Source organism: Acinetobacter sp. SwsAc6 (assembly GCF_013391565.1).
GTDB lineage: Bacteria > Pseudomonadota > Gammaproteobacteria > Pseudomonadales > Moraxellaceae > Acinetobacter > Acinetobacter cumulans.
This window is the reverse complement of sequence record NZ_JACAXE010000007.1, coordinates 1-115,343: the sequence shown is the minus strand read 5'-3', so window position 1 is coordinate 115,343 and position 115,343 is coordinate 1. Positions and strand designations below refer to the sequence as shown.

Here is a 115,343-nt window from a genome sequence, read left to right as displayed (position 1 = left end):
GGAACTTTTGTTGGAGCTTTGTTCACAGCTTGCATCGCTGCTGCCCGAACTGCATCAGTATTCTGTTGCTGTTGTGCAGCTTGAGTTGATTGTGTTCCAGACTTATACAATCCTAAGAGTTCAACAACTTGTGATGCCGAACCTTTATCTAAGACTGTTTTGTACGCATCCTTGGTAATGTTTGGCTGATTATCAAGCCAGTCACTAAATTCCTTGGATTCCACGATGGATTCAGCATCAGGATGCGCAGTAAAGATTGTATTAAAATGTGCATGTTCAGCACTCACCTGCTGTTGTTGCTGCATTGGTGCTAAAGCAGAATCTAACTTCTGTTGCACCATTGCTGATACACGCATATCAACAAGTTTTTGAATACCATCGGCTAAACCTTTCTCGTCAAAGTCACCAAAAATTGCAGGGTCTACACCCTGATCAATCGCCTGTTGAGCGATATCAGCTTGGTTATCCTGTACGGTTGGGGCTACACCATTATCCTTGCGTTCCTGTGCATTAGCCTGAAGCTCTGCAAGCTGTTGCTGTGAAGCATCAAACTTTTGCTTCCATTCCTTCTCACCGTTACGTGCTTCCACTAACTTTTCGTAGGGAATGGTATGCTTACCATCTTTTGCAACGATTACAGCATTTTCAGCATTCATCTGGCTTTCATCTGCCTGTGTTTGCTGCTGTTGTTGCTCTTGAGTCTGTTGCGTATTGTCTGCTGTTACTTCAGGTTTGTTTTTACCATCTTGAGTAGTGTCTGGCTCACTACCAGTTTCCGCAGCATTTGAAGCTGTGGTATCGCCATTCATCTCCTGAATTAACAGTTGAGATGCAAGTTCTGGTGTTATTTCACCTGATTCAATCAACTCTTGTTGTTGCTCTGTAATATCCATGTCTTTCCTATCACTTATCGCTGTGACCGCTAAGGCGAATGGCTAGAGTTACTAGCGTTTAGCTGCTGATTGCTCAACATGAGGAAAGTTTCAGGGATTTGGATATAATGGCGTTAGCCTTACAGGGGGTAGGATTAATGGCAGAATATTGTGCTCAATGCGCCAAGCAATATGGAATGAGTAATGGGTTTATCAATGAATGTAAGCCGAACTATCTAGCAAATGTTATTTGTGAAGGTTGTGGTGTAATTCAGGTGAATCACAAAGGTGAATGTGTGAGCCATGATTGCGACAATGGAAATCATGCCGTTGAATGGAAAATCAAGAAATAAAAAACCAGCATATTGATGCTGGTTGAAAGGTCTCGAATTCGATAGGGTTAAATGTTTTGCTGATATAATTTTTCTTTCAGTAAATAGCCTTCGAGCATCCAAATTTTGTTGCGTGCATCTTCGCGCGCAACTTTTTTACCTATTTCGGCATCAAAGTTTTCAGGGCTTGCACAATCTGATTGGCCAACGACTTTGAAGCCATTTTTTAGAATCAATACACAGAACGTTAGGGTCTTCAATGACTCATGAAATCCCATGGCGTTATAAGCATCCATCCCGCCAACTACACCATCTTTTGCCGTGAAGTAATATTCATCTGCAATAACCGAATTAATATCCGTAGGCGTTAAACGTGGCGCATTTAAGTTTTTAGATTGAATTTCTTGCTCAATTTTCTGTTCAGTATTTGACATGAACATAATCCTCAATAAAAAGACAGCCGATTTGACTGCCTTAGTATCTGTGAACAATGAAAATTACTCTTGCCTTACAGGGGGCATATTATCACTGATTCGTTGAGTCTCAATCCCCTGCATTCCTGTTGAACCTTGCTGTGGTACTGGTGGGTTCATTGGACTTGTATTCTGCTGTACTGGTAATTGCTCAGACCCAACCTGAGCACCTTGCCCTTGAATATATGGGCTGCGAATATTACTCGCTGCTGTCTGATCAGCTATCGGGAAATTTGGATCATCACCTAAAGGATTAGGACGCTGATACCCAGCACCCTGCATAATGTGGTCTGCAATCGGCGCAATCTGTGGCATTTGAGCAACTTGAACCGCGGCCTGCATTGCAGAATATGAAGACTGCACACCAGTCTGGACAGCTTTTGCTTCATTGTAGTTAATTTCACCCACTGCTTTACGCTCTTTAAGTTCAAGCTCACGCAACTTGATTTCATTACCTGCATCTGTCAGTGCTTGTTTAACAGCATCTTGAATCTGTTGCTGAATTTGCTCTGGTGTCGCAGCTTGAGAAGCATCCTTGATTGCTTGAATAACGTCTTTCTTGAACGGTGTATCAGTAAGAGCAATGATGTAAGGCAATATCGCTACCTGAATATTGGCTGGTAGAGACTTGGTAATTTCTGACAATGCATTCATTTGCTGTTCCATGAAGCTCTTAGAGCTTGGCACATCAGACAATGCAACCATAAGTCTTGTACGTTGAACATCATTAGAAAGATATGAATAACCTAGCGTATCAACTTCTGGCTTATTGATATGAACCCGACGTTCTTCAGTGACTGCATCACCTTCAATAATCACGACTTCTTCTTTTTGCCCAAGGTCTTCAATAATCAAAGCAATAAGTTGCTCACCAACCAAAGTCCGTGATGATCTGAAATTATCCATTACTTTCTGCATAGATCGATCAGATTGTTCAACCTGAATGGCTTCTTGCTTGCCTGAAGTTGCAGTACCTTGTTTGCCTTGGAATCCAGAAGTAATGCTACTGGTACGCTCAATTGCCAATCTACCATCATTCAGCATTTGAAATTGGTGCTGATTCAATTCAAAATCTCGATCCACCTCAAAGCGTGAACCTGGTTTCGCCATGTGTTGTTGGTTTAGTTCAATGTAGCTATCTGGTCGTGCAATCTGTTGACGTACTTGCATTGGTGTTAATGGTGTGGCTCCCTTGGTTGCTGTTACTCGAACACTACTCATACCCCAACGCAATTTTGCTTGTGTACTATTCACTAAATCCTGTGGATACTTCATGTCACGAATAAATCCAAAAGGTACACCAGTATTGTCCTCACGAAATGCAAAGAATGGCACGTATGGGAAATGCTTATGAGGATATGGAGAAGGAGAATCATGTAATTGATGTGGGCCTATCCAATATGCTCGTCTAACTCGTGCAACTGTGGCGCGCTCTGGTACCGCATGGCCATTTGCAGCAGCATACAAGTGTGATGGGTTGTTTTCATCAAATTCAACAATACGACCATCATTGAAACGCAACATAATCACCTCAACCCAACGTCTATACCAGTATTCACACACAAGAATTTCTTTAGATGATGGGTTATACCAATACTGTTCTTCTTGTGTCCATGCACGTTGATTGGCCCACGCATTACTTAAATTGGTACCATGCCCACCATCGAGTACATCGTCATGCTCCCACCATGAGGAACCATGCTGTGCGATACGCTCAATCAGCTCTTTATGTTGAGAAAAAGCCACTTTTAAGCGTTGAGGATGTACCCAACGCTTACGTCTAAGCCAACGAGCATCAGATAAATCATCTTCTTGCGCCTTCATATCCCAATGAATTTCATTACGATGAACAGATACACACCGATATGGATAATCCAATGGATTTGATTCTCGCTTTACTTCAACCCAACCAAGGCCACAACAAATTTGAGGGCGGAATGCAGCACTACATGCTTTATCTGCTTTTGACTGTCGTTCTGCCTGATTTAATTTATAGTTGAGCGCATCGGCAACATCTTGCCCACCCGGTTCGCCATTTGCAGTAACGCGCCAATCTGTACGCGTACTTGTTTCAAACCCTTCAATTGCTCGTATTGCTGGTCCAATTAAGTTCTCCACCGCAGGCGGTATGCCAATCTCTTGCATACGTTTAAGCAAATCACTATCTAGTTGATTGCCGTCGGCATAGTCCATTTCTTTATCTGCGGTGCTGCGCCACAATGGTTGATGTTCTATTTCATAATGAATTTCTTGGATTTCCTTTAGGTTTAGCTCAAGCTCATCATTTGCCGGCGTATTGTCTATCATGTTCATAGCTCCGTATTTTTAAACTAAACGCCAGTCTGTCGGCTCATCTTGATATGTTTCTCTGTACATATCATCATGTGAATTATCTGAATCACCAAAACCTACAGCTTTACTTTGGGTATAGATATAATCACCAAGCAACCCTGCATCTTTAGCCTGTGCCCACTGTCTAAGTGCATCTGCACCTTCTGAGCAACCATTGGATTTATCAGGCTGATCAATAAACATATTGGCTTGTTGGTTAAACTTTTTCTTATAGCCTTCAATACGTTCGATACCCAATTTGCATCGTTCTTCATCAAACCAAGCATTCTTTAAATGTCTACGAGTCTGTTGAATACCAGTTGTGAGTAACGTAATACGTGGAATGACCACAAAATTATGACCAGGTAATAATTCTTCCAGCATTTCTAAGACTGATTTGTTGTAATCGCCAAGCCTTTGATGTGCAGCATCGTGCGGTAAATAATGAGTATGATAGATATAAGGTTTATCTTTAATCAGTTTCACGTAATGACGTAAATCTTGAAAATGATCTTCTTCATAATCAATAAAGCGATCTTGCTGATTCATCATTTGATGGAACCAAATTGCACAACCATCATGGTTGCCAATATCCCAAAACGTACACGTCGGTACATCTAAAACTTCAATTTGAGCAATACCACTACGTTTACGCAATTCAAGCATATCTTTTGCGTAGTAGTTCCCTTCTGTACTGACCTGAAAGGCTTCATCGGGAAATGAGGGATACTCTTGCCACATCAAAGCTTGATCACCAGATAAATCGTTATCACGTGTCGATACATACCAAGCACGTTGATCAGGATCAATCTTGATCTTCTTGCCTAAGTTTCTGGATACAACAATTTCAATGTGATCAAAAATATTGTGGTCTTTCTTAGTAATAATGACTTCTGATGAATCAATACGGTACTTAGGTTCTTCCCACCAACCATAAAAATGTAGTCTGAAATCTTTAGGTGTGAGCTTTTTACGTGACGCAAAGTTCTTCTGTGCGATCTGAACCTTATCAAAGAAGTCACCACCACGACCTTCAGCAGTAGATTCAATGACACAGATCCCTGTTGTTGGAACTGCTGGTAATGAACCTGTACGAACCTCTTTCGCTTTACCGGGTGATTGAGCGCAAATTTTACCGTATTCAGAAATAAGCAAGCGGTGCATGGTACCGCCACGGAATGATGTGGCCACTGAAATTTTAGAACCATTATGGGCGAACTCCATCTCAGTTCCATTATTCGTTTTGAGTGGGAAACGTTCTAATATTTCAGGTGGTAAGTTATCGTACGCAAATTTAATCTTGTCACTAAAAATATCACCGACAGTTTCTAAGTTCTGTGCAATAACACCACAATGTTGATTGGCATTAAACAAGGCATGATCAAGCCATAAAATACAAATCAATGTGGTGAAACCTAACTGACGTGCTTTTAAAATAATATTGCGGTACCACAACCGATTTAAGAATTTCTTCTGTGCGTCATTAGGCTGGAACGGTAATTCAAATGTTGGAGCTTCTTCTACTTGCCCTAACTCATTTACAAAGTCATCACCTTTAATTTTGATCTTATATAAACAGCCACTAAAAATACGCCAAACAGGGTCTGCCAAGCAGCGTTCAAGCTCCTCGGCATTTGTCGGTAGTAGCTGTAAGTTAGTGTTATAAATCAATTTTTACCCCATTTTGCACAACATTGGTGCATTTTTGAAGCGTGTACGTGAATGAAATTGTTTTGGTGTGGGTGATTAGTCGTTCCATTCACGTACATGCACTAATATTCAGGATCATCGGCAATTGGTTTAAATGCAGAACTATTTCCAGTGCTCATTCGTTCAAGTAATGCAGTCAGTGCATCGACAGGTTTATTGTTCTCATCATCAAGTCCAAACGCTTGACGTTCTAAAGCAATCAATGTTTTGAGTGTGTCGCTTAAATCTTTCATAGACTTCACACGACTAGGCATTGAGATGATCTTCATGTAAAGGTCATTTACTTTGTCATTGCCTTTATCATCAGGTGACCACATGAGCTCACCCAACATTTCCAGCAATTTGACATTCTCTTGACCGACCATCATTTCGAGCTCATCAAAAAGACTCATAGCAATCTTGCGTGAACGTTGAATATCCTTACGATGTGCTAATCGGACTGACGCTACTTCATTGGCACTCGCATCAATTTTGTCTTTTTCTGAAATGGTCGTTTTCGTGCGCACACTGTTGCGCACACTCTCCTTGCGCACAATGTCATCTGCTTTAGCTTTAATTTTTTCAGATAGATCACGAACCCATTCGTATTGCTTTGCTCTACGTCTAATGCCTGATTCTGCAATATCATGCTCACCTGCAATTTGACGTAGAGACTTAATACCTGCTCGATAATCGAGTTCGATCTTTTCCCAATCAATTACTTTTTTTTCAGCCATGTGAGGAATATATTCCGCAAGAAACCTCTCTTGGCTTAATGATCAGGTATATGGGTGGGGGAGGTCTAACCTTAGAGGGGGTGTAGCAGGCTGTTATAAAGTTCGGCTATGCGGAATAAGTGGTGGAAATCAAGATTTTGATTAAGCCGAGAATAAATTAAATTTGGTGGAATGATAATTAAGAAAGCCCTTAAATAAGGGCGTTCATTTAATCCATGTTTGAATCCATTTCATAACAACCTTTCAGCCACTTCCAAATACCCCAATTTTCAGGGATTTTTTCCCCATCATCTAGCTTTGTAATTTTTCCAAGTAAGATTAATTGACTAATGACACTCTGATAAATACGCCAATATGCTTTATTTGGGTTTTCAGTCGCCATTTGAAATGACTCAAATGTTCTGTAAAAAGGTAAGACAGGCTTAATCTTAGATGGTTTAGTTTTATCATCTTCATTGGTGATGGTAGCTTTAACAACATCATTAATCATTTTTTCCAAGATCAATGCGTAGTGTGATGACATATTAAAAAACAATAAATCTATATCATCAGGAATAGAACGCTCACCTTGTTCCCAATAATTAAAAGAACGCTTTTGCACACAACACAATTCTGCTGCTTCTGAGACCTCCAAACCAAGCCCTTGACGAATCGCCTTTAATTGTAAGTTGTTCATATTTTCTCCCTTGAAAGCTAATTGCAAAAAAGTAGGCGCATTTCTGCGCCTTTAATTACTCGCAGTCTGATTCACTACGGGAATCCACTTCATTAATTGCATCAATTACATTTTGTCGAGTTGGGTTTTTTACATAAACAGCAGCCCAAGTTTCCAAGCCATCTTCATGTTTGCAAGCCCATTGAGACCAAGAAGAAGTAACTTGTTTGCAGTAATAATTTTTTCCATTTTTAGCGAATGATTTAATCATTTTATTTCTCCAATCGCTCAATAGCGATTTAAGTTAATTTTCAAGAGAGCCATCTCGTCTTGATATAGCTATTATGTTCCCATCTGGGAACAAAAACAAGTATCAGATTAAATTATTTTATAACTGCAGACAAACGGTAAATTACACATGATATTCCGAAGAGGGGGAATTATAATTTGGGTAATTGATTTTCTTTTTGTGCTTCATGCCAAATTGCAAACCAAGTGTCTAGCTCTGAAAAATAACGCCCTAATTTTTTTCTTTTATATATGTCAAGTTCATCTATTTTTCGATTAAAGCGTTTCAACATAAAACTTTCAAAGGCATCATAAGCATCTTGTATATCATCAAACATTTAATTCACCTTGCTTACCTACATCCAGTAAATCACTAACTTGTCTATTAAGCTTCCGAACCTGACTCGTTACTTCACTCTGAAGTATTGCCATGTGATGGCCCATTTCAATATTTGCATATTGCATTGCTTCAGCAACCATAAGATTGCCAAGGTTACGTGCTTCACGTGGCGTTAATGTCAAAATCTGGTCATCACCAATTTCAATTTTAACGGTACCATCAGGTAAAACCATCTTGGACATAATACGAGATGGACGATGTTTAGGAGCTGGAATGAACACTCCACGCTGAACACGGATAATCTGACCGCTATCGACAAGGCACCTTAAACGATCGTCAACAATTGATAGTTTTAAACCTGTCAATTGTGACAAAGTTTCTCTGGTAACAATCTGCTCTTGATTATGTAAATCCTCAATGGCTTCAAGGATTGTTTCAGCGTTAGACTTCATTGTCATACTCCCCTAAATCGCTCTTAAACTTCAACTACGTCGATATTGTGAATTAATTTCATCAATTTACGTTTGATGATGTAATCCGCGGTTTTATGACCTTTGGCATCTTCACAGATGAACTGATCATCTTTGGTCCAATAAACAAAGTCTGCTATGTAATCTGTGCCACGCACTTTCACACCACAAATTTTCTGTGCCGGTATCAGGTTGTATCGAACCTGGGTCTGTAAATCCTTGATCTCACCTGCACGCTGTAAAACCTTTAAATCATTTAAACGACGATATTCATGCTGTGAATCAGCAACTTTTTCACCATCAACAACAACTTTGTGATTCCCGTACTTTGGCTGTTTAGGCTTATTGTCACGTTGATGAACAAGTCTTTTAATTTGAGATTGTGATAAATAATTTGTCATGCTCTACCTGCATTAGAATTCTTATTGACACCTTTCAACTGAGCCATCAATTCAGGTGGACAAGTGGTGATTCTTCTCTCATCTTGCTTAGGTGCTTTTAATGCTCCAACTGGATCAGTGAATGCTTGAACATCTCCCATCAATTTCGCATTTGAAACGATACGAACGTACATATCCTTGAATGCTTTTGACTGTGATTCAGCACGTGGATTTAATTCATCAAAGCCTTTCTTAAATTCTTTAAGGGTTTTGAGCACATGCACACTGATTGAGATCGTCTGATTCGATTTCTCGTATGCTAATGCTTGTTGCCATGCTTCATTTTCAGTGAGCCAATGTGAACCTTGTAAACACCAAATCTTAAAATCTTGAATACATGGTGGCCATGGTTCATGGAGCATACGGTTATACCCATTTTCCAACTGCTGAACTGTCAATCCTGAAAAGTCCTCAATCATTGCCTGCTCAAGATCAGCTTCATCAACTGCTGCCCAAAAATCTGTAAATTTCTTACCGTAACGAATACGCATTTTGTCAATTAAACGACGTGCTTCAGTAATGGTGAACTCACGCATGACCCACCTCCTCAATCAGAAAGCTCTTTGGGGGTTCAGGTACCACATCAATAATTGATGATTCCTGATGTTGTTCTTCACGCACTTTTTGACCATAACGCAACCAACGATTTACATTTTCCTGTTTAGCTTGGTATGCAGATAGTGTTTGGATAGGTTTATTTCGTCCTGATTGCTCAGTGACGCTATTTTTCGCCTTTCGGTTGATAAGTTTATGCTTGTTGTTGTTTACCCATGTCAGAAACGCTACAGCCCACTTCTGTGCTGTCTTGAAAGATTGCTTACCGTAATCATTCGGTGATGCAAACCAATCTCCAAATTCATCAAACAAGTTTTCAAGATCGTGTTGATCAAGATCAGGGTGTCTAGGTTTAGACAATTCGATGAAATCAGATTTCAATGTTGAATATTTCTGACCAAGCTCGATCACTGAGATTTTTGCAAGATCAAAATTGTGGTACTGCACAAACTGAGCTGGCGGTAGTGCAATTTTTCCCTCGTGCGTATTACTACTACTTAATTGGTGGTTATTAGTGGTTATATGGTGGTTAGTGTGCACCTCCTGCACTGGTTCAGGTGCACCTCCTGCACTGGTCACATGCATCTCCTGCACTGGTGCATCTCCTGCACTGGTGAATGTATTGCACTGGTTTATGCTTTTCTCTCCACTCGATTTAGACTGTTTTTTAGTCTTTGGAGTGAAACTTTCAGGCGTAATTTTGTAGCGATTATGGCGACCATTTGAGCGATCAACCTGAATAATTTTTACTTCTTCAAGTAAATCTATAGCCGTTTTAATCGCACGTACTGAGAATTCAGTTTCATCAGAAAGTAATGAAATTGATGGAAAACACTCACCATAGTCATTGGCATAATCAGCAAGGCGAAGAAGTACCGCCTTTGCTGTAGGATTACCCACTTTTAATTTGCGAATCTGGTCAGTTATTGCGTAGCTCATACCACCTCACCACAAATCTTCACTACATAACCCCATACGTGAAAATTTCTTTTCACCCAAGGCTATTAGCTCTAAGTCATTTTCTGTCCATTCTTGTTGGCCACATTCGATAGCGTGTAAAGCTGCTTGTGGGCGTGTATAGAACTTTCCTTGCTCACAATAAAAACCTTGGTGTAATGATTTACCCCATTGGTTTTGAATATCTGGTACCAAACCAAGTGACAAAATAATATTGATACAATCTGCATGGCGATTAGGTTTCGGTAGAGCGACCATAAGATCACCTGCTTTTACAGCAACTCCGATAATCATGCTGCCCCCTCATATCCAATGGTTTTACCGCTACCATCTAATACCTGGTCAGCAATCCATAATTTACGTAAACGATCTTCAGCTAACTCATGTCCAGCATTTACCCACTCAGCAACTGCTAAAAATTCCTGATAGCACTTGGTATTGATAAATTTAATATCAGCTTCGATAAGGACCTGAATTTGTTCAATGCCAAAATCATCAGGAATATTTTTCTGAGATTCGATTTCTTTAATGATTTCCTGATCCAAACCAAGCCAACCAACCTTTTTCAATCCGTGGCCAAGATCAATTTTGCAATCTTTCTTGCCACGTAATAATTCGATATGGCTCATGCTTGGCAAATCACGACGAAATTCAACTGTGACCATTGGTTTGCTTAAATCATCAAGATTCATCATGTGAATATCAGCAGATAATTTCCATGCTTCTGGTTGTTCAACATGACCAAGAATTAAAGCAATAGATAAATCCTGATAGTGGTATGCACCAATAGTGAAGTGATAAGGCAGTGTTTCGGCATGAGGGAACTTATCTAATAAAGACTTTTCCCCGATTTTTTTGTCTTCAATGAAGTCACGTACATGAGATGAAATAAATTCCATACTCATTTCATAAGTTTCAGAAATATCTTTTTTGTACTGTGCTTCCTGTTGAAGCTGTTTTACCTGTGAAGGCAATAATTTGTTTGGATTAAACTTTTTGGTGCGCTTCTTTTTCATGCTGCCACCTTCTTTTCATGACTTGAACGAACCTTGTTCACACCTTTTACATGATGTGGTCTATAAACACGGTCGTAGCAGCCTTTACATGCTGATTCTGGTCGAAATGTAATGGTTCCATCCTTTAACTTTGATTTAATCATGAACCAAAACTCTGAATCTGTAGGCCAGTATTCATCACAGTGCTTACAAAGTTTTTCTTTACCTAGTTCAGTAAAGATATACATAGGTTTTTTAGCTTCATTTGATTTCACGCTGCTACTCCCTTATGTTTCTTCACATGCTGTGCCCAGCCTTTGCATGGTTTCATGCGCTTACGATCTGTAGCAGACGGACTATGCAAATTTTCAATATCTTTATGGCAATAAAAAACTGCATCCGACTCCAAGGCATGAGCCAAGTCAGATTGAGTAGAAAGACAATGATTTGCTAAAGTTCCACATCTATAAGCACATGATTCACATAGAACATCTTGATTAGGAGCCTTTTGCGCCAAGATCAGCCCATTCAAAGCACCATGAAAACTAGGTGAAATAAGCTTATCTATTGCGTATGGGTGCATATCGCCAGTGGTGACGAGATGTAAATACAATGTTTCATCACACGATTGGGCATAATTCACAGCAACATTTAAAACATTGCCAAGTAAATTAAGTAATTCATCATGTGATTTTGCTGAAAACTTATCCTTAATTGCCTGTAAGCGTTCAGCTTCAGGCAATTGGATAATGTCAGTTATTGCGAGAATTGAGGTGTTATCAATCATGATAATTCCCCAAAAGCTTCATCAAAAGTGGTGATGTGACGCTTCTTGTTGCTTAACTCGTGGGTATTTGCATGACGCAATAAATGTGCAAGTGCAAATTTGCGATTATCATCGAGCAAGATCCCATCACCCTGCACTTTATGGACTGTCATCAGGTGGTCAGGCATAAATGCATCAACAAATACAACCGTGTCGCCTTTCACAAAATTCGAGCATGTTGTTGCTTCCACCGATATGGTTTTCACATACGCATCATCAGGCGCAACACCCAATTCAAACTCACGTTTTTCCACTTGAGCAATCAAACAGTGATTACACTGTTCCCCATCAAATTCTGGACATTTGCCAGCGCACTTATGTTCTGTTAAATTACTCATGTTCATTTTCCTGAATGATTATGAATTGTTGTACTAGAAGCTCGACCTGCAATGTCGGGCTTTTTTAATGCCTGCCAAAAACTTTTCAGGTTTCTGCATACATTCATAAATACACTCGTAGACGTTGTATTCTTTGATTTTTCTATGTGCTCAGATGATGATTGACCTGTCTCCAGTTCGATCTTTTTATCTATGGCATCTCTTAACCATTTCGCACGATCACTACCTTGGCTTTCAGCCAAAGTATCAATGATCTCTTGGACTTCCAGCGGTACACGTGTTGACATGGGTGCCAACAGTTTTTTGCTGAATACAAACATTATTTTTGTTTCCATAAGATTTCCTTTTAACTCGCAGATTGTGCGGTTAAGTCTGCTGACTGGTGTTTTTCCCAAAGAGCTTCTAATTTTTTTCCAAGCTCATAAGACAAGCGTTTACCGCAAACGCCACGTTCTAAATCACTTACATAATTTTGAGAACATTCAATTTCCGCAGCGATTTGAGTTTGTGTTAAGCCTTTTTCTCTTAAATCAGAGATCATTGTTTGCCACTGATTCATAAGAACCTCCGATATTTTTAATAAATATATAGGTTTTCCGATATTAAGACAATAGCCAAACCGATTGCATTTTGTATCAGAATTCCGATAGTAGTATTTAGGATTTTTTTATGGCGACTTTAGGTGAAAATTTAAAAAAGATTCGGAAAGCCAAAAAAATGACTCAAAAGGAATTGGCTCAAAAATCAGGCGTGAAGCAATCTGTTATTTCCGATCTTGAAACAGGCAATGCTAAATCAACAGGTTCAATTCTTGAACTAGCAAATGCTCTTGGTGTGACAGCTGAGGAATTAAAAAAAGGTATTGCTCCTGATTTTGATAACAATGTTGTCACTATCACATCAAATAAACTCATCCCTGTTTTATCTTGGGTGCAAGCAGGAATAATGACATCTGTAGAAGCATTAAATCCATCTGAAATTACAGAATGGCTTCCTCCATTAAGTTCTGATGATCCTGACGGCTGTTTTTACTTAAAAGTAGTGGGTATCAGTAATTTTCCAACGTACCAAGATGGTGATTACATACTTGTAAATCCATCATTCCAAGTTTGTGATCTTCTATCTGAAGACCTCATTGTTGTTAGAAACAGTACAGATGCAACATTCAAAAAATTGATTATTGAAAGTGATGAACGTAAATATTTACAAGCACTTAACCCAAACTTTCAACCCAATATCATTGAATTTGAAGAAGGTATGGAATTGGTCGGCTTGGTGATCGATGCTTTTAGACCACTTGGTGGTTCTCGTCCCAAAAGAGTTAGAAAATCTTAAAAAATACGAGTTTATATAAATGATACATAAAAAAAATATACTTTATTTATTGCTTCTTCCTTCTACTTGCTTATTTGCGGACAGGTATATTGAGGATGAAATTGGAGGTGGTGGTTCTGATAATATTTTAATTTACTTGATTTTTTTTGTTGTTGGGTGGTTAGCTATTTCAACTATAATAAATATTGTAAAGGACGCTATTAGACAAACTAAAGAAGAAATAGATACAGGTCGTTTACCAATCAAAGCAGAAATAAGAAAACAAATTAAAATATTAATTAAGCAAGAAATTCAATCATTTCCTCTGACGTTTGGAGATTATTTACTTAATTTTTATGTATATGGATTAGGATTTGTTTTAGGAGGTCTTTTTGGGGCTATAAGCAGTGCAAATAATGTATCAATTGTAAATATACTTTGGGGGGCGTCATTTATTGGAATTCCTTGGTGTTTTGTCTTTTATCTCATGTTAGGGCGTGGGGTGAGTGAAGCTAATAAGCAAAAGATTAGGGCTAAGTACTCACAATACCAAAACCTGCCAGATGATATTGAGAAACTTCGTAAAATTAGAGATCATTTAATAAATAAAAAAATTTAAACTTGCTATTAAAAGTTTGATATTTAACCTGCCCTGAGCAGGTTTTTTTAGCATTATAAAAATAAAAATCGGAATTTCTATAAGAAATATCGGTTTTCCTATTGACTAACAATATCGGTAATGCGATATTTATCTCACACACTAACCCAATGTGAGGTAAAAATGTCTACCAAACCAACCAACGCACAGCAATTTGTTGCTGACTTAGGTGCAGGAACCTTTGCTAACCAACTCGGTGCAGCTATCAGCATGGTTTCTCAAGGTGCTGTTCAGCACAACAAAAAAGGGCAAATCAAAATCACACTTGATATTGCTCGTATCGGTGATTCAAGCCAGGTCGAAATTGCACACACACTCGCTTTTGTTGAACCAACAGCAAAAGGTAAACGTGCAGAGGACACTACCTCAAAAACTCCAATGCATTTGAATGCTGGTGGTGATGTCACTTTGTTTGCTAACCATACAAGTCAATTATTCACTGAAGACGCTTAAACAGCCCCTTCTCATTACAACAATTTTACCAACCATCCATAAGGTACTGAAAATGGAAAACTCTGCTAAAGAAATCGTTGAACTTGCGTTACCTGTAAATGATTTATCTCGTGGTCAACTTGTTGCCATTCACGAAAATTTCAAAGTTCATGATTTAGAACAATTTCAAGCTGGTCGTAACCGTGCACGTGGTGTTTTAAAAACCCCATCTTTTGAAGATTTCAAAAGTTATGTTTTAGGTAATACGCAGTCTGAAAATTCTGTTCCTGAAGTAAAAGTTTATGCCCCTGTATTTGTTGACCACAAAAATGTATCAGCAACGGCAATTTTAAACTTCAAAGTTGTTGGATTGGCTCAAGGTCATTGTGACCATAAAGCAGTATTACAGCTTGAACCAACTGTAGTTTGGGAAAAGCTCAATCAGCTTAAAGATAACAAACTTAATCAAAAGCGTTTTGCAACATTACTTGAAGATTGGGCAAGTGTATTTGCTGCAACAAGTGAAACTGGTGAAACGATCCATATTGCGGAAGCAATTAATGCAGTTCGCAACATGAAAGTTGGCGCATCTTCAACTACTGACTCGTCAGTATCAAACATGCAAGAAACTCGCTCGGTCTTTGACAAAGTTGAAGCTTCAAGCACAGCAGGGAAATTACCAAGTTATTTTGAAATCATTGATCCAGCTTATGTCGGTCTTGATAACAAAACTATTCGCTTGCGTCTTGTAGTAAATAGCTCAGATGGTGAGCCATCGTTTGCATTGCAAATCGTTAAAGAAGAACTCTTGCGTAATGAAATTATTCAAGAATTCAAAGAAAAAGTGATTGCCTTGCTCCCAGAAAACCCTGTCCGTATTGGTACCTTTTCCGCTTAAAACTAAAAATTAAGCAATAAAAAGCCCCGAAATTTTGATCGAGGACGGGGCTTCTTTAGGGGGTATAGCAATCGCTATAAGGAGATTATGAACATGGTTTCATTAAATTTCAAATCAATTTTGTTGGGTTTAGGTGGTGCAGTAGCAATGACAGCAGTTTTTGCGTCTGTGCAAATGTATCAACCAGCCAAGCTACCTGTTGAAGAACAGCAGCAGATCACGGTGGCATCAGACACCTACAAGGTAGATGAGCTTGATTTAGGCCCACACAACGACTGTCAACATGACTGTCATGCAACCTTATTAACAGCAAATAACCAGTATTACATCGAAGTGAATTTTGACTATTCAGGTTTCGATGATGGTAACGGCTTTAATCGTGCTGTAAGCATTCAGATTGATCGATTAGAACCTGAATTGGTCGGTGATGAAGATGGCGAAATCAATGCATATCTTGATCGTTATGAAATCGACAAGATCAATGATGCCCTTGAAGACTCTATCGCTGTGAAATTACAGAAGTTAGGGGTTTGAGCTATGAAAATCAAAAAGATTACTTCTCAAATCCGTTGTGATTTCACTGCAATTTATGAATGTGAGCACTGCGGAAATATCGAAACACGTGAGGGCTACGATGATGAATATTTCCATCGTAACGTCATACCAGCAATGGTTTGTGTGAAATGTCAGCGTACTGCTGATGATAGCTACCGCCCTTTGGCTCCTAAATATTCTGAAAATCAGGTGGTGTGATATGAATACACAAGTTAATCGTGACCAATTTCTTGCAGGTCGTAAAAAAGGTATCGGTGGTTCAGACGTCGCTGCAATCCTTGGTTTTAGTCCGTACAAATCACCATACCAATTGTGGTTAGACAAAACTGGTCGTAGTGAACGCTCAGAGTCTCAAAGTGAATCAGCACACTTTGGTCATCTCCTTGAAGATGTTGTTGCAAAGGAATATTCACGTCGTGCTGGTGTAAAGGTTCAGCGTGTAACTCAACAATTAAGTTTGCCTGACCATCCTTGGGCGATTGGCAACATTGACCGTGCAATTATCAATCCTGAAATTTCAGGCAACGTGCGATTCAAAGACGGCAAGCTGACTACAGATCAACTTCTCGAATGTAAAACGGCTTCTGAATACCTTGCAAAACTGTTTGGTGAAGAAGGTTCAGACCAAGTTCCAGACTACTACCTAACGCAATGCCTTTGGTACCTCCTACTTTCAGGTTGCCAATTCATTGACCTTGCGGTGCTGATCGGTGGCAACAAATTTCGTATGTATCGCATTGAACGTGATGACGATTTAATTGAATCAATCTTTAAACAGGTTAAAGCATTTTGGTTCAACCATGTCATTGCTGATGTTCCACCAGATCCTACTTGTTTTGATGATGTTTTACATCGCTGGTCAAATCATGTTGTGGGTAAACAAGTCGAAGCTGATTTTGAACATATCAAGCTTGCTGAAGAACTTATCACTGTTCAAGGTCGCCAAAAAGCGGACAAGGCTCGTGAAGATGAAATCAAATTAAAGATTGTCTCAACGATGCAGGATGCGGAAATGATGATTAGCCAAGGCAAGTCTATCTGCACCTACAAAGAACAATCCTCTACTCGTATCGACAGTACGCTGTTGAAAAAAGAAGAACCTGATTTATTTGCGAAATATAGCAAAACCTCCAGCACCCGAGTTTTCCGTATTTCAAACAAGTTTAAAGAAACAATTTAAGGAATATTTATCATGAATGCATTAGTTCAAAACACTGGCTTTTTAACTCCTACTAACCTTCAAGAAGCAATGCAAATTGCTGATTTATTGGCGAACTCTGAAATTGTCCCAAAGGACTATCAGAAAAAGCCTGGCAACATTTTGGTTGCTATGCAATGGGGTGCTGAAATTGGCTTGCAACCACTTCAGGCCATGCAAAACATTGCAGTAATTAATGGTCGTCCTTCGCTTTGGGGTGATGCTGTTCTTGCCTTGGTTCGTAGTTCAGGATTGCTTGAGCAGTTTGAAGAGACTCAAACCGACGATGTGGCAACTTGTATCGTTAAACGTAAAGGCCAAAAATCAGTTACCAAAACATTCAGCAAAGAAGATGCAAAACGTGCAGGTTTACTTTCTAAAGCTGGTCCTTGGTCTCAATATCCACGACGTATGATGCAAATGCGTGCACGTAGCTATGCATTACGCGATGAGTTCACGGATATTCTTAAAGGTTTTGGGGTTGCTGAAGAAGAGCGCGACAAAGAAATTGATGTGACTCCTGAGCCATCAAATATCAAGAAGCATCAAGGTGCATCTGGTCTAAAAGCACAGTTAGAACATCGTGAACAACAGGACAAAGTTGTTGATATGGCACCCGAGTTCGATACAGCAGCATTAATTGCACAAATTTATGCGACTGAAACACTGGAACAGCTAAAAGAAGTCAGCAACACAGTACCTACTAACTTAGGTGAACCAGCTCAAACTGATATTAAAAATGCTCATGGCTGGCAGAAATTTTATCTTCAATTAATTGTTGATCTGGAAGATGCAGCAGAAGTTGAAACCATCAATAAAATTATGGGTGAGCGTTTTGAACCCCACACTTCTGGCTTATCTGATGTTCAAATCGACAACATCAATTCAATTTACGAACGTAAAGCAGCTGAACTGACTGCATAACTTTGGCATCTGGTGCCCTCACACATGAGGGTACCAATAGTGAGATAGAAAGATGAATCCAACTATTGAACAACAACATGCCATTGATATGGCATTACATGGTCAGTCATGTAAAGTGACCGCATACGCCGGTGCTGGTAAGACTTCTACCCTTAAACTGATTGGTAATGCAAAGCATCATCAACATGGCATGTACTTGGCATTTAACAAGGCTATTGCAACAGAAGCACAGTCTAAATTTAACCATAATGTTAAGTGCAAAACATTTCACAGCCTAGCTTATAACTCAGTTCCACGCTGGCTGACCAATAAATTAAAAAATCGTCGCTTGATGTCAAACCAATTGGCATCTCGCCATGATCTTGAGAATTATCAAGTACCAGTGGCATTGGTTAAACAACGTGGTGAGGATGACCAGAAGCGTTTATTTAATTCAAAACGTATGGCCACATCTATGATGAATGCCGTCGGTTATTTCTGCCGTTCTAATTACAGCGAAATTCAACTATCACAAGTTTACGCTGCTTTACCTGATTGGATGGATGATACATATCGTGCTGAATTGGCAAATATCCTTTTACCTAAGGCACATGATTACTGGAATGATATTTTAAATCCTGCTGGTATTAACCGTCTCGAACATGACCATTACCTAAAATATTGGGCATTGAGCAATCCAGTGATTAATGCTGACTTTATTTTATTTGATGAAGCACAAGATGCTGATCCAATCATGTTAAATGTATTGAGTAAGCAACGTGCTCAGGTCATTTATGTGGGTGATCGTCACCAGCAAATCTATGCGTTTCGTGGTGCTGTCAATGCGATGCAATCATTAGATATTGCTGAAACACGTTTGAGTCAATCATTCCGTTTTGGTGAAAACATTGCTGATCTTGCGAATAAAATTTTGTTCAATGTTTTGGATGAAGAAATTCCATTACGTGGTTTTGAACAAATTGACTCCAATGTTGGTGAAGTCACCGATATGGTTGCCGATGCATTTATTTATCGCACCAATGCTGCAGCCCTTTCCAACATGGTTGAGCTGGTAAAAATTGGACGTGAACCACGTTTGGAAGTTGATACAGGTTCTTTATTAAAAAACATTGAAGATGCCAAAAAAGTTAAATCTGGAATAAAAGTCCACGATGGAAGTGTATTTGAAGGCTTTAGCAATTGGGAAGAAGTCATTGAATACACAAATGAAGTCTCTGGAAATGACTTAAAAGCACTTGTTAGCCTAATCAATAAAGTGGGTGAAGAAGCTCTAATCAGCTCATTACTAAAAAGTAATTCTAGTGATTATGACTGCATTGTGACCACAGCTCATAAGTCTAAAGGCTTGGAGTTTAACAAGGTCAAACTTGGTGGTGATTTCTTTTATAAAGAAGCTGCTGCACCTGGTGAAAAAATCCTAACCGAAGATGAAGCTCGACTTTTATATGTTGCTGCTACTCGAGCTAAAAAGCAGTTAGATATTTCTGCATTGAACCCACTGTTTAAAGCTATCGGATATAACACCCAAGCTGAGGTAGCAACATGATCACTCGCCTACCTTGCCGATTTACAAACTTATTCACTTACTGGTTGTACTGTGATGGATACAGGCCACAAGTGAAAAAAGATGCTGTGGTTATGCGTCGTGGCGATAGTGTTCTCAAAATATTCTGCCACAAAGGCCGAATGCAGCAAGATTATTTGATGAATGAAGCATGTCAGCGAAAATTCAAGCAATTTTGTGGATGCTACTTAAACGGATATCGAGAGTTTTTAGTCGGCTTAGAGCGCGAAGCAAGAGTTGAAGTAGCTCGTAGTAAAAATTTTAACTATTTAATGGTGGCCTAATGAAATTCAAATTTATAGATTTGTTTGCAGGTGTTGGTGGTTTTCGTATGGCTTTACAAAATCTTGATGGCCACTGTGTTTTTTCAAGTGAGTGGAACCAACATGCAAAAGAAACATATTTTCAAAACTATGGCGAATATCCTGAAGGCGATATCACATTAAATGAAACCAAAGCTAAAATTCCTGAAAGCTTTGACATTTTATGTGGTGGATTCCCCTGCCAAGCATTTTCTATTGCGGGTAATCAAAAAGGGTTTAATGAAACTCGTGGCACATTATTTTTTGATATTGTCGATATTGCAAAGAAACATCAGCCCCGTGTAATTTTTTTAGAGAATGTTAAAAATTTAGTTTCTCACGATAAAGGAAACACTTTTGAAGTGATTAAAAACACTTTAAAGGAACTAGGTTATGCCGTTTATTTTCAAATTCTGAATAGTATGACACATGCCAATGTGCCTCAAAATCGTGAACGTATTTTTATTGTGGCATTTCATGAAACTCAAGTTCCCAATCATGCCGAGTTTCAGTTTCCTGAAGCAATTCCACTAACAAAAACTATTCATGATTTTTTAGAAACTAAAAAAGTTGATCAAAAATATTATTACAAACCTGATCACATGTATTACCCGACATTGAAGGAAAGCATGACGTCTCGTGACACTTTATATCAGTGGCGTCGTGTATATGTACGTGAAAATAAAAGTAATGTTTGTCCAACCTTAACAGCAAATATGGGGGCAGGTGGTCATAATGTTCCGTTATTGGTCGATGATTTTGGTATACGCAAACTGACCCCAAAAGAGTGTTTTGCTTTTCAGGGTTACCCTGTAGATAAAATGGTTTTCCCTGAAAAAATGGCAAATAGTGCTTTATATATGCAAGCTGGCAACTCAGTCACGATGCCATTGATTCAGCGGATCGGTGAGCAGATTTTAGAAGTGATTATTAAAAATACAGGATTGTGGCGTGATGGATATTCAAGAAAAGCAAGCTAAATGGAAGCGAGAGCGTCCACTATTTGAAGCAGCATTTATTCACTCTCACCTTCTACCGTTTTTCAACTTCAATGAAAACACTGGTGATTATGAAATTAAAAGCGAATATGAAAATGATGAAGATCGTGCATTGTCGTTTAATGTGCTGAATACAGGTTGGGCTATGTGGTTACGTGCGAAGCGTGATGCCAAAGCCCAAGCGGTGCCGGAAGGGTTTGTTTTGGTCAAGAAAGTTCACCCCGATGCCATAGTGCACAACCAAGGACTCGGTCTTTTTAAGGAGTGCCAAGTTATTTATGGCTGGGATGGCAAGTCCAAAGATTTTAAAGATGCTTTGAATAAGGGGTTTTATCACGGGGTTAAGTTGGGCGCTAAAGCCGTATTGGAAACTACCATGATCGAAGCACAGGAGCAAGGTAATGACTAATTTAATCAGTGGTAAAGAAGCATTAATTGCTTTAGCGAATGGTGAAGAAGTTGAGCTTCAAGTAGTCGGAGATATGAATTGGCATGATTCAACTCAATGGACTGTTGGTGAATTGCTTTGCTTTACGGGTAAATTCCGCCTAAAACCTCGCACCATCACAATAAATGGAATTGAAGTGCCTGCGCCTTTTGAGCCGAAAGATGGTGATAAATTCTTTTATCTCAATGATGGAGAAGAAGTGGGATACATAGTTTGCACTCATGACTGGGGGTTTGATCCTAGTGAGCTTAATTTCGGAGCATGGCGCAGCGAAGATGAAATCAAACAAGTAGTCGCAGCTTTGCGTCAAGTATTTGGTCTGTCTGATGATGCTGTGAATGCAGTAAGGGGTGGGAAATGAAAACATTTCAAATCACAATTGAGGCAGACAAGCCGCCACAGGTTTTGGTCGGTGAAAATGTCTTTGGTGGCGTTGTCAAAGAAATGAAGTTGCTTGACACGGTGCTACTGAGTTCTGAACAACTTGCAGCTAAATACAACATCAGCGCACAGACTGTTAGACGTAAACTGGCAGGATACAATCAAGGATTTAGCACAAAATGCTTATACAATGCAGCGATTGCAGACAAAATCCTAAATCCTAAAGCTAAAAAATCCACTGGTGGAGCTAGGCGTAAAAATTAACGCCTAGCTATCTAGCATTTTCAATATATCCTTGACGTCGGGATTATAGTAAGTGTTCACCAAAACTTTAATTGTTTTATGGCCAGTAACTTTGGCTAAAACCTCAACTGGCAATTTCTGGTCATTCACAAAGCGAGTAATCGCTTCATGGCGTGTGTCGTGAAATCTGACTTCTTCAACACCTGCCCTCGCCTTTGCACGCTCAAATTGCAATCTAAATGCATTCTCAGTAAGCGGAATTAATCGGTCATCATTATGCTGAATCAGCGCCATTAACTCTCTAGCTTTCTTAGTAAGTGGCACATCCCTTTCTTCACCGTTTTTCGTATCAGCCAAGTGAATATGGTCTTTAAATATATTTGCCCTGCGAATTGACAATATTTCGCCACGACGCATAGCTGTTTCAATTGCAAATAGAAATGCCCATGCAACGTATTGGCTACTGGTGCGCGGAACATTACCAACTTCATATTTTAATTCAGCAAGAATTTTATCTATTTCAGACTGCAAAATACGCCTGTTTCTAGGTTTTGGCTTACGTGGTTTTTTAAGACTGAAAAATGGATTACTGTCTAAAATAAACAATTCCTTTTGTGCGAAAGTAAACACGGAACTATAGAGAGATATTTCTTTTAATACTGTGCCGTCCGACACTTCGGATTGTCTTTTGTTGCGCCAGTGCGTTAAGTCCTGCGGCGTGATCTGCGTAATGTCTTTGCGACCAAGTAAGCCAAATCGCTTCTCAAATGAATCTAGCTGCTCACGAATATATTTTTTAGATTTAGAGTCTTTGCCGTGTGCTTTGTAGTAAAGATTGAATAGATCGTGAAACGTAGTCACAGTTTTACGCTGCGCTTCAATTTCTTCTTTTGGCGTGGAGTTGGCTTCAATCAATCTCGCCATTGCCCAATGCAAGCACTCCTGCTCGGTGTCACGTGTGCAATATTCACGCTTGCCATTCAGCATGATTGAGATTGACCAACTGCTGCCACGCTGTCTAGGTTTTGGTAATTTCATTGCTGCTCACCATTTATGTAAAGTTATGTAAGAAATGAGCGCCACGTTTTTTCAAACAGGGTTAGGCACGCTTCTTGACACAAATCCTGACACAATGATGACACAAATTGAGTTTTAGTTGTTGTCTATTTCGCAACAATGGCAACAATGGCAACAAGCAAAAGGCAATAAAAAAGGCTTGCAAGTACATGAAATTCCTTGCAAACCTTTGATATATATATGGTAGGTATATCCAGACTCGAACTGGAGACCTCTACGATGTCAACGTAGCGCTCTAACCAACTGAGCTATACACCTGAAGTCCAAGCATCATATTCATTTTTATTTGGCTAGACAAGTTTTTTCATAACTTTTTAAGCATGCTTGCACATCTTTTAAGCAAGCATTTAAACTGTTCGAGCGCATCTTGTTTCTCTAAATCATTGGGTGCATACATCTGCTGAATATATAAGTCAGCCAATGCCTTAAAGTCTTCTTGCTTGGCTGGATCTACATGATTTTGTAACCGTAACATCCACGCACTAAAGGTTTCTGTAGGAAGCCTCTTAAAACGCGGTGCAACATCCGCATCAAACTTCATAATCGCACGTTGCCAAGCATTCACTTGTTGACGTGCTCGCCAATAAATCCATATAAAATACACGCCAGCTATTACGAGTAGTCCAATAATGAGTGCAATAGCGCCTGCATAACTTGAACTTAAACCAATACGACCAAACCAGTTTTTTTGGGTTTCAGCATTATAACCAACGACCTTACTTTGCCATTGGTAACTTGCATAATCACTCCAAATCCGTAATTGCGTCAGCATAGCGAAACTTCGTTGACTTAAAACAGAACTAGAATCTCCCAATACACGCGTATCGGAACCCATATAATTTTGCATTCCATTGTCTATTCGCTGTGGTGCAATCATTGCGGTTGGGTCATACCGATGCCATTTTCCATTTAACCAAACTTCGGTCCATGCATGTGCGTCGAGTTGGCGTACTTCCCAGCTTTTGCCATCTGGTGCAGCCTGCCCACCCTGATACCCGACAACTACGCGTGCAGGAATACCTACATAACGCATGAGCATCACAAAGCTCGAAGCATAATGCTCACAAAAGCCTTGTTTGCTCTTGAATAAAAAGTCATCTACACGATCTTGTCCTAGCACACCAGGTGATAGTGTGTAAGCAAAGCCTTGTTGTTTATACCATTGCAATACATGTTGAATATACACAGCAGGCTGTTGATGACTCTGACTATAAATTTTCTGTGCCAATTGCTGTGCTTGAGGGTCTTTTGATTTTTGTGTTGCGGTAAAATGCTGGTACAAAGTAAATGCTTCATCTTGTCTAATTGGCATTAACTCTTGGGTCTGAATTAAACTCAGCGATATAGGCTCAGGCTTTAACAGCATACGGCGTGGCGTAATCCGTCCATCAATGGCCAATGCATAGGATGGCGTATTGGGGATCGACTGCTCTAAGCCCGTAATCCACTGCACCCTAGGATCTGCCACTAAATATTGATATTGCCAGCGCACATCTGCGCTCAGTTCCTGCAAACGGCTAGGTACAACTTCACGTTGGTTAAAATGACTACTGGTCCATCGCTGTCCATCATAGAGATCCAGCACCATTGCCCGCCAATATAATTCATGACGTTCGGGTAGTTGACTCATATCGCCAATAACCCGAAAGGCCAACTCACTAGACTGCGATAGTTTGGCAATATCTCCCGGCGACATGCTATCGCTAATACCTGTCACGCTTGAATCATCGGGAATGGGTATATGCCACAGGGGTGGCAAGCGTGGGAAAAACAAAAAGAGCAACACAAAAAATGGCACCGCATACAATAAAAACTTAGCCACATGCGCCAAGTCTTGTTTTAAAGCTATAGTTTTTTGATGCTCGAACTCGCTGGTTTGTATACGGTACAAGCCCGTAAAACAGCTCAGCAAACTTAAAATGACGATCACAGCCATCGCAAAGGATTGACTGAACAGAAATGAACTTGCAGATACAAATAATGCAAAATTAAATAAAATGATCAGATCGCGCTTATTTTTACTTTCCAAAGCTTTGGCAAATAAAAATGTACTCAGCACTGCAACGCCTGCTTCTACCCCAATAAAGCTTCGATAACTAAAATAGATACTCAATAAAGCAATAAAAGTGAGTAAAAAAGTCCAATGCCTTTTTAAATAACCATCAACATGATGGCGTCGTAAAAATAAGCATATCCACATCACAGAAAAGCTAATACTCAATGCAACAGGTAAAAACATGGCCTGAGCAATAAGTAGCAGAGCCAAACTTAAGAGCATTGAAACGCGAACAGAATACGCAACCATAATTTAAGCCTGCGCCAATAAAAGTTGAGCTTGGTACAACTGCGCATCCCCCAAACCGCTGCTTAATTCAGCATGGGGCAAATACATAGCATAATTCAGTTGCTGTTGCTCACACTGTTCCACCAACCCCATCATCATACTCAGCTTCTCTTCATGTGAGGCACTTGGCATGTGATTGTAGTCAATATCAATACGATGCTGATCCGAATACTGCTCAAACACTTTGATATATAGCCCCTGCCCACGTGCAACTTGCTTCCACGATACGGCCTGTAAGGAATCTCCTTCCCGAAATGTCCGTAGTTCACGAAACTCATCCATTTCTTTATCAAACTGCTGTGGATGATGTTTATTTTCCAACTCAGGAGACAGCGCCTGTGGTGCAATCCAGCTGGATTTATTTAAATATAAATAGGTCCATGCACGCACTAAACCGAAGGGATAAATCGAATAAATCTGTATATTCGGATAATGAAATTGTCCTCTTTGCGGTGCATGCAATGGTATGCGTAACTGTTGCTTCTGCTCCGTTACACACAGTTTATACAGTTGATCTTCGCAACGAATCCACAGATAGCGCGTGAGTACTTGGTTTTGGCGTATGTATACATCTAAATGAAGCACTTGCCCAACTTGGCCCAATTCCGAGACATTGATTTCCAAACGCATGCCATGTAATTGCTTAAACGTGAGATAAAAACTCATGCACAGTACAGCACTAATTAAAAAGCAAAAGCCTAAAATTAGATTGTTGGCATAGTTCACCCCTGCCACAAAAGTAATCAAAATGAGGACTAAAAATAAATAACCCTGCTGATACATAAACACCAAGACATCTTTTTGGGTCAGGGTTTTCTCACCTGTATATGCAAAGCGTTTCGTCAGCCACTTCTGCCATAAGGACGCCAAAATATTGCCTCCTTAGATTAACTTCACACGTTGCAACAGCAGTTCCGCCTCATGCTGATTTAGCCCGATACGGTGCGATGCAACCGCAGTAAAAACTGCCTGCACATCATCTGGAATCACAAAAGATCGTTTTTCAATGAGCGCATACGATTGAGCTGCACGTTTTAAGGCCAATACCCCTCGAGTTGATAATCCATGTCGGCCTTTACGGCTTTCTTCCGCCAAGTCCAAAATATAATCCAAAACTTGATCGCCCACATAAATCTGATGGACTAAGGACTGAAGCATTAAGATGTCCTGTTCTTCAAAGACATGAGCCAAAGTTGCAATCAATTGTTGGCGCGTATTTTGTTGTAAGAGTAGTTTTTCGGCATGGCGCGATGGATAACCTAAAGATAAGCGCATGAGAAAACGGTCTAATTGTGATTCTGGCAATGCATAAGTACCACTTTGAAAGAGCGGGTTTTGTGTTGCAATGACCCAAAATGGCTTAGGCAAAGCATAACGTGCACCATCGACTGTCACGAATCCTTCTTCCATCGCTTCAAGAAGTGCACTTTGTGTTTTTGGACTACAACGGTTAATTTCATCCGCCAATAGTATTTGGGTAAAAACTGGCCCTTGTTTAAACTCAAACTGGTGTTCTTTTTGGTTAAACATATTCACGCCAATCACATCACTCGCGAGCATGTCATTGGTAAATTGAATGCGCTGAAATTGTAAGCCAGCCAAATGCGCCAAACTGCTTGATAGTGTGGTTTTCCCCAAACCTGGTAAGTCTTCAAATAAGACATGACCACCTGCAAGTAAGCTACACAATGCCAATTTAGTTTGTTGGTTTTTATCTAAAATAATTTGATTAATTTGGGTTAGAAATTCTTCAATTTTCGGGTAATACAGCGCAAGTTGCTGTTCATCCAGCATTTCATTTGGCACTGTAATAGTCTTTTCTTTTCCCCAAAACACGCTTCATTCCCCAATAAAAAACGGTATGGCTTTAACATACCGTGTTTTCATCAATATGCAAAACTTATAACTCAATGATTTTTCTAATATCTAATGACATCAATAGCTATCTGTCTAATGCCAAATATATAAAAAATACCCATCAATAACGTGCGCCAATACAGCCTCTGTGTTTTTCCTATTCATATAACAGTATTTTAGCAGAACAAAAAAAAGCGCCTCGAAAGGCGCTTTTTTATCATTTAACGTGGTCTTAACAAGGACACTTCTTCATATTGCCGCCTGCTGTCGGATAGCGAGCATCCACACAGTAGCGATAAAAGGTTTTGGCATCCATGGCTTCCAAATCAGGATGGTGCTTCTTCATGTGTTCCAAATAATTTTGATAATCTGGCACACCTACCATCAAGCGAAAACTCTGCTGCAAGCGTTGCCACAAAGTCGCAATTCTTGACCAGTTTTTTGGATTCAGAATCAAATCCTTTTGCGACATGATGGTCATTTTAATGATTTTATAAATCACTGTTTTGCCACTTTTTGCAAATTTCAGATTCATCTCTGTCTCCTTATTAATGGTGATTAGATGCCACAATGTCTTTAGGATCACGGTACACAGCTTCACCCTCAACCACAGATGGTTGTGGATTTGCGAGTGCACGACGTACCACACCAATGGCTGCAAATAACATCACGAACGCCACAATCATAAAGAATGCGCACAATGCAGCATTAATTTGATTTGATAAAGCCACGGTATGCATTTCAGCCATAGTTTTTGCTGGCGCCAACAATTCATTTTTTGCTATTGCCGCATTAAAACGATCTGCCTGCGCCAAGAAACCAATTTTCGGGTTTTCGTGGAAGATTTTTTGCCAGCCAGCGGTCATTGATGTAACGAATAAGAATACTGTTGGAATGATTGTCACCCAAACATATTTTTCTTTTTTCATTTTGAACAGAATAACCGTACCCAAAATAAGCGCCATGGCTGCCAAAATTTGGTTACCAATACCAAACAGTGGCCATAAGCTATTAATGCCCCCGAGCGGATCGACCACACCTTGATAAACAAAGAAGCCCCAGCCTGCAACTGCGACAGCTGTGCCTAATAAGTTACCAAAGAAATTGTGCGAGTTTTTCACTGCAGGAATTACAATACCAACTGTGTCTTGCACCATAAAACGACATGCACGCGTACCTGCATCCACGGCCGTTAAAATAAATAATGCTTCAAACAGAATTGCAAAGTGATACCAGAATGCCATCATTGAACGGTTATTAAAAATTTCCGTAATAATGTGTGCCATACCAATCGCAAAGGTTGGTGCACCACCTGTACGTGACAGAATTGAGTTTTCACCCACTTCTTGTGCAAGTAGCGTCAATGCTTCAGGCGTTACCACAAAACCAAGTGTACGTACTGCTTCAGCCGCGCTTTCAACAGTTGTTCCAAGTACAGCAGCTGGTGAGTTAATGGCAAAATACACGCCAGGTTCAAGAATCGTTGCACAGACCATAGCCATAATCGCAACAAAAGACTCCATCAGCATGCCGCCATAGCCGATCACACGAATATCTTTTTCATTATTAACCAATTTTGGTGTGGTGCCCGAAGAAACTAAAGCATGGAAACCAGAAATTGCACCGCAAGCAATGGTAATAAATAAGAATGGGAACATCGAGCCTGCGAATACTGGCCCTGTACCATCGACAAAATGCGTCACAGAAGGCATTTTCAGCATTGGCATTGCCACCATAATACCCACGGCCAAACCAGCAATGACGCCAATTTTTAAGAACGTAGATAAATAGTCACGTGGTGCCAATAACAACCATACAGGCAATACAGAAGCCACAAAACCATAGCCAATCAGCCACCAAGTCAACTCAGTACCTGTTAGTGTAAAGAATGGCCCCCAATACGGATGCTGTGCAACATCACCACCATAGATAATGCCTGCCATCATCAGTACAAAACCAATAATCGACACTTCTGCAATTTTCCCTGGGCGGATATAGCGCATATAAATGCCCATAAAAATTGCAATTGGAATAGTGGCTGCAATACTAAACACACCCCACGGGCTATTCGTAAGGGCTTTGACAACGACCAATGCCAAGACGGCAAGAATGATGATCATCACACCCAAAGCGCCCAACATCACAATGATGCCGGCAAATGAACCCAGCTCTTGCTTGGCCATTTCACCTAGTGAGCGACCATCGCGGCGTGTAGATATAAACAAGACTAAAAAGTCTTGAACTGCACCCGCCAAGACCACACCAACCAAAAGCCAAATTGTGCCGGGTAAATAACCCATTTGTGCTGCTAAGATCGGACCGACTAAAGGACCTGCACCGGCAATGGCTGCAAAATGATGCCCAAACAATACGCCTTTGTTAGTTGGCACGTAGTCCAAACCATCATTTAAGCGATGTGCAGGTGTTAAACGGCGCTCATTGAGTTCAAATACTTTGTTGGCAATAAATAAACTATAAAAACGGTATGCAATACTATAAACACAGATTGCTGCTAAAATTAGCCAGACGGCATTTACATGCTCTCCACGGCTAACGGCCAGTATCCCAAAAGATACTGCACCTACAATGGCCACTAAGAGCCATACAATTTTCGAAACCAAGCCTGGCTTCGATTGTATATTTTCCATGTCAATCCCTCATTTCTGTTGAAATAAATCAGCTTATTTTTTCTAGTTCGAGGTACTGCTGTTTCATCCTGTGAAACTGTACTCCTGTGACTGTTGATTTCCTCTACGACTTTGGCATAAACGCCCATAAAAAAGGGATGATTTTTCATCATCCCTTCTGATAATAGTCTAAAAATTAGCTATTATGCACGTTCTAAATAGTCACCAGTACGAGTGTCTACACGAACTTTATCTTCTTGTTGTACAAACAATGGAACACGTACTACTGCACCTGTTTCAAGTTTTGCAGGCTTACCGCCACCGCCAGAAGTATCACCACGTACACCTGGATCAGTCTCAACGATTTGAAGTACAACGAAGTTAGGTGCAGTTACGTTCAATGGCACGCCGTTGAATAACATAATTGTACATTTTTCGTTAGAATCGTCTTTTAACCATTTAGCAGCATCGCTCATTGCTGTTTTGTCAGCTGCGATTTGCTCAAATGATACTGGATCCATGAAGTTCCACATTTCGCCATCGTTGTACAAGTATTCCATTTCTACTTCTACAATGTCAGCTGCTTCTAAACTTTCACCAGATTTAAATGTTTTTTCTAAAACTTTACCAGTTTTAAGGTTACGTAATTTTACGCGGTTGAAGGCTTGGCCCTTACCTGGTTTAACGTATTCGTTTTCCATGATTGAACATGGGTTACCATCAAGCATGACCTTAAGGCCTGACTTGAAATCATTCGTAGAAAAATAGGCCATGACTGGCGCACTCCAAACTTACTAACTTTAATCTATTAACGTACAAGAACGACAATGCAAACCATTTAAAATGTTGTTATTGTGACCTATACAAAAGACACGTATCTATTATTTTACCATTCTATGCCCGCAAAACGAATAAAATCAGCATAAAAAATCCGTAACTATTCGTTTGCTGCTTAGCGCATACTCGAAAAAACCCGAAAAGCTTCCCCTACATGAGGCTTCGCATTAGAATTGTGCCATACTTCGGACGAGAACCTAACAGCTTCTAATCCGAACAATTCTTAATCTAGATTTATCTTCTATACCCTCAAAGATCTTCTTTTGAAGCCCTATATAAGCAGAATCAGATCATTCATCTAGCACAATTTCAAGCACGTGGCATGATAAACTATTTATACCAAGAGCAAAACTGGCAAACCCAACTGAGCAATTTAGTGACTGATCCAGCAGAACTGCTTGAGCTATTACAACTTTCTCCAGAGCAACTCTTGTCTGGCGCTCTATTGGCCAGTAAACAGTTCAAACTGCGCGTACCTCGTGCATTCGTCGGAAAAATGCAATTGGGTAATGCATTCGACCCCCTCCTTTTACAAGTTCTCCCGCATCATTTAGAGCTTGAAGAACACGAAGGATTTGTCACTGATCCACTGGGTGAAGAGCAAGCCAATCAACAGCCAGGCGTATTACACAAATATAAGTCACGCTTTCTTTTAACGCTCACAGGCGCATGTGCCGTTCACTGTCGTTATTGCTTCCGTAGGCATTTCCCCTATCAAGAAAACCTACCTAAACAAGATGATTGGCCAAATATTCGTGACTATTTAGTAAGTCAGCCTGATATTAATGAAGTGATTTTAAGTGGTGGCGATCCATTAACTTTATCTGATCGCAAACTTCAGCTTTGGATTGAACGCTTAGAATCACTTCCACAAATTAAATTTTTGAGAATTCATTCACGCGTTCCTATTGTTATCCCCAATCGGATCAATGATGCGTTTATTTCTATTTTAAAAAACAGTAGGCTGCGGATTATTCTAGTGGTACACTCAAACCACGCATCAGAATTAGATGATTTCACTTGTAGCCAACTTTCTAAGCTGGTCAAGGAACAAATTACAGTCCTCAATCAGGCTGTTTTACTCAAAGGGGTCAATGATTCTGCCGACGTTTTAGTCGATTTAAGCTATCGCTTATTTGATGCAGGAGTTATGCCATACTATTTACATGTCCTAGACAAAGTTAAAGGTGCTCATCATTTTGATCGATCACCGCAGGACATAGATGAAATTTATAAAGCGGTTTTAGCGAACCTACCGGGGTATTTGGTTCCTAAACTAGTTCGGGAAATTGCGGGCGAGAAAAATAAAACACCGCTTTTTGGGGTTTCAACTTTTTGAGTTAAATAATAAAGATGACTAAGCGTACTTCAGACATATTTCAGAAATCGACTGAACTTAAGCTGGACCAACTCAGTTTTTGTCCTACCACTGCCAAAGGATTGCAGGAATGGCTTAATAGCGTCTCCATTTTACAATTGGGGACTTCATCTAAATCGTTATTTAATGCTTTACTTGAAATTTCTGAATTGAAATGCCAAGAAATGTTGCGATTTGACTTGGTGCAAATCCTACATCCAACCTTAGAAAATGTACTCACTAGCTTAGAAAAGCATTTTGCCAATCACAGTTTAATTACCACTGATCGGAATGACCAGATTATTGAATTGGCGATGTTGTTGCGTAGCCATTTTGCCAAAATCTATATTGATATCGCGATGCGTTGCAATACGCAGCTCAATCAACAAAAATTTTCTATTTTTTCGTTTGGTCATAAAAAGAGTCTGCAAACAGCACGTACAGCATCTATTTTTTATGCTTTGCAACAATTGGCGATGTTGTTATATCAACAACAAATGCTTTATACCACACCTATTCCTGGTCAATGGCATGCAACACATCAATTGGTTGAATATGCGATTCAAAACAATTTTGATCAAACCAATATTAATCAGCTTCTAGGTACGCAACACGACATCACCACCATTGCGCAAGTGTACTCACAGCTGATTTTATTGGATATATTTAATACCAACCAAATACGACCAGCAGAAATTCAGGGGCTATATTTATGTAGTTATGATTGGGCTAAACTCATTCAGATTCTACCGAAAGAAACCACTTTATCGCGTTATGTTGTGGACTCTAATAAAGACCATCCACCTGTATTTAATTCACATCAGGCATCACATTACACACCTGACATTTTTATTTCGACACAAAACTTACTCGACCATCTCACAGAAACACAAACTAAAAGTGGTCAGTATTTATCAAAAAATGAAAAGCTATTCCTCACGCCTGCCTTACATTTCCACATTCACAATCTATTAATGAATAATGTGGAACGTAAACATGAGCGTTATGATTACTCTGCAAAAATCAACATTTGCTTTGGCTTATCGGTTGCTCATTTTTACCTTTCTAAAGGCAAAACATTGCAAGAAACCCTTGAGCTTGAGTCAAACTATAACCTGCAAAATGAATCAAGTTTTATCAATTCAATGGATACCAACATTCAAACTTCAGTTTCGAATGCCAAAGCCCTTGATCGTGAAGCTAAACAAATTCACTCTGCTGAAGTACTCGACATTAGTGTGAACGGTTACCGTATTAAGTGGACGGGTGCGACACCAGCCAACTTAAAAACGGGTGAATTTATCTTGGTTCAAGAAAATGCACAAAGCCAATGGCGTGGTGGCGTTATCCGCTGGATTAAGCAATCAGCAGAAAAGAGCCTCGAACTGGGTTTAGAAATTTTAACGCAAGATATGTATCCATGCTCTGGTCATATCCGCACAGATCGAAATACTCATAATTATCAGCCTGCACTTTTGGTTCAAACTGCACAACTCGACCAAACCAGTACAACACTCATTTTACCTGGTTCGAATCTATTCCGCGAAAAACAAACGATTCATTTACGTTTAGGTAAAGAGGAACTTAAAGTTTATCTCACCAAGGCTCAATTGATCACACAAAGTTTCATTCGCTTTGAATACGAATTACTGAATGATCAGCAAGAGAATCTAGTGACCGAATTTATTAATAAACAAGTGAATGACACGAAAAATCACGATTTATGGGAAGCGTTGAAGTGAGAAATCCATTATTGTCTAAAAAATTAAAGCGTACAGAAACACGTCTGCTCATCATTGATGACAACCAAATACGTTTTAACCAAATACGTGATCTTCTAACTCAAAGCGAACATCAAGTTGAAGCCGTGCTACTCGATGACTTACAAGGTTTCGAAAAACAGCTCAACCTCAATTGGGATTTGATTATTTTTGGTCGTGCTTATGACTTAAAATATGAACAAGCTTTAAGCTTAATTCGACTGTCAAAGCAACCTAATCTACCGATTTTATTGTTAAAGCCGGATGACTACCAAGCAGACCAATACCCTGTTTATGTGCATAAAGGCATTTATGACATCTTAAATCTAGACTACCCAGATCGTTTTTATTTAGGTTTAATTCGCGCCCTTTCGTTCAGTCGTTTAATGCAAACACAGCAACAACTGTTAAATGAACTAGAAACAGCACAAAGCCAAGCACAATCGCTGGTTGTAGATAGCCATAAAGCATTAGCTTTAATTCAAGAAGGCATTCATATTCAAGCGAATGCAGAGTATTTATCACTGTTTGGTTTAAAGTCTGAAGATGAAATCATCGGCTTACCTTTACTCGATGTCTTACAACCTAAAGATTTACCTGATTTCAAAACACGCTTCAAAAAAATCAGCCAAGGTCAGTTTGACTTTGGTCGTTTTGAGCTTGACTCGCAAAACAGCAAACTCAGCACCAAGAATCCTTTAAAAATAGAATTCATTCCTGCTGCTGAAGATGATGCACTACAAATTGCAATTGATATCGAAAGTACAAGTGGTACAAAAACTTCGAATGATGGTTCGCAAAGTAAGCCAAATACCTATCAGCAAATAAAGCGTGCTATTACACAACAGCCATCAAATATTAATGCGTTGGTTTTATTTGCTTTGGCCTCTGCACCAGAACAAATTTTCCAGTCTGACTGGAACACGCTAAAAAGTTATTTTGAACAAGTTAAAAATTTCTTAAAAGAACAAACCAATGCACCATTGTTTAAAATTGATGGTGGTGTTTATGTTGGTTTATTCCAAGCAGAATCTCAAGCGATACTTGAATCTAAACTCATTGGTTTAAATGCACTTCGTAAACCGCAGTTATTAACCGTGAATAACAATAGCTACCCACTCAATTTACGTTTAGGTTATAGCGTTTTAGAGCAAGAGTTACGAGATGAAACTGTCTTGGAACAATGTGTTGAAAAAGCATTCTTGACTGAGTTACCTCAAAATCAACCTGCACCAGAACTGGAACTTTCAATTCCAAGTCTAGAGTTTGCACCACAATCTCCAGCGGTAACTCTCGAAGCTCAAGCAACAGAAACACAAATACCAAGCGTACAATTCAACACAAGTATTGAAGAACTTGCGCCAATTTCAGCATTGAATGAGTCGCCTATCATTAAGGCACTTCGCACTTGTTTAGAACGTGGTGAAATTCATCTTAAATATCAGCAGCTATACGATAAAGATGACCAGAACATGTACACCTATGAGGTGACCAGTGGTTTTATCTACGACAATAAATGGCGCGATATTTCACAACTCAAAGAACTGGCTGAAGACTCAGAATTATCCATTAAGCTCGATCGTTGGATTATGGTGGAATCATGCAAGCAATTACATAATTTCATCACCCAATATCCTGAAGCAAAATTAATTATTAACTTGAATAAAGAAATCTTACTCAAAGACCGTAGCTTCCCTGAGTTTGTTGCCAAACTGTTGACGATTATTCGTAGTAAGCAACAACATCCTCTGATTTTACAGTTTTCAGAAGATGATATTTATCAATCTCTTGCAGATGCTCAAAAAGCAATTATTGAACTTCGTCGTCATGGCGCTGAAATCGCCATTCGTGATTTTGGTCAATCAATGTTTAGTGAAAGCCTATTAACTCAAGTTGAAGCGAATTGCTTAACATTGCACCCTGAATTAACGCACATGTTAAATTCAGATAAATTATGCGAAGAACTCCAACTCAAAATTGTTGCCTTCAGAGATATTAAGCCCGTACAAATTATGTTACGTGGTCTTAATGACATGACACTGTTTGCCAATGCTTGGAATGTGGATGCACGCTTTATTCAAGGTGATTACTTCCAGAAAAAATTGGATCACTTGATTGATGTACAAGATCAATAATCATCCTCTACATTTAAGTTAAAACCAAAAAAGCCACATTCAATTGAATGTGGCTTTTTTATATAAAGCACCATACGTCAAATGCAAAATACTGGACATAAAAAAAGCAGGCAAAATGCCTGCTTTTTTTTGGTTTTGGGTATTAACGTTTGATAGAACGTGACATACCAGCAAAACGTTGCTTGAACTTGTCGATACGACCGCCAGTGTCAACGTTCTTTTGCTTACCAGTGTAGAAAGGGTGGCAAGCTGAACATACGTCTAGGTAGATAGATTCTTTACCTAAAGCTGAACGAGTTTCGATTACGTTACCGCAAGAGCAAGTAGCAACTAATTTTTCGTATTTTGGGTGAATATCGGCGCGCATCGTCGATTACTCCATAAAGTTTAAGAAGGTTTTGCTGTCATCGCAATTGACCACTCTCCTACAAGGAGGAGGAAGTGCCTAAAAGGCAGATCAACACCATAACAGACCATTCTTTTGGCCCACCGAGACGGATACCGTCAGAGCTAAGCACAACAAGTTGGGACAAATTATAGCTGATTTTTTACTGTTAATAAATAGCTCATTCTGACTGAATGACTTTCTTCTGTGCTTTTGCTTGCTCTGAAATTTGTTTAAATTTCATCTCTACACTTTGCTGAAAAGTGTGCTGGTCAAAATGATTCAAGCGCTGAATTAATACAGGACAATAAGTCGCTGAATCCACTTGCTGTAGAGATCTGCTCATCATTTCCAGTGCTTCTTGAAACTGCTGCTTAACGTCTGCATCTACAGGTGAATTAAGTTCCTCTTCTTTAAATAATTCTTCATCATGATTCAAATTAAGCACAGAGATTGCACCCTCTTTGGCGGCCTTGAGCACTTTTACTTTAGCGCCCGTATAGGCTTGTTCAAGTTCAGAATTGAGCTGTGGCTGTTGATCACGGCAAAAGTCCAGCATCGGCTGCAGCGTCAACAAAGGCATCTTTACGATAAGATCTCGATTCACTCTTAGTGTTAAATCATCAGCTATACACACTGTACTGTAGCTGAGAATTAAAAACAGTCCAGCTATTCTTGTTTTCATTTTATCCATTCTGTTCTTAAATTTTAGTCATAGACAACACACTCAGTTTACATGATCCATTAAAAGACTCGATACCTTCCGAGTCTTTTAATCACTTAAACTATTAGATTCAATGCAATTTATTCAACACCACGACTCTGCTTTGACCATAAATTGGCAATTACACCGCAGACCATTAGCTGGATTTGATGGAATATCATAATTGGCAATACGATCATTCCTAATGGCTGACCAATAAATAAAATCTGCGCCATTGGCACACCACTGGCCAAGGTTTTTTTAGAACCGCAAAAGAAAATAGTTTTTTGATCTGCACGATTAAAGCCCATCCAGCGTGGTACATACAGTGCCAATAGCATAATGAGCGTGAGTAGCACAGAACAGGCCAGAATCAGTAGGATTAAGGTCTGAGCACTCACCTGTTGCCACAAGCCTGCTACAACAGCACTACTAAATGCACCATAAACCACCATTAAAATTGAGCCTTGATCAAACACTTTTACAATCTTCGGCATTTTTTTCATATAAGGGAATACATAAGGTCTTAGTAATTGCCCCAATACAAATGGAACCAAAAGCAATAAGGTAATTTGCACTATAGATGCAGTCGGATCAAAATTATGTGTGGTTTCACCTAAAATAAAAAAACTTACTAATAGCGGGGTAATAAACATCCCTACAATATTGGAAAATGAAGCACTACATACGGCACCTGCGACATTACCCTGTGCTACAGATGTAAATGCAATCGAAGATTGCACTGTAGAAGGTAAAAAGCACATAAATAAGAAGCCCCAATACAGCTCCTGCCCTAACATTGGTACCAATAACGGTTTACACAGCAAACCAATGATTGGAAACAACGCAAAAGTAAATGCAAAAACAACACCATGCAACTTCCAATGCATTAATCCTTCTACCACAGCTTCACGCGATAGTTTGGCGCCATGTAAGAAAAATAAAACCGCAATTGCAACTGTCGTGATCGTGCCAAAAATTTCAGCAGCTTGTCCTGAAACGGGCAAAAAAGTGGCCAAAACCACCATGATAAATAACAGTACTGTAAATCGGTCCAACGCCAGCATCTTCAGCATGTCCGCATCCTTTCAATGATTTATCTATTTTATTTAGCTGAGATCAGCTGTTAAAAAGCCCAGTAAGCCTAGAATTTACCTCTGGGTAAAAACCATCTTACTGGGCTTTTCTATTGAAACTGCATTTTCATGCGTGATGTTCAATATTTTGACTGTATTTCAAGCATCTTTCTGATTAGTTATTACGCGCATTGTTGTCTTGCTGAATCAGTTCAATTTTGTAACCATCTGGGTCTTCTACAAATGCAATGACTGTCACGCCACCTTTCATTGGACCCGCTTCACGAACGACATTACCACCACGCGCTTTAATTTCTTCACAGGCTTTATACGCATCATCTACTGCAATTGCAATATGACCATAGGCATTGCCCAATTCATAGCTCGCTGTATCCCAATTATGCGTTAACTCAAGTACTGTATGGTTTTCTTCACCACCATAGCCTACAAATGCCAAGGTAAAACGCCCTTCTTCATAGTCACGTTTACGAAGTAAAGTCATACCCAGCACTTCAGTATAGAACGCTAACGAACGTTCTAAATTGCCTACTCGCAACATGGTATGCAACATACGCATCATCATTTTCCTAAATCTTAAATTATTGTTGAATACTATAGGGATTTAATCCCCAAAGTTCAATTTTAGTCGCAAAGCTTATACAGTTCATTAACTCACTCAATATGCTATTTTTTTGTAAAAAATCATGCTCATTCAATCTTAAAAAACCCGCGAAATTATCGCGGTTTTTTTTAATCAAACTATACTCAAAGTCTATTGCGTGGTTTTTTGTTCATGTTCTTTGAGCAATTTTGCAACCCAAACCACTAAAAACAAAATTGGAATACCAATTAATGCAGTCATTAAGAAAAATTTTGGATAGCCAATATTGGTCACGATCGTACCCGAATAACCGCCTAAAATTTTAGGTGTTAAGGTCATTAAAGAACTGAAAATTGCATACTGCACTGCCGTAAACGATACACTGGTTAAGCTGGATAAAAATGCAATAAATGCTGCCCCAGCCAAGCCAGAGGCTAAATTATCCACAATGATCGCAAAGTATAGCCACATTGAACTATATGACTTAATCACTTTACCTTTCAGCTCAACCCAGCCATTTTCTGCTTGCGCCAGCTGTATTGGTTGTACATCTACACTAAGCACCCCTGCCATATTGGCAACAGTATTAACTTCATAAGCATGTGTTTGTGTAGCAATAATACGCTCAGCATCCAACAGCTGTACTTCAACTTTGTGGCTAGCCGATTCAGCCAAGGCTTTTCCTGGAATCGTCGCGGTAAAAATACCTGCTTTGTCTAATTTAGCTTCAAAGGTTTGGCCATCGAGTTGCACCTGCAGTTTTTGTTGCTCATTTAGAGCATGCGCTGTTTGACCACGCACCACAATGCTATTTTGGCTTTCTTGCGCATTAACCACATTGTCTGCCGTAATCGGAAATACGAGTAATGCCTTGTTTGCTTGATCATTAAGATATGGCATCTCTACTGTTACAGCGCCACTTTTATCTTGTACATAAGTTGCACTCACGTGTATCGCCTCACCAGAGCGCAAATCAGCAACAGGAACTTTTTGCGTCCATGCACCCGTTTCATCTGCCTGCACTTGATAGCTTTTACCACCAGCCTGTACAGTAACTTCACCGAGTGGCTGACCTGATTTTACCAAACCAATAAAAATTAAATTGGTCGAACTGGCTAAAATCGCCCCTACAAACATTAATTTCATAATGTTCATACGCTGTGCCAGTAAGCCTCCTAAAAAGCCACCGACCAAGCTAAAAATAACACCATAGACTTTTACCGCTTCAGCAATTTGCTCTTTACTGAAATTTAAGTCTTGGTAAAAGACATTGGAAATAACACCGGCAATAATGTCTGAAATACGGTAGAAACCAATCAAAAGTAATAATACCAAAGCCAGTTTCACACCATAGCGTTTAAAAAAGTCCGCAACAGGATTGACCCAAGTTTCATAAGCCATTTGCTTGTTTACTGCACCAGCTTTGACTAAACCTCCACCCACCAATAAAGCCATTGCCCCAGAACCAATAAAACGTATAGATTCCAAGCCAAAGAGTAACAATGAATCCTGTATCTCAAACTGTGTTTTCAGTGCTTCAACTGCATTCCCTGAAAAAATATAGCTAAGTACAAAACTGACCACAGCCACAAAAAATACAGCAACCAAACGGTAGTAATCAAAGCGCTGATAATTTTTATGGATACGTTCTACTTGTGGCTCACGAATCACTAAGGTCGTAATAATCCCCACAAGCATGACAGCGGCCATAGCAAAATAGGTCGTGCGCCAAGCCTCATATATATAATTACCTTTAGCCGTGCCCAAATAAGCTGCTAAAAATAACGCACCAGCACCAGCAACAATCATACCAATGCGATAACCCGCATTATAGGTAGAAGCTAATACGGTCTGCATTTCAGTTTCTGCCAATTCAATACGGTACGCATCAATCACAATGTCTTGTGTGGCTGCCGAAAAGCCCAAAAGTACTGCGCCTGCTGCCATTTGGTAAATATAACTCTGTCCAAGTGCAGGATCCGACAACGCCATAATGGCAATAGCACAGATAATCAGACACTGAGCAATCAGCAACCAAGCACGGCGACGCCCCATTAATTTGGTCAATACAGGCACTGGGAGCTCATCAATTAAAGGTGCCCAGACAAATTTAAAGGAATAACCTAAAGCGGCCCAACTAAAAAATGTTACGGCGCTCTTATCAATGCCCGCCTCACCTAACCACAGTGACAAGCTAGAAAATATCAGCAGAATTGGAATACCTGCCGAAAAGCCTAAAAACAGCATGATCAGCGCACGTTTATCTAGAAATGCGGTAAATGCCGCTTTCCATCCTGAAGCTTGTGTTGTCATTACATTATTTTTGTCTGAAAATGAATGATGCTATTCAAGCGCTTAATCCGCTTGGTTTCAACCAAATTTATAAAATCTGTACGTAATTTTGTCGAGAAAATCAGCCATGTTGCTTGATCTTTTCAGGCATTTCTGTATACCTTTAAATTCTGCCGTTATTAATATGTTTTGGATTCAACAGTGACCAAAAAACTCGAAACTCTTCAATCTTCTCTTTCCACACCCACTGCTAACCAAAACGAAGTGCCAGAAGCTAAAAAAATAATCAGTGTTTTTGATCAACCAGAGATTCAAACTACCTTGAGCAAAACTCAGCTTCAATTTGAACAACTGACTTATTTAACTGACCTGAAAAAAATTCCAACATCGACCAAACGCTTAAAACCCTTAAATAATTTTTTAGGTCAAGATCGTGCCCGTGCTTCAGTAGAAGCAGGAATTGCATTGCCTTATTCTGGCTATAATATTTTTGCTGTAGGTACGGCTGGTCTAGGCAAACGCACCATGATTAAGCGTTTGCTCCAACAGCACGCTAAAACGATGCCTACGCCAAATGACTGGGTCTATGTCAATAACTTTCAGGTACAACGCCAACCTTTGGCATTAAAACTACCTGCAGGTCAAGCACCTAAGTTTCAAACACAATTACATCAAACGTGGCAGACCATTTTAAAGCAACTTGAACGTCGCTTTACCGCTGAAACTTATCACAACAATATCGAACTGATTCGTCAACGGACAGGTGATGAACAGAATTTAGCCTTATTTGAGCTAACCAAAGAAGGTGAAGATCTCGACCTTAAACTCATCACTCAAAATGATGAACATCACTTTGTCCCAATGCATTTTAAAGACAATAAAATGCAAGAAATGTCTAAAGAAGAGATTCATGCACTCAGTAGCCAACAACGTGCGGAAATCTCTGCCAATATTCGCTACATGGACAAAAAGCTGGATCGCCTTGGCCTACATTTAGGCGATCTAGAAGATGATGCTCGCGATAAAGTTCAGCATTTAAATCGTGATATTGCCAAGCAAGTGGTCATGCCTCGTATTGAATCAATGCTCAATAAATTTAAAGAAGTTGAAGGCCTTGCCCAATATCTAAAACTGTATGCAGAAGACATTATCGAAAATGTAGAAATCGTTTTAGAACAAGAAGAAGACGATTTCCGACCAGGAATTTTTAACCGTGTGCCAGCGCGCTACCAAGCCAATATTGTGGTAACTCACAAAGCGAATGCAGGTGCTCCTGTCATTTTTGAAGACTTCCCAACCCATTACAATTTATTGGGTCATGTCGAGCAACTGACTCAAAATGGCACCATCACAACAGACTTTACCTTAATTCGACCAGGTGCTTTACATAAAGCCAATGGTGGTTTTTTAATGCTTGAAGCTGAGCAATTACTTGAACAGCCTTATGCATGGCAAGGATTAAAACGCGCACTGAAATCAGGTCAACTCAAGCTGTCTTCTCTGGAGCACATGCTCACACTTACAGGTAGCATTTCGATTGAGCCTGCTGCCATTCCGCTCAACATTAAAGTTATTTTACTGGCTGAGCCTGAAATTTATTATGAAATTTTAGAACTTGAACCAGAGCTTGGTAGCGTATTTAAAATTCGTGCGGACTTTACCGACACGCTACAGCGTAATGATGACAATGAACATGCTTATATGCAGTTAATTGCAGACTATGTACAGTCGGACAAATTACTTCCATTTGATCGTTCCGCATTATCTGCACTCTTAACAGATTCAAGTCGCCAAGCCGAAGACCAAAGTTCACTGTCTTTACATGCACTGACTTTGGGTGACTTAATTCGCGAAGCACACCACCATGCAGTACAAGCCAATGACAGCATGGTCACAGAACAGCACATCAATACGGCGCTCGACCATCGTAAATATCGACTTGGCTATTTACGCGAGTTGTATTGGCAAGACTTAACCCGTGGTACGCAATTGATTGAAACGCGTGGCCACCGTTTAGGACAAATTAATGCTCTTTCGGTCATTCAATATGCTGATGTCGAATTTGGTCTACCCTCACGCTTAACCGCTTCAGTTTATCAAGGCGGTGGCGATATCCTAGATATTGAACGCAGTGTTGAACTGGGTGGCTCATTGCATGCCAAAGGTGTTTTGCTCATGTCGAGCTTCCTCAAAGCTCACTTTGGTCGCGAACAAACACTCCACTTCTCAGCTGCCTTAGCTTTTGAGCAAAGCTATGGTCAAGTTGATGGAGACAGCGCTACCGTAGCGGAACTCTCTGCCTTAATTTCTGCGATTAGCCAGCTCCCAATTGATCAATCTTGGGCAATTACAGGCTCTATGAACCAATTGGGTCAAGTACAACCCATTGGTGGTGTAAATGCAAAAATTGAAGGTTTCTATGATGCATGTAAATTACAAGGTTTAACAGGACAGCAAGGCGTCATTATTCCACGTCAAAATATGCAACACTTAATGCTCCGTAAAGATGTGATCGAAGCTGTACAACAAGGTCAATTCCATATTCATGCCATCGACAATATTGCACAAGCCTTAGAAATCCTCATGGCGCGTCCTGTCGGTACGCTCGATAAAAAAGGCCGTTATAGCAAAAATTCGATTTTTGCTGCTGTTATGGAACAACTTGAATACTGGCAAGCAATAGAAGATGGCGCAGCTTTTGAGGAAGAAGAAGACAGCAAAAAAAAGAAAAAAAAGAAGAAAGACAAAAAAAAGAAAAAGGCTGAACTCAAAGCGCAACAACAAGCAGATGCTGAAGTGACTTCTTCGACGGATGCAAATGCATCTACTGAAGAAAAATAATCATCTAGCAGACACAAAAAAAGCGCCGTTTATCGGCGCTTTTTTACTTACTCTGAATTAAGCTTCAGGAGCTGGGCTGAATTCTTCAACTAAAGTTTTTAATTCGCCTTTTTGGAACATGTCCAACATAATGTCGCTACCACCGATCAACTCACCGTTGATCCATAATTGCGGGAAAGTTGGCCAGTTTGCAATGATTGGCAAAGTTGCACGAATATCTGGGTTTTCCAAGATATTTACATAAGCAAATGGACGGCCAATTTGACTGAGCGCTTCAACAGCACGTGCAGAAAAACCACACTGTGGGAATTGTGGTGTGCCTTTCATGTAAAGTAAAACAGCATGTTTAGCAATTTGGTCGCGAATTAACGCTTCTGTATCACGAGCTTGTTCAGTCATTGATATATCCTCAATAAATCTGCATCGCATTATACCCAAAACTCAACAAAACAGTATGACTAAAGCAATATTTCCAATTTTATTTACAATCGGGCTTTAAATCATGGGTATATTTTGCTTATATAGAACACCTTGATACTTTCATTTATAAAGTAGCAAAAGTAAATTTTCAATCCTCCGAACAGATAAGAGTTAGTCATGAACAACATTACCCTTGCGCCTGTGCAAACTGATCAACCCTCTCACTTGATGCCAGTATTTGGCCGTCAAAAGATCAGCTTTGTCCGAGGCCGAGGTTCTTATCTTTATACTGAAGATGGTACAGAATACTTCGACGCACTCACAGGTATTGCTGTGTGTGGTTTAGGTCATTCACACCCAGCAGTAACAGAAGCTATTGCAGAGCAAGCTGCAACGTTAATTCATACCAGCAATATTTTTGAAGTGCCTTGGCAAACGGCAGCAGCGCAAAAGCTTGCTGAAGTTGCAGGCATGGAAGAAGTTTTCTTCTCAAATAGTGGTGCAGAATCAAACGAAGGCGCAATTAAAATTGCACGTAAATTTGCACACTTACAAGGGATTAGCACACCAAAAATTATTGTTGCAGATCATTCTTTCCATGGTCGTACACTTGCAACACTGTCTGCAACAGGCAACAAAAAAGTACAAGATGGTTTTGCACCATTGGTAGAAGGCTTTATTCGTGTGCCTTTTGGTGATATTGAAGCGATTGAAGAAGCAGCCATTAATCACCCAGATATCGTGGCAATTTTAGTTGAACCAATTCAAGGTGAAGGTGGTGTAAATACTGCACCTCAAGGTTTTAGCTATTTAGAAGACATCCGTCGCATTTGTAACCAACACAACTGGTTGATGATGTTAGACGAAGTACAAACTGGTAATGGCCGTACAGGCAAATACTTTGCTTACCAACACACCAATATTGTGCCTGACGTATTGACCACTGCCAAAGGTTTAGGCAATGGCTTCCCTATTGGTGCAGTAATGACTCAAGGTCGTGGTGTAGGCGTATTAACTGCAGGTAACCACGGTTCAACTTACAGTGGTACACTTTTGGGCTCACGTGTGGTTTACACTGTTATTGAAACCATTCAAAAAGAAAACTTGGTTGCTAATGCTGCTGAAAAAGGTGCTTACATCGTTCAACAATTGACTGAAAAGCTTCAAGATCAGCAAGTCACAGTACGTGGCTTTGGCTTAATGATTGGTATTGAATTACCTAAAGCTTGCGCTGATTTAGTGGATATCGCCCGTGATGAATACCATTTGATTTTAAATGTCACTGCAGGCTCTGTAATTCGTTTGCTCCCTGCATTAAACATCACACAAGAACAAGCTGATCTTTTAGTTGATCGTATTGTTCGTATGGTAAAAGCATATTTAGCTTAAACTTAATGCCATATAAAAAAGCCGCTTATTGTGGCTTTTTTTATACTTAAAAAGTCTAAGATAATAGTTTAAAAGTCTCATGAAACTTCTTTATAGACTCGACCACCTGAAAGTAGAGAGAAATATTGCTTCAAAATTTCAAGGCTTCGTTGCACTTTAGTGGATTGTTGTTCAGATTTTGGCATGACCGCATATAGAGTGAATGTTGGTAATTTCCACTCTGGTAAAACTTCAACTAAATTGCCATTCATTAAATCTTTTTGCACATCTAAATACAACATACGTGCTATTCCATGGCCCTGCATGCACATATTTTTTGCAATAAGCGTGTTATTGGTTGAATAACGCGATGCAATATCTAATACGATAGTTTCGGCACTCACTGCATGCTGAAATGCAAAACTATGATTGTGTTTTGCCAGATTCGTCATAATCACATCATGTCGAGTTAAATCTTCAGGGCGTGAAATAAATGAATGCTGATGAATATAACTTGGTGAGGCCACCAAAATTTGATCTACACGCGCAAGCGCTACAGATTGTACATTTGGATCTTCTATTCTATGGCCTATTCGTAGCGCAATATCAATGCGACTTTCTTTTAGATCGGCAAATTGATAATCGGCATCAATATGAATATTTAAACCATTATGCGTAGACATCCATTGTGACAATGCTGGAATAATATGATTGGCACACATTTCAGGTGTCGAAACAATGCGTAAATCACCAACCAAATCATCGCGTAATTCATTAATTCTAATTTTGCCACGCTCAGCTGCCGACAACATGTCTTGGCAACTATGAAAAAAAGCCTGTCCAGCTTCTGTCAGGCTTAATTTTCGTGTAGAACGATGCAACAATACAACTTCCATATCCTGTTCTAAAGAACGGATTTGTTGACTGACAGCACTGGTGGTAATACCCAGCTCTCGTGCCGCGCCGCTAAATGAGTTTTTTTCTACTACACAAGCAAAAACACCCATACCCCGAAGTTGATCTAACATGAAGTTCCCTCATAAAACTTTGAGCTGTTTTTGTAATATTAAAAACAACTCATTGTATTATACGAAGAAATTTATGATTTGCATTATCTATTTAATTATTTGGTAAAATTGAAATTGGATTGATAGGTTTCCCGTCTAAACGAACCTGAAACTCCAACATTGTTCGAGATGTACCAGAAGAACCCATCTCCGCAATTTTTTGACCAGTTGTTACATTTTGTCCACTTTTCACTAAAATTTTACTGTTGTGGGCGTATGCAGTGATATAACCACTTACATGCTTGATCAAGACCAAATTACCGTATTCTTTTAAACCATCAGCAGCATAAACCACTTGGCCATCAGCAGCAGCCACAATTGGATCACCAACATTCCCTGAATAACGTGTGCCTTTGACATTATTGGCTAAATTAAAGCTTTCAAGTACAGGGCCTGTTGCAGGACGTACCCAACGCAATGAACTTGACGTGACTGGTGTGCTTGGAGCAGTCACGGGTGCTACAGGTGTACGCACAGTCTGTGATGGTGTCGTTGGTGTATTTTGTGGCAATGCAATCGATTGACGCTGAATTGGTGCAGCCTGCGTTACTGCTTGCGTAGAAGCCGCACGACGAGATGACGAATTTTTTAGGCGTAGTGATTGGCCCACATAAATACGATACGGCGCTGCAATATCATTCATCTCTGCAACACTGATATAACTCAAACCATAACGGGCAGCAATTCCACTTAAAGTGTCACCTGAACGCACTGTATAAAAATCTGGAGCAGCAACATAACGAGCTGAATTATTCACCTGAGGTTTTGACGCACAACCACTCAATACCAAGGCAGAAGCAGTGGCCGCAGCAAGTACAAAAGTTTTGAATATAGTAGCTGGGGCTGTAGAGGCAACTTTTGAAAACACCAGGGACATTATTTTCCTCTCTAACAAAAATGAAGCGAATGGTGTGAATGCGCTAAGATTAGCAAAAAACAACTGCAAATAAGCTTCACAGTTGTGTTTTTCACAAAGTTATAACACTTGTTACTGTTTTTGGCTAAATTGTGTGTGTAAGTCCATCAAAATATCGTAATTTGTCGCATCCATTTGAATTGGCGTAATACTGACAAAGCCATTGGCAACGGCAAAGAAGTCCGATTCAATACCAAATACCCCTTTTTTAGGCTCTGCAACAGCTTCGCCTGATAAACCGATCCAAAATACTTGACGGCCACGTGGGTCGACTTGTGTGGTAATTGGCTTAGATTGGCGACGACGACCTTGATAAGTGACTTGTGCACCTTTTAATTCAGCCACATCTGGAATATTAATATTAAAGATGTGTCGTGATGGCAATGCTGGTAAACCGCCTGCAATAAAGTCATGTACCCACTGCGCTGCTTGTGCGAAATCTTGTGGGTCGTTATAACCGCGTACATTTGGCCCTGCCAATGACACGGCAATTGCAGGTTGTGCCATTAAGCGTCCTTCAAATGCCGCCCCTACTGTACCTGAATACAGCACATCGTCCCCTAAATTTGCCCCGCAGTTAATACCACTGACCACCAAGTCAAATTCAAAATCGAATAGTCCATTCATAGACAAATACACACAATCTGCAGGTGTACCATTTACAGCCCACATATCTGGTGCAATTTGAATGGGACGTAATGGGCGATCTAAAGTTAAGGCACTAGAAAAACCACTACGTTCTGCTTCGGGAGCAACAATCACCACACGACCTAAAGGTCTTAAGGCATGAGCTAAAGCTTGGATCCCTGGTGCAAATACACCATCATCATTGGCGATTAAAATATTCACTGAAAAAACCTGTTACTGTTTAAAAATGACCGTTCAGAACATTTGATTGATATATATAGAGAATTATATATATTAAAATTCCGACATCCATCAAAAATGTGTGAATTAAAAAATGATTACAACTTTATCATTTCGTCGCTTACTGGGGTTAAGCTTGGCTGCTGTATTGTCTCAAGCAGTTATTGCTGATGAAGGACTAACGCCTGCTGAAGCCAACACAATTATTAAGGAAGATATCGCATCAACTCAAGTAATGGCGGAAGTTTGCCCTGCAATTATTGGTAAAAATGCCAAATTTGACAGCAACATTCAAAGCTTAATCAAAAGCTATTTAGCAGACTACTCAGAAAAGTCGATGACTTATGAAAAGCTACAAGCAGATGCTGAATATAAATCTTTCTTAGCAGAGTCTCGTACTGCAGCGAAAGAATCTTCTAAAGAAGAGCAAAAATCTGTATGTGATGACGTTTTAAATTACGAAGAAGAATAATGCGTTAAATATTCTCATTCCAATCACCTCATCAGATCAGTAGGTTTGAAGATATAAACCGCCTAAAACTTAGGCGGTTTATATTATACAGTCATTCATTATTCCTTCATGGTTTCAACACCTTCAATACAAAAGCTAGCTGATATTTACCTAAATTCGTTTTAAGCTACAATTCATTCTAGTTATACAACTTTTAAAATTAGGTTTTTTAAATGAAATATCCTCTGCTAAAAACTTTGACTGCTCTTACACTCTCTGCATTTACTCTTCATGTTTATGCTGAAAATGTCGATGTCACACCAAGCGACACTCAAGTAACTCAGCAAGAATTAGCAGCAATGTATGTCCTATCTGATATTTGCCCTTCACTGATTGAAGCAAAAGCACAAGGCAAATTTGAACAAGGTTATGCCAAACTTTTAAAAGAGAATATGCCACAGGTCAAAAATCCAGTTCAAAGCTTAAAAGCCCTATCACAAGAGCCAAAATTTGCACCAATTTTGCAAGAAGCCCAAGCAGATGCAAAAAAAGCAGGTGATGCGAAAAACTTAGAAATTTGCCAAGAATTGACGACATACGCAAATTAAGCTCACTTCGTTACAATACTTTTAAAATAAGCCTTTCTCACCCGTAGAAGTCAGCCTAGCTTTGTCCTAAAATGCTAGGCTCTTGCGCTTATAACAAGTTATTGGAACCACTTAGAATGACCCGAAAAACCGCCCTTGCCGCATTAGTTCTTGCACCTTCTTTTTCATTTGCGGCAACAGTCCTATCTGCACCCCCAGAATTGAATAATAAATCTTATGTGCTGATGGACTATGAGACTGGGCAAATCCTTGCTGCAAAAAATGAAAACGAAAAATTAGCACCTGCTTCAATGACAAAAATGATGACCAGTTACATCATTGAACAAAAGTTATTGAGTGGCGAGCTAACTGAAAATGAAAAAGTGCGCATGAATGAATCTGCATGGTGCCGTGGTACTAGCGCAGAATCTTGTATGTATGTGCCATTAAATGGAACAGCAACAGCACTTGAAATGCTTCGCGGTATTATTATCCAATCGGGTAATGATGCATCTAAAGCAATGGCTGAACACATTGCAGGCAATGAAGGCACTTTCGTTCACATGATGAACCAAGAGTCTAAACGTATTGGCATGAGCAATACGCACTTCATCAATGCCACAGGTATGCCAGCAGAAGGTCACTATTCAACTGCAAAAGACATGGCAACGCTTGCACAGCACATTATTCATGACAGCTCTAAGTACTATCCGATCTATTCTGAAAAAGAATTTACTTTCAACGGTATTAAGCAAGGTAACCGTAATGCCTTACTTTATACTGACCCAAGTGTGGATGGTTTAAAAACAGGCCATACAGATGAAGCAGGTTACTGCCTAACAACGTCTGCAAAACGTGGTCCTTTACGTTTAATTTCAGTGATTTTTGGTGCACCAAGCATGAACGAACGTGCGTCACAAACACGTGAAATTTTAGCTTGGGGTTATGCAAATTTTGAAACGGTTAAAGTTCAGCCTGCAAAACAAGTCTTAGCAAAAGCGAAGGTTTGGTATGGTAAAGACAGCGAAGTACAAATTGGCTTACCAGAAAACTTTAATGTAACGATGCCTAAAGGCGAAGCAAACGCGATCAAAACGCAATTGGTGGTACAACCAAAATTGACTGCGCCTTTAAAACAAGGTCAAGTTGTAGGTAAATACGTTGCAACTTTAAATGGTAAAGTAATTGCTGAAAAACCATTGGTGGCATTAAATGCCGTTGAAGAAGCTGGCTTCTTTGCAAAAATGATTGATCACATCAAACAATTCTTTGCTAACTTATTCTAAAATTTTCGAAAGCTGATTTTTTCAGCTTAGACCAAAGCATCCATACCTCGGTTTGGGTGCTTTTTTATTTTATACTCTAAGGAATATTTATTATTTGCGACGGACCGTTATGAACAAAAATATCCGCCCCTATTTACACCATAATCCCAAAATTGAAGCCACTTGCTATATTGATGAAATGTCAGTGGTGATTGGTGAAGTTCAACTGGCGGAAAATGTCTCAGTTTGGCCTTTTGCCGTGATCCGTGGCGATGTCAATCACATTCATATTGGTAAAAATTCCAATGTGCAAGATCATGCCATGCTCCATGTCAGCCATAAAAAAGCCGATAAGCCTGAAGGCTCTCCACTTATTATCGGTGAAGATGTCACGATTGGTCATCATGTTAAATTACATGGTTGTACCATTGGTAACCGTGTATTGGTTGGCATCAGTAGCATTATTTTAGATGATGCCATTATTGAAGATGATGTGATGATTGGTGCAGGCTCGCTAGTTCCACCGCGTAAACGCTTAGAAAGTGGCTATTTATATGTAGGAAGTCCTGTACAAAAAGTCCGTCCACTCACGGATAAAGAAAAAGAGTTTTTACCCTATTCAGCACGGCATTATGTAAAGGTTGCGAATAATTATCTAGAGCAAAGTTAAGCTAAAAATATAAAAAGCGCGGCATAACGCGCTTTTTATTATCATCAATAATTAATCAATTCATCCTTATGCGAACGCTTCAAACCTTATAAGCAAAGGCTAGTTGCCTTCTTGTAACTTCGCGCTTTTTTGAATTTTTATAGAAGCCATACTATGTACCACCATACCTAAGCCAATTAAAAATACGCCGAATAGTGCAAGCTTCGATGGTAAACCCATATTTAAAAAAACCATTTCGCCCAATAAAGTAAATAGCAACTCACCAGCTTGAGTGGCTTCAACCATCGCCAATTGATTTGGCTGGGTATGCACCAAATTGGTTGCTGAGAAAAACAATAAAGTCGCAATCACCCCAGAAAATAAAGCCACTAAAAATGCGTATGAAACCTGACTACTTGAAGGCAATCCATGATCGAGCAAGCCAAACACGGCAATCACCGCCCAAAACGGTAAACTTGCCAACGTCATATTGAGTACCCGCTCAGGTGTTTCTACTTTGCCTTGACACACTTGCATCATTTTTCGATTGCCTAATGGGTACATAAAGGCTGCAAATACCACTGGAATAAAGCCTGCTAAAGCCAATGTCCAACTGATACTGCTCATTTGATCCCACAAAATCAGAATCACCCCTAAAATAATCACACTCGACCACTTTAGCTCTTTCCAAGGCAGTTTCGGCCATACACTACCCTGAGCCTGAGATGCACCTGCGCCCAAAAACGGCACCAATAAAGATCCCGCAATAATGGTCGTTTGCCAACTTCCAGCAATCAGCCAACCTGGAGAATAAATACTTGCAAAGGTTAATGGCGCGTAAAACAGTCCAAAGCCAACCGTGCTCCAGAGTAAATATTGTTTAAAATTCTCTTTTAAATGTTGCAAGCTGGACGCTAACTTGCCACGAACAGCAACAATCAAAAGTAGCATTGGCACCATCCAAAAGAAGCGCAACGAAGAGCTCCACATCCAGCTTCCGCCCTCTATTTCCATCGCCCGATTAAAAATAAAGGCCGTAGAAAAAAAACAGGATGCTAATAATCCATAAATAATCGCGCGCACATTACCACCTGCTATTTAAAATTTTTAAATCAATCTTCAGCAATAAAAAGCTTGTGCGTTATAATGCACAAGAATTTCATTGTACGTTATAACGCACAATATAAATAGGTGATGAAATGTCCATATTGCTAAAGCATATTGCTAGTCAACTCAAAAAACTTCGTACAGAAAAAGGTTGGAGTTTGGATCAAACCGCAAAAGAGACGGGTATTAGTAAGGCTATGCTGGGTCAAATTGAGCGTGAAGAATCTAATCCGACTGTGCAAACGCTTTGGAAGATTGCCCTAGGGTTTCACAGCTCTTTAAGTGCCTTCTTACCTGCAGAACAGCAAAATCCAGCCGTGCTTAAGCATCAAGACGAAGCGCTCTCTGTTAAAGTCTTACAAGCATTTGATGCCACACTTGGATATGAAATTTTACACATTACTTTAAAAGCTAACTCATCGCATGATTCATCTATCCATGAAAAAGGTGTGATTGAAGATATTTTGCCTTTGAATGGCAGTATCACTATTCAGACTGAAGATCAGCACTATGTGGCCAATACTGGAGAAAGTATTCGTTTTCATGCAGATCAGGTACATCGCTACCTTAATCACAGTAATCACGACGTAATTTTTTATAATATTATTCATTATGCAAAATAAATGTGAGTGTTTGATCAGTCTGTTAAAATGCTGATCGGTTCAGGCAAAATTTCCAGTGAAACTCGGCATCTTTATCACCCTGTAAGCTTTAATGTTCAGTTCGACATAGCCACACACCCCAAAATTTTATACAATAGCGCATCCCTTACCATGGTGCTGTTATATGACCGCTTGGACTGCGCACGTTACCGTTGCAACTGTTGTTGAAAAAGACGGAAAATTCCTGTTTGTTGAAGAACATACCCAAGGCGTAACGCATACTGTGTTTAATCAGCCTGCAGGTCATGTCGAATGCGGTGAAACCATCATTCAAGCAGCCATACGCGAAACCATGGAAGAAACTGGCCATGCGGTAGACGTAGATGCGCTTTTAGGCATTTATACTTATACGCCTCCAATGTATCCAGACCGTACCTATTTCCGTTTCTGCTTTTTAGCGCATGTGCTGGAATATTTTCCAGAAGCAGAATTGGACACAGGCATTGTTGGTCCAAAATGGATGACATTAGAAGAACTGCTAGAAACAGCTCGTGCGCGTAGCCCGCTAGTTATTAAAGCAGTTCAAGATGCTTTGTCTGGTCAAAAATATCCTTTATCGCTCGTTTATGAGCACCAAAATTCTCCCCTCATTTCAAATTTGGATGCCTAATCCTATGCAACAACGTGTCATCGTCGGTATGTCTGGTGGTGTAGACTCATCTGTGTCTGCAGCGCTTCTTCTTCAGCAAGGCTATCAAGTTGAAGGCCTATTCATGAAAAACTGGGAAGAAGATGACGGCACGGAATACTGCACAGCAATGGACGACCTTGCTGATGCACAGGCTGTTTGCGATAAAATTGGTATTAAATTACACACAGCAAACTTTGCAATGGAATATTGGGACCGCGTGTTCGAACATTTCCTTGCAGAATATGCCGCTGGCCGTACCCCTAACCCAGATATTCTGTGCAACAAAGAAATTAAATTCCGTGCGTTTTTAGACCATGCTGTGAACCTTGGTGCAGACTTTATTGCCACTGGCCATTACTGCCGTAGAGGGGAAACACTTAAAAACTCACGTGGTGAAGAATATGCATCTTTACTTCGCGGTGTAGACAACAACAAAGACCAAACTTACTTTTTACATGCCGTTCATGGCCGTGAAATTAATAAAACTTTGTTCCCTGTCGGCGAGATTGAAAAACCGCAAGTTCGTAAAATTGCGGAAGAATTAGGCCTAGCCACTGCGAAGAAAAAAGACTCAACCGGCATCTGCTTTATTGGCGAACGACGTTTTAATGACTTCTTAAAACAATATTTACCAGCGCAGCCTGGAAAAATTGTGCTTGAAGATGGCAAAGAGGTTGGTGATCATCACGGCTTAATGTACTATACGCTCGGCCAGCGCGGTGGCATTGGTATTGGTGGTATGAAAGGCGTTGCAGAAGGCGCTTGGTTTGTACTGCATAAAGATATCGAAGGTAACCGTTTAGTGGTCGGCCAAGGCCATGAACACCCACTCATGCAAAGCACCATCTTATGGTCTGAAGCCATTGATTGGGTTGCAGGTGAGCAAGAGATTCCTGAAACAGGTTTCCGCTGTACTGCAAAAACACGCTACCGCCAAGGTGATCAGGTATGTACCTTGTACAAAGACCCAGACGCACCAAATGGCGTACGTGTAGAATTTGATGAAGCACAGCGCGCCGTGACGCCAGGTCAAAGCGTTGTATTCTATGCAGGTGAAGTTTGTTTAGGCGGTGGTGTGATTCATCATACCAATGCACCTAAACCGGATTTTATTCAATAAGGATTGTCTCGGCATGACAGAGTTACCGTTTCAACAGCCCCAGACTCTGAACACCCGTCAAAATCGCGCATTAGCGTTGGCAGGTGTTTTTCAAGCCACCCAGTTAACGCACATGACTGCGCTAACGGGTCGCCAGAGTATTGGTGAAAGCGGTAACTTCTATTTTGAACAATTGATTAAAGCCAGCTTAAATATTCGACCAAGTGGCCCATGCCAGTGTCAAACGTTAGCTTTCTTTAATCAATTGGCCGACATCTCCCTCGGTTTAAAAACCTTAGAAAACAGCATTAACCACCCATTTAATACGTCACCTAAATCCAGATTGCCAAAACTTGCCAATACTAAACTGCCAATGAACTACGCAATGGCACTGTTACAACTAGAAAAGAAAGTTTATAGCAATCCCAAATTTGTCGAAATTATTGAACAGTCCCAACAAAAAATATTAAAGCAACTTTCATTTTTTGATAATAACTATTTACACCCCAGCATCATTGCCAACCTCGCACAAACCTATGTCGAAACCGCTGGATCAATTAATCCACGCATTATGGTTCGTGGCAATGCTGAAGCCTTTAAAGACTCAAACCACACCAATCGCATTCGTGCCTCGTTATTTACAGGCCTGCAAATGGCGCATTTATGGCGCCAACTGGGTGGTAGCTCTTGGGGCATGATTTTTAGTAAGCGCAAGCTACTGCAGGATATTCAGGATCTTGCCCGTTTACAGTATCAGACTGTTTGAATGATGCTGTACTCGGGCTTTTTTGTTTTACGTTTAATTCCAAAGTTTAAGGAATCGCTATGAACGCTTTAACCGCACTTTCTCCATTAGATGGACGCTACGCAAGCAAATGTGATGCACTCCGTCCCTTCCTCTCTGAGTTTGGTTTAATCCACGCTCGTGTGACTGTTGAAGTGCGTTGGTTACAAGCGCTTGCAAACCGTCCTGAAATCACAGAAGTGCCAGCTTTCTCAGCTGAAACAAATGCAGCGCTTGACGCAATTGTTGCAAACTTCTCTGAAGACAATGCAAACCGCATTAAAGAAATCGAACGTACAACCAACCACGACGTTAAAGCCGTTGAGTACTTCCTAAAAGAACAAATTGCTGACATCGCAGAACTTAAAAATGCGGGTGAATTCATTCACTTTGCATGTACTTCTGAAGACATCAACAACTTGTCTCATGCTTTAATGCTGAAAAACGGTCGTGCAGTACTGGTTGAATCTATGCAACAAATCGTAGATGCGATTGCTGCTTTGGCTGAAACTCACGCTGAACAACCAATGTTGTCTCGTACACACGGTCAAACTGCAAGCCCGACAACTTTGGGTAAAGAAATGGCAAACGTGGCTTACCGCCTTGCTCGCCAAATCAAACAATTCAACAATGTTGAACTTCTAGGTAAAATTAACGGTGCTGTAGGTAACTACAATGCGCACTACTCTGCTTACCCAGAAATTAACTGGCCTGCTCACTCGCAAGCATTTGTTGAATCACTAGGTTTAACATTCAACCCGTACACAACTCAAATTGAACCACACGACTACATCGCAGAAATGTTTGATGCACTTCGTCGTTTCAACACTGTGTTAATTGACTTTAACCGTGACGTTTGGGGCTACATCTCACTTGGTTTCTTCAAACAACGTTTGAAAGAAGGTGAAGTGGGTTCTTCAACTATGCCGCATAAAGTTAACCCAATTGACTTCGAAAACTCTGAAGGTAACTTGGGTATTGCAAATGCAGTATTGGCCCACCTTGGCGAAAAACTTCCTATTTCTCGCTGGCAACGTGACTTAACTGACTCTACAGTTCTTCGTAACATGGGTGTTGGTTTAGCGCAAAGCTTAATCGCTTTTGAAGCTTGCTTAAAAGGTATTGGTAAACTTGAATTGAATGCTGCGCGTATTCTTGAAGATCTTGACCACGCTCAGGAAGTTCTTGCTGAACCAATTCAAACTGTTATGCGCCGTTACAACGTTGAAAAACCATACGAAAAACTAAAAGCTCTTACTCGCGGTCAAGCAATGACACGTGACATGATGGTTGATTTCGTCAACGGTAACGAACTTTCTGCAGTTCCTGCTGAAGATCGTGCGCGCCTTGCAGAAATGACTCCTGCAACTTACACAGGTAATGCAGCAGAACAAGCAAAACAAATCAAAGACTTGATTGCTAAAATCTAATTTAGCTTAAAGTAAAAAAAGCGAAGCTCAGGCTTCGCTTTTTTTATTCAACATAGGCTTGTCGAAATCACCACTAAAAGCTTCTTCTGCCCTTAGAATGAAGAGTATTGCGCTGCAGGTGGATGAGGACTTTAACCGCTCCCTTGCGAAACAGTGTTTCTCATCTCCTACAAGGAGAGAGAATTTTTATTCCACAGGACAATACTTCGCCCAATCATCCTTCATACATTGTAATTCACAGCCAGTAAGTAAGTCGCTAAAGTAAATATAATACGTTGCATTTGGATACTGAATTTCATGGCGATACAACATACCACGCAAAGAGACAGACAACTCTTCTGGGAAATCACCATTTAACTGGTTTAGTTCTTCAAATTCATAGTTAAAATAGCAATTTTGTTGTGCAACAAATGCTTCTACAACCGCCATGCGCTGTCTCGAATCAATTTAAAATACAGTCGCTAAGTGTAACGGATTCAAGCGCTAAATTGCCAATTCGACATACTCACTCAGGATGTCATCATCGCAGTTTCTTCTCATAAGCATAAAGTACGTCGCCCCTTTCACAAGAGAAAAGACTAAAACCTGTTTAACAAAATTCAATGCTAAAAACTCAGTTTCACATTAAACTCAAACCGTAAAATTTAGCTTCTCTTTTAACTTTTCACGAATAACAAAAATGATTGAAACAAAACTACAGCTTAAACATTGGATCATGCTGAGCATTTTGCTGATCGCTATCGTGTTGGCGAGCATTGATCCCTTAGAGTTTGCACCTTACTTACTGCATCAGGTCGGCACAGTACTCATGCTTGGCCTACTGTTTTTATGCTTCTACAAAGTTGGCCTAAGCTTTTATAGCTTCGCACTCTACATCGGCTTTTTGCTCATTCACATTCTTGGCGCACTTTATCTGTATTCTTATGTACCTTATAGTGATTGGACGCAAACACTCTTTGGCTTCAAGCTCGATCAAACTATGGGTTGGTCACGTAATATGTATGATCGCTTGGTGCATTTGGCTTACGGCTTATTGCTCTATCCGCTGTTTCTTCGCTTATTTCAGGTTTGGTTGCCTTCACTCAAACCATTTACGCTGTATGTATTGGTCATTCAATTTGTAATGGCTACCAGCCTGTTTTATGAATGGATTGAGTGGCTGATTGCAATCGGACTCTCTCCTGAAGAAGCAGAAAACTATAACGGCCAACAAGGCGACATGTGGGATGCGCATAAAGATATGCTGCTGGCAACACTGGGAGCAATGATCACTGGCGCTATGTGTTTAATCAAATCAAAATCTATTGAAGAAAGTTAAACAGATGTCCTCAGGCATTTAAGCTAAACATTTATGTAGTCCAATCAATTAAAATTGAATCTGACATGTGCGGATTCAATTTTCGGTCATAATATTTAAAGCAAACTTTTGCGCCCACTGGCTTTTTTTGCAGCTCATCATCTATGCGTAAATGCCGTGTAAATTTTGCATGATTCACTAAAATTTCAACCCGCTCAAAAGGCTGTCTTTTGTTTTTATTGCCACTGCTCATATAACGCTGATAAGCCACAACTGTGCCACAAGCTTCAGAGCGAATATCGGTCTGCTGTGATGAATAATAAATATAGCCTGCCAGCAACGCCACTGCTGGGCCAAACAACAACACATACTGTTTTAAGGTCTGAGTTTCCACGCTACGAAAATGTAGCAGATACAGCCAAGGCCAAACTATGAAGCAAATGACGCCAGTTAAAATAAACAGCAGTGTCATCATGTGTGCAATTTCCTCAACCCGCAATAATAGAGCAAATTAGCGATCAACCCATTTTAAAATTTTAGATTCAGCCAAATCTGGGTATGCAAATTTATCCAAATATTCAAAACAGACATAAACACCTTTATCTTTACGACTCATATTGTCATCAAAGCGTAAATGTCGATTATATTTTCGGCCATCAAATAGAATCGTAATTCGCTCAAAATGATCATTCTTAGTTGAATAGGTCTTATAAAACTGCACAACACCACATGCCTGTGACGGTAAAATTACTTTTTCTTCTTTTAAATACGCAGCTAAAGCTAAAATTAAACAACCCGGCAACACAGCATAATATGGATAAGTATCTCGATGATTTTTATCCTTTAATTTGGGCACAATAAAAATAACCGTCATAAATGGGACGATCACCAAAGTCAGCAAACCAATAAAAACCATCATGCCAAACATGATTCCCCTCTAAATGAGCTGCTAAGGCGCGAGCCACTCAACAATGTTTGAACTTTTTAAATGTGAATATTTAAAGCGGTCATAAAAGCGGAAACATACTCTTTCATTCACTTGCTTACGCGCCAAACCCACATCAAAGCGCATATCGCGGGTATAGGCTGAACCTTCAAATTTTAATAAAATTTTTTCATAGGGATTGCAACGCGTCTGAGCTCTACCACGACAGTTCTCATAATGCTTATAGCCCACCACGACAGCACATGCTTTTGAAAGTACCATGGGCTTTTCTTTTTTCATCGACATGCCAACATGATAAGACACTCCCCCAAACATCAACATTAAGCCCATCACCACAAATGGAAAGACAGCCCATTTTTCCCCTTCTTTTTCGGCTTTTGGCAAATACACCACTAAGCTTGCAATAAACCCAAAGAAACAAAAGAAAAATAAGATTAACCCTAAAATAATCAAAAAATTAGACATGATTCCAGTCGATATTTCGCTTAAAGAGCAATCTACCACATTCGTTTATTTTTCCATAAAAAAAGCCCACCAAAGTGAGCTTTAAATACATCATAATCAATACAATTTTAGAGTTTTGGATCACGCAACTGCACGAGACTCGAATTGGCTTTACTCAGTGACTCCATCACTTTAGACATTAGCACAGGGACTAAGCCATCAGCCATTTGCGCTGCCTGCAAGCCTAGTTTTTCACCCAAAGTTGGTTTTTTACGCGTCTGGATCAGGTACACGTCATGCTGTGGTAATAAGCCTAATAAGTATTCATCTGATGTTTTAAGTTGATCCACCAAATTCAGATCAATTGCATCTTGGCCATACCAATGCTCGCCAGTTGCCACTTTTTCTACATTCAATTGCGGACGGTATTTTTCCACAAAGTGTTTGAATAAGTTATGCGTTTGTTGTAATTCTTCTTCAAACTTGGCTTTGCCTTCAGCGGTATTTTCACCAAACATGGTGACAGTACGTTTGAATTGGCCAGCTGTATATAACTCAAAGTCGATATGCTTTTCTTTTAGCAAGCGGTTGAAGTTCGGCACTTGTGCAACCACACCAATTGAACCGACAACTGCAAACGGCGCAGATACAATTTCAGATGCAATACATGCCATCATATAGCCACCGCTGGCAGCCACTTTATCTACACAAATAGTTAAATGGAAACCTGCGTCACGTAGGCGAACAAGTTGCGCAGCAGCCAGACCATAGCCATGAACCATGCCTCCAGGGCTTTCTAAACGAAGCACGACACGGTCACGCCCTGCTTTTGCTGTGGCTAAAATTAAAGTAATTTCTTCACGTAAACTCGCAACAGCAGATGCAGCTGTATCGCCATTAAAATCTAAGACATAAATTTTTTCATTGGTCTTTTTACGTGCACGTGCTTCTTTTGACAGTTGCTGTGTCAATTGCAAGAGCTCAAATTTTGAAGCAGTAGTTTGCGCAATTTTTTTTCTTTGTTCATTAATACGCGCATTCAAATGACTGATGCGGATTTCTGCAGGCAGTTTAGATGTATGAAATAACATAATATTTTCTTTTCTCAAATCGGCACGAGGCTTATATTTTTAGATTAGGCCAATTGTATGTTTTTTCAATAGCATTTTTGCGAATTACACCTTTTTCTCGACACTTGCTATTTTAAAGCACACTTGCTGGCTCAAACTTAGACATCTTCCGCAACTTGTTGTTCATCTTTTTCGAGTGCTTTACGTAATGCTCGCTCTGCCTGAACATGCAACAACATATCTTGACGGTCAACCTCTGTCACAGCAAATAACCGAACATATAAGCAAAAGATCATATAGTAAAATACCCCAATGAGTGCGGCATTGATCGGCCACCATGTTTGAATCCAAAAATAACCGCGATGACTCGACTCGTTCGGGGTCAAAACTGAATACATCAGGATTAAAACTACAATAATCATCATGCAAACCAGTCCTTCCGAAAGCCAACTGTCTAGCAATGCCTTTTTACCCTGCGCTTCTGCTTTTAGAAATCTGTTCATTTTAAACTGCGCATGTGCCCGCGTATATTCACGCCATGCTTGTCGCCCTTCGCCTTGCTCGAACTGACGATGAATTAAAATATAAAGTACGGGCCACATAATAATAATGGCGATCACAAATGCATCGTACAACCAGCGGTGATAATTACTCATACCAGCACTGGATGCCGTTGCAAATAATCCATCATGAGGCACAAAAACAGCTAAAATCAGGCTGGCTGCAACCATAAATATCGCAACAGCATGTGCAATATAAGCTGTACCAAAAACAGCTCTGAAATATTTCTTTATGCGTCTGTTTTAATAATTCAGCTTGCTGTTTATCTGGAGTCATACGCTTCTTATGCCATGTTTAAAAACATCATAATACAACAAATGGTATAAATAAATATTTGTATATCATAATTTTATTAAATAAAAATTCAAATTTTTTCAAATATTAAATTATTCCAATCACAACATAAGCCTAAATCATCGTGTTCAAAATGTTCCACTGCATTATTTAGCCCCAACCGACCCAATTAAAAATATCTTTTAGATATATTGAACTTACACAGTCAGTACTAGACCAGTTCTTGGGAGCTATCCTTTTGGAGCATGCTTTTCTTGGCCTGTCTTTGTGCTTCGCGTTTTAATTTTAGAAAATGCTTATGCATATCTTCCGTAGAAAAAAGCCTTAAGAAAAGATAACTTTGACAACAATATAATGCCCATATAATTAGAGCGTTAATAGGCCACCATGCCAAAATCCAAAATGATGATTTGTAGGTTCCTGCAAATGGTGTCATCCATACATACATTGCAATCACGCCAACCGTAAACCCTAATAACACTGCGTAAAATAAAATTTTACTTGAATATAGGATCGTCACTTTCGACTGCGATTGTGCATATTGATATTCTCTAAACCGCTCTTCTGCACTGATTTTAGTGGCGCAGTGCCATAGACGACGAAATTTCACATCATGCTTTTTGTGCTGTAAACGCAAAAAAATAACCACGCCTGTAATACATGAGCTAATCACATAAACATCATATAACCAGCGGTGATAATTGGTCATACCCGTACTTTGGGATGTGGCAAAAAAACCTTCATGCGGTATAAACATCGCTGCGATCAGGCTCATCATGACCACCAGGGAAGCATAGAGTTTGCCAAAATGCACTGTACCAAATAAAGCTTTATTCACTGAAGCTTGAATCTCTTCAGCCAATGCTTGTTGGTTGGAATATTTCATATTGCTTTATATTCATGTTCATATCTTAAATATTAAGCAATCAGCATAACAAAAAAAACAGAGCCCTAAGACTCTGTTTTTAAAAATTTTAAAATAATCCAACTCAACCGAAACGGCCAGTAATATAAGCTTCAGTTAACTGATGGTCGGGTTGTGTAAATACTTTTTCGGTTGAGTTCACTTCAATCAAGTCACCCAAATGGAAGTATGCAGTACGGTCTGATACGCGTGCTGCCTGTTGCATTGAGTGTGTCACAATCGCAATGGTGTATTGTGTAGAAAGCTCTGAAATTAACTCTTCGACTTTTGCAGTTGCAATCGGGTCAAGTGCAGAACATGGCTCATCCATTAAAATCACTTCAGGTGAAACCGCAATCGTACGCGCAATACATAAACGTTGTTGCTGACCGCCAGATAAGCCTGTACCAGGCTGGCTAAGACGATCTTTTACTTCGTCCCATAAGCCAGCTTTACGTAAACTATTTTCTACAATTTCTTCCATGTCGTATTTATCACGTGCTAGGCCATGTAATTTTGGACCGTATGCCACGTTATCAAAAATTGACTTTGGAAATGGATTTGGCTTTTGGAAAACCATACCGACTTGAGCACGTAGTAATACCACGTCCAAATTCGGATCATAAATGTCTTGGTTGTCCAGCATCACCTTACCCGTTACACGACAGCTATCAATCGTGTCATTCATACGGTTTAAGGTACGTAAAAATGTAGACTTACCACAGCCTGATGGACCAATAAAAGCAATCACTTCATTTTCATAAATATTGAGATCAATGCCTTTAATTGCTTCAGCTTCATCATAATAAACATGCACATCTGTTGTGCTCAATTTTACATTTGCACTCTTTGCATCTTTTTTTGCAGAAGCTTGCGTATCAAATTGAGAGACAAAAGACGTTGCAGGAGCTTGAGCGACTGCGTCATCAGACGTAAATTGCGTTTCGTTTTGATTCACTGACTTATCCTGATTTGAGGAATTCGTTGTAGATGTTGCCGTTGCTGTATTCATGTTTTAATCCTATTACCAACGAACTTCAAATTTCTTTCGTAACCAAATAGCCAAGCTATTTAAGCCAATCATGAGTGCCAACAGTACAATAATGGCTGCTGCTGTTCTGCCCTCAAAGAAGTTACGCATTTCATTACCCTGCCATAAAAATATTTGCACAGGTAATGCTGAAGATTGATCCAATGGTGTTGCAGGTACACTGGCAACAAATGCACTCATACCAATTAATAGAAGCGGTGCGGTCTCACCCAGTGCTTGCGCCACACCAATAATTGCACCTGTTAAAATCCCGGGTAAGGCCAAAGGCAATACATGGTGAAATACGGTTTGTAAGCGTGATGCACCCAAGCCTAAAGCAGCTTGACGAATTGAAGGTGGCACAGCTTTAAGTGATGCACGTGTGGTAATAATGACTGTTGGAAGTGTCATTAAGCTTAAAACCAAACCACCTACCAACGGTGCAGATAGAGGTAAATGTAACCAACCGATAAAAATTGAAGCGCCCAGCAAACCAAATACAATCGATGGAACTGCAGCCAAGTTATTAATATTCACTTCAATCACGTCTGTGATCCAGTTTTTAGGTGCAAATTCTTCGAGGTAAATTGCCGAAGCAACACCAATTGGAATTGAGATCACAATCACAATGAGCATCATGAATAACGAGCCCATAAATGCACCTGCTAAGCCTGAAGTTGCAGGTGAACTACGTGAGTCTGGGCTGGTGAAAATATTGGTGTTAAAAGTATTGCTAATAATGCCTTGCGCTTTTAACTGGTCTGCCAATTGACGTACTTCTGGGCTCAACTGTTGTTGATCATCTGGCAATGAGCGATTGATATTCCCCGCCAACCATACATCCACATTCGCATCAGCTAAAATTTTCAGGTCTTCTTTTTTACCCACCAAAGATGGATCCGCAAAGACCATATCGCGTAAACGATAAGCTTCTGAACTGGTATATAAACTCGTTAAATCGTCACGTTTTGCTTCAAGCGCTTTGTCTTTTGAAATAAGGCCGTTAACGATCAGCGCATCCCAATCTACCATGCCCATTTCAGTTTGCCATGCAATATAGCGTTCTTGATAATGTGCTGGCGCTTCACCCGTTTTTTGAACTGGCTTAGGTCCTGCTGTAATAATCGTTGGATCAAAATAGACAGGCACATTCATCGAGCTTTGCCAAAATGCTGGAAGACCTTTAATTAAGATACTTCCAAATAACAAGACAACAAAGCACAAGCCCGTAATAACCGCTGAAAAGCCAAAGATACGAAATGCTTTTTCTTTGCGATGACGCTTTGACAAAGAACTTTCGATAATTTTTTTACGCTTTTCTCGTTGCTCTGCTGCAACACGTGGATCCAACGCCTGATCCATAGAAGATGTATTTGAAGTACTCATTATTCGTATTGCTCACGGTATTTGCGCACGATATACAGTGCAACAATGTTGAGACCCAAGGTAATCACAAATAAGGTTAAACCTAATGCGAATGCCACCAACGCCTGCGGACTAGCAAAATCTGTATCGCCCGTTAACTGATTCACAATGGTAATCGTCACTGTTGATACTGCTTCTAAAGGGTTCACATGGAGAAGTGGGCTATTACCTGCAGCCAGTACCACAATCATGGTTTCGCCAATCGCACGGGAAGCGGCCAATAAGAATGCCCCAATGATGCCCGGCAATGCTGCTGGAAGTACCACTTGGCGGATCGTTTCGGATTTGGTTGCACCTAAACCCAATGAACCATCACGTAGTGCACGAGGCACTTGGGTAATAATGTCGTCTGACAGTGAAGAGACAAAAGGAATAATCATGATACCCATGACAAAACCTGCAGTTAAAGCACTGGTCGCATTAATGTCTAAGCCGATATAAGCCCCCATTTGTTTAATAAATGGTCCAATAATCATCAGCGCAAACACACCATAAACGATGGTTGGAATACCTGCTAATACTTCAATTGCTGGTTTTGCCCAAGCTCGAAAACTTGGTTTAGCATATTCGGCTAAGTAAATAGCAATCATCAAACCAACAGGTACTGCAACAAGTAATGCAATACCACTGACCATCAACGTACCCCACAGCAATGGCAATAAACCATAACTGCCTTCGGCATTACCCGAGGTACTAAAGCCTGGATTCCATACCGTACCAAAGAAGAAATCCATTGGGCTCACAAAACTAAAAAAGCGCATTGCTTCGCTAAACATCGACATTACAATGCCGACCGTTGTTAAAATTGCCACGCCCGAACATAGTGCTAAGCCAATATTCAGTACTTTTTCGACTTGGTTACGTGCACGAAATTGCGATGCAACACGACGCTTCGCCCAGACCAATCCTAATAGCGCACTACACAGGACCACGGCCAATTTTGCAAAAGAGCCGATCGACTCCACGTGTTTTAAATGTTCTGCAGCTGCTATTTCATATTGAGCAGGCGTATCACTCACACCAAAGCCCGAAGCAATCGCTTGTACACGATCAATCAGCACACTAATACTTGCTGGATCCATAGTGGCTTTAATTTGCTCAGGCACATTGCTTAGCACTACATGCTTAAAAATGCTAGGTTCAACAATATTCCAAACAATCAAAATTAAAAAAGCTGGGATACCACACCAAAGTGCAACCAACGCGCCATAATAGCCTGGACGCGAATGCAGCATTGCCGAATTATTTCCCTTGCCAGCCAAGTTACGGCTTTTGGTTAAACCAACCTGATAGGCTATTGCTACAATTGCCAGTAGCACCCCTATAAGCAGTAGATTCATGTACTCTCCACCATTTTTTCAATTTTCATTATTTGAAAAAAATGTATTTGCAAAAAGCCAATGACAGGTTTCCCTGCCATCAGCCAATGGTCTTTCTATTACTTAACCGCTTTACCTGCTTTAAAGTCAGCAAGTACTTTTGCACGTTCTTTGTCAGACATAGAAATTAAGCCAGCTTTTTCTAACTTAGAGCCTTTGCCTGTCACTTTTTTGCTAATAAAGAATTCTGTGTATTCTTTTAAGCCTTTAATTGCTTTTAAGTGCTCGCCTTTCACGTAGAAGAACAATGGACGAGATACTGGGTAAGAACCGTTTAGAATCGTTTTCTCAGAAGGTACAACATTGTTTACTGTCGCAACACGTAGCTTGTCACGGTTTTGGTCATAGAAACCTAAACCAAATACACCCACTGCACTTGGAGAGGTTTTCAAACGTGCTAATGTTTCTGTGTAATCGCCAGCAATTTCAATGACCTTGCCGTCTTTACGGAAGTTAGAACATGCTTTTTTCTGCGCGTCTTTGTCTAATTTTGCGAAAGCTTCATAAGTTTCACAGCCAGCATCAACCATTTTCTCTTGGAAAACTTCACGTGTACCGTGGTTAGATGCAGGAATTACTAAAGTGATCGGTTCATTTGGTAAAGATTTATCAATTTGATTCCAACGTGTGTACGGGTTAGGAATCATTTTGCCATTAGCAGGAAGCTCTGCGGCTAAAGCTGCAAATACATGCTGTGGACGTAATTTATAGGCAGCTTTATGTGAGTTAGATGCGAATACAATGCCGTCATAACCAATTTTGATTTCTAATACTTGATTCACACCGGCTTTTTTACAAGCAGCTAATTCAGTATCTTTAATTTTGCGTGATGCGTTTGCGATATCAATTGTATTATCACCCACACCATTACAGAATTGTTTCAAACCACCTGAAGTACCACCAGAACCAACAACTGGGGTTTTAAATTGTGGGAATGTGTTGCCAAATTCTTCCGCTGCAATACTTGCATACGGTAAAACTGTAGAAGAACCAGCGATTTGAATCGTGTCACGCGCAGCGTTTGCAGTTGTTGCTACAGCCGCGCCAGTTAGTGCCAATGCAAGTGCGATATTATTGAAGCGCATTCTCATCTCTCTCAGTTGATGCATTTTTGGAGTACGCCACTTTGTTATTAAGTTTTGTACTTATTTGGATAACTGCATTTTGATTTTAGAATATGACAACTAAGTTACAACTTTATGACGCTTTGATGATAATTGACCACTAGGCTTTGATTTAAATAATTTTCTTTAAAATTCAATATGTAAGTTAATTTTACCAAATATATTCTTAGCACAGTTTTTTATATATTTTGGTAACACTTCAGCAGGATGTCATCTTTTAATGACACAGCAAGCTACTTTGCCTCCCTAAATCTCAACGCTACATCAGTCACTATACTCATCGTCAAAGTGCAGTGTTCTGATTTACCACATACTTCATTCCAATAATTGAAATTTATCTAAACACAAGCTTGACCTATATTCTAAAAAAGCCAGCTTGATGACAGAAAAATGAACAGCAAAACCATTGCGACCTTTAATCCTGATTTGCCAGTACACATGACATTTGAAGAACATGACTGGCATTTACTCGCTGAATATTGGTATCCAATCGCACTTGCGCGAGACATTACAGAGCAACCTTATGGCACGATGCTATTGGACATGCCTTTGGTGATTTATAAAATGAACGATCAGCTCATTGTCGCTAAAGATGCTTGCCCGCACCGCGGTGTTCCGCTCAGCTTAGGTAAAAATGATGGGCAAGGTGTGGTTTGTCGCTATCATGGTTTACGTTTTGGTGAACATGGCCATTGTAATCGCATTCCAGCCCATCCTGATCATAAAATTTCTCCGCGCTTTAACTTACGGACTTATGCCGCAGTCGAACGCTATGGTTTGGTCTGGTGTAATTTAACGGCCAATCCTGAAGCTGAGCCAAACATTCCAGTCATGCCTCATTGGGAGGATGCAGACTTTCAACAACTGGTGTGCCCAGCTGTAGATTTTCAGTGTTTTGCAGGCCGACAGCTCGAAGGCTTCATTGATGTTGCGCATTTTGCATGGGTGCATCCCGATACGTTTGGCGACCCTGAAAATGTAGAAGTACCTGACTATAAAACTATTGAGACAGAAACAGGATTTAATGCAGATTACTGGAGCAGTGTTGGACGCTATCCAATTGGTTTAGAACAGCGTGGCAAAGATGGCTTTCAATGGTTGCGTCATTTTGAAATTCATCTGCCGTTTACTGCAACCTTAACGATTCATTTTCCAAACGACAGTAAGCAAGTGATTATGAATGCAGCATCGCCGATGACTGCCCGCTCTACACGCTTATTTGCGCCTATTTGCCGTAATTATGACAAGGACTTGCCTGTGGAAGATGCTTATGACTTTAACCTAAAAATATTTGAGGAAGACCGATTAGTCTCGGAATCACAAAAGCCGGAATATTTGCCTTTGGATTTAAGCATTGAAGCGCATTTCCCAGCAGACCGCAGTTCCAGCATGTACCGCAAACTACTGCGTAAGAAAGGTTTTAGTCCATTGTTTGCGGCATAAATACATTAAAATAAAATTTATTTTTCAATTTTGAGTAACTGACTAAGTCAAAACTTTCTTATTAATATAGTATTACACCACCCAATACCACTTACTAAAATTTTTTTGTCTGTTTATACAAAGCTAATTCCACACTTAATGTTATTAATTTATCAATAATGTCTTCAAAATCTTTAAGATTTTTTACCTCTGTTTGAAACGATATCAAAAACATCGGAAGCCCACCATGATTGGTACTTTTAATATTGAGGTTTTTCCAAATCTTATCTCTATAATCAATATATTTTAAAATTATTGAATTGTTATCACAAATTAACTGCATATCCAAAAGTTTAATTTTTTCATCAACATTTTTTGTTAGATATCCAAACACCTTAACCTGGTTTTGAAACTCCTCTTCTGAAACTAAATCATTTTTAGTTATAAAAATATTGATTACATTCTTTAATAAATTCAAATCAACAAAGAATAATTTCGCTTCATACGCAATTACCTCACTCTGCTTTTGATCTTTCCAGATATTAACAGTATAGAGTAGTGCAATTGTCGCAAACATTGTTGCTGACCAACCTAAAAGACTTGATGCTGTAGCCGTGTCTTTCTTAAAGAATATTTGAATAAGCGCATATAAAGCGATTGATACAGCTAACAATACAAAATAAATAATAATTAATGTGGTTATTGGCTCAAATGGCTTATTTAGTTTTTGCATAAATTTAGTGATATTCATTTCAATATAAGTTTTAGAAAAAATGCTATTTTTTAATATTTTACATTAATAAATAATTGTATCAGCAATATTTTCTTTAGGGTATCAAATCACATGACAAGCGGCATGGAGGCCGCTAGGCAGCACTGAGGGATAGGACATCCCTTCAGTGCTGCAAAGGATTTTTGTTACTTTTCATCCCTGAAAAGTAAGTCCCCACTACACATTACAAAGAAATATTTATCCCAAAAATTCGATTAGAAGGCAATAAAAAAGGAGCTCAAATGAGCTCCTTCTTCTACAACTACAAAATGATGATTAGTCAATTGCAGGTGTATATGTACCATCAGCGATTGGGCCTTTGATACGATCCGCTTCTGCAAGCACAAGAGCAAGCAAATTCTTCACGTTGTCTAACGTCGCTACTGGGCTTAAAGTCGTCATTTTCAAAGATTGAACCTGACCTACTTTAGTTACACCAATATTCGCTTCACCACGCGCAAACAATTCGTCTGCTACGTTTTGGTTCAATGTATCTAACAATTCAGCTGGGTAGCCTGCTGGCACTACACGGAACAATACCGATGCAAATTGAGGATCAACCAGCATTTCTAGACCGTCAGTTGCAGTAATATAATCTGCAACATCACGTGTAAGCCCTACACCGTGATCGATCATCGAACCATAAAGCTCTTCACCTAGCGCTTCAACTGTCATCCACAACTTCAACGCATCGAAACGGCGAGTTGTTTGAAGTGACTTAGATACTAAGTTCGGAACGCCATGCTCTTCATCATAAGCAGAGTTTAAGTACTCAGCTTCATAATGCATGAAACGATAGTTCGCTTCATCTTTAAGCAAGAATGCGCCACATGAAATCGTTTGGAAGTAATGCTTATGGAAATCAAGCGTTACCGAGTCAGACAGTTCAATACCGTCTAACATTGAACGATAGTCATTTGAAAGAATCAGTGCACCGCCCCATGCTGCGTCGATATGCATCCACGCGCCATATTTGCTGGTGATCGCACGCACTTCTTTCAATGGGTCAATTGCGCCTGCATCGGTTGTACCCGCAGTTGCAACTACACATGCTACGATTTTGCCCGTCGCGCGAAGGTGCGCCATGGTTTTCTCAAGCGCGTCCATGTCCATGCGTGCATTTGCATCTACAGGAACAGTGACAACAGATTGGAAACCCATACCCATCATGGCCATGTTCTTTTGCACAGAGAAATGTGCATTTTCAGAACAGATCACTTTTACGTTACGCATTGCTTCCGCAGGTACGCCATCACGCTGAACAGACCACGGGTTACCGTTTTCGTCTTTCCAGTTTTTAGCAATACATGCATCACGTGCAAGCAAAACGCCCATCAAGTTAGACTGCGTACCGCCAGAGGTGAATACACCTGCTTGACCTGCACCATAGCCAACTTTTTGGCGAAGCCAGTCAATTAACTGAACTTCCATCAATGAACCAGCAGGGCTTTGATCCCAAGAGTCCATAGATTGGTTAGTCGCGTTAATTAACACTTCAGCGATTTGGCTTGTTACCATTGTTGGGCAATGCAAATGCGCTAAAGAATGCGGGTGATGTACTTTTAAGCTTTTATTTAAGAAAAGCTCAACCATACGGTCTAGTGATTTTTGAACGCCCATACCTTCTTTTGAAGGGTTGAACGCAATTGCACTACGAAGCTCTTTAATGCTACCGCCGGTGTACATTTTGTCATTTTGCAACCATGCAGAAACGGCTTTAACCGCTTCGCCCATTGCTGACTGATAGTCAGCAATGGATTGTGCATCATTGCAGAATAACGCTTTACGATGTTCTGCAAAATCTACCATGACTTATGCGCCTCGAGTTGCAACTAGTGCTTCAGCAAGTGCTTTCTTGAAGCGAACGATCACTTCTTCACATTCAGCTTGGTTAATGATCAATGGGCAAAGTAAACGAATTACAGTACCGTTACGACCACCTTTTTCTAACAACAATTTGTTGTTGAAACATGCTGCTTGAATTGCTGCTGCCAATTGAGAATCACCTGGTAAAGAACCCATGTGATCTGCTTTTTGACGTTCATCAACAATTTCAACACCAATCATCAAACCACGGCCACGTACGTTACCGATACATGGGAATTCTACCGCTAATTTTTTAATTTCAGCTTGTAAGAAGTCGCCACGCTCTTGCGCGTTTTGAGCCAAGTTTTGTTCTTTGATGGTTTTGATTGTTGCAAGACCAGTACCCATAGCAAGTTGGTTACCACGGAATGTGCCCGTATGACCCGCTGGTTGCCATGCGTCAAACTTACGTTTAATACCTAATACTGCAAGTGGTAAGCTACCACCTACTGCTTTAGACATTACAACGACGTCTGGCTCAATACCTGCATGTTCAAAGGCAAACATTTTACCTGAACGTGCAAAGCCTGCTTGTACTTCATCAAGAATTAACACGATGTTGTGCTTTTCAGTCACTTCGCGGATTTTCTTTAACCATTTTACAGGTGCAGTCACTACACCGCCTTCACCTTGGATTGCTTCCAAGATTACAGCTGCTGGCTTAGTTACACCACTTTCTACGTCTTCAATGAAGTTTTCGAAATAATACGTTAATGCGTCTACACCCGCTTCACCACCAATGCCTAATGGGCAACGGTATTCATGCGGATACGGCATAAATTGAACACCTGGCATTAAGCCATTCACAGCATTCTTCGCAGACAAGTTACCTGTCATTGCTAAAGAACCGTGAGTCATACCATGGTAACCACCTGAGAAGCTAATTACTGAACTACGACCAGTGTAAGTTTTTGCTAATTTAATTGCTGCTTCTGTACCATCTGCACCAGATGGGCCACAGAACTGTAAGCAGTACTCTTCTTTACCACCAGGTAATTGCTCAAGTAATGCTTCAGTAAATGCATCTTTTAAAGGCGTTGTTAAATCCAAAGTATGCAATGGGAGACCACTTGCAAGTGTATCGTGGATACTTTGAATTACCGCAGGATGGTTATGGCCTAGTGCCAATGTTCCTGCCCCAGCTAAACAATCGAGGTACTCTGTACCTTCAACATCAGTAACCCAACAGCCTAAAGCTTTTGCTATCGCAAGTGGAAGTTTACGCGGATAGCTACGAACATTGGATTCCATCTGGCTTTGGCGAGTCAAATAGTATTCGTTAGTAGAATTAGCGGCAGGGTTTACAGAAGAAACGCTCATATCGAATTACCATCTCTGATATGGGTTGAAAGAAATAAGTCGGGTGACTTGCGGTCCTTTGACTCGGTGCTTTATGAGTTTCTAGTTAGCTTAAAAAAACTCTTTGAGTATGGGCTAACTAGGAGGCGGATGATACAGACTTTTTCAAGAAAATAAATAACTTTTCGAACCAAATATCTAGTTTCCTAATTGAAAAAAGGGATCAATCCGACCGTTAGAATGAATTATCATCTTACATTGTGACAGACGAAAGAAAATAGTATGTTTTCGTTGTTTTTTAAAGCCACCATCAACAAGAGCAAGCTTTGCCATTTCAATCCAAACAACACTTTGTTTTCAATATATTTTTTAAATATCAAACCATTTAAAATAGATATATATTTTTACAAAGTCATCACAATATTTTCTAAAATAAACCATGATTCGGGCTTATTATCTGAAATAACTCTTAAAGATTGAATTTTATACAAAAGGTTAAATTATGCGTACCTTTTCTTATAGCGCCCTTCTACTGGGTTTAGCATTAAGCACTACAGCCTTTGCTCAAACCAGCGAAAGCATGAATTACAATGTGATTAATATTCAGGCCGAAGCGACGCGTCAAGTCACAAATGATGAAATGAATGCTGTGTTGTATATTGAAAAATCCAACAAACAACCGACTGAATTGGCCAATCAAATTAACCAACTTATGTCCCAAGCAGTACAAACTGCTAAAAAATATCCAAGTGTCAAAATTGAAACAGGCTCACAAAGCACATACCCAATTTATGACAATGACAATCAGAAATTAAAAGAATGGCGTGGCCGTGCCGAAATCCGTATTGAAAGTACAGACTTCAAAAGTGCAAGTCAGTTAATTAGTGAGTTACAACAAAACTTCCAAACCCAATCCATCAACTTTACAGTCTCCGATGCACAGCGTAAAAAAGTTGAAAATGAACTGGTGGTAGAAGCCTCTAAAAACTTTCAGCAACGTGCTCAAACTTTAGCTCAGGCTTGGAATAAAGGTGGCTACAACCTAGTTAACCTTAACTTAAATACCAGCAATTACTCGAATCAACCTGTACCACGTATGGCCATGATGAAAGCCGCGTCTGCCCCGCTCGAAATTGCAGATCAGCAAATGGCTGGAGGCGAATTTAAAATTAGCGTGAATGCATCAGGTAGCATTCAATTGAAATAGCCTCGTCATTTATATACATCTCCTGCATTCAAAAACTTGAATATGAGATAAATTTTTTAGCCCGTAGCTTCAAACTGCGGGCTAAATTTCATTTGAAATAGTCTCTTCATTTTTTGCATTTTTATTACATAGTTTTTGCATAAATTTGCTAAATTTTGTCGCATATTTTTTCTTTATTTTTTTAATATGCCAATTTCAATCGAACACTTAAATTTATGGCTGTATCAGATACTTAATGTGCCTGATCAAGCCTCTAATGGCATGATGAACTATGCTATTTTTGTTGCACATGATCTTATTTACCTCATGCTTTTCATTTTTATTTTTTGTTGGTTACGCGGTAGCTTCGAAACTAAAAAATCTATTTTAAAAGCATTTATTTTTACCGCAATTACCCTAGCACTAGGTGAAACGCTCTCCTTAGTTTTCAATACTCCTCGTCCCTTTGTCATGGACGTTGGCCAAACTCTAATTGAACACTCACCTACGGGCTCTTTCCCAAGCAATCACATGAGTATTTTTAGTGCCATTGCCTTTTCTTATTACTTCTCTGAGCGTCGAGACATTGGGCGTTTTTTAATTGCTGTGGCATGGCTCGTGGCTTGGTCACGGGTTTATGTAGGCGTACATTTCCCAATTGATATGTTAGGCGGTTTCTTTATTGCTTGGCTGGTGAACTATTCTGGCCTAAAAGTATGGAATAAATATAAAGATCAAATCATGATGTGGGTGATGAATATCTATCAAAAATTATTTCGCCCTTTGATTGAAAAAGGCCTTATTAAATAAATCTTTTTTAAAATCGTGCTAAATATATTTAATATTACTGCCGTAAATCATGATTTTGAATGCAAAAAAAACAGCTCCTAAGAGCTGTTTTTTTATGCCAATTAGTAAATTGCCATATGATTGCGATGAATCATTTCCAGTGAGCGTGCTTCGCCAAGGACTTGATGCACTTTATCGGAAGCTAAGCCCTTTACGATTTCTGCAGAACGCGAACTAAAATTCACACGCCCTACTGCAATACGATGGCCATGTGTATCCACACATTCCACCACATCACCGCGCTCAAAATGCCCCTCAACGGCTTTTACCCCGACTGGCAATAAACTACGGTGATTATCACGAATAGCTTTTACAGCACCATCGTCAATCACCAAACGGCCTGCAGTTTGCAAATGTGCTGCCAACCATTGCTGGTGTGCTGTGACACGGTCATTATCGGTAATAAATAACGTGCCCAATAACTCACCCGACATTACGCGTGAAAGTACATGATCGCTATCGCCACTTGCAATAACAGTCGGACAACCTGATTTAGCAGCCAAACGCGCAGCACGAACTTTGGTTAGCATACCGCCACGACCAAACTTACCACCGCCACCAGCCATATCAAACAGGGTCTCATCCATAGCACGTACAGTATGGAACAGTTTTGCATGAGGATTTGAACGTGGGTCTGAATCAAACATGCCTTCTTGGTCCGTTAGGATCACCAAAAGGTCTGCATGAACCTGACCCGCAACCATAGCTGCCAAGGTATCGTTATCACCAAAACGGATTTCGTCTGTAGATACTGTGTCATTTTCATTGATCACTGGAATCACACGCCAGTCGATCAAGTTTTGCAAAGCATCACAAGAGTTTAAATAACGACGACGATCTGCAAGGTCATCATGGGTTAAAAGCACTTGCGCAGTTCGAATAAAACGTTGTTCTAATACACTAGACCACGTATGAATTAAACCCATTTGACCAATGGCTGCACACGCCTGAAGACTGGGTAGATCTGTGGGTCGGCTGTCTAGATTCATTCGAACCATGCCTTCAGCCACAGCACCAGAAGACACCAGAATAATCTCGTGCCCTGCATTGTGTAGATCTGCAATTTGCCCCGCCCAATGCGAGATTGCCTCTAGATCTAAACCTTTTCCGTTTGCTGTGAGTAAAGAAGATCCGATTTTAACAACGATTCTTTTGCAATCCTTAAGCTGACGCTGTCCATCTACCACTTCTATCATCTTGTCCTCAGTTACTCTTAATTATAGAGCTTAACGTACGTAATACGACTCTGCTTGATCTTCGCCATCATCTTCTTCGTCATCGTCTTCACCCAAAATACCGGCAAGACGTTGCTGACGACGCATCTCACGATACGCTTCTTTGGCAGCGATGGTTTGTTCACGTGTTTCAGCTTCAAGCTGATCACGGAATGCTTTCATTTCTGCTGCATATTCAGGGTCTTCAAGCTCGCGTTCTTGTTGCTGCTCGATTTGATCCATTAAGTAATACACAACATCTTTTGTCCCTTCACGGGTCAAACCTGAAGTTTTAAATACTGGGCCTGTCCATTGCAATTCTTCAAGAATGTGGTTACACCACTCTTCACGGCTTTCTTCTGGAAGTTGGTCTAATTTATTGAGCACCAATACCACTGGAAGTTTTGACAGTGTTGGAGAGAACTTTAATAGTTCACCCAAAATTGCTTTTGCATTATGTACAGGATCAGAACCATCAATAGGCTGAACATCGACAATGTGCAATAAAATACGTGTACGAGCCAAATGCTTCAAGAAGCGAATACCTAAGCCTGCACCTTCTGCTGCACCTTCAATCAGACCTGGAATATCGGCCATTACAAATGAACGGTGGCTATCTGCATCGACCACACCTAGGTTTGGAATCATTGTTGTAAACGGATAGTCTGCAACTTTTGGCTTCGCCGCTGATACTGCACGAATAAATGTAGATTTACCTGCATTCGGCATACCCAACAAACCAACGTCTGCCAACACTTTTAACTCAAGACGAACTTCACGGAATTCGCCTTTATTACCATGTGTGCATTGACGTGGTGTACGGTTAGTTGATGATTTGAAGTGTGTATTACCTAAACCACCATCACCACCGCGAGCAACAATCACTTTTTGGCCGTCTTCAACTAAGTCAGCAATGATGTCACCAGAATCTGTATCTACAATTGTTGTTCCTACTGGAACTGTTAGTACGACGGATTCACCGCCGCGGCCAGCACAGTTTGCGCCTGAACCATTTTTACCACGCTCAGCTTGGTATTTACGGGTATAACGATAATCTACGAGTGTGCTTGTGTCGTCGTCAGCTTGAATATAAATGCTACCGCCTCGACCACCATCACCACCATCTGGACCACCAAATGGTACGAATTTTTCACGGCGAAAACTGGCTACGCCATTGCCACCGTCGCCAGCCTCTACGGTAATGACTGCTTCATCAACAAAGCGCATCTTGCCAATCCTCTAAAAACTTTAAAACCGCCTATTCTGCCATATTTTAATGAATTTCTCGAATAGTATTATTCAGCATTCGCTGAGTATTTTTAATGAAGCACTCAATTTGACCCCAAAATCGCTGGTTGTTTTGCCATTATGAATGTCTATTTTGCTTATATTTTCGGATTTATTCATTTTACAAATCATGCTATAGCTTTTACTTATTTGTGTTCAAAGATTGCGCCCGATATAGTGCCGTGATGCTGTCATAGGGATGAGTGATGCATCATCAATCAAACAATTTTGCTCAAACTGAGCTGTCTTCTCAATTTGTACTACTCATGGCTTTAGCCTGTGGTCTTTGTGCGGGATCAGCTTATTTTAATCAGCCTCTTATTTATTCTATTCAGTACACCCTCAAAATCAGTACGGACCAAGCGGGCTTGTCTGTGGTACTGGCTCAAGTTGGCTATGGCTTAGGACTGATGCTCCTTGTACCTTTGGGTGATTTGCTCAACAAAAGAAAACTCATTGTTTGCCTAATGGTGTTTGCGGGCCTTTCACAAATACTTTTATCGTTGAGTACAACGCTGATTTGGCTGTATAGCTTTACCCTTTGCGCTACTTTTGGCGCAATCTCAGCACAAATTTTAATTCCTTTTGCATCGAGTATTAGCTCACCCGCTCAAAGTGCTGCTACAGTCGGCAAACTCATGAGTGGCTTGGTCATGGGAATTATTTTATCGCGCACATTTGCAGGTTTTGTTTCGACCTTTTGGTCATGGAATATGGTGTATTTAAGTAGTGGTATCGTCACGCTTTTATTTGCCATGCTCATGTGGCATAAGTTGCCTAACACCCAAGCCAACACGCAATTAAACATTGCAAAAATTTATCAATCCTTATTTGAGCTTGCGAAGTCGGAACCGCATTTAATTCGACGTGCCTGTGCGGGAGCTTTAGGTTTTGCCATTTTATCCATGGTTTTTACATCAATGACCTTTGTACTAGCCAACCCGCCTTATGAATTTTCAGATTTTCAAATTGGTTTGTTTGGCTTACTAGGCATCATCGGTATTTATTCATCCAGCTGGTCTGGGCGTACGGTTGGCTTAGGTAAAGAAAATAAAGTCGCACTGATCTGCATCAGTCTCATGCTACTGTCTTGCCTACCATTGGCCTTTGCCCAATTGAATATTGTGGCATACGCCTTGGGCGTACTGATGAGCTACTTTGGTCTAACCGCATTTCATGTCCTGAACCAAAATTTAGTCTATCGTATTAATCCAACTGCACGTTCACGTATTAATGCTGTGTATATGACCATTTACTTTTCGGGTGCTACCTTAGGTTCTCTAACTGCCGTATATGCATGGCAACATTGGGGCTGGTTCGGCTGTGTAAGCTGCGCATTCCTCTTTGCTCTTGGGATTTTAATCATCGATCGCCTTGATTTTAAAACGATGCAACGCACCTCAACCACGGATACCGAGTAAAGCGGATACATGTAAACACAGCGGTATTAAATTAGCGTCGTATACTCAAAACACATATTCTATGGTTGCTCAATCGCAACCATGACTACATGCCTCTAAGTTCTCGAAGCCCTGAATTTATTCGCTATTTTAATTTCAAATTGGATGTTTTTACCCAGTACGTATCGTTGCCATACAGACTAAGATACTTTAGAAACAGTTGCTTTATTCTCCAAAATATCCGGTAATTTTGTTTCAATCCAACCAATCAAATACAGTAATTTTTCAGCTGCTTGTGAACCTGTAATAGTCAGTTGGTATTCGACCTTCGGTGGCACAACTGGATAAACAGTCCGTAGAATAAAGCCATCGTTTTCGAGCATTTTCAGCGTCTGTGCCAGCATCTTTTCGCTAATGCCTTCTATCCGTTGTTTAAGTTCACTAAAGCGATGCACGCCATCATTTAAACAACGCAAGACTAACACCGACCATTTATTGGTTAAGTGCTCCAAAATGTCACGTGATGGACAATCTGTGGATAAAACTTGACCTAATAATTTACTTGAAGCGTAGTTAGCCATCAAATCTCTCCTGCTGGTAATAAACTTACTTTTTGGTACGTACTTACATTTAGTAAGTTAACAGATTACTATTTATGCATCAAGTTTATTTTTCATACAAAAACATGAGGGTTTATAGATGAAAATTGCAATCACAGGTGCAACAGGTCAACTCGGTCAATTGGTTATTCAAGCTTTATTAAAACGCGTCAGCGCGAATCAAATTGTGGCTTTAGTACGTGACCAAAAAAAAGCAACTGCTTTAGCTGAGCAAGGTGTTGAACTACGTCATTTTGATTATGATGTCCCTGAAAGCTTAGCTCCAGCGCTACAAGGGATCGACAAATTATTACTCATTTCTGCCAATGAAGTTGGCCGTCGCACACCACAGCATAAAGCAGTGATTGAAGCAGCTCAATTGGCACAGGTTCCTTATATTGCTTATACCAGTCTATTACGTGCTGACATCTCACCTTTGGGCTTAGCACAAGAACACCGTGAGACTGAAGCACTGATTCAAGCCAGTGGTCTGCGCTATACCTTGTTACGCAATAATTGGTATAACGAAAACTATCTTGCTGGCGTTGAGCACAATGTAGCATCTGGCAAACTCTTTAGCGCCACAAAAAATGGTCCGATTAGCTCAGCATCACGTGCAGATTATGCCGAAGCTGCAGCCGAAGTTTTAACAACTCAAGGGCATGAGCAAAAAACCTATGAATTAGCTGGCTCACAAAGCTTCACTAAAACTGACTTAGCAACTTATATTGCACATGCCGCATCTAAACCTGTGCAATATTTAGAAATTGATGCAGAAAGCTTTGCACAAGGCCTTACACAAGCTGGCTTGCCAGAGCCTGTGGTCAATTTAATTACTGAAGCTGATGTTGAAACTGCACATGGTGCAATGTTTAGTGACCGTACTGATTTGGAACAATTGATTGGTCGCAAAACCACAACCATACAATCCCAAGTAGAGGCCTTATTTAAATAAAATAAATGACTTGAAGCATAACTACACTGTGTAAATCACACATAGCCTACCCCATTGAGCAATCAATGAGGTTAGGCTTTTTATTTTATTATGGGTGAATATTTTTCAATGCTAAGTTCATTTGCATATCTAAATTAGCCTGAGTATCGCGTTCAGTGTTGTACATCGTCGCACGAAAGGCCGCAATATTTTGTAGTGTAATTGGATCATTTAATTGTAGCTTTGGTTTAAATTGATGATCTACATTCAAACGAACAGACTCATTAAAATCAAAATACACAGGACCATTAAACATAATTTTAACGGGAATCTGATACTGACGTTGCAAATGAAATGGCACATCTAAATGAATAGGAATGTCTAGTTTTAAAGGAAATTTCGGCAACAATCTATTTTGATAAATTAAGTCTGTTGTGGTTTCCAAAGGCATATTTTGCCGAATTTTCAATTGTGTTTGATAGTCCAAATCAACTTGAATTGGCACTTCTACTGTAAATTGTAAGTCTGCTAAATATTTGCCTTTCAATGGCAAATCCATTTGTCGCTTTAAATCTATTTGAGTATCTAAAGTGCCACGCGCATGCGCCTGTAAATAATTACCCACATGAATAATTGTAGGCAATGAATGTGATAATTGAATATTCGCTTGCTTTGCTTTTACCTGTAAAGATGCCTGTACATTTAAATAAATCCAAAACAGCAGTGCCACCAAACTGGTAATCGCAATAAAACCATATAGCCAATACTTCACGGAATAGCGTCGATCCATGCACTATTCTCCTGTTGACTGAGGAGCTTGGCGTGCCAATTTCATATCTTTGAGCGGAATAACCAGTTCACCCTGCTTAATTTTGACAGGTAAAGTATTTTGCACATCGACCGTGGCTTTAAGTGCCGTTGAAATGGGTACATTCAAATGGCCATCAATGGGGATATTGGCTTGTATTTTCGTATTTAAAGGAATATTTAAATTTTCTTTCAGCTGTGTTTTGACTGGAGCATCAAATTTTAAATGAACTTTTTGCGCCAAAGGAACGTCCATATTAATAGGTACATCGAGTTGAATCGGAATATTTCCCTTTAAAGGTAAAGTGATATCCTTTCCTAAAACCCGAACTTGAACTTTGGTATTGATGGGCATGTTTTGATTAATTTTGAGTACTTCACGAACAGGAATCGTCGTTTGAATAGGCACCTGATTATCAAAATACACTCGCGGTGTAAGTGTTTGCGTGAGTGGAATTTGCAACTGTTCTTGCATCGGAATAGATGCATTCACTCGTCCAGAAACATCGACATTGAGTGCATCGTGTATTTTCACTTCTGCTTGTAAAGGTTCTTGTAAATCAATACTAACGCTTTGATTTTCGAGTGGAATATAGATATTAAAGTGTTTAAACACCCAAATCGCGATGAGCACACCGCAAATGGAAGCCAACACAATCAATGCTAATCCACTTAGCACGTGTTTTGCCTGCAAAACCAATCCTTGTATTTTTATTTTTCAATCTTTGAGTGTGCTAAATAAATACCGCAAGGTGTGCAATTTTTTGTATGTTAATTTGCAAAATCAGTAACCGTTTGACTCTAAAAAACTCAATACTAGTTCATAAAAAGCTTCATTAGTCGTTCATCAATATATTCATCATTGTCTTGTCTTTTAAAGCTTTTTGTTCAATGCCATAGGTTTGAAAACCACATTTTTCATAAAGCTGAATGGCGGGTTTGTTGTCATCTGCAACAGTGAGTAGAATTTGTTCTACATTATTTTTGCTATATTTTATAATTGTATTGAGTAGCATCGTTGCAATGCCTTTTTGTTGAAATTCAGGCTCAATAAAAACACTCGATAAATGTGCTTTATGAGCAAATTTTGCTCCAACTTCTTGTGTTAATGTGGCTAAGCCTATGATTTTATTATTTTGATATACACCAAATACTGTCGAATTTGATAAGCAGGCTTCAAAAAATATTAATGATTTATCTAGCTCAGCCAAATACGTAGATCCAAACATTTTTGGCGATTTTTCTAAAGCTGAAAGTCTGATTGTTCTAAAATCTTGAACATCATTCATCTCTAAAGTTTTAATCTCAATGTTTAGCATATTCTTCTATTCAAAATAGTTTAACCGCGTTTAACTTAGCATAGATTAGTTGTTCAAATTCTAAAAAGCCTATACTTCAGTACTGTAAGTAAAATACGTGCACAATACGCATAAACACCCACAAGAAGCGAAAAGTTGATCCTATCAATTGTTCTTTATTTAGACTTTATGTGCATCAATCCATTCAAAAACAATCACCAAGCCATGCTTAAAGCTAAATTATCTGCAATAAAAAAGAGCCTCATAAGAGGCTCTTTTTGTACCGCACTGAACTAATTATGCATTAGTTTCAGCAGGAACTTTTGGATAGCTTACGCCGCCCATTTGTTCTGCAATACGAAGTACTTGGCAGCTATAACCAACTTCGTTGTCATACCATACGTATGCAGTTAAGCGGTTACCAGCAGTAATTGTTGCTTGCGCATCAAATACACCTGCAGTACGTGAACCAATAAAGTCAGAAGATACAACTTCAGTAGAGTTTGTATAACCGATTTGACCTTGAAGGTTAGAGTTGATTGAAACTTGGCGAAGGTATTCATTTACTTCGTCACGTTCAACTTCTTTATCCAAAGTTAAGTTCAAGATTGCAAGAGAAACGTTTGGTGTAGGTACACGTACAGAGTTACCAGTCAATTTGCCTTTAAGTGCAGGAAGCGCTTTAGCAACTGCTTTCGCAGCACCAGTTTCAGTGATTACCATGTTCAATGTTGCAGCACGGCCACGACGGTCAGCTTTATGGTAGTTGTCGATTAAGTTCTGGTCGTTAGTGAACGAGTGAACTGTTTCAACGTGACCGCCAAGAACTGTATATTTGTCATGTAACACTTTAAGTGTTGGTGTGATTGCGTTTGTTGTGCAACTTGCAGCAGAGATGATTGTATCTTCATCAAGGATGTCTGCTTGGTTCACACCAAATACAACGTTCTTCATGTCACCTTTACCAGGTGCAGTTAGAATTACGCGCGCAGCGCCTGGGCATTGAAGGTGTTGTGCAAGACCTTCAGCATCACGCCATTTACCTGTGTTATCAATCACAAGTGCATTGTTAATGCCGTATGCAGTGTAATCAACTTCAGTTGGATTAGATGCATAGATCACTTTAATGAATTGACCATTTGCAATGATTGCTTCGTTTTCTTCATCTACAGAAATTGTGCCTGCAAATGGACCGTGAATAGAGTCACGACGAAGTAAAGAAGCACGTTTTTCTAGGTCACCGTCAGATGATTTACGAACAACGATTGCTTTTAGGTTAAGACCACGGCCTAAACCAGATTGACCAATCATTAAACGTGCAAGAATACGACCGATACGACCGAAACCGTAAAGAACTACATCTTTGTTTTCTACAGATGCAGCATTACCTTGTAATGATTTAACAGCATCAGCAACAAATGCGTCGATGTCGCCGCCTTTTTCTTTAAATTCAACAGCAAGTTTGCCCAAGTCGATTTCAGCAGTACCGATATTTTCAACTTTCGCCAAAGCTTCAAGAATTGGGAATGTGTTTACTACTGAAAGTTCAACGTCTAATACGCGAGTACGACGGTGAGCTTTAAGAATTTGAATCACTGAACGGTTAATTAAAGAACGACCGTATACTGTAGCTACGATGTTTTTTTCACGGTATAACTGACCCACTAGGGCAATCATACGTTCCGCAAGTTCTTCACGGTTTTTCCAGCGACCTTGGTGCTCTGCATGTAGGGCAACGATAGTGTCTTTGCTCACAGATACGTCCTCTAATTAATTGTAAATCGAAGCTTAAATTTCAAAACCCGACAATTGTAATGGAATTATCTAAAAGATAGAATCCAAAAGCTGATATTGGAGGCTTATTTTCTTATATATTCACTATAAATTATAAAAATAGTTGTAATTATTTTTATGATTTTGTTTTAAAAGATTTTTAAAATGCATTTTAGCGCCCCTAAAATACATTTTTATTTAATCGTTTCTTTATCAATCAGTGAATTAAGCTGTTTACAATTAAAGTCCTTATCAATGTGAGTAATTTAACTCATAACTGGTTTTTTCAGCTTTTGACGCCACAGAAAAGTTAAGGTCAAAATTAATAGAGGCATTAAAGTCTTCTACATCAAAATCTGAATAGGTTTCGGGTAAGCGAAGCAAAATTGGTAAGCGTGTAATGCCATTGTCACCACAAGGAAATGCATAGTGGCGCTCATGTTCACTGAAATTATGTAAATTCTCAAACTCTAAAAAGACTGAACATTTCGGATTCTGGCGTGGTGCTTGCAAAACACTCATAAACATTTTGTGCTTCATTTGTTGCCCGAGCTTATATGCTTCAGCCAAATCACGCTCTGCTTGATTACTCTTGGTCATGCGCTTAAAGAATGAGCCTTTCTCAGCACTTTGGCGTTTCAATTTATTGATATAGATTGTCAGTTCACGGTAATCCAGCAAATGCTCTGTCATTGCAAAACGAATATCTTGCAATGGTTTCAGTGAGCGTTGATGCATGACTTCCCACTCATGTTGATTCAGAGGCACAAAAGTATCTTGTCGACGTTTTTCTAATAATTTCAAATAGCCGACCATTTTATATTCAAACAACTGCACATGCTGATTAAATACCAATGCAGGTTGTTGTTTAAACTCACGATAATACGCGAGTAATTCTGAATATAGTCGATGTACGCTTAAATATAAATAATCGAATTCTTCAATATGTGACAAATGCGATTTAATCGCTTCATAGACAGGCTTAAAAAAATCAGTGGTTAATATATTTTCAAATTTTTTCAAATGCATTTGTGCCACAACATCTGCATTTTTAGCTACAAATTGAATCGGTTCAATGAGTAATGGAATTAAAGATTTTTCGCAAACCTCTTCCAATTGCAACACGATATCCATCACATCAACATGAATTTGGCTTTGTACAGTCACCATGCATTCAATTAAAGATTTAAAGTGATCAATATATTCATTTTCTTCAGTGGCCTGCATATCCAACACGATCACATTTAAAAATGTTTGCGCTTCGATTGCCCCTTTCTCTTCGGTTAAAAAGCGTCGAATTGAATAGGGATTTTGCTCTACCTGCATTACAGGCGCGGTCACAAAAATATATTGTGAGGTTTTTACCAATTCAAAATGACGGATTTTTTGTTGCTTGCTCAAATAATATCGGAAAATCGGATGCTTCATAATGTCCGAATGGCGTTTCAACAAAGGTTTAAACCAATAACCTAATAATTGTTGCTTAATAAATACTTCAATAATAAAGCATTTAATCTGCGACTCTGTGAGCTTACGGATCCCTTCTGGTGGTGTAATCACCATACGACGAATGACTTTGGCTGCATTGAGTAAAAAAGTACGGCGAATCATTAATTTTTCGCGTTGCAACATAAAGTTTTCATCTACAGAAATCTGGTCAATTTGCTCTATCGCATTTTCCAAATAATCCGCAATTTGTGTGCTGTCTTGAATAGATTTAAGGTCTTCTAAAGATTCGCTCAGCGTTTTGGCAATATGTTGCATGCGATCATTACTAAGGCTGTGTTTTAAAATAGCCAAACTGGATGATGCTTTGTACTCAAAACCACCTGTCATGCGGTTCCAATAGATTTCTTTGCTTTTTAAAATTTGATGATCAATCTCTTCGCGCAAAGCCATGTCAGATTCTTCAAGAATCTTAGTTAAGCGCACTTCCCAATCCACATCAAGGCTAGGTTCTAGCTGCAATAATGCGGCGCGTATTTGATATGGAATACTGCTATTTTGCATGTCCTAGCCCTCAAGTTTTGTGAAATTTATTTAAGTTTAAAGCATTCGTCTTTTTATAAGCATAAATGTTAAACAGTTATCATTTTTTAATCAATAGCGTGATTCTGTCTTTGAGCGAAAAGATAAACGGTTTATCTGATTTTTAAAAAATTGCTATATTTTCGAAGACGTATCGGCTCTAAGTTTTTTTTATTTTTTTAATTGAACATTATTTCTTATCGCGATATCAATCAAAATGATATATTAATCCGTCTTGATCATTTTTGATCAATATCGCTAGATCGCTAGCTTTGAATCAGGATTGATATTTATGGATCTAAACGCTTTTGCAAAGCAGCGACATTTTTTTGCAACATTTTTTCTTTTTGCTTTTGCTTAAATACATGCACTGTACCTTCCACCATTAATAATAATACCGCGCACCAAATTGGAATATAAGTGAGCCATTCGTTGGCTTCAATACGCTCGCCCAAAACTAAAGAGGCAAAAGCCAATAAAATTGGCTCTAAATAACTAAGTAAACCAAAGATGACAAATGGCAACATGCGACTGGCTAAAATATAACTCCCTAAACCAAAAGCACTTAATATACCCAAACCAATGACTGCAAAAATTAAATGTGGAAATTGTGCAATTAAAGGAACACTATCACTATAGAAAAAGCCTAGATAAATGGCCACAGGAATAATCAGCAGTAAGTCCCACCAAAAACCACCTAAGTGATCTGTTTTATAAACACGGCGCAAAAAGAAATATAAAGGATAAGCCAAAGCAACATAAATGGTTTCCCAAGCAATACTGCCAATTCGCCATATTTCGTGCCCTACACCTAATACAGCTAAAAGCACTGCGGCCCACTGCCAATTTGTCAGCTTTTCTTTATATAAAATACAACCTACTAGCACCATAACCAAAGGCAATAAAAAATAGCCCAAGGAGACTTGCAGGCCTCGCCCATTAATAGGACCCCACAAAAACAACCACAATTGAGTGGTACACAATAAAGAGCTCACAATGAGCCAAATCAACAGTGCAGGCTGTTGCACGATTCGTTTAAAGATTGCTGTAACGTGTTTTAAATCACCTGAATACCACATAAACAGCGTTAAAAATGGCAATGTGGCCAACATGCGCCAAGCAAAAGTTTGCTCACTATCCAAGGGCTGTAAAAACTGAGTATAGAAATACAACACACCAAAAGTGACAGATGCCAAAACAGACAATGCAACGCCTTTATACATCATTCACCTCAAACAACCTCTGGATTATGCATATTCAAATGAACAGCAGACAGTATCTATATAGTGGATGATTCTAGCAAATAAAAAAACCATGCTTAAGCATGGTTTTTTTATCATTTGTTCTATAAGTTAAAATTAGTGCGGTGCTTTTTTACTTTGTTTGGTATGAATAACATCACTTAAGTCATAGCCAAGACCTTTGGCATAGTCTAAATATTCATTAATCACGTGTTGATCAGGATGTGGCACACGTGATAACACCCATAAATACTTACGGCGTGGCTCGCCCACTAAAACGGTCTGATAATCTTCGTCAATCTTTAATACCCAATAATCGCCACGACCTACAGGTAACCAACGAACGGCATCAGGCAAGAAGCTTACTTTTAATTTACTGTTAAACGGTGCGTTTTGTACAAATGCCTCACCAAGCGATGAGGTCACTTTGCCATCTTTCATCACACAGCGATTATCTACTTTGATATTGCCATTTACATTTAAAGTATATACCGCAGTCACATCACGATCGCACTTATTTTGAAAGACCAGTGGTTTACGGGCCACTTCATACCAAGTGCCCAAATAACGATCAAGCTCAACACGCTCCACCACAGCCAAAGGTTTGGTTTGAGCATAAGCCATAGTGGCAGCCCCTAAGCCCACCACTACCGCACCACCTACAACAATTTTTGCCAATCTAAAGCCAGCTTTTGGGAGATGATTTATCATAAATAAAGTCCTACGTTTTTATATAAATAGATTAAGTTTGATTCAAAAAACATATTTAAGCTCAAATTTTCCTACTTACAATAACGCGTGAAAATCGACCATGTGTCTAAATTATGTAATGATCTACATCTCCCTAAGAACTAAAAATCATTGTAACAACTGTGATTTTAGGCGCAAAATCTCGTCTCTAAGTCGTGCGGCTTGCTCAAACTGAAGCTCTTTCGAGGCTTTCAGCATTTCCTTTTCCAACTTAGCCATGTGTTTAGCCAAGAGCTTTGGATCTGACAGCAAATGTTGTTCATCTGCACTTAAAGCTTTCGCTTGCTCATCAATTTTCGCATCGACTTGATCATCTGTAAGCACTTCACCTGTATCAATTTCTTGCGTCACTTTACGTACTGCACTACGTGGCACAATGCCATGAATTTGGTTAAATTCGATTTGCTTAGCACGACGTCGGTCTGTTTCGTCTATTGCTTTTTGCATTGAATCCGTGATTCGGTCTGCATATAAAATTGCTTTACCATTTAAATTACGTGCTGCACGGCCAATGGTTTGAATCAGTGATCGCTCTGAACGCAAGAAGCCTTCTTTATCGGCATCTAAAATGGCCACCAGCGAGACTTCTGGCATGTCCAAACCTTCACGCAGTAAGTTAATCCCTACAATGGCATCGTAGATGCCAGAACGTAGTTCATGAATAATTTTTGTCCGTTCAACGGTATCGATATCTGAATGTAAATAGGCAACTTTCACGCCATATTCTTTTAAATAGGACGTTAAGTCTTCTGCCATGCGTTTGGTCAGTGTAGTCACTAACACGCGTTCATTTAATTCTCGACGATTGTTAATTTCAGATAACACATCATCTACCTGTGTCAGCACAGGTCGGATTTCAATGGTTGGATCGACTAAGCCTGTTGGTCGTACCACTTGCTCGACAATTTGTTCAGATTTTTCTAATTCATAGCGTGCAGGTGTGGCACTCACATAGATCGTTGCAGGTACTATTCGTTCCCATTCTTCAAATTTCATTGGACGATTGTCCAAAGCACTCGGTAAACGGAAACCATAGTTCACTAGGTTTTCTTTACGTGAGCGGTCCCCTTTATACATTGCACCAATCTGTGGCACCGTCACATGCGATTCATCAATGATTAATAAAGCATCCTCTGGAATATAATCAAACAAGGTCGGTGGAGCTTCTCCGGCAGGACGGCCTGATAAATGACGTGAATAGTTTTCAATGCCATTGGTATAACCCAATTGTTGCATCATTTCTAAATCATAACGGGTGCGTTGTTCAATCCGCTGGGCCTCGAGCAATTTATCGTTGGCTCTAAAAAAGCCCAAACGTTCGGTGAGTTCTTCGCGAATAGTATCTATGGCACGGCGTAAATTATCTTTTGGCGTCACATAATGGCTTTTTGGATAAATTGTGATGCGTGGAACTTTGCGTACCATTTTGCCTGTGATCGGGTCGAACCAACGGATCGAATCGACTTCATCATCAAACAACTCAACCCGAATTGCATACTGATCCGATTCTGCAGGGAAAATATCTAAAATTTCACCGCGGATACGATAAGTACCACGTAAAAACTCTAGCTCATTGCGGGTATATTGCATTTCAACTAAACGACGAATGAGATCATCTCGATTCAATCGATCGCCCTGCACAATATGCAATAACATGCTCATATAAGCATTTGGGTCACCCAAACCATAAATTGCCGATACTGATGCAACAATAATCGCATCTTTACGCTCTAAGAGCGCTCGCGTTGCCGATAAACGCATTTGATCAATATGATCATTAATTGAAGAATCTTTTTCGATAAATGTGTCCGATGAAGGCACATAAGCTTCTGGCTGATAGTAGTCATAATAACTGACAAAATATTCCACGGCATTATGCGGAAAGAACGACTTGAACTCACCATATAACTGCGCAGCCAACGTTTTATTATGCGCCATAATAATGGTTGGTCGCTGTGTGCGTGCAATCACATTGGCCATGGTATAGGTCTTACCTGAGCCTGTTACCCCCAATAGCAACTGATCATGCATACCTTGCTCCACCCCTTGCACCAATTTTTCAATGGCTTGTGGCTGGTCACCGGCAGGTTCAAAATTTGTGACTAATTCAAATGGCTGGGGATCACTCATAGGATTCGGCTTATTCTCGGACTAAACATCAATATCAATTATGAGGGCTAGTTTAAGCGATACAACGTTGCCTTGTAACATTCATGTGTAAAAAGTTCAGCCTTGTATTGAACCATCACAGCAGTCCATTCAATATCACAACGCTTTGATATGTGGCGCATGCATGCCTATTTTATTTAGCGGATCAAATGACACCCCATTTTCAGCAAATTTATAGACCTAAATGCCTATAAATCAGAAAAATAATCTGTTCATGACTTGACCAAGTCATCAAGCAATTGCACCATGAGATGAAACCACAGCATAAGTGAATACGAATGACTTACCATTACCATGACGAAAGTATTGTGAAATCTTTACCAGAAGATACCATCTTCGTATTCGGCAGCAATTTAGCAGGTCAACATGCTGGTGGTGCTGCACGAACAGCTCAACAGCATTTTGGCGCACTGAAGGGCGTGGGCCGTGGTTGGTCAGGACAAAGCTTTGCTATTCCAACCATGAATGAACATCTACAACAAATGCCACTCTCACAAATTCAGCACTATGTTGATGACTTTAAGATTTACACTAAAAATCACCCAAAACAAAAATACTTTTTAACCTCTATCGGCTGCGGTGTTGCGGGTTATACGGTTGAAGAAATCGCACCGATGTTTAAAGGTATTTCACATAATGTGATTTTCCCTGCGTCTTTTCGTGCTTTTGTTGAGCGCCCACTCCCTAAACTTAGCAAAAAACTCCTGCATACAATCTTCCGTGATTCCGTGATTTTCGCTCCTGTAAGTGACGAACTAATTGATGTCTTAGCGCTGACAGACAATGAAAAAAGCTTGGCCAGAATTTTGCTCAATACGCAAATGTATCCTACTGACAGTAATGGTCGTGATCGTGTATTTGAAATCGCAGATATTTTGCATAACTTAAACGGCAAAATTTTCGAATTTCAAAGTAATTCCGAAGGCCCAATGATTTTTGGTGGCGTCATTTTGTCGTTATTGGAGCTGTACAATATTAACGAAAAAGATTTTGCCGATATTTGGTTAGGAGAGCGTGAAATCATGCCGCCAAAGCCCGCCCATAAAGCAAAAAAATAGATCAAAAAAAGCCAATCTCACCGATTGGCTTTTTCGTAATTTTCAGTTATTTTTGTGACTTGAAGCACACTTTAAAATAATACATTTCAAGCCAAAGCCTGAAGTCCATCTGCTCTCGAGTTCATCATGATTCATCAAGACAATGCTATTTTTAATATGTCACCCATTCCACTTTGGTTGGAAGACTTTAGCGCAGTCAAAAAACAGCTACAGCAGTGGCGTGAAGATGGTATTGAAAACTTGGCCGAACATTTGTCACAAAACTTAGATTTAGTTCGAGAAAGTGTTAAAAAAATTAAAATATTACACGTCAATTCACAAACATTAGCCCTTTACGAAGCTACTGATTTTGGTCATTTATGTGCGCATTTGGATCAGATTTTTCAACAAGAAATGTTACACACACATATTGATGAACTGGTACAACTGTGGGAAGGCAAAACGCACTATATCAATACCGCAGTCAATTACACGATTCATGGCACACGTTTAGATATTCAACTCCGTTGTACAATCCTGCCCGATTATGCAGATGATTGGTCACAAGTATTAATTAGCACAGAAAATATTACGCCTTACCAAAATGCACGTCGCTTAGAAGAAAAAAACCGCCAATTGGCAGAAGCTCGCTTTATTTACTCCCCAACCTCACTTTGGGTTGAAGACTTTAGCCAAATCAAAAAACGCTTAGACCAATTACGTCATATTGGTATCGAAGACTTCACCACATTTTTAGATGTACACCCTGATTTTATTCAGCAATGCATCAAAGACATTATCATTTTGGATGTGAATCAGGCGACGCTCGATTTGTTTGGTGCACCTGACAAATCCAGTATTTTACAAAATACTCATAAAATTTTTGCCAAAGAAATGACTCAAACATTTCGTGCCCAGCTGTTAGATTTATGGGCAGGTAAAATTCACCATCAACATGAAGCCATCAACTATGCCCTAGATGGAAGCATTCGGCATGTGCTCTTACAATTTACCGTTTTTCCGGGCTTTGAAGATTGCTGGAGTACCGTGCAAGTCGCTTTGGTTGATATTACCGCGCGTAAAAAAGCCGAAAATTATTTAGAATATCTGGGCAAACATGATGCCCTAACCAAGCTCTATAACCGCAGTTTTTATATTGATGAGATCAACCGCTTAGAGCGCAGCCAGCAACGGCCTGTCTCATGTATTTTTATCGACTTAAATGGTTTAAAAAATATCAATGATCAATTTGGGCATGATGCAGGTGATGAACAACTACGCCGTATGGGGCATGTATTAAATCAATTAATACTCAATACCCAATATAGTGCTTCAAGAATTGGAGGAGATGAGTTTGTATTGCTACTGCCAAATGCAGATGAAACTTCGTTGCACAGTTGCCTCAACAGCTTGCAAGAACTGATGCATGTCGACAATCAATTCCACTCGAGCCATCCTATCAGTCTTTCGATTGGGCATGCATGCTCACTAAAAGATGAACGTGTTGAAGACACAATGAAACGAGCAGATGCAGTGATGTATCAGAAAAAGAACGCCTACTATGCAATGCTAAATGCTAAATGCTAAATGCTAAAAAAATTAAACGCTATGAAATGATCAATGTAAAAAAACCTGCATAAATGCAGGTTTTTTATTAACGCTTGCCCATTGAACGACGCGTACCACGAGGAGGCATCCAAGTACGGTCGGCATAGTTTTCTGGCTTTGGACGGACTTGATTATGCGCTGAATCTTGTTGTACTTGGTCATCAACAACCATAGGAAACGGAAGTTTCGCTATAGCTTTTTTCTTGGGAGGATTTTGGGTGCTCATGTGATTTACTCAATCAATACTGCACATATTGTACAAAAAAAATAGCTTTCATGCGCTATCCTTTGCACTTGAAACTCAAAAAAGAAAATCAACCTATCTGAGTTGTTGCGCTTTTCGAGTCCTCAAACGAGGATTATAATGACGCATATTAAGCGTCAGTACATTATAAAATTAAAATGATGCTATTTTTACATTTACATAACTAAACATATAAACCGCAAAAAATACCACATAAATGCGTTGTTTTAACAGGAGAACTACTTAATCATTCGCTTTAAGAAACAATAAATTAATCACGTTATTTGCATAATGCAAACTTAGAAAAATTATTAGCAATATACGGACACGGAGTCCTGACAATGAATAAAACATTATTATGTATCGCCACATCTTGCATGACTTTGCCTATGCTTGCACATGCAGAATCCCCTTACTTTAGCTTCAAAGATGGCAATGGATTTAAGCGTTTTTCTGTTTCAGTCGGCGCATTGCATGTGATGCCACAAGGTAAAGCACAGCCATTTCAGGTCAATACCATTGTTGATGAAGGTACAAAGGCGAAAGTTGGCGACGTATTGGGTAGTTCCGTGGTTGATGCCATTGATACATCGGTCAGTGGCGCCTCAACCAAAAAAACTTTGCTTTCTACACTGCTCAAAAGTGAAGAAGCCATTCTAAACACAGGAATTACTCAACAAGGTTTAGTGTCATTTAAAGGCACTGATGGCAAACAGTACCTCAAAGGTAGCGTAGCAGGCGAAGCTGAAATTGATGGCTTATCTGCTTGGAGTAACCCTGGGACAGGTTTAGAAGCCGATAGCGTAACTACACTCGGCATTATGACCAACTACTTTTTTACCGATAATCTTTCCTTAGAAATGAAAGCTGGGATTCCGCCTAAGGTCGATTTAAATGGTACAGGTAAAATTTATGCACCGCTCAGCGGGGTTGCTACACCAAGTAGTGTAGGTTCAATTTTAGGTGATTTACCACTGAAAAAAGACATTGAAATTACAGATTTAGCTGCACATGGTGCTGCCGCTTCTGCACGTGCATGGACACCTGCTGCTGAGTTGCAATATCACTTTGGTAAAACGGGCGTAAACAAATTCCGCCCTTATGTAGGCGTCGGTGTCATGTATGCTTATTTTAATGAGCTAGAAATGAACCCACAAATTAAGCAAGATTTGGTTAACGCTGGCCACATGATTGCCAATATTAAAGATGGAAAAGCAGGTGCCGCGCTTGATGGCAAACCAAGTAGTGCGAATCCTCAAGTCGATTTAGAAGCCTCTAGTGCTTTCGCACCTGTTGCAACTGTTGGTTTTACTTATGACTTTAATGACAAATGGTTTGCTGTAGGCTCTGTGTCTTATGCTCATCTAAAAGGTGATACAACAATTACGGTCAGTGATGCAACCAAAGGCGAACTTATTCGCTCTACAGCAGATATCGACATTAACCCTATTTTGGCATACGCAGGTGTAGGCATACGCTTCTAAGCTAAATGCCCTTCTGCTCTAATCTAAGTTAGCTCATCAACAAGACAGCACCTGCTGTCTTGTTTGATTTTTATGACAAACTCGCATAACAAAATTTTATCATCAGGTGAAATTTAATTAATCCCTTCACACACTGTATTGGCTTAAAATAACGATATTATTTTCATAATGACCATGCCAATGACAGATACTCGATTTTCCAAGCCTCTGATTTATATGTTAATTGGTAGTGCATTTATTTTGGCTTTGTCCTTAGGGATTCGCCATGGCTTTGGATTATATTTGGTCCCAATGAGCCATGAATTTGGCTGGGGGCACAATGTTTTTAGCCTTGCGATTGCCATGCAAAACCTCATTTGGGGTGCAGTTCAGCCCATTACAGGTGCATTTGCCGACAAATATGGTAGCAAGGTTGTAGTAGCTATTGGTGGCGTACTGTATGTCATTGGCTTACTCCTTATGGCGATTAGCTCCACTGGGCTTTTGTTAAATCTGAGCGTTGGCTTAATTTTAGGTTTAGCACTCTCAGCAACCTCTTTTCCTGTTTTATTGTCTGCTGTAGGGCGTGCAGCCCCGCCTGAAAAGCGTAGTCTTGCCATGGGGATTGCCAGTGCAGCGGGTTCATTTGGGCAATTTATTATGCTTCCATCAACCCTATTGCTATTGCAGCATATCGGTTGGTCAGCGGCTCTGGTGGTCAGTGCCATTTTGGTTGCACTCATTGTTCCTTTGGCTTGGATGCTTAAAGCACCTATTTATGTCGACCCAAATGCTTCTGCGCAAAGTCCGCATCTGAGCTTAAGCTTTAAACAAATTTTAGTCATTGCAAAACAGCACAAGCCTTTTTGGTTTCTCTCTTTGGGTTTCTTTGTCTGTGGTTTCCAAGTGGTGTTTATTGGGATCCATTTACCCGGCTATTTAAGCGATCACGGCTACAATGCCACCACAGGTACAATCTTTCTGGCCTTGGTTGGGCTATTTAATATTGTAGGCACATACGGCGCAGGCTGGTTAGGTGGCAAATATTCTAAGCCTCATTTGCTGATGTTGTTATATGGTTTACGGGGTATCGCAATTATCGGGTTTTTATTGTTGCCTTTAAGCACATGGACAATTTATGCCTTTGGTGTCACGATGGGCTTATTGTGGTTATCTACAGTCCCTTTAACCAATGGTATTGTGGCCAATATGTTCGGAGTTAAATATTTAACCATGCTCAGCGGTATTGTATTTTTCACCCATCAAGTTGGCTCATTTTTTGGCGGTTGGCTGGGTGGCCTGAACCATGACATGACAGGCAACTACAATATGGTGTGGGCTTTTTCCATTCTACTGAGTGTGTTTGGTGTATTGGTGCATTTCTGGGTTACTGAGGACACTGTCGTTCATGAATAATTCAATGTTTTGGCTCAAACTTTCAATTTCAGCAGGTATTGCAGTGCTATTTGGTCTTTCCATTATTTTATGGATGCAAACCCCTGCCTTGTTTAATGACTTCCAACAAGCTTTTTGTGCGCATTAATTCAATTTAGCAAAAAAAACCTAGCTAAAAGATGTCAAAAACTTGACATTTTTTAGCTGTTTTTAAGGATATTTTTGCAAGAAAGACTAAAAGAAAATAAATCATTAACTTAAGATATTTTTTTTCATTTTTCATAAACTTATCTTATTTTTTAATTTCTCAACCTCCATGATATTTCATAGATTTTGTTTATCCAAATACAACATCTGTGAAATAAAAATGACAGCGTTAACCCAACTTTCTCAAGCAATACACGATGCCCCTCGTTGGCACCAAGCAGATCAATTTCAAAACCCAGCAGACATCCAAATTGTACCCTTAACAGGTGAGGCACTCGGTGCCGAAGTCTATGGCCTAGATGCAAAAAAAGCACAAGCAGGCGAAACAATTTATCGCCTAAAGCAAGCCTTGGCTGAGCATCTGATTTTAATTTTTAAACAGCAAAGTTTAGATGATCTTCAGTACCTTGCTTTTGCCAGTTACTTTGGTTCAATCTTTCGCCCAAGTGCCGACACACCAGTCTTGGCGACGCAAAAAGAAACAGGCACTCCACCAGATGTCGTCCCTGTGTCCAACGCAGTCGGTCAAGGTGACTATACTGGCCACGGTGAACTAACGCCACATGCTGATCATCAATGGACACCTCTGCCTTCCTTTGGCTCTTTACTTTATGCCATTGAACTGCCACAAGATGGTGGCCAAACCTCTTGGTATAACACCATTAAAGCCTATGATGCCTTAGATGACGCAACTAAACAGCATATTGATCAGCTACAGCTCATTACCTATAATCCTTTTGTCCGTATTGCACAAAACAAAGTACAAGATCCAAGTGCAGGTTATGGCGTATTTCCACGCTATCGTTTTAAAGACCAACCAATTGTTGGCGATGCCTATGCCCACCCACTGGTGAGAGTCCATCCAGAATCAGGCCGTAAAGCACTTTGGCTCAGCACGCATAATGAAGTTGAGCTGGTCAATTATGATGATCAAGCAGGAAGTGAGCTGATTGCACAATTACGTGAGCATCTATTAAAACCTGAGTTTCGTTATGAGCATCAATGGTCAACGGGAGATATTGTATTTTGGGACAATCAAGTCACTTTGCATTCACGCCGTCCATTTCCATCGGAGCAACGCCGTTTGCTTAAACGTATTAGCTTAGCTGGAGGTCGTCCGTTTTAATGCTTTAGCATTCAATCTCATGTGCAATAAAAACAAGCTAAAACAATAAGAAATATTTCAATCCGCGCGCACCATACAGTAAAACAATAACCATCCTGTATGGTGCTTAATTTTTTAATTCTTTATTTTTTAAATCTGCATTTTATTTCGCATTGGCTTTATAAAATGCGTCAATAGCATTTACCATTTGATTTAATCCTGGTTGCTCTAAAGGATAATGCCCTGCATTTTTTAAAATGACTGTTTTTACAGGTACATGCTGAATCCGCTGCAAAAATAGCTCACTCAGGGCAAGTGGCGTCCAACGGTCCTTCTCTGGCTGTGTTAATAAGATTGGCGCGACCTTAAAGTCTTCAGGTGCAATGGCGGGCGTATAATTTAAATACGAATCTAAAAAAGCCACCGAAACCGTATTACCTGCAGAGCTTTTATCGGCCAAAAATACATCTAATGCTTGCGGGTTATTCACCAAAGCTGACATTTTACTCACCCAACGAATGGGAATTTTTGTATTTTTAAAAGCTGATTTAGACGTCCAACTTGCGGTCGTCGAACCGACACGGCTCATCCATTTATTTATGGAAATTTGATCTCTCACTTCAAGGTTTTGTGGGTCTAAAAACGTCATCCCCGCAATGGCTTTAATATGTTTATTTTCTGCTGCTACATCGTAGGCCAGCTTCCCACCTGCACTTAATCCATAAAGAACAATGGGACGGCTGTCTTGAGCTTGCTCATTTACAATCAGTTCATGACCTACCTGCACCCAATCGTCATATAAAATATTAATACCAGCGCCAACCTGTGTCATACCATAGCCTGGCAAATCAATCGCAATGACCTCATAACCACGCTTAGCGAGCTGTCCACCTAAAACCAAATTAAGTTGGCGCCCATTGGTTCCCACCCCATGAAATAAAATGACTTTGATTTTAGCTTTAGGATTACGAAACGTATCTAAATGAATATTATGACCTTGCCATGCCCACCATTCCTCTGTGGGTAAATGATTGGGGCTTAATTGAAATTCTTTGGGTAAGAACTGTTCTATCTCTTGCCATGCATGTTGCTGACTATAAGTCATTTGCATTGGGTCTTTGACATTCGTTTTAGCCATGGCTGTATTTGCACAGATCAACTCTAATAACATTAGACACAGCACACCCCATGATGCTAAACGTATTTTATCCGTCATCTATGACCTATCCAATTCTATTTATACCGATTGATCTACCCATACTATTTTTTCCATCGCATTTGTACGATGTAATTTTTATGCACTTTTCGTGTTTTTTTAGTGAAGCTAAGTCTATTTTTCTTGGCTTAAACATCTAAATAAAAGGCATAAAAAAACCCGCCGTAGCGGATTCTTTTAGATAAGCTAGACTTAGAACAAACGGTTCATACCATTTAAGGTTGCCACACGGTAAGCTTCCGCCATCGTTGGGTAGTTAAATGTTGTTTCTACAAAATACTTAATGGTATTGTTCGGACTGTTCATCACAGCCTGACCAATATGGATAATTTCGGCTGCGTTATTACCAAAGCAATGTACGCCCAAAATTTCCAAAGTATCACGGTGGAACAGAATCTTTAATTCGCCTACTGTATCGCCCGTAATTTGCGCACGTGCCAAATGACGGAAAGACGCCTGACCCACTTCGTACGGAATTTTTTCTTCAGTTAACTGTTGCTCAGTTTTACCAATTGAAGAAATTTCCGGAATAGTATAAATACCTGTCGGGATAGACGTTACAGGTTTTAAGCCTTCTTCGCCGCTCATGTTTCCGCCTGCATTACGACCTTGGTCATAAGCAGCAGAAGCCAGTGATGGCCAGCCAATCACGTCACCTGCAGCATAGATATTTTCAACTTCGGTTTGGTATTGCTCATTGACTGTCAATTGACCACGGCTATTTGGTTTTAAGCCCACGTTTTCTAGACCTAAACCGTCAGTATTACCTGAACGACCGTTACACCACAAAATCGCATCAGCTTTAATTTTCTTACCACTTTGTGTATGCATCACAACATGATCATCAAAGGTTTCTAAGAAATCGATTTGCTCGTTATGACGGATTAATACACCTTGTTCACGCAAGTGATAAGACAAGGCATCTGAAATTTCGTCATCCAAATAGCTCAGAAGCTTGTGCTGCGTGTTGATCAAATCAACTTTATGGTCTAGACCAATAAAGATTGATGCATATTCACAGCCAATCACCCCTGCGCCGTAAATAATGATTTTCTTAATTGAGAAATCTAGATCCAAAATTTTGTCTGAATCAAATACACGTGGATGGTTAAAATCTAAAATATCTGGACGGTATGGACGCGAACCTGTTGCAATCACTAATTTTTGGAAAACAAGCGTTTCTGTCATGCCATCAGCACTAAATACCATCACGGTATTTTTGTCTTGTACGTATGCACGACCATGATAGATATCAATTTTATTGCGATCATAAAAACGTGAGTGCGTATCAACTTGAAGTTGAATCACTTTGTGTGCATTACGAAGCACTTGCTTCATAGTGAACTGTTTCCATTCACCCACTTTTTGGAACATTGGATCACGCTGGTAGCGAATAATGCTCGATACGGTTTGACGTAAAGCTTTACTTGGAATCGTACCTACATGTGTACAGTTACCGCCAAGTTGCTCACGCATATCCACAATCGCGACGCGCTTACCAGATTTCGCAAGTTTCATTGCAGCGCCTTCACCCGCAGGGCCCGAGCCGAGAACTACCGCATCGTACTTCACGAAATTCCCACTAACGACCTCTTTTTTACGTGGCATTCAACGCTCCTTAAAAAATCAAAAAATTCAAAAATGCTTCTTTCTGGCCTATATTATGACGCAAATATTGTGCTTTTGCTGTATTTAGCTCACACATATTAGATGATAACAACATTTTTTAAATGAATATCGTTTTTCCCCCATTTAAGCTTAACTCGGCTATAATATTGGGACTTATTTTCGTATCTCTCCCCGTCTGAAACAGTGGAAAAGTTGAATATGTCTGAAAACCGTAAACCTGAACAGGGTGTCAAACTTCGTGGCGCAGAAAAAGTCGCTCGTATACCTGTAAAAGTTATTCCTACGGTTGAAACGCCACGTAAGCCAGACTGGATCCGTGTAAAAATGTCTGCACCAGAAGAAGTGCAGCGCATTAAAACCACATTACGTGCCCAAAAATTACATACCGTATGTGAAGAAGCAGCTTGCCCGAATTTACCTGAATGTTTTGGTGGTGGTACTGCAACATTTATGATCATGGGCGATATTTGTACGCGTCGTTGCCCATTCTGTGACGTGGCCCATGGCCGTCCAAATGCGCTTGATCCTGATGAACCGCGCCACATGGCAGAAACAATTTCAAATTTAGGTTTGAAATATGCCGTAATCACCTCTGTAGACCGTGACGATTTACTCGATGGTGGTGCACAGCACTTTGTAGATTGTATTAAAGAAACACGTGAACTTAGCCCCAAAACACTTTTAGAAATTTTGGTGCCAGATTTCCGTGGCCGTATGGATATTGCGCTTCGCATTATGACTGAGTGCCCGCCAGATGTGTTTAACCACAACATCGAAACGGTGCCTCGTCTATACAAAGCAATGCGTCCAGGTTCTGACTACCAGCACTCTTTAGACTTGCTCAAAATGTTTAAAGAATACTGCCCTGATGTGCCAACAAAATGTGGTTTGATGGTGGGTATTGGCGAAACTGAAGAAGAAGTGATTGCACTTTTAGATGATCTTCGTGCACACGATGTCGACTACGTAACAATTGGTCAATATCTACAGCCGTCTAAAGAACATGCCCCTATTGACCGCTTTGTAACACCTGAAGAATTTGAACGCTACACAGCGCATGGCCAAAAACTTGGCTTCAAAAATATTTGGGCAGCGCCAATGGTTCGTTCAAGCTACTTTGCAGACCGTCAATATTACGGCGAGCCTGTACCAGCTGTACGTCGTAAAACTGATCCTGCTAAAAAAATTGCTGTGCAAACGATTGAAGCTTAATGTTTTAAGTTTCTTTAAAGTACACTAAATATAAAAGCCCTCTGATATAGAGGGCTTTTATATTGCGCATGAATTACTTACTGCAAGGCCAACACAGCCTAATTACCTAAAAATACATTTCTAAAACATAAAAATATTGTGTAACGCTCATTTTTTATTCAGCCTTAAAACATACATTTTTGCTCTGCCAGATTTTGAGCATTAAGTCTTTATAACTGCACGACATAATATATTTAAAACAACAGCACATTGTTTTTTAGTCCTTAAATGTGACCGTGCTGATGCACTATCAGGCGTAAGCCAAAGGAGCACAGTTCTATGCTATTTCTGCTTTGCATTATTTTACTGATTGCAGCCTTATGGGCTATTTTCTTTTTTGAGCTCTCTCGTATTGCTGGCAGTGCCACGCTAATCATACTGTCTTTAATTGTAGCGTGGGTCAGCCCTTGGTCACTTTTGTTGGGTTTAGCGCTAATCCTCATTAGCTTGCTGGTACTTATTGAGCCATTACGTATGCGCTTTATTAGCCAACCAGCTTATAAAACCCTAGCCAATGCCATGCCTAGCATGAGTAGCACAGAACGTGAAGCTTTGGATGCGGGTACCAGTTGGTGGGAAAAAGAATTGTTTATGGGAGCGCCAGATTGGAAAAAATTTGATGCTTATCCCTATCCAGAGCTCAGCGCAGAAGAACAAAGTTTTTTAGACAATGAAGTCGAGCAACTTTGTAAGATGGTCAATGAATGGGACATTCATCATCAATATAAAGATTTGCCCCCTGAAGCATGGCAGTTTATTAAAGATAACGGATTTTTAGGACTGATTATTCCCAAAGAATACGGTGGCCGTGAGTTCAGCTCTTTTGCGCAAAGCCGTATTATGAGCAAAATCGCTTCACGCTCATTAACAACAGCTGTCAGCTGCATGGTGCCAAACTCGCTTGGCCCAGGTGAATTATTGTTGCACTACGGTACAGATGAACAAAAAGATCGCTATTTACCCGGCTTAGCCAAAGGAACAGAAATACCTTGTTTTGGTCTAACTAGCCCAGAAGCTGGTTCAGATGCAGGTGCAATACCTGATACTGGCGTGGTGTGTTATGGCGAATATGAAGGCCAGCAAGTGCTGGGCTTAAAAATGAATTTCTCCAAACGTTGGATTACCTTAGCCCCAGTAGCCACCGTAATTGGCTTAGCATTTAAGCTATACGACCCAGAGCATCTGCTTGGAGATACAGCAAAAATAGATTACGGCATAACCTGTGCACTTTTACCTGCAAACCATGATGGTGTAAAAACTGGTGCACGCCACAATCCAGGCTCACCGTTTATGAATGGTACCGTTGAGGGTAAAGATGTATTTATACCATTAGACTGGATTATCGGCGGGGTCAAAAATGCAGGCAAAGGCTGGCGTATGCTGATGGAATGCCTTGCAGTAGGTCGTGGTATTTCTCTACCCGCTTTGTCTACGGCGGCTAGTGAAATGAGTTATTTAAATGTTGGGGCATTTGCCAAAGTTCGCCAGCAGTTCAAAATCTCTGTGGGCAAGTTTGAAGGCGTACAAGAAGCATCCAGTGATATTGCCAGCGATGCTTATATGTTGGAAGCTTTCCGCTATATGGTGACGTGTGGCTTAAACCAAGGTGGCAAACCTGCTGTCATGACTGCCATGGCCAAATACTATGCCACTGAAACCATGCGCCGTGTAGTCAATCACGGCATGGATATTGTTGGCGGTCGTGCCGTACAGCATGGTCCACGCAACTTTCTAGCACTAAACTATCAAGCCATTCCTGTCTCAATCACTGTAGAAGGTGCCAATATTCTGAGTCGCTCACTCATGATCTTTGGACAAGGTTCCATGCGTTGTCATCCCTATTTATATGAAGAACTGCAACTACTGCAAGCAGAAGACAGTTCGTCGGCTTTAGCTGAGTTTGACACATTATTGTTTAAGCATTTGGCTTATACCTTTAACCGTACCGCACGCGCCTTTGCTTATGGCTTTACTGGCGGCTCGAGCCAAGCCTCTGAACATGTTGATGAATTTACAGCACCTTATTACAAAACCATTAATCGCTTGAGTGCGGACTTTGCACTTACTGCAGACATGTGCCTCGGCTTACTGGCAGGCGATATTAAACGTAAAGAAATGCTCTCAGGACGTTTAGCAGATATGCATTCATATATGTTTATAGCCACCTCAATTTTAAAATTTTACGAACATGGTTCAAAAACTGAAGATGAACAGCTGCATGCACAATTGGCATTAGATAAAGCGCTGTATCAGGCCCAAGAAGCTTTTTATGGCCTGTTTGAAAATTTCCCAATCCGCCCAGCAGCAATGTTAGTGAAATTCATCTGCTTCCCATTTGGTCGTCCACTCAACAAACCAAGCGACGAGTTAAAAAGAAAGGTGGCCGAAGCATTTATGCAAGACAATGCATTCCGTCAGCAACTAAAACAGCATGTGCACTATTCTGTAGAAGCACATGATGTGAATGGACGGATGGAGGCTGCATTTTTACAATTGCTCAGCATTGAACCGCTATGGGATAAATTTAAAAAAGCAGAATCGAAAGGTCAATTTAAAGGTCTAAGTTTTGAAGAACACCTTGCAGATGCTGAAGCCACTGGGTTTATCAGCGCAGAAGAAGCGCAAAAGCTGAAAGCCTATAACATTCAGCGTTATGACAGCATGCTGACTGATATTTTTGATACTGAGCTTAAGCATGAGTTGGAACTGGATAACCCGCATGCTCAAGCTGATCACGTAAATAAAAAACAGGCAGAAGATGAACCTGAAGCGTTTTTAAGGTTCTAAATTGCATCTTTTAAGTGTTGTTTAAAGGTCTAAAATTCAGCAGCCATCCGCTGCTGAATTTTTAGGTCTAAGACCATCAGCCAATGGTTTCGCCCAAAGATAGGTATAGGCTATAGATGTAAAATAAAATATAGAGGGTAAAAATGTCTCAGCAAGATTATGAAAATGGTTTAAAAGTACGTATCGAAGTCATGGGTGACAGCTTTGTCAAACGCGCACAAGACAATACTGTGCCGTTTACTCAACCTTTGCAGGACTGGATTAATGAACATGCTTGGGGCTCAACATGGCAACGTGAAGGCGTTTTACCGCGTAAATACCGCTCGCTAATTACCATTGCATTTTTAACTGCACAAAAAAGCCCAACTGAACTAAAAGGCCATGTCCGTGGCGCACTCAATAACGGCGCAACAGTAGAAGAAATTCAGGAAGTGCTACTGCATAGCCTGCCATACTGCGGTGCACCAGCAACTCAAGAAGCTTTTCGTGCGGCTTTAGAAGTGATTAACGAATACCAAAAAGCGGAATAAAGCGCTGCTAAAAATTATAAAAAACCGCAGCTGACTGCGGTTTTTTAATTTCTGATTTTCAAATTCTTTAAGATAATTCAATTTGATTGATTTTCTCTAAGCTCTGCACAGCAGCTGAAAAATCTAAAGACTGCGCTTGTGATTTTTCAATTAAGGCAAACTGCTCTTGCATCATACGCATGGCTGGCAACTGAAGCTGTTCCTGCTGAATTAAATCAATAGCGATGCCAATATCTTTTTGCAGTAAATCCAATGCGAAAGTTTTATTGAAGCTACGGTTTAACACACGCTGCGCCATAATATTTTCCGACATGCTGCTTTTGCCGCTGGAATGGTTAATGCAGCTCAGTGCAGAAGCTAAATCGACGCCTTTCGATTTCAATACCGTTAAGCCTTCTGCCAATGCCCATAGATGCGTCGCCATCAGCGTATTGTTGACCGCCTTTACAGCAAAGCCTGCGCCACTGCCACCAACGTGTTCTATCAAGCCTGCAAAAGCTTGAATGACAGGTTTCGCTTGCTCAAAAGCGAGTACATCACCGCCCACCATCACTGTTAGCGTACCTTTTTCTGCACCAATGGTCTGACCCGAAACTGGTGCATCTAAATAAGCAGAGCCTAACTGAGCCAAAACATCACTTAACTTTTGCGCTGACTCAGGCACGCCACTGGTACAGTCAATCCAGAAACTGCCCGACTTTGGCGGATGCGATGCAATGAGCTGTTCCACATCTGCACTGGTTGGCAGGCAAGAAATAATAAAATCTGCCTGAACCGCTTGTTCAATACTGACTGCCTGAGTTAAAAAAGTGGTTGCATGTTGCTTCGCTTTTTCTTCTGTACGGTTCCAGACCAACACCTCTAAACCTGTTTTAGGCAGATGGGAAGCCATGTGCCAGCCCATTGCGCCTAAACCAATAAATGCCACAGTTCGTTTCAAAGTCATCTCCTAGTGATGCGCTGCTGCTGGCGCTGAATCATCTTTAGATTCTGCAGACACAGCAGGTACATCTTTTTCTTCACCGCGGTTCAGCATAAAGTTCAAGAAAATTGCAGCCAATGTCGCTGTACCAATACCGCCTAAATCAAAACTGCCAATATGCAAGCTGAAGTTACCTGCTCCCATAATCAAACTGACTGCAGCAATAATCAAAGTGCTGTTTTTACTAAAATCAACTTTATGATCAATCCAAATTTTTGCGCCTGCAATGGTGATTAAACCGAAGACCACAATGGATGCCCCACCCAGTAAAGCTACTGGAATTGTGCTGATCACGGCGCCAAACTTTGGTGACAATCCAAGCAATACAGCAAATACACCAGCGACGACAAACACTGTAGTTGAATACACTTTGGTAACGGCCATTACACCAATGTTTTCAGCATAGGTCGTCATGCCTGTACCGCCGACAGAAGCCGACATAGTTGTACATACACCATCCGCTAAAAATGCACGGCCCATATACGGATCAAGGTTTTTGCCAGTCATGGCAGAAACTGCTTTGAAATGGCCTAAATTTTCTGCCACTAAAATCAAAGCAACAGGTGCAATCAGCAGCATGGCATTGGCTTCAAATACTGGCGCATGGAATGTTGGTAAACCGAACCACGCCGCATTTGAAATCGCTGCAAAATCAATCGGCTTGCCAAAACCCATTACATTGGTCAGCAAGAAATACACCGTATAAGCAGCCACAAGGCCTAACAGGAGCAATAAACGGCGCACCATACCGCGGGTAAATACCGCGACCGCGCTGATACATAAAATGGTGACCACCGCCATCCACATATCAAAATTATTTGCAGACACGCTTTTAATCGTTACGGGTGCCAAATTCAAACCAATGATCATCACAATCGCGCCCGTAACAATCGGCGGCATGAGTTTTTCAATCCATGCTGTCCCCGTTTTCATCACCACAAGGCCAATAGCTGCATAAATTAAACCACAGGCAATTGTGCCCCCCAAGGCCAATGCAATATTCGGGTTTGAACCTACCCCGCTATAACCAGTTGCTGCAGCCACGGCACCAATAAAAGCAAAACTTGATCCCAAATAGCTTGGCATGCGTCCGCCAGTCATAAGGAAAAATAAAATTGTGCCGATGCCTGTAATAAAAATCGTGAGGTTTGGATCAAAACCCATCAGCAAGGGAGCCAGCACAGTCGCGCCAAACATGGCGAACGCATGCTGCAGGCCCAAGACCATACTCTTTGAAGGGGGTAAGTATTCGTCAGTTTGTACTGGCGTTGTATCTAGATTGCCTGTGTAAGGCTTAAATTTCGGAAACCACGGTTCTTTTGTGTTCATTCGGCTCCCCTCCTTCAGATGGGACGGATATTTATGAGTTCATAGGTTGAGGTTCACAATAGCTACGGTTGAAATACATCAAGGCATTCGCGCCTTCTTGACACTGCATAGCTTTTACTTCGCAAATCAGTACATCATGGCTCCCCACAGATATGCTCTGTACCACCTCGCAATCAAAAGACACCAAAGCGTCTTCTAAAACAGGCGCTTGCGTTGTTAATGTGCGCCAAACACCATGCGAGAAACGTTCCAGCATTGGGGTTTTACCGCCAAAAATATTTGAAAGATGACTTTGCTGCGCATTCAGCGTATTTACACATAGCACTTTATTGGCTTTAAAGGTTTCAAAGACGGACGCCGAGCGGTTTAAACACACCAGCAATGTCGGAGGCGTATCCGTTACACTGCACACCGCAGATGCTGTAAAGCCTGCTTGGCCAGCGTCGCCTTGAGTGGTAATCACATTGACTGCCGCACCTAAATTCGACATGCCCTGTCTAAATTTTGCCTGATCCACTTGTTCAATTGCCATAACTGTATTGACTGCATCATCTGCCAAGGCAGGTACATGCTGTTTTGAAAATGCGCTCATCATTTCTGTTGCATTGATCTTGCTATTCATCGCCTTCTCCACAGGCTCGGATGCTAAGCGGTTCTGGCTTAGGCACCTCAGCCTTCATTCAATTCATTTTTATACATGCGCAATCGATGCTATTTCGACTAAAGCTTCAGGCTTTACCAAACCTGTCTGTACGCAGTAGCGCGCCGGCTTATCCCCTGGGAAATATTCAGCATAGACCGTATTGAAAGCGGCATAATCCGCCCAGTCTTTAAGGAAAATATGGTTAAAGGTCACGTCATCCATTGTGCCGCCTGCGGTTTCCAGCACTTTTTTAATGGTTTCTAAAATATGCCGCGCTTGGCCTGCACAATCTCCGACATGCACCACATTATTATGTTCATCAAATGCTAAAGTGCCTGATACATAAACAATATTGTCTGCTTTAGTTGCAGGTACAAATGGCGCAAGCGGTTTAGCTGTTCCTGCTGGCACAATAATTTCTTTAGGCATGTTTCGTTCTCCAATTCCTATTATTTATGCTGTTTTGTCTAGTTGTGCTTTAGGCTGAAATGTTTCAACAAAGTTCGCTGTGTCCGATACCCAGCCAAAGAATGTTTTAATGTTGAACAGACTTGCTTCATGGGCTTCTTTCGGCCCTGCTTGATAACAAGCATCGTTTAAAGCCACGCCAAAATACTCAAGGAAGAAACCGTCACGCAGTGTCGACTCCACACAGACATTGGTCGCTATGCCGACGAACACAAGGTTACGAATCCCTCGGCAACGCAGCATGCTGTCCAATGCTGTATTGAAAAATCCGCTGTAGCGTGGCTTTTCAATCACAAGGTCTTGAGGCAATGGCTGTAGCTCATCAATCAGTTCAAAATCCCAATGGCCTTTGGCCAGTAAAGTACCTTGCAATTCAGGTTTTTTACGCATGGTTTTTAAGGCATTGGATTTGTGAAAATTAGGCGAATCGGCCCCACCTGCTTCACGGTATTGCTCATCCCAGCCATTTTTAAAATAAATCACTTGAATGCCGGCAACATGCGCTGCATCAACTGCTTTTTGAATGTTTTCAACCACAGGTTTTGTTTTAGAGACATCAAAGCCTGCTAAGTCCAAATAGCCACCCTGTGATGTATAGGCATTTTGCATATCAATCACAATCAGCGCCGTTTGCTCAGGTGCAAGCATGATGGACTCTGGCTCAGCCATAAGGCATTTTCCTGTGCCTGCTTTTGCAGTGAAATTGCTGCAGACTGTCTCTTTAGATTTAAGCTCAATCATGCTGATTTCTCCAAAACAGCAAGTGGTGCTGGATCTGCATCAACCACAATGTCTTGGCGGCATTTCATTAAGGGCTGTACTTTTTGACCAAAATCTTCAACACCTTGAATAAAATCATCAAAGGTCAGCAAAATGCCTTCTGTACCCTTAATTTCACCAATCTCATCCAGCATTTTTGCAATATTTTCAAATGAACCCACGAGCGTGCCCATATTGATATTCACTGGTGAAACACTGGATGCCATTTGACGGATATTGGTATCTGCACCAGACGTCGTATCTTTACCGCCTTGATTCATCAGCCAATTAATGGCTTCCATATCTGCGCCGTCGTTATAGCTTTGCCATTTTGCAAAAGCTTCTTCATCTGTTTCAGCTGCAATCACCATAAACAGCACATAGGTCTGTACATCACGGCCTGTTGCATCTGTATGGGTTTTTAAACGGTCATTAATGTCTGCGTATGCTGTAGGTGTATTTAAACCCTTGCCGAATACAAAATTGTAATCTGCGTATTGTGCTGAAAATGCTAAGCCCGCATCAGACTGACCCGCACAGATAATTTTCATATCTGCTTGCGGTGTTGGGCTTACACGGCAATCTTCCATTTGGAAATGCTCACCCTTAAAGTCCGATTTGCCTGTCGCCCAAAGTTCACGCAGGACTTGTACATATTCAGACAAATATTCATAACGTTTGCCAAAGTATTCATCGCCCGGCCACATACCCATTTGCGTATATTCAGGCGCTTGCCAGCCTGTCACTACGTTTAAGCCAAAACGACCATTGGAAATAGAATCAATGGTCGATGCCATACGTGCCACAATTGCAGGCGGCATAACCAATGTGGCAGCAGTCGCATAAATTTTAATTTTGCTGGTTACTGCAGCCAAACCCGCCATTAAAGTAAATGTTTCTAAGTTATGATCCCAAAATTCTGTTTTACCGCCAAAACCGCGCAGCTTAATCATGGATAATGCGAAGTCAAAACCATAATGTTCTGCACGCTGCACGATTTGTTTATTCATCTCAAAACTAGGTTTGTACTGTGGCGCATTTTCAGAAAGTAGCCAGCCATTATTGCCAATTGGACAGAAGACACCGATTTTCATAGACACCGCCTCTTTTTACATTTTGATAAAAAATAGCTGTTTTTCGTCAGCCTAAAACTTAAATAGATTCTTAATGGATATTTAGCAAATGCTGTGCCAAATTTATTATTATATTTAATATCAAGTACTTATTATTTTTTTATTTTACTTTTTAGTAAAAAATAAAATAAACCATGTGATCTATTTTAGGTAGTGCTGTTTTAAAACGGTGCGTGTTTCGAACTAAGAAATTACCAGCTTAAAAATATTATTGGATATTTTTCACTCAATATATATTTTTACTAACCATTAAAAAACCCGAATAATTATTCGAGTTTTTTTGGTGTTAACTCAGTTTTTTAATTGCTAGGCTACAGTAAAAAATCCAGCACAGCCTGATTAATAATTTCTGTCTGAGTATGTGTAGATGCATGCGCCCCTTCTGCAAAAATACTCAGTTCACCATGCCCAATGTGCTGTTTTAAATCCGTTGATTTTTGTACAGGTACTAAAAAATCATCTTGATTGGCCACATAATGCATGCGGGTCTGTTCCAAGGCATCAACATGCGCCTGTGTGACTTTAAACTGCTGTAGCGCGTTTAAACGTGCGAGAACGTTCTCCTTGAGCGGGAAATTAGCCAGCTGTGCATTTTCGGCCTGTGACAGTTGTTCGATATGCTCCGAAATCCACTGCGGTGGGTACAGAAACAGCGCCTGAGCCCGTACATAGGCTTCTGCACCGCTATTTAACAATAGACTGATTCGAGCTTGGAAGCATTTTTGCGTATGCGGGTCTAATTCATTCCATGCATTAATCGGCGTTAAGCTTTTCATTATTAAGGGCAGATTTTGCTGTGCAATTAACCGCGCCAGCTCTATGCCGATATGCCCGCCTAGCGCATGTCCGACCACATGAAAGGTCTGAATTTTTGCGTCGAATAGAATATTCAGCAGCTGCTGCGCCAGATGCTGCATGCTGTATGGTTGTGGCAAATGCGCTGCACCTGCATGACAGCCTTCTTGGTCATATAAAACCACATGAAAGTGCTGTTGAAATGCGTGCAGCTGTGGCTGCCAAAAAGCGCCATGACCACCTAAGCCTGAAGAAAAAACCACATAATCTGCATTTGGATTATGTATACAAGGATGAATCTGATAATGCATTGAACGGCCTGTGCTTTCATAAATATTTTACCATTCAGCAAAATATGTGCCTATTCAATACTATTTCAATTTGCAACTTAGCGATCGTTTTAAATCCAGTACACATTTAAGCTATAAAAGAACTCATTTACCTCAAAGCGTACTTGATACCCCATTTGAGTTAATTCCGCAGACAGCGCACGAATTTGGTCTAAAGGTAAGTGCTTTGGCAATACCGTAAACACCGCAGTATTGCCCTGCTTCGCATTACTTTCTATTTGCTGTGCTAATCGTATTTTGTACTGCTCAATATTTAAATTGGCATGTATAGAAAACTCTTTCGCTTCTTTTGCACTAATAAAACTCATTTTATTCTCTGCTGTTGTTATTTTGACTTAAACATAGCGTAGCTCGATTTTATTTTCATCGCTTATTTTGCAACCAAAACTTACATAAGCTGTTATTTTTATTACTGAGTTTATAGGGCTATTTTTAACCATTAAGCAAAAAAGCACCTTTTCAGGTGCTTTTAGTGTGAATCACTTTAACGCGGTAATGGAATATACTGCGCATCAGAATTCTGGTTTTGTACTTGGCGCTCTGTCACCACAACATTTAAAGTCATTGGCTTGCCATCGCGCTCAATTGACACTTGTATTGTGCTGTTCGGTGCTTGCATCGCGACATAATTAATTAAGTAAGAAGCTGAGCCAATCTGCTCATCATTGACTTTCAATATTTTATCGCCTTTTTGGAAGCCAGCCTTATCCGCTGGACCATTTTTCTGTACATTCGCTACAACCACACCAGGTGCCTTGGTCTCAAAAACATTATCCTGAGAAACCGCTTGTAAGCTAATGCCCATATAGCCACGTACCACGCGACCATCTTTTAAAATCGCATTCATAATTTGTTGGCAAATTTTTGCTGGAATCGCAAAACCAATTCCAAGTGATCCGCCCGATTGCGAGAAGATCGCCGTATTTACACCAATCAAATTACCTGCCACATCAATTAAAGCACCGCCTGAGTTGCCGGGATTAATTGCAGCATCGGTTTGAATAAAATCTTCATAGGTATTAATCCCTAGATCAGAACGACCAGTGGCAGAAATAATCCCCTGTGTTACGGTTTGGCCCACACCGAATGGATTACCAATAGCAAGTACAACATCGCCTACTTCATTACCACTTAATTTAAATGGCAATACAGGCAAATTATTTAATTCAATTTTAATCACAGCCAAATCTGTGTCTGGATCTGTACCAATGACTTTAGCAGATGCGCGTCGGCCGTCACGTAAAGCCACCACGATTTGATCCGCCTGAGCAATGACATGGTTATTCGTCAAAATATAACCATCTGGGCGTACAATCACACCAGAACCTAAGCTATTTTCATTTGGGTCTTGGCTTTGGCCATCTGGCAATTGATTACCAAAAAATTCTCGAAAAGCAGGATCATTCAGCAAAGGATGATCTAATTGTTTCACTTTTTGAGTGGTAAAAATATTCACCACTGCTGGCGCGGCTACTTTAACAGCTGCACTATAAGACACCACACCACCTGTACGCGTTGTATCAATAAGTGGTTCTAGCTTTTCTGCAGGCATTTTTACCCCATCAGCCGCCACAGGCGCTTTAGGTTTTTGTAATTGATGCCAGCCGAAAAAACCTATAATCACAATTATGAGTAACACCCAAGGTAACCACGTAAAGGTCCGGCGCACGCTTATATCCTCTAAAATATTTTTAATTTATTTGATGACTCAGTCATTTAGCTCATATTGTAATGCAAAAAATGCTGTTCTTATTAAAATAAACACAGAGTTTTGTCATGCTTTAGTTACAATTAAACGCATATAGTGACCGCTGAAATACTGCGAATTTTAAAGAGATGTTTATGGCGCAATTAAACGAAATTATTCAATGGTGTGATCAAACTTTAAAATCTCGTGAATTTAAAGATTACGCACCCAACGGCCTACAAATTGAAGGTAAAGCTGAAGTACATAAAATTCTGTGTGCAGTGACTGCATCTCAAGATGCCATTGATGCTGCTATTGCTGCTGGTGCAGATATGCTTTTAGTCCATCATGGCTATTTTTGGAAAGGTGAAGCCTACCCAATTACAGGCATGCGTGGAAAACGCATTAAGAGCTTAATTCAAAATGACATCTCATTGGTGGGTTATCACTTACCTTTAGATAGTCACCCGACACTTGGTAATAATACGGCCATTGCAGACATTTTAGAACTGCAAAATATTGAAGCGCTTGACCCAACTGAGCGCAACCCGATTGGCAATATTGGCTATCTTGCAAAAGCAATGTCGCCTGAAGCATTTAAGCAGTTGCTGTCGGAACGTTTAGGTTTTGACGCAATACACTTGCCTGCGGATAAAACCAGCATTCAAAAAGTCGGCTTCTGTACAGGTGGCGCGCAAGATTATATTTCTAAAGCCTTTGAGCAAGGCTGTGATGCGTATATTTCAGGTGAAGTCAGTGAACGTACTTTTTATGAAGCGAAAGAGTTAGGCGTCCACTACTATGCTTGTGGCCACCATGCGACTGAGCGTTATGGTGTGCAGCGCCTTGGAAAAGCTATTTCAGAACAATTCAATATTGAGTATAGTTATTTCGAATTAAACAATCCGATTTAATTTTTCAAATAAGCCTGTTTTTGACATTTGGCCTTATACGTTTAATTTCGAGCTTTATTCTGTATTCTTATTTATAAGCAATGCGCAATTTGACTCGATTATCTATTACAATAAGTGCACTTAATGTCAAAACCCAGCAAAATGCAAGGAATTGAAAACATGACAACGATTACTTTACCAGCGTTACCATACGGTTACGAAGATCTTGCTCCACACATCAGCAAAGAAACTTTAGAATTCCACCACGACAAGCATCACAACACTTATGTTGTTAACTTGAACAACCTAATTGCTGGTACAGACCTTGAAGGCAAATCTTTAGAAGAAATCATCACAGCTGTAGCTGGCGATGCTTCTAAAGCTGGCGTATTCAACAATGCTGCGCAAGTTTGGAACCACACTTTCTACTGGAACTGTATGGCTAAAAACGGCGGCGGTAAAGCTACTGGCGCTTTGGCTACTAAAATTGACGAAGCTTTCGGTTCTTACGAAAAATTCGCTGAAGAGTTTGCAGCGGCAGCTACAACTCAATTCGGTTCAGGCTGGGCTTGGTTAGTTGCTGATGAAGTAAACGGCAACCTTTCTATCCTTAAAACTTCAAATGCTGACACGCCACTTGCTCACGGTAAAGTTGCTGTGTTGACGATTGACGTTTGGGAACACGCTTACTACATCGATTTCCGTAACGCTCGTCCTAAGTACATCTCTACTTTCCTTGAAAGCCTAGTGAACTGGGACTATGCAAATGCTAAATACGCTGGCCAAGCTGCTGGTGTTGAAAAATAAGATCTTTTGATTTTATTTCAGCATAAAAAAATCACCCTGAATGGGTGATTTTTTTATGGGTTAAGTAAATCTAAAAAAATTGTGAAACATGGTCTATTTATTGATCATGGAACGTGGCAAACTGAACCGTACCGGGTTTGTCGGAGACTCAGTATTCTGAGAGAATGTTCCGATGACCAAATTAAAATATACCCCTGAAATCAGAGAAAGAGCGGTTCAATTATTGATTGAATCTGAAAAAGACTATCC

The 115,343-nt window shown here is 40.1% G+C and carries 118 protein-coding genes, 1 tRNA gene and 1 pseudogene (1 of these 120 running past the window's edge); 46 read left to right on the top strand and 74 right to left on the bottom strand.

Features of this window, described 5'->3' with window-relative positions:
* Positions 1–893 carry the 5' portion of a hypothetical protein gene (locus HYG93_RS07370; RefSeq protein ID WP_120365283.1) on the bottom strand. It extends 148 nt beyond the left edge of the window, so the window shows 893 of its 1,041 coding nt (coding positions 1–893); it begins with the start codon at positions 891–893; its stop codon lies off the left edge, out of view.
* 107 nt (positions 894–1,000) lie between these two features.
* On the opposite strand from HYG93_RS07370, the gene HYG93_RS07365 reads away from it, so the two are divergent.
* Entirely contained in the window at positions 1,001–1,225 is a 225-nt protein-coding gene (locus tag HYG93_RS07365; RefSeq protein WP_256733396.1) for a hypothetical protein, read from the top strand.
* A 47-nt stretch (positions 1,226–1,272) separates the two neighbouring features.
* Here the strand turns inward: HYG93_RS07365 and HYG93_RS07360 are convergent, their stop codons facing one another.
* The 18 genes from HYG93_RS07360 to HYG93_RS07275 all read right to left on the bottom strand — a co-directional run bounded on the left by HYG93_RS07360 (position 1,273) and on the right by HYG93_RS07275 (position 12,857).
* Positions 1,273–1,638 (bottom strand): Gp49 family protein, encoded by a 366-nt coding sequence (locus HYG93_RS07360; RefSeq protein ID WP_178962156.1) that lies wholly within the window; start codon positions 1,636–1,638, stop codon positions 1,273–1,275.
* 63 nt (positions 1,639–1,701) lie between these two features.
* Positions 1,702–3,984 carry a hypothetical protein gene (locus tag HYG93_RS07355; protein WP_178962154.1) on the bottom strand — a complete coding sequence of 761 codons (2,283 nt, stop codon included), beginning with the start codon at positions 3,982–3,984 and terminating at the stop codon, positions 1,702–1,704.
* 18 nt (positions 3,985–4,002) lie between these two features.
* Complete coding sequence (locus HYG93_RS07350) at positions 4,003–5,679, bottom strand: terminase (RefSeq protein WP_178962152.1); 1,677 nt, start codon at positions 5,677–5,679, stop codon at positions 4,003–4,005.
* Between the two features lie 101 nt (positions 5,680–5,780).
* Positions 5,781–6,434 carry a hypothetical protein gene (locus HYG93_RS07345; RefSeq protein ID WP_178962150.1) on the bottom strand — a complete coding sequence of 218 codons (654 nt, stop codon included), beginning with the start codon at positions 6,432–6,434 and terminating at the stop codon, positions 5,781–5,783.
* A gap of 208 nt (positions 6,435–6,642) precedes the next feature.
* Positions 6,643–7,110: a DUF1870 family protein gene (locus tag HYG93_RS07340; protein ID WP_178962149.1), complete on the bottom strand. Its 468-nt coding sequence runs from the start codon at positions 7,108–7,110 to the stop codon at positions 6,643–6,645.
* A 55-nt stretch (positions 7,111–7,165) separates the two neighbouring features.
* Positions 7,166–7,360 carry a hypothetical protein gene (locus HYG93_RS07335; protein ID WP_178962147.1) on the bottom strand — a complete coding sequence of 65 codons (195 nt, stop codon included), beginning with the start codon at positions 7,358–7,360 and terminating at the stop codon, positions 7,166–7,168.
* A gap of 169 nt (positions 7,361–7,529) precedes the next feature.
* Positions 7,530–7,715: a hypothetical protein gene (locus HYG93_RS07330; protein ID WP_178962145.1), complete on the bottom strand. Its 186-nt coding sequence runs from the start codon at positions 7,713–7,715 to the stop codon at positions 7,530–7,532.
* Complete coding sequence (locus HYG93_RS07325) at positions 7,708–8,169, bottom strand: hypothetical protein (RefSeq protein ID WP_178962143.1); 462 nt, start codon at positions 8,167–8,169, stop codon at positions 7,708–7,710. Before HYG93_RS07325 ends, HYG93_RS07330 begins: the two co-directional genes overlap by 8 nt.
* Positions 8,170–8,192: 23 nt before the next feature.
* Complete coding sequence (locus HYG93_RS07320; protein WP_120364415.1) at positions 8,193–8,588, bottom strand: DUF1064 domain-containing protein; 396 nt, start codon at positions 8,586–8,588, stop codon at positions 8,193–8,195.
* Positions 8,585–9,163: a hypothetical protein gene (locus tag HYG93_RS07315; RefSeq protein WP_178962141.1), complete on the bottom strand. Its 579-nt coding sequence runs from the start codon at positions 9,161–9,163 to the stop codon at positions 8,585–8,587. Before HYG93_RS07315 ends, HYG93_RS07320 begins: the two co-directional genes overlap by 4 nt.
* The gene (locus HYG93_RS07310) at positions 9,156–10,121 is read right to left on the bottom strand and encodes a helix-turn-helix domain-containing protein (RefSeq protein WP_178962140.1); all 966 of its coding nucleotides are present in this window, start codon (positions 10,119–10,121) and stop codon (positions 9,156–9,158) included. Before HYG93_RS07310 ends, HYG93_RS07315 begins: the two co-directional genes overlap by 8 nt.
* Positions 10,122–10,127: 6 nt before the next feature.
* A complete protein-coding gene (locus HYG93_RS07305) occupies positions 10,128–10,433 on the bottom strand; it encodes a hypothetical protein (protein ID WP_178962139.1) in 306 nt (101 codons plus the stop codon).
* Positions 10,430–11,155, bottom strand: a complete 726-nt coding sequence (locus tag HYG93_RS07300; protein WP_178962138.1) for a hypothetical protein — start codon at positions 11,153–11,155, stop codon at positions 10,430–10,432. The genes HYG93_RS07305 and HYG93_RS07300 overlap by 4 nt, the downstream gene beginning before the upstream one ends.
* Complete coding sequence (locus HYG93_RS07295) at positions 11,152–11,409, bottom strand: hypothetical protein (protein WP_061517846.1); 258 nt, start codon at positions 11,407–11,409, stop codon at positions 11,152–11,154. The genes HYG93_RS07300 and HYG93_RS07295 overlap by 4 nt, the downstream gene beginning before the upstream one ends.
* Positions 11,406–11,921 (bottom strand): hypothetical protein, encoded by a 516-nt coding sequence (locus HYG93_RS07290; protein ID WP_178962137.1) that lies wholly within the window; start codon positions 11,919–11,921, stop codon positions 11,406–11,408. Before HYG93_RS07290 ends, HYG93_RS07295 begins: the two co-directional genes overlap by 4 nt.
* Positions 11,918–12,298 carry a hypothetical protein gene (locus tag HYG93_RS07285; RefSeq protein ID WP_178962136.1) on the bottom strand — a complete coding sequence of 127 codons (381 nt, stop codon included), beginning with the start codon at positions 12,296–12,298 and terminating at the stop codon, positions 11,918–11,920. The genes HYG93_RS07290 and HYG93_RS07285 overlap by 4 nt, the downstream gene beginning before the upstream one ends.
* 2 nt (positions 12,299–12,300) lie before the next feature.
* Positions 12,301–12,633: a hypothetical protein gene (locus HYG93_RS07280; RefSeq protein ID WP_178962135.1), complete on the bottom strand. Its 333-nt coding sequence runs from the start codon at positions 12,631–12,633 to the stop codon at positions 12,301–12,303.
* A gap of 11 nt (positions 12,634–12,644) precedes the next feature.
* The gene (locus HYG93_RS07275) at positions 12,645–12,857 is read right to left on the bottom strand and encodes a helix-turn-helix transcriptional regulator (RefSeq protein ID WP_070152210.1); all 213 of its coding nucleotides are present in this window, start codon (positions 12,855–12,857) and stop codon (positions 12,645–12,647) included.
* A gap of 110 nt (positions 12,858–12,967) precedes the next feature.
* Between HYG93_RS07275 and HYG93_RS07270 the strand changes: the two genes are divergently transcribed.
* The 14 genes from HYG93_RS07270 to HYG93_RS07205 all read left to right on the top strand — a co-directional run bounded on the left by HYG93_RS07270 (position 12,968) and on the right by HYG93_RS07205 (position 22,234).
* Positions 12,968–13,633 carry an XRE family transcriptional regulator gene (locus tag HYG93_RS07270; protein ID WP_120365268.1) on the top strand — a complete coding sequence of 222 codons (666 nt, stop codon included), beginning with the start codon at positions 12,968–12,970 and terminating at the stop codon, positions 13,631–13,633.
* Positions 13,634–13,652: 19 nt separating this feature from the next.
* Positions 13,653–14,231, top strand: coding sequence for a hypothetical protein (locus tag HYG93_RS07265; protein WP_120365267.1), 579 nt, complete (start codon positions 13,653–13,655; stop codon positions 14,229–14,231).
* A gap of 162 nt (positions 14,232–14,393) precedes the next feature.
* Entirely contained in the window at positions 14,394–14,723 is a 330-nt protein-coding gene (locus tag HYG93_RS07260) for a hypothetical protein (protein WP_010112842.1), read from the top strand.
* A gap of 52 nt (positions 14,724–14,775) precedes the next feature.
* Positions 14,776–15,600, top strand: coding sequence for a DUF2303 family protein (locus HYG93_RS07255; protein WP_178962134.1), 825 nt, complete (start codon positions 14,776–14,778; stop codon positions 15,598–15,600).
* 93 nt (positions 15,601–15,693) lie between these two features.
* Positions 15,694–16,134 (top strand): hypothetical protein, encoded by a 441-nt coding sequence (locus tag HYG93_RS07250; protein ID WP_178962133.1) that lies wholly within the window; start codon positions 15,694–15,696, stop codon positions 16,132–16,134.
* 3 nt (positions 16,135–16,137) lie between these two features.
* On the top strand, positions 16,138–16,353 hold the full coding sequence (locus HYG93_RS07245) for a hypothetical protein (RefSeq protein ID WP_178962132.1): 216 nt from the start codon (positions 16,138–16,140) through the stop codon (positions 16,351–16,353).
* Position 16,354: 1 nt separating this feature from the next.
* Complete coding sequence (locus tag HYG93_RS07240) at positions 16,355–17,335, top strand: YqaJ viral recombinase family protein (protein WP_178962131.1); 981 nt, start codon at positions 16,355–16,357, stop codon at positions 17,333–17,335.
* Between the two features lie 12 nt (positions 17,336–17,347).
* The gene (locus HYG93_RS07235) at positions 17,348–18,277 is read left to right on the top strand and encodes a transcriptional regulator (protein ID WP_120364400.1); all 930 of its coding nucleotides are present in this window, start codon (positions 17,348–17,350) and stop codon (positions 18,275–18,277) included.
* A 52-nt stretch (positions 18,278–18,329) separates the two neighbouring features.
* Positions 18,330–19,823, top strand: a complete 1,494-nt coding sequence (locus HYG93_RS07230) for a 3'-5' exonuclease (RefSeq protein ID WP_178962129.1) — start codon at positions 18,330–18,332, stop codon at positions 19,821–19,823.
* Positions 19,820–20,125, top strand: a complete 306-nt coding sequence (locus HYG93_RS07225; RefSeq protein WP_120366230.1) for a hypothetical protein — start codon at positions 19,820–19,822, stop codon at positions 20,123–20,125. The genes HYG93_RS07230 and HYG93_RS07225 overlap by 4 nt, the downstream gene beginning before the upstream one ends.
* The gene (locus HYG93_RS07220) at positions 20,125–21,123 is read left to right on the top strand and encodes a DNA cytosine methyltransferase (protein ID WP_178962127.1); all 999 of its coding nucleotides are present in this window, start codon (positions 20,125–20,127) and stop codon (positions 21,121–21,123) included. Before HYG93_RS07225 ends, HYG93_RS07220 begins: the two co-directional genes overlap by 1 nt.
* Positions 21,098–21,550, top strand: coding sequence for a hypothetical protein (locus tag HYG93_RS19355; RefSeq protein WP_256733395.1), 453 nt, complete (start codon positions 21,098–21,100; stop codon positions 21,548–21,550). The genes HYG93_RS07220 and HYG93_RS19355 overlap by 26 nt, the downstream gene beginning before the upstream one ends.
* The gene (locus HYG93_RS07210) at positions 21,543–21,950 is read left to right on the top strand and encodes a hypothetical protein (RefSeq protein WP_178962126.1); all 408 of its coding nucleotides are present in this window, start codon (positions 21,543–21,545) and stop codon (positions 21,948–21,950) included. The genes HYG93_RS19355 and HYG93_RS07210 overlap by 8 nt, the downstream gene beginning before the upstream one ends.
* Positions 21,947–22,234, top strand: a complete 288-nt coding sequence (locus HYG93_RS07205; protein ID WP_178962125.1) for a DNA-binding protein — start codon at positions 21,947–21,949, stop codon at positions 22,232–22,234. Before HYG93_RS07210 ends, HYG93_RS07205 begins: the two co-directional genes overlap by 4 nt.
* 3 nt (positions 22,235–22,237) lie before the next feature.
* On the opposite strand, the gene HYG93_RS07200 is transcribed toward HYG93_RS07205, so the two are convergent.
* From HYG93_RS07200 to efp, 8 genes are all read right to left on the bottom strand, one after another.
* The gene (locus HYG93_RS07200) at positions 22,238–23,251 is read right to left on the bottom strand and encodes a site-specific integrase (RefSeq protein WP_178962124.1); all 1,014 of its coding nucleotides are present in this window, start codon (positions 23,249–23,251) and stop codon (positions 22,238–22,240) included.
* 220 nt (positions 23,252–23,471) lie between these two features.
* Positions 23,472–23,548: transfer RNA gene (locus HYG93_RS07195), tRNA-Val, on the bottom strand.
* Between the two features lie 46 nt (positions 23,549–23,594).
* Complete coding sequence (locus tag HYG93_RS07190) at positions 23,595–25,595, bottom strand: transglutaminaseTgpA domain-containing protein (protein WP_178962123.1); 2,001 nt, start codon at positions 25,593–25,595, stop codon at positions 23,595–23,597.
* A 3-nt stretch (positions 25,596–25,598) separates the two neighbouring features.
* Entirely contained in the window at positions 25,599–26,504 is a 906-nt protein-coding gene (locus HYG93_RS07185; RefSeq protein WP_121531621.1) for a DUF58 domain-containing protein, read from the bottom strand.
* A gap of 12 nt (positions 26,505–26,516) precedes the next feature.
* On the bottom strand, positions 26,517–27,470 hold the full coding sequence (locus tag HYG93_RS07180; RefSeq protein ID WP_372658708.1) for an AAA family ATPase: 954 nt from the start codon (positions 27,468–27,470) through the stop codon (positions 26,517–26,519).
* A gap of 253 nt (positions 27,471–27,723) precedes the next feature.
* Complete coding sequence (locus tag HYG93_RS07175; RefSeq protein WP_106984723.1) at positions 27,724–28,026, bottom strand: YbdD/YjiX family protein; 303 nt, start codon at positions 28,024–28,026, stop codon at positions 27,724–27,726.
* A gap of 13 nt (positions 28,027–28,039) precedes the next feature.
* Positions 28,040–30,139, bottom strand: a complete 2,100-nt coding sequence (locus HYG93_RS07170) for a carbon starvation CstA family protein (RefSeq protein ID WP_106984722.1) — start codon at positions 30,137–30,139, stop codon at positions 28,040–28,042.
* Positions 30,140–30,321: 182 nt separating this feature from the next.
* Entirely contained in the window at positions 30,322–30,891 is a 570-nt protein-coding gene (gene efp / locus HYG93_RS07165; RefSeq protein ID WP_106984721.1) for an elongation factor P, read from the bottom strand.
* A 386-nt stretch (positions 30,892–31,277) separates the two neighbouring features.
* Between efp and epmB the strand changes: the two genes are divergently transcribed.
* From epmB to HYG93_RS07150, 3 genes are read left to right on the top strand one after another with little or no spacing between them, the layout of a single operon-like run.
* Complete coding sequence (gene epmB, locus HYG93_RS07160) at positions 31,278–32,294, top strand: EF-P beta-lysylation protein EpmB (RefSeq protein WP_120366476.1); 1,017 nt, start codon at positions 31,278–31,280, stop codon at positions 32,292–32,294.
* A gap of 14 nt (positions 32,295–32,308) precedes the next feature.
* Positions 32,309–34,054, top strand: a complete 1,746-nt coding sequence (locus HYG93_RS07155; RefSeq protein WP_178962122.1) for a GTPase — start codon at positions 32,309–32,311, stop codon at positions 34,052–34,054.
* Complete coding sequence (locus HYG93_RS07150) at positions 34,036–36,207, top strand: EAL domain-containing protein (protein WP_178962121.1); 2,172 nt, start codon at positions 34,036–34,038, stop codon at positions 36,205–36,207. Before HYG93_RS07155 ends, HYG93_RS07150 begins: the two co-directional genes overlap by 19 nt.
* A gap of 142 nt (positions 36,208–36,349) precedes the next feature.
* Here the strand turns inward: HYG93_RS07150 and rpmE are convergent, their stop codons facing one another.
* The 5 genes from rpmE to HYG93_RS07125 form a co-directional block, all read right to left on the bottom strand.
* On the bottom strand, positions 36,350–36,574 hold the full coding sequence (gene rpmE / locus HYG93_RS07145) for a 50S ribosomal protein L31 (RefSeq protein ID WP_106984717.1): 225 nt from the start codon (positions 36,572–36,574) through the stop codon (positions 36,350–36,352).
* A gap of 199 nt (positions 36,575–36,773) precedes the next feature.
* Positions 36,774–37,277 carry a hypothetical protein gene (locus tag HYG93_RS07140; RefSeq protein ID WP_137287921.1) on the bottom strand — a complete coding sequence of 168 codons (504 nt, stop codon included), beginning with the start codon at positions 37,275–37,277 and terminating at the stop codon, positions 36,774–36,776.
* A 119-nt stretch (positions 37,278–37,396) separates the two neighbouring features.
* A complete protein-coding gene (locus HYG93_RS07135) occupies positions 37,397–38,371 on the bottom strand; it encodes a bile acid:sodium symporter family protein (RefSeq protein ID WP_106984715.1) in 975 nt (324 codons plus the stop codon).
* Between the two features lie 175 nt (positions 38,372–38,546).
* Positions 38,547–38,948, bottom strand: coding sequence for a lactoylglutathione lyase (gene gloA / locus HYG93_RS07130; RefSeq protein ID WP_106984714.1), 402 nt, complete (start codon positions 38,946–38,948; stop codon positions 38,547–38,549).
* A gap of 195 nt (positions 38,949–39,143) precedes the next feature.
* Complete coding sequence (locus HYG93_RS07125; RefSeq protein WP_106984713.1) at positions 39,144–41,285, bottom strand: MFS transporter; 2,142 nt, start codon at positions 41,283–41,285, stop codon at positions 39,144–39,146.
* A gap of 180 nt (positions 41,286–41,465) precedes the next feature.
* Between HYG93_RS07125 and HYG93_RS07120 the strand changes: the two genes are divergently transcribed.
* Positions 41,466–44,105, top strand: coding sequence for a Lon protease family protein (locus HYG93_RS07120; protein ID WP_120365972.1), 2,640 nt, complete (start codon positions 41,466–41,468; stop codon positions 44,103–44,105).
* A 57-nt stretch (positions 44,106–44,162) separates the two neighbouring features.
* On the opposite strand, the gene grxD is transcribed toward HYG93_RS07120, so the two are convergent.
* Positions 44,163–44,504, bottom strand: a complete 342-nt coding sequence (grxD, locus tag HYG93_RS07115) for a Grx4 family monothiol glutaredoxin (protein WP_106984711.1) — start codon at positions 44,502–44,504, stop codon at positions 44,163–44,165.
* Between the two features lie 198 nt (positions 44,505–44,702).
* Here grxD and HYG93_RS07110 point away from each other — a divergent pair, with 198 nt between their 5' ends.
* Complete coding sequence (locus HYG93_RS07110; protein WP_117007246.1) at positions 44,703–45,914, top strand: aspartate aminotransferase family protein; 1,212 nt, start codon at positions 44,703–44,705, stop codon at positions 45,912–45,914.
* 77 nt (positions 45,915–45,991) lie between these two features.
* Here HYG93_RS07110 and HYG93_RS07105 read toward each other — a convergent pair whose 3' ends face one another.
* From HYG93_RS07105 to surE, 3 genes are all read right to left on the bottom strand, one after another.
* A complete protein-coding gene (locus tag HYG93_RS07105; RefSeq protein ID WP_106984709.1) occupies positions 45,992–46,921 on the bottom strand; it encodes a LysR family transcriptional regulator in 930 nt (309 codons plus the stop codon).
* Positions 46,922–47,012: 91 nt separating this feature from the next.
* Positions 47,013–47,837, bottom strand: a complete 825-nt coding sequence (locus HYG93_RS07100) for a peptidoglycan DD-metalloendopeptidase family protein (RefSeq protein ID WP_120365973.1) — start codon at positions 47,835–47,837, stop codon at positions 47,013–47,015.
* 111 nt (positions 47,838–47,948) lie between these two features.
* Positions 47,949–48,725, bottom strand: a complete 777-nt coding sequence (gene surE / locus HYG93_RS07095; RefSeq protein WP_106984707.1) for a 5'/3'-nucleotidase SurE — start codon at positions 48,723–48,725, stop codon at positions 47,949–47,951.
* A 112-nt stretch (positions 48,726–48,837) separates the two neighbouring features.
* Here surE and HYG93_RS07090 point away from each other — a divergent pair, with 112 nt between their 5' ends.
* From HYG93_RS07090 to HYG93_RS07075, 4 genes are all read left to right on the top strand, one after another.
* Complete coding sequence (locus tag HYG93_RS07090) at positions 48,838–49,215, top strand: MCR_0457 family protein (protein WP_117007249.1); 378 nt, start codon at positions 48,838–48,840, stop codon at positions 49,213–49,215.
* A 212-nt stretch (positions 49,216–49,427) separates the two neighbouring features.
* Entirely contained in the window at positions 49,428–49,802 is a 375-nt protein-coding gene (locus tag HYG93_RS07085) for an MCR_0457 family protein (RefSeq protein ID WP_106984705.1), read from the top strand.
* A gap of 116 nt (positions 49,803–49,918) precedes the next feature.
* On the top strand, positions 49,919–51,067 hold the full coding sequence (gene dacC / locus HYG93_RS07080) for a D-alanyl-D-alanine carboxypeptidase PBP5/6 (protein ID WP_106984704.1): 1,149 nt from the start codon (positions 49,919–49,921) through the stop codon (positions 51,065–51,067).
* A gap of 109 nt (positions 51,068–51,176) precedes the next feature.
* Positions 51,177–51,716 (top strand): gamma carbonic anhydrase family protein, encoded by a 540-nt coding sequence (locus HYG93_RS07075; RefSeq protein WP_120365974.1) that lies wholly within the window; start codon positions 51,177–51,179, stop codon positions 51,714–51,716.
* 99 nt (positions 51,717–51,815) lie between these two features.
* Here the strand turns inward: HYG93_RS07075 and HYG93_RS07070 are convergent, their stop codons facing one another.
* Positions 51,816–52,778, bottom strand: coding sequence for a multidrug resistance efflux transporter family protein (locus HYG93_RS07070; protein WP_178962120.1), 963 nt, complete (start codon positions 52,776–52,778; stop codon positions 51,816–51,818).
* Positions 52,779–52,894: 116 nt separating this feature from the next.
* Between HYG93_RS07070 and HYG93_RS07065 the strand changes: the two genes are divergently transcribed.
* The 5 genes from HYG93_RS07065 (at position 52,895) to purB (ending at position 57,408) form a co-directional block, all read left to right on the top strand.
* Positions 52,895–53,425 (top strand): helix-turn-helix domain-containing protein, encoded by a 531-nt coding sequence (locus HYG93_RS07065; RefSeq protein WP_106984700.1) that lies wholly within the window; start codon positions 52,895–52,897, stop codon positions 53,423–53,425.
* 163 nt (positions 53,426–53,588) lie between these two features.
* On the top strand, positions 53,589–54,074 hold the full coding sequence (locus HYG93_RS07060; protein WP_106984699.1) for an NUDIX hydrolase: 486 nt from the start codon (positions 53,589–53,591) through the stop codon (positions 54,072–54,074).
* A gap of 4 nt (positions 54,075–54,078) precedes the next feature.
* The gene (gene mnmA / locus HYG93_RS07055) at positions 54,079–55,215 is read left to right on the top strand and encodes a tRNA 2-thiouridine(34) synthase MnmA (RefSeq protein WP_178962119.1); all 1,137 of its coding nucleotides are present in this window, start codon (positions 54,079–54,081) and stop codon (positions 55,213–55,215) included.
* A 13-nt stretch (positions 55,216–55,228) separates the two neighbouring features.
* Positions 55,229–55,960, top strand: a complete 732-nt coding sequence (gene hflD, locus HYG93_RS07050; protein ID WP_106984698.1) for a high frequency lysogenization protein HflD — start codon at positions 55,229–55,231, stop codon at positions 55,958–55,960.
* Positions 55,961–56,019: 59 nt separating this feature from the next.
* Entirely contained in the window at positions 56,020–57,408 is a 1,389-nt protein-coding gene (gene purB / locus HYG93_RS07045; RefSeq protein ID WP_106984697.1) for an adenylosuccinate lyase, read from the top strand.
* Positions 57,409–57,594: 186 nt separating this feature from the next.
* Here purB and HYG93_RS07040 read toward each other — a convergent pair whose 3' ends face one another.
* The gene (locus tag HYG93_RS07040; RefSeq protein ID WP_106984696.1) at positions 57,595–57,837 is read right to left on the bottom strand and encodes a hypothetical protein; all 243 of its coding nucleotides are present in this window, start codon (positions 57,835–57,837) and stop codon (positions 57,595–57,597) included.
* A 250-nt stretch (positions 57,838–58,087) separates the two neighbouring features.
* Between HYG93_RS07040 and HYG93_RS07035 the strand changes: the two genes are divergently transcribed.
* Positions 58,088–58,726 carry a DUF2238 domain-containing protein gene (locus HYG93_RS07035; RefSeq protein WP_121594426.1) on the top strand — a complete coding sequence of 213 codons (639 nt, stop codon included), beginning with the start codon at positions 58,088–58,090 and terminating at the stop codon, positions 58,724–58,726.
* A gap of 31 nt (positions 58,727–58,757) precedes the next feature.
* Here the strand turns inward: HYG93_RS07035 and HYG93_RS07030 are convergent, their stop codons facing one another.
* The 10 genes from HYG93_RS07030 to HYG93_RS06985 form a co-directional block, all read right to left on the bottom strand.
* Positions 58,758–59,180, bottom strand: coding sequence for a hypothetical protein (locus tag HYG93_RS07030; protein WP_121531641.1), 423 nt, complete (start codon positions 59,178–59,180; stop codon positions 58,758–58,760).
* Between the two features lie 36 nt (positions 59,181–59,216).
* Positions 59,217–59,633 (bottom strand): hypothetical protein, encoded by a 417-nt coding sequence (locus HYG93_RS07025; protein WP_121594427.1) that lies wholly within the window; start codon positions 59,631–59,633, stop codon positions 59,217–59,219.
* A 21-nt stretch (positions 59,634–59,654) separates the two neighbouring features.
* Positions 59,655–60,116, bottom strand: a complete 462-nt coding sequence (locus HYG93_RS07020; protein WP_121594428.1) for a hypothetical protein — start codon at positions 60,114–60,116, stop codon at positions 59,655–59,657.
* 107 nt (positions 60,117–60,223) lie between these two features.
* Positions 60,224–61,186 carry a protease SohB gene (gene sohB, locus HYG93_RS07015; RefSeq protein WP_120366494.1) on the bottom strand — a complete coding sequence of 321 codons (963 nt, stop codon included), beginning with the start codon at positions 61,184–61,186 and terminating at the stop codon, positions 60,224–60,226.
* A 137-nt stretch (positions 61,187–61,323) separates the two neighbouring features.
* On the bottom strand, positions 61,324–61,896 hold the full coding sequence (locus HYG93_RS07010; RefSeq protein WP_178962117.1) for a hypothetical protein: 573 nt from the start codon (positions 61,894–61,896) through the stop codon (positions 61,324–61,326).
* A gap of 335 nt (positions 61,897–62,231) precedes the next feature.
* Positions 62,232–62,906, bottom strand: a complete 675-nt coding sequence (locus HYG93_RS07005) for a hypothetical protein (protein WP_178962115.1) — start codon at positions 62,904–62,906, stop codon at positions 62,232–62,234.
* 103 nt (positions 62,907–63,009) lie between these two features.
* Entirely contained in the window at positions 63,010–63,936 is a 927-nt protein-coding gene (pstB, locus tag HYG93_RS07000) for a phosphate ABC transporter ATP-binding protein PstB (protein ID WP_106984688.1), read from the bottom strand.
* Positions 63,937–63,948: 12 nt separating this feature from the next.
* Complete coding sequence (gene pstA, locus HYG93_RS06995; RefSeq protein WP_106984687.1) at positions 63,949–65,340, bottom strand: phosphate ABC transporter permease PstA; 1,392 nt, start codon at positions 65,338–65,340, stop codon at positions 63,949–63,951.
* On the bottom strand, positions 65,340–66,719 hold the full coding sequence (gene pstC / locus HYG93_RS06990) for a phosphate ABC transporter permease subunit PstC (protein ID WP_106984686.1): 1,380 nt from the start codon (positions 66,717–66,719) through the stop codon (positions 65,340–65,342). The genes pstA and pstC overlap by 1 nt, the downstream gene beginning before the upstream one ends.
* 98 nt (positions 66,720–66,817) lie before the next feature.
* Positions 66,818–67,843, bottom strand: coding sequence for a substrate-binding domain-containing protein (locus tag HYG93_RS06985; protein ID WP_106984685.1), 1,026 nt, complete (start codon positions 67,841–67,843; stop codon positions 66,818–66,820).
* 429 nt (positions 67,844–68,272) lie between these two features.
* On the opposite strand from HYG93_RS06985, the gene HYG93_RS06980 reads away from it, so the two are divergent.
* Positions 68,273–69,325: a Rieske 2Fe-2S domain-containing protein gene (locus HYG93_RS06980; RefSeq protein WP_178962113.1), complete on the top strand. Its 1,053-nt coding sequence runs from the start codon at positions 68,273–68,275 to the stop codon at positions 69,323–69,325.
* A gap of 94 nt (positions 69,326–69,419) precedes the next feature.
* Here the strand turns inward: HYG93_RS06980 and HYG93_RS06975 are convergent, their stop codons facing one another.
* The 3 genes from HYG93_RS06975 to HYG93_RS06965 form a co-directional block, all read right to left on the bottom strand.
* A complete protein-coding gene (locus tag HYG93_RS06975) occupies positions 69,420–70,037 on the bottom strand; it encodes a hypothetical protein (protein WP_178962111.1) in 618 nt (205 codons plus the stop codon).
* Positions 70,038–70,352: 315 nt separating this feature from the next.
* The gene (locus HYG93_RS06970) at positions 70,353–71,885 is read right to left on the bottom strand and encodes an aspartate aminotransferase family protein (RefSeq protein WP_121594433.1); all 1,533 of its coding nucleotides are present in this window, start codon (positions 71,883–71,885) and stop codon (positions 70,353–70,355) included.
* Between the two features lie 3 nt (positions 71,886–71,888).
* Positions 71,889–73,262: a diaminobutyrate--2-oxoglutarate transaminase gene (locus HYG93_RS06965; RefSeq protein WP_120364322.1), complete on the bottom strand. Its 1,374-nt coding sequence runs from the start codon at positions 73,260–73,262 to the stop codon at positions 71,889–71,891.
* 481 nt (positions 73,263–73,743) lie between these two features.
* On the opposite strand from HYG93_RS06965, the gene HYG93_RS06960 reads away from it, so the two are divergent.
* Complete coding sequence (locus HYG93_RS06960) at positions 73,744–74,448, top strand: SIMPL domain-containing protein (RefSeq protein ID WP_120365981.1); 705 nt, start codon at positions 73,744–73,746, stop codon at positions 74,446–74,448.
* A gap of 192 nt (positions 74,449–74,640) precedes the next feature.
* Complete coding sequence (locus HYG93_RS06955) at positions 74,641–75,237, top strand: undecaprenyl-diphosphatase (RefSeq protein ID WP_106984746.1); 597 nt, start codon at positions 74,641–74,643, stop codon at positions 75,235–75,237.
* 101 nt (positions 75,238–75,338) lie between these two features.
* On the opposite strand, the gene proB is transcribed toward HYG93_RS06955, so the two are convergent.
* Together proB and cgtA are read right to left on the bottom strand one after the other, a co-directional pair.
* Positions 75,339–76,472, bottom strand: coding sequence for a glutamate 5-kinase (proB, locus tag HYG93_RS06950; protein WP_120365982.1), 1,134 nt, complete (start codon positions 76,470–76,472; stop codon positions 75,339–75,341).
* Between the two features lie 30 nt (positions 76,473–76,502).
* Entirely contained in the window at positions 76,503–77,717 is a 1,215-nt protein-coding gene (gene cgtA / locus HYG93_RS06945) for an Obg family GTPase CgtA (protein WP_106984679.1), read from the bottom strand.
* Between the two features lie 266 nt (positions 77,718–77,983).
* Between cgtA and HYG93_RS06940 the strand changes: the two genes are divergently transcribed.
* Positions 77,984–79,198, top strand: a complete 1,215-nt coding sequence (locus tag HYG93_RS06940) for an MFS transporter (protein WP_120365983.1) — start codon at positions 77,984–77,986, stop codon at positions 79,196–79,198.
* 179 nt (positions 79,199–79,377) lie between these two features.
* Here HYG93_RS06940 and HYG93_RS06935 read toward each other — a convergent pair whose 3' ends face one another.
* A complete protein-coding gene (locus tag HYG93_RS06935) occupies positions 79,378–79,758 on the bottom strand; it encodes a helix-turn-helix domain-containing protein (protein ID WP_120364325.1) in 381 nt (126 codons plus the stop codon).
* Positions 79,759–79,876: 118 nt separating this feature from the next.
* On the opposite strand from HYG93_RS06935, the gene HYG93_RS06930 reads away from it, so the two are divergent.
* Entirely contained in the window at positions 79,877–80,731 is an 855-nt protein-coding gene (locus HYG93_RS06930; RefSeq protein WP_120365984.1) for an SDR family oxidoreductase, read from the top strand.
* An 88-nt stretch (positions 80,732–80,819) separates the two neighbouring features.
* Here the strand turns inward: HYG93_RS06930 and HYG93_RS06925 are convergent, their stop codons facing one another.
* From HYG93_RS06925 to uvrB, 8 genes and pseudogenes are all read right to left on the bottom strand, one after another.
* On the bottom strand, positions 80,820–81,500 hold the full coding sequence (locus HYG93_RS06925; protein ID WP_178962109.1) for a hypothetical protein: 681 nt from the start codon (positions 81,498–81,500) through the stop codon (positions 80,820–80,822).
* A gap of 3 nt (positions 81,501–81,503) precedes the next feature.
* Positions 81,504–82,211: an MFS transporter gene (locus tag HYG93_RS06920; RefSeq protein WP_120366192.1), complete on the bottom strand. Its 708-nt coding sequence runs from the start codon at positions 82,209–82,211 to the stop codon at positions 81,504–81,506.
* Between the two features lie 122 nt (positions 82,212–82,333).
* Positions 82,334–82,836, bottom strand: a pseudogene (locus tag HYG93_RS06915) (GNAT family N-acetyltransferase).
* A 276-nt stretch (positions 82,837–83,112) separates the two neighbouring features.
* Positions 83,113–84,570, bottom strand: coding sequence for a glyceraldehyde-3-phosphate dehydrogenase (locus tag HYG93_RS06910; protein WP_106984673.1), 1,458 nt, complete (start codon positions 84,568–84,570; stop codon positions 83,113–83,115).
* A gap of 270 nt (positions 84,571–84,840) precedes the next feature.
* Positions 84,841–86,598, bottom strand: coding sequence for a hypothetical protein (locus HYG93_RS06905; RefSeq protein WP_120366189.1), 1,758 nt, complete (start codon positions 86,596–86,598; stop codon positions 84,841–84,843).
* A 308-nt stretch (positions 86,599–86,906) separates the two neighbouring features.
* The gene (gene rarD, locus HYG93_RS06900) at positions 86,907–87,839 is read right to left on the bottom strand and encodes an EamA family transporter RarD (protein WP_120366188.1); all 933 of its coding nucleotides are present in this window, start codon (positions 87,837–87,839) and stop codon (positions 86,907–86,909) included.
* 135 nt (positions 87,840–87,974) lie between these two features.
* Positions 87,975–88,568 (bottom strand): lipocalin family protein, encoded by a 594-nt coding sequence (locus HYG93_RS06895; RefSeq protein ID WP_106984670.1) that lies wholly within the window; start codon positions 88,566–88,568, stop codon positions 87,975–87,977.
* Between the two features lie 147 nt (positions 88,569–88,715).
* Positions 88,716–90,737, bottom strand: a complete 2,022-nt coding sequence (gene uvrB / locus HYG93_RS06890; RefSeq protein WP_106984669.1) for an excinuclease ABC subunit UvrB — start codon at positions 90,735–90,737, stop codon at positions 88,716–88,718.
* A gap of 317 nt (positions 90,738–91,054) precedes the next feature.
* Here uvrB and HYG93_RS06885 point away from each other — a divergent pair, with 317 nt between their 5' ends.
* Positions 91,055–91,834: a hypothetical protein gene (locus HYG93_RS06885; RefSeq protein ID WP_106984668.1), complete on the top strand. Its 780-nt coding sequence runs from the start codon at positions 91,055–91,057 to the stop codon at positions 91,832–91,834.
* 126 nt (positions 91,835–91,960) lie between these two features.
* Positions 91,961–93,400, top strand: coding sequence for a sensor domain-containing diguanylate cyclase (locus HYG93_RS06880; protein WP_106984667.1), 1,440 nt, complete (start codon positions 91,961–91,963; stop codon positions 93,398–93,400).
* A 67-nt stretch (positions 93,401–93,467) separates the two neighbouring features.
* Here HYG93_RS06880 and HYG93_RS06875 read toward each other — a convergent pair whose 3' ends face one another.
* Positions 93,468–93,647 (bottom strand): hypothetical protein, encoded by a 180-nt coding sequence (locus tag HYG93_RS06875; RefSeq protein WP_106984666.1) that lies wholly within the window; start codon positions 93,645–93,647, stop codon positions 93,468–93,470.
* 359 nt (positions 93,648–94,006) lie between these two features.
* Between HYG93_RS06875 and HYG93_RS06870 the strand changes: the two genes are divergently transcribed.
* From HYG93_RS06870 to HYG93_RS06860, 4 genes are all read left to right on the top strand, one after another.
* A complete protein-coding gene (locus HYG93_RS06870) occupies positions 94,007–95,149 on the top strand; it encodes an OmpW family protein (RefSeq protein WP_106984665.1) in 1,143 nt (380 codons plus the stop codon).
* A gap of 180 nt (positions 95,150–95,329) precedes the next feature.
* Positions 95,330–96,544: an MFS transporter gene (locus tag HYG93_RS06865; protein ID WP_120366191.1), complete on the top strand. Its 1,215-nt coding sequence runs from the start codon at positions 95,330–95,332 to the stop codon at positions 96,542–96,544.
* A complete protein-coding gene (locus tag HYG93_RS19350) occupies positions 96,537–96,671 on the top strand; it encodes a hypothetical protein (protein ID WP_256733394.1) in 135 nt (44 codons plus the stop codon). The genes HYG93_RS06865 and HYG93_RS19350 overlap by 8 nt, the downstream gene beginning before the upstream one ends.
* A gap of 219 nt (positions 96,672–96,890) precedes the next feature.
* Positions 96,891–97,856, top strand: coding sequence for a TauD/TfdA family dioxygenase (locus HYG93_RS06860; RefSeq protein ID WP_106984664.1), 966 nt, complete (start codon positions 96,891–96,893; stop codon positions 97,854–97,856).
* Positions 97,857–97,998: 142 nt separating this feature from the next.
* On the opposite strand, the gene HYG93_RS06855 is transcribed toward HYG93_RS06860, so the two are convergent.
* Both HYG93_RS06855 and sthA read right to left on the bottom strand, forming a co-directional pair.
* Complete coding sequence (locus HYG93_RS06855) at positions 97,999–99,051, bottom strand: alpha/beta hydrolase (protein WP_372658689.1); 1,053 nt, start codon at positions 99,049–99,051, stop codon at positions 97,999–98,001.
* A gap of 192 nt (positions 99,052–99,243) precedes the next feature.
* Positions 99,244–100,659, bottom strand: coding sequence for a Si-specific NAD(P)(+) transhydrogenase (gene sthA, locus HYG93_RS06850; RefSeq protein WP_120366187.1), 1,416 nt, complete (start codon positions 100,657–100,659; stop codon positions 99,244–99,246).
* 219 nt (positions 100,660–100,878) lie between these two features.
* On the opposite strand from sthA, the gene lipA reads away from it, so the two are divergent.
* From lipA to HYG93_RS06835, 3 genes are all read left to right on the top strand, one after another.
* Entirely contained in the window at positions 100,879–101,892 is a 1,014-nt protein-coding gene (gene lipA, locus HYG93_RS06845) for a lipoyl synthase (protein WP_106984662.1), read from the top strand.
* Positions 101,893–102,210: 318 nt separating this feature from the next.
* Positions 102,211–104,718, top strand: coding sequence for an acyl-CoA dehydrogenase (locus HYG93_RS06840; protein ID WP_120366186.1), 2,508 nt, complete (start codon positions 102,211–102,213; stop codon positions 104,716–104,718).
* A 143-nt stretch (positions 104,719–104,861) separates the two neighbouring features.
* The gene (locus HYG93_RS06835; protein WP_106984661.1) at positions 104,862–105,248 is read left to right on the top strand and encodes a carboxymuconolactone decarboxylase family protein; all 387 of its coding nucleotides are present in this window, start codon (positions 104,862–104,864) and stop codon (positions 105,246–105,248) included.
* 67 nt (positions 105,249–105,315) lie between these two features.
* Here the strand turns inward: HYG93_RS06835 and HYG93_RS06830 are convergent, their stop codons facing one another.
* From HYG93_RS06830 to HYG93_RS06790, 9 genes are all read right to left on the bottom strand, one after another.
* Positions 105,316–106,152 (bottom strand): NAD(P)-dependent oxidoreductase, encoded by an 837-nt coding sequence (locus tag HYG93_RS06830; protein WP_252149965.1) that lies wholly within the window; start codon positions 106,150–106,152, stop codon positions 105,316–105,318.
* 45 nt (positions 106,153–106,197) lie between these two features.
* Positions 106,198–107,559, bottom strand: a complete 1,362-nt coding sequence (rutG, locus tag HYG93_RS06825) for a pyrimidine utilization transport protein G (protein WP_106984659.1) — start codon at positions 107,557–107,559, stop codon at positions 106,198–106,200.
* Between the two features lie 31 nt (positions 107,560–107,590).
* A complete protein-coding gene (gene rutF, locus HYG93_RS06820; RefSeq protein ID WP_228198939.1) occupies positions 107,591–108,091 on the bottom strand; it encodes an NADH-dependent FMN reductase RutF in 501 nt (166 codons plus the stop codon).
* A gap of 159 nt (positions 108,092–108,250) precedes the next feature.
* Positions 108,251–108,631 carry a pyrimidine utilization protein C gene (rutC, locus tag HYG93_RS06815; RefSeq protein ID WP_106984657.1) on the bottom strand — a complete coding sequence of 127 codons (381 nt, stop codon included), beginning with the start codon at positions 108,629–108,631 and terminating at the stop codon, positions 108,251–108,253.
* Positions 108,632–108,655: 24 nt separating this feature from the next.
* Positions 108,656–109,411 (bottom strand): pyrimidine utilization protein B, encoded by a 756-nt coding sequence (rutB, locus tag HYG93_RS06810; protein WP_106984656.1) that lies wholly within the window; start codon positions 109,409–109,411, stop codon positions 108,656–108,658.
* Complete coding sequence (gene rutA, locus HYG93_RS06805; RefSeq protein WP_106984655.1) at positions 109,408–110,523, bottom strand: pyrimidine utilization protein A; 1,116 nt, start codon at positions 110,521–110,523, stop codon at positions 109,408–109,410. The genes rutB and rutA overlap by 4 nt, the downstream gene beginning before the upstream one ends.
* Before the next feature lie 350 nt (positions 110,524–110,873).
* Positions 110,874–111,668, bottom strand: coding sequence for a pyrimidine utilization protein D (gene rutD, locus HYG93_RS06800; RefSeq protein ID WP_106984654.1), 795 nt, complete (start codon positions 111,666–111,668; stop codon positions 110,874–110,876).
* A gap of 89 nt (positions 111,669–111,757) precedes the next feature.
* Positions 111,758–112,015 carry a hypothetical protein gene (locus tag HYG93_RS06795; RefSeq protein ID WP_106984653.1) on the bottom strand — a complete coding sequence of 86 codons (258 nt, stop codon included), beginning with the start codon at positions 112,013–112,015 and terminating at the stop codon, positions 111,758–111,760.
* Positions 112,016–112,191: 176 nt separating this feature from the next.
* Complete coding sequence (locus HYG93_RS06790; protein WP_120366184.1) at positions 112,192–113,376, bottom strand: trypsin-like peptidase domain-containing protein; 1,185 nt, start codon at positions 113,374–113,376, stop codon at positions 112,192–112,194.
* A 173-nt stretch (positions 113,377–113,549) separates the two neighbouring features.
* On the opposite strand from HYG93_RS06790, the gene HYG93_RS06785 reads away from it, so the two are divergent.
* The gene (locus HYG93_RS06785) at positions 113,550–114,308 is read left to right on the top strand and encodes a Nif3-like dinuclear metal center hexameric protein (RefSeq protein WP_106984651.1); all 759 of its coding nucleotides are present in this window, start codon (positions 113,550–113,552) and stop codon (positions 114,306–114,308) included.
* Between the two features lie 159 nt (positions 114,309–114,467).
* On the top strand, positions 114,468–115,094 hold the full coding sequence (locus HYG93_RS06780) for a superoxide dismutase (protein WP_106984742.1): 627 nt from the start codon (positions 114,468–114,470) through the stop codon (positions 115,092–115,094).
* Positions 115,095–115,343: the final 249 nt, after the last annotated feature.

What these genes read in the sequence shown, in the direction of transcription:
- HYG93_RS07365 (WP_256733396.1), top strand. Translation starts at nt 1,001, where the DNA reads ATGGCGTTAGCCTTACAGGGGGTAGGATTAATGGCAGAATATTGTGCT.
- HYG93_RS07360 (WP_178962156.1), bottom strand. Translation starts at nt 1,638, where the DNA reads ATGTCAAATACTGAACAGAAAATTGAGCAAGAAATTCAATCTAAAAAC.
- HYG93_RS07355 (WP_178962154.1), bottom strand. Translation starts at nt 3,984, where the DNA reads ATGATAGACAATACGCCGGCAAATGATGAGCTTGAGCTAAACCTAAAG.
- HYG93_RS07345 (WP_178962150.1), bottom strand. Translation starts at nt 6,434, where the DNA reads ATGGCTGAAAAAAAAGTAATTGATTGGGAAAAGATCGAACTCGATTAT.
- HYG93_RS07340 (WP_178962149.1), bottom strand. Translation starts at nt 7,110, where the DNA reads ATGAACAACTTACAATTAAAGGCGATTCGTCAAGGGCTTGGTTTGGAG.
- HYG93_RS07335 (WP_178962147.1), bottom strand. Translation starts at nt 7,360, where the DNA reads ATGATTAAATCATTCGCTAAAAATGGAAAAAATTATTACTGCAAACAA.
- HYG93_RS07330 (WP_178962145.1), bottom strand. Translation starts at nt 7,715, where the DNA reads ATGTTTGATGATATACAAGATGCTTATGATGCCTTTGAAAGTTTTATG.
- HYG93_RS07325 (WP_178962143.1), bottom strand. Translation starts at nt 8,169, where the DNA reads ATGAAGTCTAACGCTGAAACAATCCTTGAAGCCATTGAGGATTTACAT.
- HYG93_RS07320 (WP_120364415.1), bottom strand. Translation starts at nt 8,588, where the DNA reads ATGACAAATTATTTATCACAATCTCAAATTAAAAGACTTGTTCATCAA.
- HYG93_RS07315 (WP_178962141.1), bottom strand. Translation starts at nt 9,163, where the DNA reads ATGCGTGAGTTCACCATTACTGAAGCACGTCGTTTAATTGACAAAATG.
- HYG93_RS07310 (WP_178962140.1), bottom strand. Translation starts at nt 10,121, where the DNA reads ATGAGCTACGCAATAACTGACCAGATTCGCAAATTAAAAGTGGGTAAT.
- HYG93_RS07305 (WP_178962139.1), bottom strand. Translation starts at nt 10,433, where the DNA reads ATGATTATCGGAGTTGCTGTAAAAGCAGGTGATCTTATGGTCGCTCTA.
- HYG93_RS07300 (WP_178962138.1), bottom strand. Translation starts at nt 11,155, where the DNA reads ATGAAAAAGAAGCGCACCAAAAAGTTTAATCCAAACAAATTATTGCCT.
- HYG93_RS07290 (WP_178962137.1), bottom strand. Translation starts at nt 11,921, where the DNA reads ATGATTGATAACACCTCAATTCTCGCAATAACTGACATTATCCAATTG.
- HYG93_RS07285 (WP_178962136.1), bottom strand. Translation starts at nt 12,298, where the DNA reads ATGAGTAATTTAACAGAACATAAGTGCGCTGGCAAATGTCCAGAATTT.
- HYG93_RS07280 (WP_178962135.1), bottom strand. Translation starts at nt 12,633, where the DNA reads ATGGAAACAAAAATAATGTTTGTATTCAGCAAAAAACTGTTGGCACCC.
- HYG93_RS07275 (WP_070152210.1), bottom strand. Translation starts at nt 12,857, where the DNA reads ATGAATCAGTGGCAAACAATGATCTCTGATTTAAGAGAAAAAGGCTTA.
- HYG93_RS07270 (WP_120365268.1), top strand. Translation starts at nt 12,968, where the DNA reads ATGGCGACTTTAGGTGAAAATTTAAAAAAGATTCGGAAAGCCAAAAAA.
- HYG93_RS07265 (WP_120365267.1), top strand. Translation starts at nt 13,653, where the DNA reads ATGATACATAAAAAAAATATACTTTATTTATTGCTTCTTCCTTCTACT.
- HYG93_RS07260 (WP_010112842.1), top strand. Translation starts at nt 14,394, where the DNA reads ATGTCTACCAAACCAACCAACGCACAGCAATTTGTTGCTGACTTAGGT.
- HYG93_RS07255 (WP_178962134.1), top strand. Translation starts at nt 14,776, where the DNA reads ATGGAAAACTCTGCTAAAGAAATCGTTGAACTTGCGTTACCTGTAAAT.
- HYG93_RS07250 (WP_178962133.1), top strand. Translation starts at nt 15,694, where the DNA reads ATGGTTTCATTAAATTTCAAATCAATTTTGTTGGGTTTAGGTGGTGCA.
- HYG93_RS07245 (WP_178962132.1), top strand. Translation starts at nt 16,138, where the DNA reads ATGAAAATCAAAAAGATTACTTCTCAAATCCGTTGTGATTTCACTGCA.
- HYG93_RS07240 (WP_178962131.1), top strand. Translation starts at nt 16,355, where the DNA reads ATGAATACACAAGTTAATCGTGACCAATTTCTTGCAGGTCGTAAAAAA.
- HYG93_RS07235 (WP_120364400.1), top strand. Translation starts at nt 17,348, where the DNA reads ATGAATGCATTAGTTCAAAACACTGGCTTTTTAACTCCTACTAACCTT.
- HYG93_RS07230 (WP_178962129.1), top strand. Translation starts at nt 18,330, where the DNA reads ATGAATCCAACTATTGAACAACAACATGCCATTGATATGGCATTACAT.
- HYG93_RS07225 (WP_120366230.1), top strand. Translation starts at nt 19,820, where the DNA reads ATGATCACTCGCCTACCTTGCCGATTTACAAACTTATTCACTTACTGG.
- HYG93_RS07220 (WP_178962127.1), top strand. Translation starts at nt 20,125, where the DNA reads ATGAAATTCAAATTTATAGATTTGTTTGCAGGTGTTGGTGGTTTTCGT.
- HYG93_RS19355 (WP_256733395.1), top strand. Translation starts at nt 21,098, where the DNA reads ATGGATATTCAAGAAAAGCAAGCTAAATGGAAGCGAGAGCGTCCACTA.
- HYG93_RS07210 (WP_178962126.1), top strand. Translation starts at nt 21,543, where the DNA reads ATGACTAATTTAATCAGTGGTAAAGAAGCATTAATTGCTTTAGCGAAT.
- HYG93_RS07205 (WP_178962125.1), top strand. Translation starts at nt 21,947, where the DNA reads ATGAAAACATTTCAAATCACAATTGAGGCAGACAAGCCGCCACAGGTT.
- HYG93_RS07200 (WP_178962124.1), bottom strand. Translation starts at nt 23,251, where the DNA reads ATGAAATTACCAAAACCTAGACAGCGTGGCAGCAGTTGGTCAATCTCA.
- HYG93_RS07190 (WP_178962123.1), bottom strand. Translation starts at nt 25,595, where the DNA reads ATGGTTGCGTATTCTGTTCGCGTTTCAATGCTCTTAAGTTTGGCTCTG.
- HYG93_RS07175 (WP_106984723.1), bottom strand. Translation starts at nt 28,026, where the DNA reads ATGAATCTGAAATTTGCAAAAAGTGGCAAAACAGTGATTTATAAAATC.
- HYG93_RS07170 (WP_106984722.1), bottom strand. Translation starts at nt 30,139, where the DNA reads ATGGAAAATATACAATCGAAGCCAGGCTTGGTTTCGAAAATTGTATGG.
- efp (WP_106984721.1), bottom strand. Translation starts at nt 30,891, where the DNA reads ATGGCCTATTTTTCTACGAATGATTTCAAGTCAGGCCTTAAGGTCATG.
- epmB (WP_120366476.1), top strand. Translation starts at nt 31,278, where the DNA reads ATGATAAACTATTTATACCAAGAGCAAAACTGGCAAACCCAACTGAGC.
- HYG93_RS07155 (WP_178962122.1), top strand. Translation starts at nt 32,309, where the DNA reads ATGACTAAGCGTACTTCAGACATATTTCAGAAATCGACTGAACTTAAG.
- HYG93_RS07150 (WP_178962121.1), top strand. Translation starts at nt 34,036, where the DNA reads ATGGGAAGCGTTGAAGTGAGAAATCCATTATTGTCTAAAAAATTAAAG.
- rpmE (WP_106984717.1), bottom strand. Translation starts at nt 36,574, where the DNA reads ATGCGCGCCGATATTCACCCAAAATACGAAAAATTAGTTGCTACTTGC.
- HYG93_RS07140 (WP_137287921.1), bottom strand. Translation starts at nt 37,277, where the DNA reads ATGAAAACAAGAATAGCTGGACTGTTTTTAATTCTCAGCTACAGTACA.
- HYG93_RS07135 (WP_106984715.1), bottom strand. Translation starts at nt 38,371, where the DNA reads ATGCTGAAGATGCTGGCGTTGGACCGATTTACAGTACTGTTATTTATC.
- gloA (WP_106984714.1), bottom strand. Translation starts at nt 38,948, where the DNA reads ATGCGTATGTTGCATACCATGTTGCGAGTAGGCAATTTAGAACGTTCG.
- HYG93_RS07125 (WP_106984713.1), bottom strand. Translation starts at nt 41,285, where the DNA reads ATGACAACACAAGCTTCAGGATGGAAAGCGGCATTTACCGCATTTCTA.
- grxD (WP_106984711.1), bottom strand. Translation starts at nt 44,504, where the DNA reads ATGACTGAACAAGCTCGTGATACAGAAGCGTTAATTCGCGACCAAATT.
- HYG93_RS07110 (WP_117007246.1), top strand. Translation starts at nt 44,703, where the DNA reads ATGAACAACATTACCCTTGCGCCTGTGCAAACTGATCAACCCTCTCAC.
- HYG93_RS07105 (WP_106984709.1), bottom strand. Translation starts at nt 46,921, where the DNA reads ATGTTAGATCAACTTCGGGGTATGGGTGTTTTTGCTTGTGTAGTAGAA.
- HYG93_RS07100 (WP_120365973.1), bottom strand. Translation starts at nt 47,837, where the DNA reads ATGTCCCTGGTGTTTTCAAAAGTTGCCTCTACAGCCCCAGCTACTATA.
- HYG93_RS07090 (WP_117007249.1), top strand. Translation starts at nt 48,838, where the DNA reads ATGATTACAACTTTATCATTTCGTCGCTTACTGGGGTTAAGCTTGGCT.
- HYG93_RS07085 (WP_106984705.1), top strand. Translation starts at nt 49,428, where the DNA reads ATGAAATATCCTCTGCTAAAAACTTTGACTGCTCTTACACTCTCTGCA.
- dacC (WP_106984704.1), top strand. Translation starts at nt 49,919, where the DNA reads ATGACCCGAAAAACCGCCCTTGCCGCATTAGTTCTTGCACCTTCTTTT.
- HYG93_RS07075 (WP_120365974.1), top strand. Translation starts at nt 51,177, where the DNA reads ATGAACAAAAATATCCGCCCCTATTTACACCATAATCCCAAAATTGAA.
- HYG93_RS07065 (WP_106984700.1), top strand. Translation starts at nt 52,895, where the DNA reads ATGTCCATATTGCTAAAGCATATTGCTAGTCAACTCAAAAAACTTCGT.
- HYG93_RS07060 (WP_106984699.1), top strand. Translation starts at nt 53,589, where the DNA reads ATGACCGCTTGGACTGCGCACGTTACCGTTGCAACTGTTGTTGAAAAA.
- mnmA (WP_178962119.1), top strand. Translation starts at nt 54,079, where the DNA reads ATGCAACAACGTGTCATCGTCGGTATGTCTGGTGGTGTAGACTCATCT.
- hflD (WP_106984698.1), top strand. Translation starts at nt 55,229, where the DNA reads ATGACAGAGTTACCGTTTCAACAGCCCCAGACTCTGAACACCCGTCAA.
- purB (WP_106984697.1), top strand. Translation starts at nt 56,020, where the DNA reads ATGAACGCTTTAACCGCACTTTCTCCATTAGATGGACGCTACGCAAGC.
- HYG93_RS07040 (WP_106984696.1), bottom strand. Translation starts at nt 57,837, where the DNA reads ATGGCGGTTGTAGAAGCATTTGTTGCACAACAAAATTGCTATTTTAAC.
- HYG93_RS07035 (WP_121594426.1), top strand. Translation starts at nt 58,088, where the DNA reads ATGATTGAAACAAAACTACAGCTTAAACATTGGATCATGCTGAGCATT.
- HYG93_RS07030 (WP_121531641.1), bottom strand. Translation starts at nt 59,180, where the DNA reads ATGATGACACTGCTGTTTATTTTAACTGGCGTCATTTGCTTCATAGTT.
- HYG93_RS07025 (WP_121594427.1), bottom strand. Translation starts at nt 59,633, where the DNA reads ATGTTTGGCATGATGGTTTTTATTGGTTTGCTGACTTTGGTGATCGTC.
- HYG93_RS07020 (WP_121594428.1), bottom strand. Translation starts at nt 60,116, where the DNA reads ATGTCTAATTTTTTGATTATTTTAGGGTTAATCTTATTTTTCTTTTGT.
- sohB (WP_120366494.1), bottom strand. Translation starts at nt 61,186, where the DNA reads ATGTTATTTCATACATCTAAACTGCCTGCAGAAATCCGCATCAGTCAT.
- HYG93_RS07010 (WP_178962117.1), bottom strand. Translation starts at nt 61,896, where the DNA reads ATGGTTGCAGCCAGCCTGATTTTAGCTGTTTTTGTGCCTCATGATGGA.
- HYG93_RS07005 (WP_178962115.1), bottom strand. Translation starts at nt 62,906, where the DNA reads ATGAAATATTCCAACCAACAAGCATTGGCTGAAGAGATTCAAGCTTCA.
- pstB (WP_106984688.1), bottom strand. Translation starts at nt 63,936, where the DNA reads ATGAATACAGCAACGGCAACATCTACAACGAATTCCTCAAATCAGGAT.
- pstA (WP_106984687.1), bottom strand. Translation starts at nt 65,340, where the DNA reads ATGAGTACTTCAAATACATCTTCTATGGATCAGGCGTTGGATCCACGT.
- pstC (WP_106984686.1), bottom strand. Translation starts at nt 66,719, where the DNA reads ATGAATCTACTGCTTATAGGGGTGCTACTGGCAATTGTAGCAATAGCC.
- HYG93_RS06985 (WP_106984685.1), bottom strand. Translation starts at nt 67,843, where the DNA reads ATGCGCTTCAATAATATCGCACTTGCATTGGCACTAACTGGCGCGGCT.
- HYG93_RS06980 (WP_178962113.1), top strand. Translation starts at nt 68,273, where the DNA reads ATGAACAGCAAAACCATTGCGACCTTTAATCCTGATTTGCCAGTACAC.
- HYG93_RS06975 (WP_178962111.1), bottom strand. Translation starts at nt 70,037, where the DNA reads ATGCAAAAACTAAATAAGCCATTTGAGCCAATAACCACATTAATTATT.
- HYG93_RS06970 (WP_121594433.1), bottom strand. Translation starts at nt 71,885, where the DNA reads ATGGTAGATTTTGCAGAACATCGTAAAGCGTTATTCTGCAATGATGCA.
- HYG93_RS06965 (WP_120364322.1), bottom strand. Translation starts at nt 73,262, where the DNA reads ATGAGCGTTTCTTCTGTAAACCCTGCCGCTAATTCTACTAACGAATAC.
- HYG93_RS06960 (WP_120365981.1), top strand. Translation starts at nt 73,744, where the DNA reads ATGCGTACCTTTTCTTATAGCGCCCTTCTACTGGGTTTAGCATTAAGC.
- proB (WP_120365982.1), bottom strand. Translation starts at nt 76,472, where the DNA reads ATGATAGAAGTGGTAGATGGACAGCGTCAGCTTAAGGATTGCAAAAGA.
- cgtA (WP_106984679.1), bottom strand. Translation starts at nt 77,717, where the DNA reads ATGCGCTTTGTTGATGAAGCAGTCATTACCGTAGAGGCTGGCGACGGT.
- HYG93_RS06940 (WP_120365983.1), top strand. Translation starts at nt 77,984, where the DNA reads ATGCATCATCAATCAAACAATTTTGCTCAAACTGAGCTGTCTTCTCAA.
- HYG93_RS06935 (WP_120364325.1), bottom strand. Translation starts at nt 79,758, where the DNA reads ATGGCTAACTACGCTTCAAGTAAATTATTAGGTCAAGTTTTATCCACA.
- HYG93_RS06930 (WP_120365984.1), top strand. Translation starts at nt 79,877, where the DNA reads ATGAAAATTGCAATCACAGGTGCAACAGGTCAACTCGGTCAATTGGTT.
- HYG93_RS06925 (WP_178962109.1), bottom strand. Translation starts at nt 81,500, where the DNA reads ATGGATCGACGCTATTCCGTGAAGTATTGGCTATATGGTTTTATTGCG.
- HYG93_RS06905 (WP_120366189.1), bottom strand. Translation starts at nt 86,598, where the DNA reads ATGCAAAATAGCAGTATTCCATATCAAATACGCGCCGCATTATTGCAG.
- rarD (WP_120366188.1), bottom strand. Translation starts at nt 87,839, where the DNA reads ATGTATAAAGGCGTTGCATTGTCTGTTTTGGCATCTGTCACTTTTGGT.
- HYG93_RS06895 (WP_106984670.1), bottom strand. Translation starts at nt 88,568, where the DNA reads ATGATAAATCATCTCCCAAAAGCTGGCTTTAGATTGGCAAAAATTGTT.
- uvrB (WP_106984669.1), bottom strand. Translation starts at nt 90,737, where the DNA reads ATGAGTGATCCCCAGCCATTTGAATTAGTCACAAATTTTGAACCTGCC.
- HYG93_RS06885 (WP_106984668.1), top strand. Translation starts at nt 91,055, where the DNA reads ATGACTTACCATTACCATGACGAAAGTATTGTGAAATCTTTACCAGAA.
- HYG93_RS06880 (WP_106984667.1), top strand. Translation starts at nt 91,961, where the DNA reads ATGATTCATCAAGACAATGCTATTTTTAATATGTCACCCATTCCACTT.
- HYG93_RS06875 (WP_106984666.1), bottom strand. Translation starts at nt 93,647, where the DNA reads ATGAGCACCCAAAATCCTCCCAAGAAAAAAGCTATAGCGAAACTTCCG.
- HYG93_RS06870 (WP_106984665.1), top strand. Translation starts at nt 94,007, where the DNA reads ATGAATAAAACATTATTATGTATCGCCACATCTTGCATGACTTTGCCT.
- HYG93_RS06865 (WP_120366191.1), top strand. Translation starts at nt 95,330, where the DNA reads ATGACAGATACTCGATTTTCCAAGCCTCTGATTTATATGTTAATTGGT.
- HYG93_RS19350 (WP_256733394.1), top strand. Translation starts at nt 96,537, where the DNA reads ATGAATAATTCAATGTTTTGGCTCAAACTTTCAATTTCAGCAGGTATT.
- HYG93_RS06860 (WP_106984664.1), top strand. Translation starts at nt 96,891, where the DNA reads ATGACAGCGTTAACCCAACTTTCTCAAGCAATACACGATGCCCCTCGT.
- HYG93_RS06855 (WP_372658689.1), bottom strand. Translation starts at nt 99,051, where the DNA reads ATGACGGATAAAATACGTTTAGCATCATGGGGTGTGCTGTGTCTAATG.
- sthA (WP_120366187.1), bottom strand. Translation starts at nt 100,659, where the DNA reads ATGCCACGTAAAAAAGAGGTCGTTAGTGGGAATTTCGTGAAGTACGAT.
- lipA (WP_106984662.1), top strand. Translation starts at nt 100,879, where the DNA reads ATGTCTGAAAACCGTAAACCTGAACAGGGTGTCAAACTTCGTGGCGCA.
- HYG93_RS06840 (WP_120366186.1), top strand. Translation starts at nt 102,211, where the DNA reads ATGCTATTTCTGCTTTGCATTATTTTACTGATTGCAGCCTTATGGGCT.
- HYG93_RS06835 (WP_106984661.1), top strand. Translation starts at nt 104,862, where the DNA reads ATGTCTCAGCAAGATTATGAAAATGGTTTAAAAGTACGTATCGAAGTC.
- HYG93_RS06830 (WP_252149965.1), bottom strand. Translation starts at nt 106,152, where the DNA reads ATGGGCTGGCACATGGCTTCCCATCTGCCTAAAACAGGTTTAGAGGTG.
- rutG (WP_106984659.1), bottom strand. Translation starts at nt 107,559, where the DNA reads ATGAACACAAAAGAACCGTGGTTTCCGAAATTTAAGCCTTACACAGGC.
- rutF (WP_228198939.1), bottom strand. Translation starts at nt 108,091, where the DNA reads ATGGCAATTGAACAAGTGGATCAGGCAAAATTTAGACAGGGCATGTCG.
- rutC (WP_106984657.1), bottom strand. Translation starts at nt 108,631, where the DNA reads ATGCCTAAAGAAATTATTGTGCCAGCAGGAACAGCTAAACCGCTTGCG.
- rutB (WP_106984656.1), bottom strand. Translation starts at nt 109,411, where the DNA reads ATGATTGAGCTTAAATCTAAAGAGACAGTCTGCAGCAATTTCACTGCA.
- rutA (WP_106984655.1), bottom strand. Translation starts at nt 110,523, where the DNA reads ATGAAAATCGGTGTCTTCTGTCCAATTGGCAATAATGGCTGGCTACTT.
- rutD (WP_106984654.1), bottom strand. Translation starts at nt 111,668, where the DNA reads ATGCATTATCAGATTCATCCTTGTATACATAATCCAAATGCAGATTAT.
- HYG93_RS06795 (WP_106984653.1), bottom strand. Translation starts at nt 112,015, where the DNA reads ATGAGTTTTATTAGTGCAAAAGAAGCGAAAGAGTTTTCTATACATGCC.
- HYG93_RS06785 (WP_106984651.1), top strand. Translation starts at nt 113,550, where the DNA reads ATGGCGCAATTAAACGAAATTATTCAATGGTGTGATCAAACTTTAAAA.
- HYG93_RS06780 (WP_106984742.1), top strand. Translation starts at nt 114,468, where the DNA reads ATGACAACGATTACTTTACCAGCGTTACCATACGGTTACGAAGATCTT.